Raw genomic sequence first — 115,343 nt, forward strand, 5'->3', positions numbered from 1 at the left:
GCGCACCAGCCTACGCCGGTGGAGATGCCGAGGACCTCCTCGTCGCGACCGTGGTGCTCGACGTGGATCGGGGCCGCGGGGATCGACAGCACCTCGCAGAGCGCGCGGCCGAGCGACGCGAGGACGACATCCTGGGGCTTGGTCCGGAGCGCCCGGTTGGCCGTCCCCACCAGCGCGGCGGTCAGCTCTTCCGAGAGCTGCCACGACTTCCGGACGCTCCTGCCCGCTGGAGCCGTCGTCTCCAGGGCCGCGTAGGCAACCGGCGGATCGAAGTCGCGCAGCAGCACGTCCCAGCGCTCGACGGCGCGCGACGCGCGAGCCCTCGTCGCGACGCCGGCGACTGCGGCGACGAAGCGAGAGTAATCGAAGTCGTCGACTCCCGGGTCGTCGCCGCGAAAGAACGCCTCGAGATCCTCTAGCAGGACGTGCCAGGCATAAACATCGACGGCGAAATGGTGAGCCGCGACGACGAGATCTCCACTGGACGTCGAGCCTCGCACGCCGTGCGCCTCCGGCTCGTCCCCCTCGAAGAGGAAACCCGCGAGGAGCGGACCTCGCTCAGGCACAAAAGCCGTGCCCTGCGCGATCTCGGCGTCGATGAGCTCGTCGATCGAGCTCGCTCGCGTGCACCCGGACACGAGGCGCCACCGTCGATCCTCCGGAAGCCCGACTCTCTTGAGAGCGCCGTCCTGGTCGCGGACGAACCCCTGCGCAAAGGCCCCATGCCTCCGCGCGAGCCCTCGCAAGGCGGACTCCGCGAGGGCCACCGGATCCCCGGGCGGCAGCCGGAGCCGCACCCACTGGACGAAGCGACGAAGGGAGGCGGGCGACCTTCGAGCAAACCACTCGTGGATCGGAGCCGGCCGGTGCGCGTGGCGCGCCACCTCCGCGTCCGAAGGCCCGGTGTCACGCTCGAGTCTCGCCTCCCCGATCACGGCGGCGAGCTCGGAGAGCCGAGGGTGCTCGAGGAGCTGGCGGACCTCGATCTGCACGCCCTCGTTCCGCATCCTCGTCACGACCCGGAGCGCCGTAATGGAATCGCCGCCCAGCTCGAAAAAGTGATCGTCCGGCCCCACGCGCGCGCCGAGCACCTCGCCCACGATTGTCACGAGGGCCGCCTCGACCGGCGACTTCGCCTCCCGCGGCGCTGTCCTGTCCACGAACAGCTCCGGCGCCGGGAGCGCGTGCTCGGCGATCTTGCCGGTGGCGCCGAGCGGGAAGGCATCGATCACCGCCACGATCCACGGCACCATGTACGCAGGGAGGTGCGCGAGCAGGCGCTCGCGAAGCTGGCGACCGGAGAGCGACACTCCCGGGCTCGCAACGACGTAGGCCACGAGCGCCGGGCTGCCCGCCACGACGCGGGTGGTGACCAGGGCTTGCGCGACACCTTCCTGCTTCGAGAACGCGAGCTCGACCTCGGCGAGCTCGATCCGGTGCCCGCGCAGCTTCACCTGCCGATCCGCGCGGCCGAGGAAGTCGATGAGACCGTCCGGCCGGACGCGGACGACATCTCCGGTCCGGTACATCCGCGTCGCCGGCGGCGACGAGGCGTCGAGGGTTGGAAAGAACGCTCGGCCGGTCAGCTCGGGCTGGCCCCAGTATCCCCGCGCGACCGCGGGACCGGACACGTACAGATGGCCGCGCGCTCCCCAGGGCACGGGGCGCTTTTGCTCGTCGAGGACGAGCGCCGTCATCCCCGGAAGCGGCACGCCGATCGGAACACGGACCCGTTCCATATCGACGGCGTCACAGGCATGCTCGGTCACGAAGACGGTGGACTCCGTCGGACCGTAGGAGTTGATGAAGGCGGCGGGCTCCTGCCCCGCCGCGGCGTACGCCGCGCGAAGGCGCTCCACGTCCTTCGGCGTCGTGGCTTCGCCGCCCACGACCCACGTCTTCACCGCGGGAAGCGGCTGCCCGAGCCGGGCGCCCTCGCTCATCTCCTGGATGAGTCCACGGAACGCGACGGGTGTGTCGTTGTGCACCGTCGCTCTCTGCTCACGGAGCAGCGCGAGCTTCTGGGCCGGTGCTCGTCGCTCTTCCTCGTCCGCGACGTAAACGCGTCCTCCTAGGATCAGGAAGACGGGGATCTCGAAGATGACCGCATCAAAGCTCCACGGCGCGCCAGAGACCATGCAATCTTCCGGACCGATGCCGTATCGAGCCGAGACGGCATCCGCGAAGTGCAGCACCTGGGCGTGCTCGACGAGCACGGCCTTCGGCGCGCCGGTCGAGCCGCTCGTGTAGATGGCGTACGCGATGGCGTCTCCCCCGGACGCGCGATCGGCCACGGTCGCTCGCCGCGCGTCGTCTCGCTGAGCCGCAGCGTCGATCACCTCGAACCCGGCAGCGACGTAGCGGTCCGCGTGGGGTAGCCCGGCGACGACGAAGCGCGCCCGCAGGTCCTCTCGTACGAACGTCAGCCGCTCGGCAGGGAGATCGCGTGACAGGGGAACGAACCACGCGCCCGCCATCAGGATCCCGATCATCGCGACCACGCCGTCGATGCTGCGCTCTTCGGCGCACAGGCCGACCGGCTCTCCGGGACGCACGCCAGCGGCGCGCAGCGTCTCGGCCAGCTCGCCCGCGCGGAGCAGCAGATCGCCGTAACCGAGGCATCCCCGCCGATCGACGACGGCCACCGCCGCTGGATCGCGCTCGGCCCAGCGCGCGATCCTCTGCGTGATCGTCGGGGCCGCGCCCGCGGGCACCGGCATGTCAGCGCCGTGAACGATGGATGGTACACCGAAGGCGACGCCGTCGACGTCCGCCTCGGGATCTCGAACGAGCTCCGAGAGCAGCTGTGCGCACCCGGACGTCATGGCTCGCGCCGAGGCGGCTTCGAAGAGGTCGACGTCTGCCTGGGACTGGAACACGAGGTCGCCCCCGACGACGCCCGTGAAGAGCATGAAGTCGCTCTGACAGCCGTCATCGTCGATTTCATACGTCTCCATCGTCAGCCCCCCAACCCGGACGGGCACCCGATCGAGGTTGAGCGCGCTGGCGATGACGTCGGGATCGACCCCGGCCGGCGGCTCATGCATCGTGAACGACGCCTGGAAGAGCGGATGAACCCCGGGGTCTCGGACCACGCCGGCGACCTTCACGATCTCGGGGAACGGAACCGCCGCGTTCCGGAGGGCGCTCGTCACGACGGCGCGGACCGACAGGACGAGCTGCCGGAAGGCCGTACCCGCAGGAACGGCGATCCTCAGCGGAATGAAGTTCGGGAAGAAGCCGACGCTGCGCCCTTCGTCAGGCGAGCGCCGCTGCGTGATCGGCGTACCGATGACGAGCTCTTCCTGCCCGGTCCAGCGCCGGAGGAAAGCCGCATAGGCAGCGAGCGCGACGACGAAGCGGGTGGTTCCGCACTGCTTCGCCACGGCGTCGAGCCGTGACAGGACCCCGCTCGCCCGCGCGTGGGAATGAGCTCCTCGCTGCCGGTGCACCCTCGGCCGAGGGTAGTCGTGGGGGAGCGCGAGGACCGGCAGCTCGCCTCCGAGGTTCGCTCGCCAGTACTCCTTCGGTGCCCGCCATGCCTCGGGATCGAGGCGCAGATCAGCGGCGCCGAGCGCTGCCAGGCCGAGGGCGGGTGCTCCAGCGCGCTCCGGAGCCTCGCCGGCCCGAAGCGCGTTATAGGCAGCGCACCACGCCTCCAGCAATCGGATCAGCGACACGAAATCGGAGACGATGTGGTGCACCGTCAGCAGGAGCACGCGATGTCCGGCCTCGGTAGAGACCAGGCTCGCCCGGAGCATCGGTCCCGCCGACAGGTCGAGGGGACGCATGGCGAGCTCGGAGAGATACCGCCGCAGCGCCGCGCCGCCATGTAGGTCGCGGTGATGATGTCGCTCGACACCGAGCGAGAGCGACGGGAGGATCTCGAAGTAACAGGCCCCGTCGTCTTCCACGATCCGCGTGCAGAGGAGCGGATGCCTCCGCGCGACCTCCGCGAGGGCGCGGGTCCATGCGTCCTCGTCGAGATCCGCGGGCATTCGATACGCACGAGCGATGAGGTACCCGTACCGCCCCGGGACGGCCCTCTCGGCAGCCCAGATGGCCAGCTGGCTGCGCGTCAGCATGGCGCGCGAGGAGGAGAGAGCGGCCGGCTCGGGATCCGGCTCCAGCGGGCGACCGGAGGCCGCGACGTCCTCCAGCACGGCATCGAGCGAGCGGTCCTCGAAGAAGCGCTCGATACCAACGGTCCGCCCGAAGATCCGCTCGAGCTCGTAGGCGACCGAGGCTGCCGACAGGGAGCTCCAGCCATAGTCCGCGGCGGTCCGCGACAGATCGATCTGCGCAGGCGGCACACCCGCCATCTGAGCGACCCGCTCGACGAGGAGCGACCTCGCCCTCGCGAGCTCGGCCGTCGCCGGAGCGCTCGGGGGCGAGTCTGCTGCGGGTCGCCCGAGGGCCGGCCCGGCGTGCTGGTCGTCGCCTCCCACCCGCTCGGCGTTCGACGCAGGATCGCTCTCGCGGTAGAGCACGTGCAGCTCCCCGGCCTCGAGCTGCCTTCTGCACAGGCCTCGCTGGGTCTTTCCGCTCGTGGTCCGGGGGATCGTGCCTCGTCGTACGAGGACGACGGTGTGGGGCCGCTGCTGGAACGTCTCCGAGATCGAAGCACGAATGGCGGCGACGATCTCCGGGTACGGCGGAGTCTCTCCCTTCGTCACCTCCATGACGACGGCGATCTCCTCGCCGTCGTCCACCAGGACTCCAAAGGCCGCGCTCCCTCCCGGGATGAGCGCCTTGTGGCTCGCCTCGGCGGCGGACTCCAGATCCTCCGGATACAGGTTTGCTCCGCGGACGATCAGGAGCTCCTTGGACCGACCGGTGACGTAGAGCTCTCTCCCACGGACGAAGCCGAGATCCCCGGATCGGAGGAACCGCCCCTCCGTTCGCATCGCACCTGCCGCACCCGGCTCGATCCGGAAGTAGCCTCTCGCGACGCTCGAGCCAGCGATCCAGATCTCGCCGATGCTCCCCTCCGGGAGCTCGCGGCCCGTCTCCGGCTCCACGATGCGCACCTCGTGCTCGTCCGGGAGGAGCCCGCAGGAGACCAGCCTCGCCGCGTCGGAAGGCGCCCTGGGGGGCCCGGCGCGGCCGGCGGCGAGCGCCGATCTCGAGACGCTGGCGAGGCGCGCTCCGCGCCCCTTCGGACCGCCGCTGACGAAGAGCGTCGACTCGGCGAGGCCATAACACGGGAACAATGCCTCGCGAGCGAACCCCGCCCACGCGAACGTCTCGGCGAAATCCCCCATCACCTTCGCGCTGATCCGCTCGGCCCCGCAGAAGGCGACCTCCCACGCCCCGAGATCGAGGCGCGCGATGTCCTGTTCGGTCGCCCGATCGAGGCACATGCGGTACGCGAAGTTGGGCGCGCCGCTGATGGTCGCGCGGAACCGGCTGATGGTTTCCAGCCAGAGCAACGGCCTCTGAACGAAGGCCGTGGGCGAAAGCAGCGTCCCGGGGATCCCCGCGAACAGCGGCTCGAGCACCCCGCCGATGAGCCCCATGTCATGGTAGAGCGGCAGCCACGACAGGACCGAGCTATCGGACCGGATCTCGAACGCGCGCCATATCGTCCAGAGGTTCGCCAGAAGGTTGTCGTGACCAATCACGACGCCCCGCGGCGACGCCGTGGATCCGGAGGTGTACTGGAGGAACGCGACGGCGTCGGGTGGCCTCGCGGCAGGGAGGAAGTCGTCCCCTTCCCCCAGGTGATCCGTTGCGAAATACCGGAGGTCTGCCTGCGTCGCAGCGCCGCCGAGCGCGTCGCGAACGGAGGCCTCCAGCGCCGCCGTCGTGAGGACGCGGCTGGCGCCGCTGGTCTGCAGGACGGTGCGGATTCTCCCCCACCCCCGCTTCGATCGTGGGGGCAACAGCGGCACCGGGATGGCGCCCACGTACAGCGATCCAAAAAATGCAGCGATGTACTCGAGGCCCTGAGGATAGAGCAAGACGACGGGAGCCCCGGGGAGCACGCCGCCCCGTTCGAGGCTCCGCGCGATGGCGCCTGCGCGCGCGTGGAGCTGCGCGTAGGTCCACTCCACAGGCCTGTCGTCCTCACGCTCGACAAATCGATAGGCGATTGTGTCGGGGGTGTTCTGTGCTCTCTGGACGAGCAGCTGGTCCACCCCGAGGACTTCACGGGGGAGACCGAGCGCCGCCCAGTCGACTGTCGTCGGTGCCAACTGACATTCCCGATCGTTTATGAGGTGAACGCAATCGCTCTCGTGTCACTGAAGCCGACCGAGGCACGCGCAGGCAGACAGCTGTAACAGGCAGAGAGAGGAGCGTCAAGGCACCCACCCCGTCAGACGAAGACGCTTGAACGAGATTTACTTTCTTTAACTTACAAATCAACATCTATGCCATCACGATGCCGTCATCCAGGGGTTCAATCCGCCATGCGCCACGACGTTCACGGCCCAGTTCGCCCGTGATTCCTCAAGTAAAGATAAGTGAAGCACCGCAAAGAAAATGCAAAACGATCCCCGACGAGGAGCTTGCCGATGAACTTGTCGTATGCTCGACTGCGCGAACGAACCCGGAGCTACTCACCTGTGATTCCCTCGTATTCGCTTACACGAAACGAATCCCACACGGCTGCAACCCATCCGGAGTTGACGGCTCGCGTTCGTAGGCTCGGGCGGATCCTCCGTCCCACTCCCCTCGTTCAGATCTGGACCAAGCCTATCTCGCTCTTCGTGAAGCTCGAATATGCGAATCCATTCGGGAGCCTGAAGGACCGAACGGCCTATGGCATATTGCTCGGGGCGGTCGAGAGGGGTGACGTCGGCCCCAGCAGCACGATCGTGGAGTCATCCTCCGGAAACTTCGCGATCGCGATGGCGTCGCTCTGCCGGCTGGTCGGGCTGCGCTTCGTCGCCGTCGTCGACCCCACCATATCGCCGCTCTATCTGGCCCAGCTGAAGCTGCTGTGTCACGACGTCCAGATGGTCACCGAGCGGGATCCCACCGGCGGATTCTTGAAGTCCCGGCTCGCGCGCGTCGAGTCCTTGCGCGCGAGCTTGCCCAACGTCTACTGGCCGAATCAGTACACGAACACGGACGGCGCGGACGTACACTATCGCTACACCGGCGCGGAGATCTGCGACGCGCTCGAGCGGCTCGACTACGTCTTCGTGCCGGTGAGCTCTTCGGGGACCATCGTCGGCGTGTCGCGCAAGGTCAAGGAGCGGTTTCCGCGCGCCAAGATCGTGGCCGTGGACAGCCACGGCTCGGTGATCTTCGGCGGCGAGCCGAAGCCGCGGCACATCCCCGGGATGGGGTCGAGCATCTCACCGAACCTGCTACAGCACGCGCTCATCGACAGGGTGGTGCACGTCGAGGAGGCCGACGTCGCGGCGGCCTGTCACCACCTGCTCGCGGAGCACGGCCTCTTCGTGGGGGGGAGCGCGGGGTCCACGTTCTCGGCCGTCCAGCGCGAAGCTCCGCGGATCGTCAGTGAATCGTCCGATGCGGTCGTGGTCTTCGTCTGTGCGGATCGGGGGGCTCCATACCTCACGACGGTGTACGACCGCGCGTGGAATACGCAGGTATTCGGAGGATCGCCATGAAAACACCGAGCCCCCCCGCGCCCGAGCTCGTCATCGTCAAGGGCAAGAGCTGTCACGACGTCGTCCACGGGGATATCGCGGGCTGCGTCGACGTCGTGCGCGAGGCGTACCTCGCGCACGGCGCGGGCAACACCGTGAACCCCCCGAGCTACTTCCTTCGCTTCCCGGAGCGACCGACCGCGCGGATCATCGCGTTGCCGGCATTCCTCGGTGAACGGTTCCGCGTCTCCGGGATCAAGTGGATCGCGAGCTACCCCGAGAACATCCGGCGGGGCATCCCGCGCGCCAGCGCCGTCCTGGTCCTCAACGACTACGACACCGGCTACCCGATCGCGGTCCTCGAGAGCTCGATCATCTCTGCGGCGCGCACGGCGGCGTCCGCCGTCCTTGCGGCAGAGGCGCTCCGTGACGGCAAGAGGGTCCGCCGCTTCGGCATGGTGGGTAACGGGCTCATCGCCCGGTACATTCACCGCTTCTTTCGGGGGACGGGGTGGGAGCTCGACGAGACCGTCCTGTTCGACACGAACCCGGCGGAGTCGGCCAAATTCGAGTCTGCGCTTCGCGACCAGGGAGAGCGCGACGTCCGCCGCGCCGCGACCTTCGAGGAGGTCGTGAGCTCGTGCGAGGTCGTCACCTTCGCCACCGTCGCGCCGGCGCCTTACGCCAGCGACGTGGCGATGCTCGCCCACAACCCGCTGCTGCTCAACATCTCGCTGCGGGATCTCGATCCGGAGCTGCTCATCGCTTCGGAGAACGTGGTCGACGACGTCGAGCACGTCCTCAAGGCAAACACGTCACCCCACCTGACGGAGATGAAGCTTGGGCACCGGGAGTTCATCCGGGGAACGATCGCCGACGTGCTGCGGAAGAAGGTGGCCGTGATCCCGGGCAGGCCGATCATCTTCTCGCCGTTCGGCCTCGGAGTGCTCGACCTCGCGGTGGGGAAGTGGATCCTCGACGCCTCGGTGGCGAACGGGAGCGCGTCCCCCATGAGCGACTTCTTCTTCGAGGTCACGCGCTAGTCGCCCGCTCCTCCGCGTCCTCGAAAGGGAAATCGCTTGCTGACCCTCTTTCGGCTCGCCTTCCGGATCGCCCCGCGTGACGTGGTTGGCACGTGTGTCCTCAGCCTCGTCGCCGGCGGCTCGTTCGCGAGCTTCATCCCGCTCCTCAACGCGGCGCTCCAGAGCCCGGATGGCCGCCTCGCCGCCCTGTTCGTGGCGGCCTGCGCGGTCGCCGTCGTGACGCGCACCGCGTCGCAGCTGCTGCTCAGCCGGCTCGGCCTGCGCGCGATGAACAAGCTCCGCGCGGACATCGTGGAGCGGGCGCTGCGCGCCTCGCTCCACGATGTGGAGCGCGTGAGCGCTGCGCGCATCGACGCCGCGCTCAACGAGGACGGCCCCGCGATCGCCCACGGCCTCAACTCGCTGCCCATCGCGCTCGTGGGTGTCGTCACGGTCGTCGGCTTGCTCGTCTACGTGGCGCTCCTCGACTGGCGCATCTTCGCGCTGGCGGCGGCGGTCATGCTCGTCGGCATCCCGACCTTCAAGCTCCAGATCCGGAAGTCCGAGAAATGGCACGGCCTCGCCAGGACGAAGCTGGGCGACGTCTACTGCGCCATGCGGCAGCTCACGCTCGGGTTCAAGGAGCTCAAGCTCTCGAGCGCCGTTCGCGAGGAGTTCTCCAAGGTGCGCCTCGAGCCCGCGGCGCGCGACCACTACCGGTTCATGGCGCGGGCAAACCTGTACTTCCACTCCGCTGACAGCTGGGGCTATGTCCTCGCCTTCCTCGTCATCGGCAGCATCCCCTTCGGGCTCGCGAGGTACGTGGCGCTCCCGCCGAGCGTCCTCTCGGGCGCCACGCTCGCCGTCCTCGGCCTGCTCGGTCCGCTGGACAGCATGCTCACGCACATCGGCCCATCCCTCCGGGCGGCCGTCGCGCTCGGTCGCATCAACGAGCTTTCGCACGAGCTGAGAGCGGAGGCCACGATCAGCTCCGACGCCCGCGCCGCGATCCGCCGCGAGCCGATCCGCTCGATGCGCCTCGAGGAGGTCCGCTTCCGCTACGAGTCCGTCGACGGCAGCTTCGCCCTCGGCCCGATCACGCGCGAGTTCAAGGCTGGCACCATCACCTTCGTCGTCGGCGGGAATGGAAGCGGCAAGACCACGCTCTGCAAGGTGCTCTGCCTCCTCTATCCGCCGACGGCGGGCACGATCCTCGTCGACGGCGAGGCCATAGGCCCCGATCGCGCAGCGGCCATGCGCGATTCGTTCGGCGTCCTGTTCGCGGACTACCACCTTCCGGCCTGGGCTCGGGCTTACACCGACGAGGAGGGCCGGGAGCGCTTCGACGCCCTGGTGCGGCGCTTCGAGCTCGACCGCGTCCTCCGGGTTCACGACGGGGACGTCTCCTCGGAGGGCCTGTCCAGCGGACAGCGCAGGCGGCTCGCGCTCATTCTCCTCCTCCTGCGGGATCACCCCATCTACCTGTTCGATGAATGGACGGCCGATCAGGACCCCAGATACCGGCACATCTTCTACAAGGAGCTCCTGCCGGAGCTGCGCGCGGCCGGGAAGATCGTCATCGTGATCACCCACGACGAGAGGTACTTCGACCTCGCCGACAGGGTCCTTCGCCTCGACATGGGGCAGGTGCTCCCGGCGGTCGCCGCCAGGCCTGATCCCACCGGGCTCGAGGCTACCGCCGCGACATGAAGCTCGACTCGCCCTGGTGCGACCCGCGACCCAACCCGAGAGAGATCATCACGTGAAGCAAAACGAGTTCCTGAACCAGCTCATCGAGGCCGGTCTCCTGCTGCCTTCAGGCGTCCGCGGGGTGTACGGTCGAAACGCGACCTTCGAGCGCATCGTTCGGGGCTTCGGCTCGATCATCACGAAGATCGCGAAGGACGACGGCGCGGAGTTCGTCGATTTCCCGCCGCTCGTGACGCGCAGCAATTTCGAGAAGACCGATTATGCAAGATCGTTCCCTCACCTGATGGGTTCGATCCACAGCTTCTTCGGAGACGACGCGCGCCACGAGGCGATGCTGGAGACGCTCGCTGCTGGCGGAGACTGGAGCACGCATCTCGGGAAGTCGGATCTGATGCTCTGCCCTGCGGCCTGCTACCCTCTCTACCCGACGCTCCGCGGCACCCTGCCGGAGGACGGGAGGCTCGTCGACCTCATGGGGTTCGTGTTTCGACACGAGCCGTCCGACGATCCGGCGAGGATGCAGATGTTCCGGCAGCGTGAGAACATCCGCATCGGGAGCGAGGACGACGTGCGTGAGTTTCGCGATCGGTGGCTCGAGCGCGGCCAGGCCGTCCTGGCGTCCATCGGGCTCGACGCGCAAGCCGAGGTGGCGAACGATCCATTCTTCGGTCAGAGCGGGCGGCTGCTTTCGGTGAGCCAGCGCGCGCAGGCCCTGAAGTTCGAGCTCCTCTACCCGATACACTCCGCGGACGCGCCGACGGCCCTCTCGTCGTGCAATTACCACCAGGACCATTTCGGCCGCGCCTATGACATTCGCTTGCCCGACGGTTCGTTCGCGCACACGGCGTGCGTGGGCTTCGGCGTCGAGCGCGTCGCCCTCGCGCTGCTCAAGACACACGGCCTGTCGCCGCCCCGGTGGCCGGTCTCCGTCCGGACCGCGCTCGATCTGGATTAGATGACGTCTAGATCCGCCCGGGCGTTCGATACCTGGTGTTCGTGAAGGCACACCAGGTGTATTCGTTCACCAGGAGCTCATAACGCTCGATGGGCTCGAGGAAGTGACACTCCTCGAACGCCCTCACATGCTCCGGGCACGTGTAGACGAGCACCACCTTACGAGGGTGCGCTTTCAGCGACGCCTCGAGGTTGTCCAGGAACTCGACGTACACGTCGAGCTTCGAGAACGGGTTGTAGAGATAAATCAACAGATCGCCCGGCGGAAAGTCGAACGAGAGGGCGTTGCAGGTCAGCACGTCGACCGGCGCGCGCAGGGACGACCGGCCGGCAACGACGCCGACGTTCGTGCGCGCGATGCTCGCGGTGGCCGTCGAGCTCTCGACGCCGACCACACGACGAAACGGCAGCTGCGCGGCCATGATCAACACACGACCTTTGCCACATCCCACGTCGACGAAGGTGTACTCCTCCGCGCGGATCTTCAACGTCCGCATGACCGAGTCGAACACCTCCGGGATGCTCGGGAAGTACCAGATGGCGGATCTGTGCGACTCGTCGATGAAGTCCCGCGGATCCACCACGACCGGCTCGGTGGTCTCGATGCCGAAGCGCTTGTCGAAGGCCTTGCCTCGCTTCGCCGGGAGCTGGAGCGCGTACGCCGCTATGGCTGCGAGCACCGTATCGATCCCGCCGAGGACGCGGACGGTGCGAAGGAGCCTGGCCGCGCCTCGATGGGCACGATGGAATGACGTGGCGACTGCGTGGACCATCGGAGCTCCGTTCTAGGTGCAGGGTCAGCGACCGACCTCGCGTAGTCAAGAGGCCTCGCTCTCGAGGACGTGCTTTGGTTGTGACGTGGCCGATGCCGGCCCGGGGTGGGCCTCGGAGGACGCGCCGGCTACGGCGCCGCAGCGACCGTGCGCGACGCCTTGGCCTGGATCACGTCGGGGAGCAGGAACGGCACGAGGTGCGTCTGGTTCTTTCGCCAGAGCTCAGCCTGATCGCGGAAGTGTGGGCTCTCGGCGTCCCAGACATTGCCTCCGGGGATGGCGTTCCACGCCTTCGGCCCGGCCGGGTCGAGCTCCACGACGAGACGTTGCGACGGGCCGTGGACGTACCGGAAATCCGGAGACTCGTCGAGCGCCCACGAGAGGCGGTAATCCGAGGAGTCCACCGCGAACTGGTCGCCGCCCCGCGGGAAGCCGCCGCTCCAGAGGGGGTCCGTCGGCGGTGGGATGCTGAGGCTGCTGAAGAGCGGGACGAGCGCGTCGAAGGTGACCCTGTGAAAGGCGCCCCAGCGGGGATCCGCAGCCCCGGAGCCGCCCTGTTGATCCAGCCAGGCGAGGGCGTCGAGCAGGGCGCGCAGCACGCGCTCGTCCCTGGACTCGACCGCTGGCGTGCTCATGTCGTCCCACAGCGTGCTGTCCTGGATGGCCGGATCGAAGGTGGCGAGCTGCTCCCGATCGGCGGAGAAGAGGTGAAGGAGCGCCTTCGCCGACAGCTCCCGGGAGAACGTCGAGAACCCCATCTGGCCGAGCTCGTCGCCCACCACCCGGCGCACCACACGGACGAGCCAGATGTTGAAGACCAGCGTCGCCTCCGAGGCGCGGGCGTCGATGGCGCCGGGGCCGTCGCCCTCGTCCGGGAGCGGCATGCCGGTATCGAGATCGATGCCGGCGGCCGCCTTGTAGTCCGCCTCCTTGCCCCAGCCGTCGAGGAGCACCCGCAGGGCGGCGAGGCGCTGAGGGTCATATGCGGCATCCGTGACGATCGCGCTCAGGTCGGGGTGAGTGCCGGGCGTCGCGCGCTCCTCGGCGGCGCGGTCCATTGCGCGGAGGAGGCTAGGCACGAGCCTCTCGCCGAGCGCCGACTTGATGTCGCCCTGGATCGCCGCACAATCCTCCGGCGACAGAGGTCCCTCGTAGGCGTCGATCCGCTCCTGGATGCGGCCCTCTCGGAACCCGATATCGAAGCTGCAACTCAGGTACATGGGGGTGCCGTCCGGGAGCTCGCCGTTCGACGGATCGTTGTCCAGCGAATCCCCGATGGGGTCGTTGTTCGCCGTGGCGATGTATCCCGCCGAAGGGTTCTTCGCCCAGGGGATGAGGTGCTCGGGGAGCGTCCCGGTCCATTCCGCGGTCCCGTCGCCGGGGAGCACCATGCAGGGGAGGGTGCCCGTATAGGTGGCCGCGTCCCAGGCGAACGCCTCACGAGCCCGCGTCGGGATCGCCGCGTGCGTCGTCCAGAGGATGTCGCCCGCGGTGTCGCCCATCACCCAGTTCTGCGAGCCGACGCTGAATTTCTTGAGCGACGCCTGCGCCTCATCGACCGAGCGAGCGCGCAGCAGGCCGAAGATGGCCTCCAGCTCCTTCGTCGGCTCCAGCCCTGTCCAGCGGACGCTGAGGGCCCCCAGGGCCGGGTCCGGGTCCACCACCGCGTGGTCGACGATGGTCGGCAGAAGCGGGCCGTGATGAGGCACGATCGGGACACGGTAGGTATAGGGCTCCCTGCCAGCGATCGCGATGACCTCCTCGACCGTCTCGAGGGGCACTGGATTTCCCTTGAAGAGCACGGCCTTGCCGTCTGGCGTGAGCTGCTCGGCGTAGACGTCGGTGACGTCGTACATCGCGACCGTCGCCCCCCACCCGACGTGCTCGTTGTGGCCCAGAATGATCCCCGGAATCCCGGGGAAGGTGACACCCCCGACGTGTAGATCGCGGCTCGCGTCCTTGCCCTCGGGCGCGGTGACATGGATCGAGACGGCATACCAGACGGCCGGTGCGCTCAGCGACAGGTGGGGATCGTTGGCCACGAGCGCGTGCCCCGTCGCGCTCCGGCTCCCGTGAATGGCCCAGTTGTTCGAGCCGAAGCCCTCCGGGGCGATCTTGTCCTTGGCGTGCTGGACCGCGCTCAGGTAGCCGTTCAGCGAGGAGATGAGCTTCGCGCGGCCCGTCGAGGCGCGGCCCGGTCGTTGCGCGGGCGACGCCCTCTTCGCCGTCTTTTCCTCCGCCTTCTTCCGCTCCGTGGAGGCGGGGTAGCCGCTGCTGGTCACCGCGGGCTCCGAGGGGGCGAACCGCAGGAAGTCCCGCTCGAAGCCGGCGCGCTTCTGCGCGAGCGGATCGGCGCTGCTCGACGCGAACGTCGTCCGGGCGGCGTCGAAGAACTGCTGCATGGTGAGATCCAGCTCGGCGTCGTACGACAGGAGGTAGCTCTGGAACCGGCTGATCACGAGCGAGTCGACGCTGCTCCAGTCGGTGAACGCCTCGGTGGGTATCGCCCTCGCCCCTTGGGGCAGGAGGATTTCCCCGGAGCGGATCTTCCTGAAAAGCTGGGTCACCCCGTCCGCGTACGCGTCGAGCATCTGGCGGAACTCCCCCTCGGGGAGCGCGTCGTACTGGGCCCTGGCGATCCGCCCGAGCCCGATATGGCGGAGAGCGATGTCCTGATCGATGGTGCTGGGATCGAGGTCGCCGAAGAGCTCTGCGATCCTCCCCTCGGCGGTGCGCCGCAAGATCTCGAGCTGAAGCGCGCGGTCGCGCGCCGTCAGATAACCTTCGACGCGCATGGCGTCCACGAGGTTTTCGGCATAAATATGGGGCCTACCGTCCTTGTCCTGGACGACATCGACGGCAGAGAGGAGGCCGTCGATGGCGAGCCGCGCATCGACGGGCAGATCCGGCCGATCGCCAAGCGGACCGAGCGTCGCGGACGAGGGCGGGCTGCCGTCGGGCGCGCCCGCGTCAGGCGGGCTGCTGCCCGCGTCAGGCAGGTTGCTGCCGGGACGAGGGTCATCCGAGCACCCGAGCATGCCCGTGATCCCGGTGAGCAGGGCGAGGACGCGAGGTGCCGAAGATAATGACAGTCGCATGAAAGCTCCTTGGTAGGAGGCCGCGAGCGTGGCGCCCCCACGCTCAGCCTCGTCGACGAGCTTGAAGGCGTGTTCGGCTGCGGTCAAGGAGCGTGATGGCCATCCCTCGGGTGTGCGCCGCAGCCCGCCTCGCGATGACCATCATTGCACTTGACCGTTGACGCCGGCGCCGGCGAGGTGCTCATCGCCGGCGCCGAGGGCGCACCGTCTCGCGCTGCGCTGCTCGCCCTCAGTCTTTTTCCTTTGAGAGGGCAAGCTACGTACGCTGGTAGTCCAGCGCCATGCGGTACGGCTCCAGCACGTGAGGCGCCGCCTCGTCCTCGTCCAGCTGGCTGCCATCCGCGAGGATCAATCGGAACCGGCCGCCCTCATGGTGGACGTGGTAACCCGGACGGCAGCGGGCGATTTGCACCAACAAAGCGCGGAGCCCAGCCACCAGCCCTCACCCCCTCGCAACTTCTTCCACATAGCGAGAACACGATTGACGAAAGAGGCACCTGCGTCGAAGGCTCGGCGGGATGAGCGCCCGATAGATTCGAACGACCAGGACAAGCAGAATGGACATATACCATTTTTCAAAAACAGCCATATCGAACCGGATCAACCGGCTCGGCGTGGCGCCTATCCCGAAACAGCCAGCCGTTCCATCCTGGTGAATCTCGACGGATTCGAGCCGGACATACCGCCAGCCCTCCGCCGCCTTCGCGTTGATCAGCACTCTGAGCTGCTCGGCGGCCACGCCGACGCCCCCTTGTTGCCGATTTTCGCCACAAATGGAACTACATCATACTGGGCCATTTTTCCTCAGAGGTCCAATCTGAGCTTACAGAACGGATGCCATCGTGTTCCTCTCCTGGGGCGCGTCTGTTCATCCCGTCATCGAATGGCACGTTCATGGAGGACGAGCACCGCAGCGGCCGGCCCGCGCGCATCTCCCTCGAGGCGCATCACGAGCTCATCAAGCTCGCCTGCCTGCGGCCGCCCGACGACAAGTCGCCGTTCGAGCAGGTCTGGACCCTCAACCGAGAGAGCTGCCGACGTCCTCGACACGCGCGCCGAGCAGCGCTGCGACCGCCGTGATCCGGAACTCTAGGCCGAAGACGCTCGCGGCGCGCAGGACGCGGCGGGCCTCGTCGCCGAAGGCCGACAGCCGAGCTTGCACCATGGCGAGCACCGTCTCCGGCAAGGCGTCGCCCCGGCCGCTCACCTCGGCCCGGACGAGTTCCTCCAGGTAGAGCACGTTGCCCGCCGCCCGCGCCACGATGCGCGCCACGGCGTCGTCCGCGATCCCGCCGCCGGCCACCGCGCGCACCAGCCGCTCGCCGGCCCGCCGCGAGAGCTCCCCGAGGCGCACTTCGACGAGGGCCCGCTCGGACCACAGGCGCGGGAACCGCTCGGCGATCTCGGGCCGGGCGAGCGCGAGGACCACGAGAGGGCGATCGGAGAGGCTGCGGAGCACGGCCCGGCGGGGCTTTCGGCGCAGGACGGCGCTGCCCCCCGAGCCGAGGCCGCTGATGCGCCTGAATCCGTGGCCGCCGGGCCAACCTCAATCGTGGCAGCGCGTCAGCGCGTCGCACCACGACGGTTTGGGGTTGCCGGATCGAGCTGGCCGCGGCTCTTTTCCGACCGAAAACGGCACCGACGAGATGAGCACGCCCGCGGCGTTCTGGGGTATAGTCACCGTGCGCTCGCGCAGGGTGGAGGATCGGTGGACAGACGACAAGGACGCCAGGAGGGCTGCTCCGCACCTTTTACCTGGCCATGGATGAGCCGAATCCGGCGCGGTGAGGAGCGGGGTGTGACCATCATCCAGAAGAAGAGGGCCGGCGTCGGCCCTCGCCGAACAACCATGAGGCGAGCTCGTGTCAACAGCCGTTGAGGACAGCAAGGACGCGTCGTACATCGATCCACGCCCGCTGCTCGAAGCCCTGGACGCCCCCGCGCTCGTCATCGACGCGCGCGGCGCCATCCGGTGCAGGAACGAGCCGCTCGAGCGGCTGCTCGAGGAGCGCGGGGCGCCGCTCCTGCCCCTGTCGCCGGGGGGCGCTCATCTCCTGTTGCCGCCGGCGCCCGAGGCGTCCGGCCTCGCCAGGCTAACAGCGCTCCTCTCGGGCGAGATCGATCGGGCCGAGCTCGATCTCCCGGGCGACGGCTCCGGCGCGCCGCGCTGGTCGCTCGTCGCGGTCCCCTGCGCGGTCGGCGCGGGCCGCGGCGCGCTGATCCGCCTCATCGATCTCGCCGAGCGCCGCGCCCGCGAGCACCAGCGCCGCTGCGCGCAGATCATCGCGTCGCTGCCGGTCGGCTGCGCCATCCACTCCCTCGACGACCCGGCGGACGACCGGTCGCTCCGGTGCCTTTACGTGAACGCCGCCGCCGAGCAGATCTCCAGGAAACCCGCCGGCGAGGTCGTCGGCAGGACCATGGACGAGAACTTCCCCAGGCTGCGGGACATCGGCGTCCCCCAGCGCTTCGCGGAGCTGATCCGCAGCGGCCGCACCGTCGAGGACGAGGAGCTCCTCCCTCCGGACGGGAGCGCGCGCATCCTCACGGCAACGGCGTTCCCCCTGGGCGAGCGGTGCCTGGCGGTGCTCTACGACGACATCACCCAGCGCAGGGCGACGGAGGCGTCGCTCGCGGGCACGCGCGCCCTGCTCGACGCCATCATCGACAACCTCCCGCTCATGCTCTTCGTCAAGGACGCGAAGGAGCTCCGCTACGTGCGGGTGAACAGGAAGTTCGAGGAGTTCTTTGGCTACGCGCCAGGAGAGCTGGTCGGCAAGTGCGCCTCGGACTCCGTCCCGCAGCACGTGGCCGAGAGGCTCGACGCCGAGAGCCGCCTCGTCCTCGCGGCGGGCGTGCCCGTCGAGAAGCCCGAGCTGCCGCTTCCCACGAGGCCCCGGGGGACCCGCATCATCCATGCCCGGTGGATCCCCATGAAGGACTCAGCCGGCGTGAGCCGTTATCTCCTCGGGATCTCCGAGGACATCACCGAGCGCAAGAAGATCGAGGACGCCAAGCGCCACGAGGAGATCCTGCTCGCGACGCAGCGGCGGCTCCTCGAGCTCATCCGGGAGCTCTCGATGCCGAGCATCCCCATCCACCCAGGGATCCTCGTCGTTCCGCTCATCGGCCAGATGGATAACTCCCGCGGCGCTCAGCTCACCGAGTCGCTGGTCGGCGCGATCGAGCGCCACCAGGCCGAGTTCGTCCTCATCGACATCACAGGCGTCACCGCCGTCGACAGCGCGGTGGCCGGCCACCTGCTCCAGGCCACACGCGCCGCGGGGCTGCTCGGGGCCGAGTGCAGCGTCGTCGGCGCGTCGCCCCAGACCGCGCGCACCGTGGTCGAGCTCGGCCTCGAGCTCGGGAAGCTCACGACACACCGGGACCTGGGGGCCGGGTTCCGGTATGCGCTGGCGCGGAAGGGGTATGTGATCGCGCCGCGCGCCGCGCGAACGGCGTGATCACCGGACATCGCCCCCCTGTCTCGAGCCTCTTCAGTTGAGCCTTACGCCATCGTAGTGCATCAGGAGGAGCTTCGCGTGAGCAGGGTCGTCGCTGAACTCCACGTACGGCCAGCTCGCCGCGCCGTTCGGCAGGACGAGACGACTCGACGCCTCCAGCACGCCCACGTGAATGCGCCGCTGTCTGTTCGCCCCCGGGTCGTTCACGAGGACAGGATGCGAGGTGGTCGCGCGCCGAAAGCCGGAGACCGCGACCTTGTGCCCGGCGTTTGCGAGCTCCAGGACCAAACGACCATCGACGGTGGTGTTCCTCGTCCAGTCGAAGGCGATGATCTGCATCACCTTCTGCCGTACCCCACGGACGAAGAGGTCGTCGCTCACGAAGTCTCCCGGCCCGACGAATATCCGATAGGCATCGCCGTAGCGGCTGTCCGCCGACTTGCAGCTGCCGTAAGCTCGCGGGTCGCACGCGGCGGGCACGCGGCGCTCGATCGGGCTGAAGTCCTGGAGCAGCTCGTGGAAGTAGTACGGATCCCGAGCCTTCGCGGTCCGATACTGGAACGCCAGCAGATCCGCGTTCGACGAGGTCGCGGGCCAGGAGCTCACAAGAGCGTCGAAATCGCGCGTCCTCGTCGCCGTGAGCGGGGACGCCGACGGCGAGCGGTTGGCCAAGGCGCCCGCAGCTGCCATGGCGATGCTCGCGTCGTAGCAGCCCAGGGGACCTTGGGCGGCGACGTCGGCCGGCAATGCTGGATCCGTCTGATGCAAGAGCGGCAGGTCACGGATGCGGCAATCCGTCGCGTCGCAGGCGAGGTGCTCTGTGTCGTCGTCCAGCATCGTGATGGTCGCGCCGCCGGCCGTGGTCGAATACCCGAGGACGAAGCCTCGCGGCGCGCCCGACGCCCGCCGCACGTTCAGCCCGACGACGTGCGACTGGCCCGTCTTCCAGTATCCGACTTGCAGGATCTGCATGCCGCTGTGCCCGAGGCGGTCCTGGTGCACGAGGCCCGTGCCGGCGTTGTAGGCGATGAGGTGGGGCTCGCCGTTCACGTCGTCGTACCCCGTCAACCGCCAGCCGCGCGCCCAGGTGCCGGAGCCGAGCACATCCACGCCGTTGAGCGCGGGGAGGATGCGGTCGAAATGCACGAGCCCCGTGGCGGAGTTGTAGGCTACCAGCCTGTTCTCGCCGTTGAACACGTACGGCACGAACTGGTCGAACCCGCTGGCCCAGGTGAGGCTCGACGCGACATCGACCCCGTTCAGCCGGTCGGTGATGCGATCGAAGTGCACGAGCCCCGTATCCGAGTTGTATGCGATGAGGTGGGGGTGATCGCCGACGTAGAATGGAACGAAGTGCGTGAACCCTGTGCCCCACCTGCCCATCCAGAGGATATCGACGCCCTGCGCGTTCGGCCGCACGCGATCGAAGTGCACCTCGCCGCTGCTGGAATTGTAAGCGATGATGTACTGCTGGCCGCTCATCGTGAACGGCACGAAGTGCGTCCAGCCAGCCGACCAGGTCCAGCTCCAGACCGTGCTGGTGGCTCGGCCGTCCTCGGACACCCTGTCCATGTGCACGGTCCCGTTCGTCTTGTTGTAGATGAGGTAATACGACTGGCTCCCCAGGTGAAAAGGGGTGATCGATGTCCACCCCGACGCCCACCAGTCGGCGGTGTACGTCCGTCGCCCGACCGGCAGTTGATTGGAATCTTGCACCAGAGCCTCACCCGCTTCGGCGACCTCCTCGAGATCCCCCGGGTCGTCCGCCGATCCCATGCAACCCGACGCAGCCGCGAGGATCAGCGCGAGCGAAGTCGCGGCGAGGCCGCACGTGAGAGCACGTGTAGATGTTGATACGAAGCTCCGCATGATAATGACTCCTTGGCAAAATCCGGCCTCTGGAGGTGGCCGTGTCCCCTCGCATCGCTGCCGTGGGCGCTGTCCGTTGTTCGGCTCTGCTCGTCTATGGCGTCTCGCGCGACATCCATCGGGACGCGGCGACCGCAGCATGCGCCCCGCAGCATCAGCGGTTCATGAGCAGGTCATAGAGCAATCCTCGGGCCACTCGTGTTGTGGCCGATTGCGCGCTCCGCGCGTGATTCGGCGACGCAACACGGCGTACCAGCGGCGCAACACGGCGTACCAGCGGCGCAACACGGCGTACCAGCGGCGCAACACCTGCGGCTTGCGTGGGCCGGGCGGCGAAGAGCCGCGCCCTGCGCTCCTCGGCGCCCTCGGGCCGCGAGACGTTGCCGCCGTGGCCGCGGAGCTTGGTCGCAGTGCTAGAGTAAACGAGGAGCCAACGCGCATCGCTTCTTCTGTTCGGAGGTCCACTTGGAGCTGCTCGAGAATTTGCTGTGGCTGTGCAAGATCCCCTCGCCGCCGGGCGAGGAACGCTCGCTCGCCGACGCGCTGGATCAACGTCTCGCAGCGCTGCCCTTGGCCTCGCCGCTGCGCCGCTACGGAAACTCTCTGGTAGCACCGCTCACGCGCGGGTCGGGAGGCCCCAAGATTCTGCTCGTCGGGCAGCTCGACGTGGCGAACGCGGGGCAGCGACGCGAGGCGCGGACGGAGAACAACCGCGTGCTGGGCGCTGGAGCCGCCGAGAAGAGCGGCCTCTGCCTGATGCTCGATCTGGCCGAGCGCCGGCCGCAGGTACACGCCGACATCACCCTCGTTTTCCACGCTCGCGGCGAGTGCGGCTTCAACGCGAGCGAGCTCGGGGTGGTCCTGGAGAAGGACGCCGAGCTCCGGGGCGCCGACTTCGCCCTGGTGCTCAAACCCACGGACAACAAGCTCCAGCTCGGCTCGGGCGGCTCCACGTACGCGACGCTGGCATTCACAGGCCGCACGGCGCACAGCGGGCTGCCCGGGGCCGGCGTGAACGCGATTCACAAGTTCGCGCGTGTGCTCTCTCGCCTGGCCGCGTTCGAGCCCGTACCCGACGTCGTGGACGGCCTCACCTGGTACGAAACGATGAGCGCCACCTCGGCGCACGGGGGCCGCCCCGGCAGCGTCGTGCCGGACCATCTGGAGGTGAATGTGCATCACACCTACGGTCCGAGCACGGACGCCCACACCTCGCAAGATCGGCTGATCGCGCTCGTGGACCGCGTGGGGGCCGTCCGGTTCGAGGAGCTCTCCGATCCGGCGCCGCCGAACCGGAGCCACGCGCTCATCGCCGCCCTCGAGCAGAGCGGCGTTCAAGGCGTCGAGGCCCGGCAAACCTGGACGGAAGTGGCACGTTTCACGGCGCTCCAGATCCCGGCGGCGAATTTCGGACCGGGCGCGGAGCGGACGATGCACGCGCGGGACGAGGCGACCGAGCTCTCGGAGCTCGGGCGTGCGCAAACCATCCTCGACCGCTGGTTCGCCAACATGACGTGACGTGGTCCTCGCGCCGGCTCACACGTGCGCGAGGGCTCGGCCGCTGACGCGCGTCAGGTCCCGGTGCGCCCGCAGCACGGCGCGCCGACGCTCTTCTCCGGCTTGTCGTACTCGTCGTGGCGACGCCACCAGACGCCCGTCTCGTTGCGCCCCCTGGGGGCGCGATCGAGCCATTGGTACGCGCCCCAGAGGCCGTCCAGGCCGCGCGCATAGGTGGAATACGTGTGGTAGACGGCGCCGTCCTCGAGCACGAACGCGCTCATGCCTGGCCTGTCGCGGTGGAACGTGGCCGTGTCGGTTCCGCACATGGCGGCGATCTTGGCCTCCGCCCCTTCGCCGCCGCCCTCCTGGCCCGGGCGCCACACGAACGCGGCCTCGCGCCGGTAGTTGTAGTCGACGTCCCCCTCGCGCTGCTGCTCTTCGGTGAACCAGACGTTGAAGTCGGCGTTGAAGTCGCCGGCGAACGAGGACGCCCAGGGAAAGGTCCAGCCCATTCGCCGCTTGTACGCCTGCAGCTTCGCGAGCGGCGCCCGCGAGACCGCCCAGAGCATCACATCGTGGTTGGCCAGGTGAACCGCGAACCCGTTGAAGCCGTCCGCGATCATCGAGCAGGAGGGGCAGCCCGCCGCGAAGTCGGGCCCGAACATGAAGTGGTAGACGAGGAGCTGCGAACGCCCTCGAAAGAGGTCCACCAGCGAGGCGGTCCCTTCGTCGGTCTCGAGGCGGTAGTCCTTGTCGACCCGGACCCATGGCAGGGCCTGGCGTCGCTGCGCCAGCGCGTCGCTGCGCCGCGTCAGCTCCTTCTCCGCCTCCAGCAGCTCAAGCCGCGCTGCCAGCCAGTCTTCGCGTGTCCCGGTGATGTGTGCCGTCATGGTCTTCGCTCCTTTGAATCGGTCGCGAGACAGATTAGGATCGGGCACCGAGGGGGCGGGAGTAACAAGTGTGGCGGGATTCGAGGCGAGCCGCGTCGCGGGCGGCGCGGCCCGCCGGGCACGGCGGGTGCGCCCCGCGAGCGCGCGGTCCCGCGTGACGTCTTGTCGGCCCACCCCCGGCGGATGCATCCTGCACCGATGAGGCGCCCCCACCTCCTCGATGTGCTCGCCGCCGCGGCCCTCCTCGTCGCGTCGGCGTCCTGCAGGAGCCGTGAGAGGGCGTGTGTTCCTGGCGCCACGCAGACATGCGTTTGCCCTGACACGAACCAAGGCGCGCAGTCCTGCGCTGCCGACGGCGCGCGCTGGGAGCCATGTGTGTGTCTACCGCCCGCGAACGTCGCGCCGCCGCGCGACCCGGACGAGGAGGCCGCCGCCCTCCCTCCGAGCAAGATCGCGGAGTGCAACGCGCTGATCCAGGTCATCAACCACGGCGTGCGCGACCTCGACAAGGGCCGGGCTCCCGGCGAGCACGAGGGCGGGCCCAGCGAGCTGAGGAGGATGGCCGAATCGCTCGACGAAGCGGCAGCCCACGCGGCGCAGCTCAATCTGACGCGGCCGGAGCTTCAGAGGTTCGCGGGGGAGTATCATGCCCTGGCGAAGGAGATCGCCAGCGCGACGCGCGCTCTCGCGACGGCGGCGGACACGAACGACACGGAGAGGCTCAGCGCCGGCCAGATCGCGATCGAGAGGGCGATGAAGCGCGAGCCCGCCCTCGTGGGCAGGATCAAGAGGTTCTGCCGGGCGCCCTGAAGCGCGGCGGCCATCGCCGCCCCCCGGAGCACGACCACACATCGAGCCGCTCGACGCCGCCGGGCTCGCTCCCTCTGCGCGCCGCGTCAGTCCCCCCCGCCCCCCACCTCGCGCCAGCGGATCTCCACCCGCTTCGCGCCGAGCTGCGTCGCGAGCGCCGTGATCTGCCGCTCGGCCTGCGCCCTCGCGCGCGCCATCACGTTCCCCTCCAGCGCCGCCTTCTCGATCGCGGCGGTCGCCTCCTTCCGGGCCCGCGCCTCGAGCTGCTCGTTGCGCCGCGCGAGCAGGCTCGTCGTTCGCGTGTAGACGTACGTCTCGTCCTCGTCGAGCCGGGTCGAGAAGACCTCCGGCGCCGGCAGCGTCAGCCGCGCGACGCCGGTCTCCGGGTCCATCTCGATGTCGTCCTCGGCGAGCCGCGAGAGATCGACGCCGATGGTGACGTGGCCGACCGCGACGAGCAGCATGGCGTCGGTGGCCTGCACCAGGCCGAACAGGCGGCTCTGCCGGTCGGCCAGATCCACCACCTTCTCGACGTGCACCTCCGTGGTCTCGAGCCGCGCGAGATCCCGGATCCCGATCAGGACCGCCGGCGACGGCCGCACCACCACGGCGCTCGCCGGCGCCGGACCGCGGAGGCGCGGCGCCACCACGACCGCGCCGACGCCCACCGCCGCGAGCAGCGCCAGCAGGAAGAGCACGATCCGCAAGGCGCGGCCGGCCTGCGCGCGGGGGCGCGGCGCGTGAACAGCCACCGAAGCGTAGGGGTCCTGGAGCGGGCCTTCCATCAGGGGGCTACCTCGGAGGACCTCCGGCGCACAGGCGCCCGCGGCAGCTCAGCCCAGGGAGAGACCAGCCCGAGCCGCACGTCCTCGCGAGAGAGTTCTGAGAACACGAAGGCCGGAAGGCGAGAAGAATCGAACCTGCCCGCGCATCCCCGCGCAAACGCCCGGGAAATGACGCCAGTCCGCGGCGGCCTCAGCGCGTCGGCGCCCTCGACCGCATCACGAGCGCGGGCTCGCCCGCATCCTGGGACGAGAGCGCCTGCTCGAGCGTCCACTCGGCGACCTCGCCCTCGGCCGCCTGCTCCAGCGCCAGCCGGACGTCGCGGTTCACGCAGCTCTCGGCCGCGATCCGCACGCGCGCCGCCGTCTCGCCGTCGCTCGCGGACGAGAGCGCGAGCGCGGCGCCGATGCGGTGCTCGGCCGGCGCGGCCCCGTCCTCGAGCACCGCGAAGGCCTGCTCCCGCGTGAGCCTCGCCGTGCGGTAGTCGACCCCGGCCTCGCTCACGAGGCGGCGCAGCGCCGCCCGCCACGCCCGCGCAGGGCGGCCGCGGCGCTCGAGCAGCGCGCCGGCCCCGCCCGCCTCGGGGGCGCCGCGGCCGATCCGCTCGCGGAGCAGCGCGAGCAGGTGCTCGCGGCGCCGCTCGGCGAGCGCCATGCTCAGCCCCGTCTCCTGCGGGTCGCGCAGGATCTGCGGCGGCACGATGAGGAGCGCGACCTCCTCGCCGCCCGTCAGCGCGAGCTGCACGCCGAGGCCCGTGTCGTCGACCCGCTCGATGCCGTGGAACGGGATGAAATGCTCGCCTGCGTCAGCCTGGATCGAGAGCCCGTCGCTGCCGACCACCAGCACGCGCGGGCCGGCGCAGCCCTTCCGGCGCACCGACGCGACCGCCCACGCCGCCGCCCCCGCCATGACGCCGATCGCGAGCGCCAGGGCGGCGCCGACGACCACCGAGCAGACCAGGGCCACCACCGCCGCGATCGCGAGCAGCCAGCGGCTCGGGAGCGGCGGGGGCACGTCCTCGTAGAGCCGGGCGCTCCAGGTGCCGCCCGCGCGCGACGAGGCGATGTCCGCGAGCAGCCGCTCCGCGTCGCCGGGGTCCTCGAGGCGCACGAAGATCACGTCGCCGCCGTGTGTCTTCAGCGCGACCTCGCCGCCGGAGCTCGACAGCCGGGCGCTCGTGAGCGACGCGAGCGGGAACGCGGTCCGGCCGTGCGGGTACTGGATCCACAGCGCGCCGCCGATACGCACGACCGCGGACCGGGAAAAGCTCACGGCCGCCCAGAGCCACGCGAGCGGCGCGTACAGCGCGCCGACCGTGCAGACCGGCAGGAGCACGGACCCGACCATCACGAACGGCAGCATCATGACGACGCCGAACGGGCCGAGGAGCGTCGCGAAGAGCAGGGTCGCCGCGGTCAGGATGCACATCCAGGCGAACGACGACGCCAGGACCCAGCTGGCGGTGCGGGCGTGCGCGTAGCGGTGGATCCGGACCACGCAGCGATCGAACACGCCGTTGCTCCCAGCGGTTCCTGCCACCCGTTTACGTTGAAAGCGCCGGCCTCGAGTTTCAAGCGCGCGGCGGCGGCCCGGCGCGGACGCCGGCGGACGTCCTCACGCCTCGCGCGGCGCCGGCGGCCGTCCTCGCACCCGGCGCGGACGCCGGCGGCCGTCCTCAGTAGGCGTCCGCCGGGGCGCGCGCGTCCGCCGGGAGCACGAGCGGGACCAGCTCCACCGCCCCGTCCCCGCCGTCGAGCCACTGGTACCGCGCCAGGTTCGCGAGGACCCGGCCCACATAGGTGCGCGTCTCCTCATACGGGATCCGCGCCACCCACACGTCGGTGTCCCTGTCGATGCCGCCCTCGAGCCAGTGCGACACGGCCTTCGGGCCCGCGTTGTACGCCGCCGTCGCGAGCGGCAGGCTGCCCTCGAACGTGCGGAGCAGCTTGCCGATGTAGTAGCCGCCGAGGCGCAGGTTCACCGGGGCGCTCTTGAGCTGCCCGAGATCGAGGCCGAGCGACAGCTCGCTCGCCGCCTTCATGGCCGTCGCCGGCATGAGCTGCATCAGCCCGACCGCGCTCGCCGGGCTCACCACGACCGGATCGAACGCGCTCTCCTGGCGCATCAGCGCGTGGACGAGGCCCTTCGGCAGGCCGTGCTGCGCCTCGAGCGCGCGCACCTCGCCGAGGTACGGCGCCGGATAGACGCACTCCCACGCCCAGCGGTCCGCCTGCGAGGGCGCGCGCTCCAGCGCCGCCGCGCTGATCGCCTGCGTGCCCACCCGGTAGCGGCGCTTCGCGGGCGAGAGCATGCCGTACATCCGGCAGAGCGCCTCGCTCTCCTGGCCCGCGTAGGCCGCCGTCGCGTCCCGCTCGTTCTCGGCGAGGTAGCTCTCCGCGTCGCCGTCGAGCCCCATCGAGGCGAGCAGCGCCGCCGCCGGCGGCAGCTTCACGTCGAGGGGCGGGGCGTCCCGGAGCGACGCCGGCACGAGCAGCGGCGGCGCCGGCGCGCCGATCGCGGCGAGGCGCGACCGCGCGAGCAGCGCGCCCCAGGAGAGCGGCTGATCCCGCATCACCTGCGTCCAGATCCGCGCCGCGCCCTCCCGGTCGCCCCCGCGCAGCGCCGCGAGCCCCGCGAGCTCGCGCAGCCGCGCCGCCTCGGGCGCCCGCTCGCCGCGCGCGCGCAGCTCCAGCGCCTGCCGCGCCCCGGCGGCGCCGCCCGTCGACAGCATCGCGAGCGCCCGCTCGTAGACCGCGTCGTCGCGCTCCTCGCTCCGCGGGTAGGCGGCGAGGAACCGGCCGTACTGCGCGACGGCCTCCGGGTAACGCCCGACCTGCATGAGCAGCCGCGCCGCGAGCAGGCTCGAGAGCTCGCCCCAGCGCGTCTTCCGGAACCTGCGCGCGACCGAGAGGTGCCGCTCGATCGCCTCGCCCTCGCGCCGGAGCCGCGAGAGGGCGCGCGCCGCGAGGTGCAGCTGCTCCGCCTGGCGCGCCGAGGGCGTCGCCGCCCCCTTGAGGAACGCCTGCACCGCGCCCTCGTAGTCGCGCGCCCGGTAGAGCGCCGTGGCCCGGCGGTGGTGGAGCTCCGACGCGGACACGCCGGGCGCGCGCTTCGCGGTCGGCGCGCTCGGCGCGCTCGAGCTCGACGACAGCTGGTCGAGCTCGGCGATCGCCTCGGCCGCGCTGCCCGCGGCGACCATGGCGTCGACGTTCTGGAGCCGCTCCTCGTGCGAGAGCTGCCCCGGCATCGCGGCGAGCAGCGCCGCGGCCTCGCGCCCCTCGGGCGCCGACGGCGCGTTCTTGACGATCCACCGGAGGTCCGGGAGCGCGAGCGCCGCGGCCGCCGCGGCCTTCTCCGCCGGCTGCCCGGCCGCGCCCGCCCCGGCCTTCTCCGCCGGCTGCCCGGCCCCGGCCGCCCCGCCCTTCTCCGCCGGCTGCCCGGCCGCGCCGAGGTGGACGCGCGCCCGCGCCATCCGCGCCGCCGCCTCGTCGCGCGACCGCTTCGCGCGCTGCGCCGCGGCCACGGCCCGATCCGCGAGCGCGCGGGCCTGCTTCGGATCGCCGCCCTTCAGGTACGCGGTCGCCGCGCGCGCGAGGTCGCGGGCGCTGCTCGAGGCCTCGAAGTAGGCCGCCGCGGCGAGGAACGGCCCCGCCTCGAGCGCCGCCTCCGCGCGGTGGCGCGCCACCTCGCGGGCGAGCAGCGGCAGCGCCTGCTCCAGGCCGTGGAGCAGCTCCACCGCCTTCGCGTGATCCCCGAGCTCGAGCGCGACCCGCGCCCGCGCGTACTTCATCGACGGCAGCGCCCGCTGATCCAGCGGCAGAGCGTCGATCCGCTCCGCGGCCTCGGCCCATCGCTCGAGCCGCACCGCCTCGACCCACGCGCCGTCCACCACGGGCGCCGGTTCGCCCGGCGCGGCCGCGGCCGGAAGCGCGGGCGCCCCGGCCGAAGCCGCGGGGCGCGCGGTGCTCTGCGACGGCGGCGGGCCCGCGGCGCGGTGCTCGGCGCACGCGGCGAGCACAAGGCCGAGCAGGCACCCGGCGGCCAGCCGGCGGCGCGCTTCCCGTGAACACGGCTTCGGTGGCGACGGAGCCCGTACCATTGCTGACCCGGCGCGGTGGACGACCCGAAGAAGCAGCGCGCCCCTAGGATCGCGCCCCGCGGCGCGACGGCCCCCGCGCGCAGGCCCCTCGCGCCGCAGCGCTCGCGCTGCCGACCCTTCTAGCTAGCAAGCTTCGGCGCCCGGTCGCAAGGAAAGTGCGGGGGAAGACGCGATCCACTGCTTGCCGATCTCGACGTCCTCCTCGAACAGGAAGGCCGCGACCTCGTCGAGCGAGCCGGCGCGGTTCGGCGGCGCGCCCAGCCGGAGCGCCGCGGCCTTGCCGAACGCCGCCGCCACCGGGTGCGGCGAGCTCGCGAGCCGCAGGAGCTCGGGCACGAGCTCGGCCGCGCCGAGCTCCCCCGCGAGGATCGCCGCGAGCGGCCGCGGATCCGCGGGGCAGTCGTGGCTCCACGCGAGCGCGGAGCGCAGCACGGAGACCGTCTCGGGCGCCGCCGCGCGCGTCGCCGCCGTGCGGTAGCCGCCCCCCGGCAGCGCGAGCTGCGCGGAGCCGCGGCTCGTCGCGCAGACGGCGTCCGCCGCCTGGAGCAGCTCCGCGGCGATCGGCTCGGTCACGCCGTCGCCGAGCGCCGTCTGCCCCTCGATGTCGCCCGCGACGGGCCGCGCCGCCTCCTGCGCGTAGCCCTCGAGGTTGGCGAGCAGCCGCTCCAGATCCACCGCGCCCGCGGCGCGGCCGGCCAGCACGTCGCGCTCGGTGTGCACCGTCACGAGGCTCGACACGACGGCCGGCGTCCCCCCGCGCATCGTGTGCGACACGTCCACGCGCACCCGCCGCACGGCGGGCCACCGCAGCACCCGCAGGTCGGTGTCCGGGTTGACGAGGATCCCCCAGGGCACGACCGCCATCGTCACCTCGCGCGCGCCGCGCTGGACCGGGAGGCGCTGCTCGGCGCGCGCCAGGGCGAGCACGCCGAGCGCGCTGCCCATCGCCATGAGCCCGAGCGAGAGCGCCTGGCTCCCGGCGCTCCAGCACGCGGCGGAGATGCCCGCGAGCCCCGCGGTCCCCGCCGCGGCGAACGCGCCGGTGGAGCCGCGCTCCGGGTGGAGCCAGACGTAACGGAAATCCGGCGGAGGCAGCCTGCGCAGCACCGTGAACACCCCGGAGCACGAATCTAGGCTGCCGCGCCCCCGGGCGCTACCGGATGCGGCGTCGACGCGGAGGCGGGGCGCGCTGAACGCGGAGCGTCAACGCCGGCGCGCGGCGCTCCGCGCGCGCGCCTCGGGGTGATACCTTCGCGGGCGGTGCTGCTCTCCCACGTCCGCCTCGTCCATGTCGGCCCGTTCGACGATCTCTCGCTCTCCTTCGAAGGCGAAGGCGGCGCGCCGCGCCGGCTCGTGGTCCTCTTCGGCGGCGACGGCGTGGGCAAGACCTCGCTCCTCTCGGCCATCGCGTCGACGCGGCCCGGCTACGCCGTCGCCCAGCCGAGGCCGCGGGGCGAGGACGGCCCGCCCGCGCTCGTGGTCGCCGACTGGATGCTCGGGACCGACGACCCGGCGCGCGCGCACCCGCTGCGCGTCGCGAGCCCGAACGCCCGCCTCGACGAGCCCGAGGAGGCGGCGATCCTCCGGCGCCGGGAGCAGTCGTTCTTCGAGCGGCGCGCGGCGGAGGGGGGCTTCGTGCTCGTCGCGCTGTCGGGCGCGCGGTGGTTCTCTCGCACCTCGATCGTGCTGACCACGCCCGAGCGCAGCCTCCTCCGCTACGACGTCCGGGCGGCCGCGAGCTTCGACGACGCGACGCGCACCGACCTCGCCCGCGAGACGAAGCAGGTGCTCGCGTTCGCCCCGCTCGCCGCCGCCGTCGCGCGCGAGGAGCGCGACGAGCCGACGAGGAGGCGCCTCGAGGCGCTCGATCGCGCGCTCAGGGAGGTGCTCGCGGCGCTGCTCGAGGGCTCCGGCGCGACGTACCTGGGCGTCGACCCGCTCCGGCTCGAGCCGATCTTCGAGCGCGAGGACGGCCGGCGCGTGGACTTCGACGACCTCGGGCGGAGCGCGCGGCACGCCGTCGCGTTCGGCGCGCTGTCGCTCCGCGCGCTCGCGGCCGCGCACCCGAGCGGCGATCCGCGCCTCGCCGAGGGCGTGGTCCTGATCGACGACGTCGAGGCGCAGCAGCCGCTGCACCGCCAGCGCTCGCTCGCCTCGCGCCTGCGCGCGGCGCTGCCCAACGTGCAGTGGATCGTCACCACCTCGTCGCCGGCGGTCGCGCTCGGCTGCGATCTCTCCGACGTGATCGCGCTCCGCCGCGAGCCCTCGTCCGGGCGCGTCGAGCTCCACGAGGGTCCGGACGCCGTGCTGCACTGAGGCGCGCCGCCACGCTGCGGGCAGCGCCCCGCGCGTCGGGCGAGCGGGGCGGGCCTCAGGCGAGCGGCACCGCGAGGAGCACGACCTCCTTGCCGCGCACCTCGATCTTGTACCGCATCGGCTTGCCGTGCTTCTGCCCGAGGTCCTGCTCGCTCGCCTTGAGGCGGGCGACGAACGCGTCGCGGGTGATGTGGTCGACCGGGTCGCCGAGCGACCTCTTCGCGGCGACGTACTCGGCGAAGATGCGCGCGTAGTAGACGTCCTCGGGCTCCTCGAGCAGCGCCTTCGCGTCGGCGGGGATCTCGCTCGCCGACAGCGCGGCCATGCGCTCGTCGACCTCGAGCGCGTCCCGGAACGACGCCGACGTGGGCGCGCGTGACGGGCGCCCTTCGGCGTCGGTCTCGTCCTCCTGCACGCCGAGCAGCTGGTTGAGGAGCGAGTTCAGACGGAACACGAGCCCGCCGAGCTCGGCGTGCTCGATCTGGAACCGGAGATCGGTCCGGCCGTTCATGATCGCGAGCAGGCCGTCCTCGATCTCGGAGACCGGCTGCGAGACGTACGCGTCCAGGAAGTAGGCCGCGATCACGACGAGCACGAGCCCGAGCGCCGTGACGCCGAGCAGCGGCCAGAAGAGCGCGGCCACGGCCCCCAGCGTCCTCGGCTGCGCGATGCTGACGAGCACCGCGCGCCGCCCGTCGCCGTAGCCCTCGAGCGCGTTCGCCACCGCGCCGTAGCCGGCGGGCAGCCCGCCGATGTCGACCATGCGCCCGGAGCCCAGCGCGTGCAGCGCGCCGTCCTTCGCGGGCGACGCCGCGAGCGCCGCGCCGAGCTCGGGCGAGGCGCCGCGCGACTTGGCCACGACGTCGAGCCCGTCGCCCGACTGCACCGCGACGACGAGGATGCGCCCGCTCGTACGCTCGCTCGCGTTGGTCAGCCGCTCGTCGTTCAGCGCGGTGCCCACCGCCACGGCGCCGACGATCTGCCCGTCTTCGCTGCGGATGGGCGCGTACGACGCGAGCAGCTGCTCGTTGCGCGCGCGGCTCACCCACGCGTCCGAGCCGGTCACGCCCCGCTCGATGGCCAGCTTCAGCGACGGGTAGACGGCGCCGAGGTCGTCCCCCCGCATCAGCGCGGACCCGTTCCGTCCGAGCACCACGCCCTTCGTGTCCACGAGGACGACGAGGGACGGCGGGGTCTTGGCCAGCTCGGGCGCGGCGGCGACCGCCTCGCGGATCGCGTTGGCCGCGCTCGTGGCGGCCTCGGCGCGCGCCGGGGGCGTGCCCGCGTTGAACGGCTCGCGCAGCTTCGGACCGCTCGCATGGGACGCGAGCCACCGCTCGAGCACGAGGCCGTCGACCTGGAGCTGCGCCATGGCGGCCGCGAGCGCGCGCGGGGCTTCACCCTGGCTCGAGATTTCCCCGAGGGAGGCGCGCGCGAGGGCGTACGAGAGCCCCCCGACCAGGAGGACAATCACGGCGAAGACTGCGATGATCTTTCCGCGCATCCTGCGCCTCCACTCCTTCTTGCCGAAGCTCTCGGCAAGCTACCATCCGGTGCGGCGCTGCTACAACTCTCCCACCCAGGTCATGGTGCACTTGAATCCGCCGCACACCGAAGGCCCGCGCCTCTACGTCGTCGACGATGCGCTGTTCGAACAACACCGCGCGCGGGGCGCGCACCCCGAGCGTCCGGAGCGCCTCGACGCCGCGCGCCGCGCGATCGAGCGCTGCGCCGCGTCCGGCGTCGCGGTGGAGCGCGTCGCGTCGCGCGACGCCACGCAGGAGGAGATGGCGCGCGCCCACGCCCCGCGATACCTGGAGACGCTGGACCGTATCAGCGGCCATTACGCGGCGCTCGACCCCGACACCTACGTCGTGCCGCGCTCGGTGGACGCGGCGAAGCGGGGCGCCGGCTCGGCGGTCGCGCTGGTCGACGCGGTGCTCGCGGGCCCCGGTCGGCTGGGGGTCGCGCTGCTGCGCCCGCCCGGCCACCACGCGACGCGCGAGACCGGCATGGGCTTCTGCCTGCTGAACAACGCCGCCGTGGCCGTGCAGGCCGCGCTGAGCCGCGGGCTCTCGCGGGTGGCGGTGGTCGACTTCGACGTGCACCACGGCAACGGCACGCAGGACATCTTCTGGGACGACCCGCGGGTCCTGTTCTGCTCGCTGCACCAGTGGCCGTTCTACCCGGGCACCGGCAGCGCGGACGAGATCGGCGGGGGTGAGGGCAAGGGTTACACGGTGAACGTGCCGCTGTCGGACGGGGCGACGGACGTGGTCTACGAGGCGGCGTTCGACGAGATCGTCCTCCCGATCCTGGACGAGTATGCGCCCGAGCTCATCGTGGTCTCGGCGGGGTTCGACGCGCACGAGCGCGACCCGCTGGCGGGGATGAAGCTGTCGCGCGCGGCCTACGCGGCGATGGGCCGGCGGCTCGCGGCGATGGCGGCCGCGAAGTCGGGCGGGCGGCTCGCCATGTTCATGGAGGGCGGCTACGAGCTGTCCGCGCTCGAGGCGTCGCTCGCGGCGGCGCTGCTCGGCGCGAGCGGCCGCGAGCTGCCGGACGAGCCCGCCGGGGCCGCCGGGCCGCCGGCGCAGCGCGCGCCGCTCTCGGCGCGCCACCGCGCCGACCTGGACCGGGCCCGCGGCGTGGCGCTGCGCCGGTGGACGACGCTCTGAGCCGGGCGGCGGGCGAAGGCGAGGGCTTCGTTCCCTGAGCTCGCCCCGGGCTAGGCGACGGCGTATCTATTCAGAATCACAGCATTTTCCGGCACATGAGCCCGGAAAGGACGCAGGGAACAGCGCGCTGGCGGCCGGGGGCGAGCGGCGCCGGATGGGACGAGCGGGCGCCGGGTGGGACGAGCGGACGCCGGCGCACGACCCCCGGGGACGGGGTGGGGCCATGGGGGCGGCGCGGAGCAGATTGCGAACGCGGCCGTGCGTTTACCCGATTGCACTCCGCGCGAAGCTGAGTATTCTCCGAGCCCTTCGCAGCCCACGGGCCGCGAAGAACGGTGGGTATAGCTCAGTTGGTAGAGCACTGGATTGTGGCTCCAGGTGTCGCGGGTTCAAATCCCGTTACTCACCCCAGGTAAAACAGCCCGAAGCCGTCGGTGAGCCTCGCTCGAAGCCGCGCGGCTCGCGGCCTGCTACTTCGCCCACAGCACCGACAGGTCGAGCTCGATGGCGTCGAACGGCGCCACGCGGACCCGAGCGGCATCGCGGTAGAGCGCGGCCGGACCCCAGCCTTCACCGGGCACGAGCGAGAAGACCTCGAGCGTCCGCTGGATCGGGTCGACGAGCCACGCGTGCCGCACGCCCTCGCGCGCGTAGACCGGCATCTTCTCCTCGCGATCGACGTCCTCGGTCGACGGGCTCAGCACCTCGCAGATCCAGTCCGGGGCGAGCGCGAAGTAGGCCGTCTCGGGCAGCTCGGGCAAACGCTCGCGGCGCCAGCCGGCGATGTCGGGCACGACGGCGTCGATCTCGCCCGCCGCCGCCGGATCCGGGAAGTGGATCTCGGGCTCGTCCAGGATCCACCAGCCGCCGGGGCCATTCTTGCCGTGGTCAAAGGGACCGCCGAGCTCGATCCCCAAGCTCGATGCGGCGCGCGCATGGCGCGGGGCCGGGCGGGGCAGCACGTGGAGCACGCCCCCGATGAGCTCCGCCACCTTGTTCGGCGGGACGGCCTCGAGATCGGCATACGTCGCGCGGCGGGGCTTCTCGGCAGGCTGGCCCATGGCCGAAGCCTGCCCGGGGGCGCGCCGCGAGGCAAGGCGGCGAGCGGGTGTCCGCTCGGCCGCCGCGCGCCGTACACGCTCGCCGTTCTGCACCTTCCTACGGGAGGATGACCCACAGGGGAGGCAGCGGATCGAGCGGTCGACCGGGGCGCTCCTCTCGTGACGGGGCGCTCCTCTCGTGAGCGCGCGCCGGACTTCGCGGGGCCATCACACGCGGACGCGAAGCGCGCCCGGCCGGCACATCACCCCTCGCCCGGTTCAATAAGCGCTCTCCGCTCCGCCTCGCTCGCTCCCTGAACGATCTCGATCCCTGGATATCCAGCCGTCGCGGTGAGCCCTTATCCCGTCCACCGGAGACAGCAAGTCTTTTTATCGTAACGATTTTGCCACACGGCCCGCGTAGCGTCCGCGCGCATGAAAACCACCCTGTCCTGGAGCCGCGCGCGGGCCGCGCGCCTCCTGTCCGCCGTGTTCCTTGCCGTCAGCGCGCCGCAGCTCGGGGCGTGTGTCGTCGCGCCGGGCGGCGCCCCGGAAGATGCCGAGTTGCCGGCCCCCGGGACCGTCGATGTCGTCCGTCCGCTCACGCTCTCCGATCGCGCCCGCGTGCCCGAGAAGGAGCCGGGGTTCGTCGCCGCGGAGCTCGGGGCCCACGACCTCGTCATCACGCATGACGGCAGCCTGCCGCCGTTCGCCGCGGGCGACGTGCTCGCCGGCACGCAGGGCGGCGGGTACCTCGTCCGCGTGGTGAACGTCCGCGCGCTCGACGCGCTGCGGTTCGCGCTCGAGACGACGCCCGCCTACCTCACGGAGTTCATCACCGAGGGGCACTTCCGCGTCCGCTACGACGCGCACGCCTACGCGCGCGCCCTCGACGAGCACGCCGCGCGCCTCCGCGCGCTCGGCGAGGAGGACGGCGAGGCGATCGCGAGCCAGGCCGAGGCCCTCAAGGTCGCGTCCGGCGCCTCGATCAAGCTCTTCGATCTCTCCTCGGCCAAGCTCCCCGCGTCGTGCGGCGTCACCGCGCACGGGACGGCCGCGCTCGACGTCGAGGCCGAGCTCTCCCCGGAGATCGACCTCGAGGTCGAGGTCGGCCCGCGGGGCAAGCTCAACCCGGTGCCGGAGCTGAAGCGGCTCCGCTTCGTCGCGTCCGGGAGGCTCGACGTGAACGCCGAGCTCCACGGCGCCGGCACGGTCACCGGGAGCTGCACGGTCGATCTGCTCGAGCTCGCCGGGGGCGTCCCGAGCGTGCCGCTCCCGACGTTGACGTTCTGGGTGGGGCCCGCGCCGGTGGTCGTCACGACGCAGGTCGTGCCGAGGGCCAAGGCCGATCTCAGCCTGTCGTTCACGGCCGCCGAGGTGGCCGCCGAGGCGCGGACCACGGCCGAGATCGAGGCCGGGGTCGACTACGAGGACGAGGAGTGGAGCACGATCTGGGAGCCGTCCTGCTCGGCGTCGGGCACGGCCTCGATCGGGGCGCCCGGCGCGATCACGGCGTCCGGCAAGGTGAGCGCCGGCGCGGAGCTCCGGGCGCGCCTCTACGGGATCCTCGGCCCGAACGTCGGCGTCCTGGCGTACGCGCGCGTCTCGGCGGAGACCGCGCCGCCCTACTGCTCGTACGACGCGCGGATCGACGGCGGCGTGCGCGCCTACGCCCAGGCGGAGGCCGGCGTGTCGGTCGGCCCGCTCGACCTGACGTTCAAGAGCCTCGATCTCGTCGATCTCGAGCTCGTGCGCTTCGAGGGGCCGCGCACGTCGGGCGCGCTCCGCGACGCCCCCGAGTGCGACGCGGCGCCCTGAGCCAGGCCCCCGCCCGCGCGCACGCCCGCACGGGCGCCGCGCGCGTTCACGGCGCCGCCCCGCCTCCCCCGCCCCCTCCCTCGCCGCTGCTCGCGCACGCCACGTAATCGCAGGACGTCTCGTCCGCGCACGCCTCGGCGCGCGCCTCGCCGTCGCTCCCCTGGGACTCCAGGCACTCGGTCTCGCAGCTCGCCTTGCTGGGCGGCGAATTCCCGCGCTCCTCCTCGCAGAGGATCCGGTTCTCGCAAAGCGCGCTGCACGAGGCCGGGATGTCCGAATCCACGCAGGCCACGTAATCGCAGGACGCCTTGCTCACGCACACCTCGGTCCGCGCGACGAGCTCTTCCCCCTTGAGGCCGAGGCAAGCGGTCTCGCAGCCCGTCTGGCTCGGCGGCGAATTCCCGCGCTCCTCCTCGCAGAGGATCCGGTTCTTACAGAGCTCGTGGCACGCGTGCAAATTCTCCTCGTCCTTGCATCCTGCGGCGATCAGGAGAAGAGCGGCGGCGGTGACGAGGGGGATCGTTCGGAGTTCTGCGTTCTTCATGTGCAGCTCATCTCGGTTGTGAAACGGCGTTTCTCCTCGGGGGATCCCGCCGCCGGCTGGGCGGCCTCGGACGTCCTGCGAGGAGCTGAGCGCGGGGCCATGCAAGGATACCGGCGCTTCGACAGCGGGCCCACGAGCCTCACCATGAGGCCACGCCTCGCCGAGCATAGACGAAATCCGCGCCGCCGCCCACGGCCCGGCGGCGCGGCCTCGCGGCTGCCGGCGCAGCGATCGACCGCGGCGCGTCGGTCCAGCGCCCCGCGGGGGCGCGCTGGCCCGACGCGTCGCGTGTGGTACATTGCGTCATGGGCGCTCCGACGCGCCCACCGACGCCGAGGACGAATGCCATCCAAGGAATCCGACACCCTGCTCGAGGCCGATCCAGGCCGGCGGCCGGATCACGAGACGCCCGAGTCCACGCGGATTCCGCTGGTGCTCGTGGTCGACGAGGACAAGCAGATCTGGCAGTCGCTCGGCGAGCTCCTCTCGGACAGGTACCGCCTGGTGGTCTGCGCCTCGGCCCTGGACGGGGTCGCGGCGTTCACCGAGGACACATGCGCCGTGATCATCGACGTGCGGATGTCGGGGCAGGACGGCTTCTGGGTCTGTGATCAGATCCGCAAGGCGCAGCCGGAAGTCCCGGTGATCTTCTATTCGGCTTACCAGGACGAGAAGGACTCGTTCGAGGTCATCAACGCCCACCGGCCGTTCGCCTACGTCGACAAACACGGCCCCGCGCAGAAGCTCCTCGACGCCCTCGAGAAGGCGACGCGGATCTTCCAGAGCACGCTCCGCAGCAGGCGGATCATCGAGCGGCTGCAGCGCCGCCGGCAGGAGGCGGTCTGACGTCGCAAGGCAACGAGGCGCGCGAGGGCGAAGCGCGAGGCAACGAGGCGCAAGGCGACGAGGCGCAAGGCAACGAGGCGCACGACGGCGAAGCGCGAGGCAGCAAGGCGCGCTCCGGCGAAGGGCGGCGCGACCTGTGGCGCACGCTGGCCCAGCTGGTGCTCAGCCTGGGCGCCCTCTTCGGCGCGATCGCGCTCGCGGCCCACCTCGTGCGCGACCAGCTCGAGGCGCTCGGCCGCGGGTTCGTGGAGCGCTTCGGCATCGCGGGCATGTTCGTCGGCACCTACCTCGCCGACGCGTTCTCGTTCCCGATCCCGCCGCAGTTCTACATGCTGACGGCGATCTCCGCCGGCGGCTCGCAGATCCCGCCGATGATCGCCATCTCCGTGGCCTCGCTGCTCGCCGGCTGCACGGGTTACCGCCTCGCCGGGCGCCTCGCGCGTTTCCGCATCTTCGCGGCGCGCCTGGAGCGGACTCGACCCAAGATAGACCGGCTGTTCGACCGTTACGGGTACTGGGCGATCGCGATCGGGAGCATCTCGCCGGTCCCTTTCTCGATGCTCTGTTACCTGTCGGGGCTCTACCAGGTCCCGTGGCGCTACTTCGTCACCCTGGTGCTGTTCCGGGTGCCCCGACTCTTCCTCTTTTACGCGCTCATCCGGCTCGGATGGAGCCAGTGACGCCGCGGCCGGAGGTGAGCCCTACCGGGAGCTCTCGGTCTCCTCGGGCTGGTTGACCCTGACGCGCTCCAGCATCTGGTCGACCATGCCGAGATCGATCCCGGAGCGCTCCACCACGTTCCTGGAGAACAGCCGAGTCGCCTCCTTCGCGAGCTCCTCGTCGGGGAGGAACGGGCGCGCGGGCGAGCGCGGCGCCGGCAGGCCGATCTCCTTCTCCAGCTCGGACATGGCCCGGATCATCTCCTGGTAGCAGGCGGAGGCGATCTGCACCGAGAACGGGAACACCTGGGCGTTGCCCCGGCCGGCGCGCACGGCGTGCAGCGTCGCGGCGGCCTGCTCGGCGAACTGGCGGCTGCCGAACGCGCTGGTCATCTGCGCGTACATCGCGATCGACTCCTGGTCCGCCGCGAGGTCGTCCTCCTTCGAGCGCGGCGCTCCGGCCGCCGGCGACGACCATCGGACGATCGTGCGGGCGTACTCGTCGAGCGCGCGGCGCTGGAGGGCCAGCCGCTCCAAGAGCGCCTCTCGGCGCTGCCTCTGGAGCTCCATCTTCTCCTCCTGCTCCGCCCGGCGATCCCCGCTGATCTCTGCCGATCGGCGCGCCACGTACGCGCCGATGAAGAGGGCGACGCCGTTGCTGACCGCGACGAAGAGCGTCTCCAGGATGTTGGGGTCCATGCGGGTTCTCGAGACTTCTATCACGTTCGCGCGGGGCGCAGTCATATGCTGTACAAGCCGCAGAAAAGTTGGCCGCCGCCCTCCGCCCGCGCAGAGGTGCGCCCCCCTCCCACAGGCGGCCGCCGCGGCGGCGCCGGCCTGAGCCGCGTTGCACCGCGCGCCACCGCGCGACACGGCGCGACACCGCCAGAATCGCGCGGGCCGTCGTGATACGGTATTGCCATGACCGGTCCACTCGACGCCGGGGCGGGTCCGCACGTGGCCGGGCTCGAAGCGCCGCTGCGCGAGGCGCTGGAGAGGAGCCTCGCCGACAGGCTCGCGGGGCGGCCCGGGGCGGAGCTGAACCTGGACAACGCGTTCTGGGGCGCCCCCCCGCCGCGCGACCTCGGCGAGGCGCTCACCCGCCTCGGGCCGACCGGCGTCAACGTGGTCGTGCGCGTCTTCGAGCATATCCGCGACATCGACCCTGCGCTCGGGCTGTGGGCGCAGATCAGGTATCTGCGCAACGTGTGGCACGGTGGGAGCGCGGGATTCAAGGTGGTCTACGCCGAGCCGGCCGCGCTGCGCGAGCGCCTCGACGGCCACGTCGCGGGGCCGGGCGGCCGCCGCCTCGCGCGCGACACGGTCCTCGGCGCGATCGAGCACCAGCGCGGCACGCTGCTCCGCTCGCTCGCCTCGCACCTGGCCGCGATGCTCCGAGGCGGCGAGCCGCGCGACGCGGACACCTGGCGCGAGGTGCACCGGACCGATGAGGAGGCGTTGCACCTCTGCGTGGGCAAACACGAGCCGCGGCCGCCGGAGCTCGACGACATCCACCTCGACTGGCGGTCCCCGGTGGTGGGCGTGGACGAGGCGACGCGCCGCTGCCGGTATGGTTTCGTGATCAGCCTGGTCCACTGGTCGCAGGCGCGGTTCGGCCTCGGCGCTCCGGTGTTCCCGTTCCAGGACATCGACGACAGGATCGCCGCGCGCTCGGCGCGCTCGTCGTCGGGCCGCGCCCCGGCCGAGTGGGAGGTGTTCGTGGCGCGCTGGCGCGACGCGCGGTGGCGGCTGGCGACGAGGGGCGGCGAGGGGGCGGCGGAGGCGCTCCGGTGGCGGCGCGAGTGCGAGGCGCTGGAAGCCGCGCTGGGGGCGGGCTGACGCGCTTTCACCGCAGGCGTACGCAGGGGGGCGTCGGCGCCGCTCGCCGGCGACGGACGTCGGCGCCGCTCGCCGGCGGCGGACGTGCAGGCCAGTCGGCGCCCGGCCGATCGAGGGGCGCTGTCGACGCTCGCCGCCTCGCCTCGTCTCCGCCTTTCCTTGGCGGCTCCCCGGCCCACGGTATAGGGAGGCCGCCGCATGCCCTACCCCGCCCCCGACGGCACCGAGCTGATCGAGCACCTCGGCGCGGGCGCCACCTTCGACGTGGCGCTGGTCCGGCCCGCCAACCGCCCGCCCGGGGAGCGGGCCGCCGCGCTCGGCTCGCCCCTCGGTTCAACGCTCGGTCCGACGTGGGTGTGCAAGCGCCTCTCCCCGGGCGCCCTCCACACCCACGCCGGCAGGGCGGCCATGATCCGCGAGGCGAAGGCGCTCGCCCTCGCCCGCCACCCCGCCCTGCCCGCCCTCGCGCGCGTCGGCGCCGACCGCCACGGCCCCTTCCTCCTCGAGAGCCGGCGCGAGGGCGCCTCGCTCCGCGACGTGCTCGAGGGGTGGCGCGGCCGCGGCCGGCGCCCGCCCGCCTCGCTCCTCGTCCACGTCGTCAGGACCGCGATCGAGACCCTCGCCGAGCTCCAGGAGCTCGCGGACGACGGCGGCCCGATCCGCTTCGTCCACGGCGACCTCGGCCCCGACCACGTCCTGCTCGGGCCGCTCGGCGACGTCGGCCTCGTCGACCTGGGCGCCGCGCGCTTCCGGGGCATGGAGCCGGAGCTCGAGACGGCCGACCGCGGCACCCTCCCGTTCGTCGCCCCCGAGATCGCCCGCGGCGAATCGCCGCCGACGCCGTGCGGCGACGTCTACGCCATGGCGGCGACCCTCGCCGCCTTCGTCACCGGCGCGCCCCTCACGCGCGCGCGCGAGCAGGCCGCGGTGCTCGTCGAGATCAGCGACGCGGGCCTCTGCCTCGACGCGCTCGCCGCCGCGGACGCGCTCGCGCCGGGGCAGCGCCGCGCGCTCGCCCGGGCGCTCGACCGCGATCCGGAGCGCCGCGTCGGCAGCGCGCGGGCGCTGCTCGACGCGTTCGACGCGGCCGCGCCCGTCGCGGGCGTCGACGTCTTCGACACGGCGCACGCGTTCGACGCGGCCGCGCCCGTCCCCGCCGACCGTCAAAGCCGTGGACACCCGCGGCACGAAGGATAAGTCTCGAGCCCATGAAGCCTCACCTCGGCCACGACAAGCTCGCCCTCGACACGCTCGCGATCCACGCCGGGCAGCCGCCGGATCCGACGAGCGGCGCGGTCATGACCCCGATCGTCCTCGCGAGCACCTTCGCCCAGGAGCGGCCCGGCGACCACAAAGGGTTCGAGTACTCGCGCAGCGGCAACCCCACCCGCAAGGCGCTCGAGCAGTGCCTCGCCGCGCTCGAGGGGGGGCGCCACGGCTTCGCCTTCGGCAGCGGCTCCGGCGCGACCGCCACCCTGCTCCACACGCTCCGGCCCGGGGACCACGTGCTCGCGGGCGACGACGTCTACGGCGGCACGTTCCGGCTCTTCGACAAGGTCATGCGGCCGATGGGCGTCGCCTCGACCCAGGTCGACATGCGCGACCTCGACGTCGTCCGCAAGGCCCTGACCCCGGCCACGCGGATGATCTGGATCGAGACGCCGACGAACCCCATGCTCAAGATCTTCGACATCGCCGCGCTCGCCGAGATCGCGCGCGCGCACGGGGCGCTGCTCGTCGTCGACAACACCTTCGCCACGCCGGTGCTCCAGCGGCCGCTCGCCCTCGGCGCCCACGTGGTGGCGCACTCGACCACCAAGTACCTGAACGGCCACTCGGACGTGATCGGCGGGGCGCTCGTCACGTCGGAGGACGCGCTGGCCGAGCGGATCGGCTTCCTGCAGAACGCGATCGGCGCCGTCCCGAGCCCGTTCGACTGCTACCTCGTGCTCCGCGGGCTCAAGACGCTCGGGGTGCGCGTCCGCCAGCAGTCCGTGTCGGCGGCGGTCATCGCCGGGAGGCTCGCCGAGCACCCGGCCGTGCGCTCCGTCAACTACCCCGGCCTCCCCACGCACCCCGGCCACGAGCTCGCCGCGCGGCAGATGCTCGCCCCCGGGGCGATGATCTCCTTCGTGGTGCGCGGCGGCCTCCCCGTCGCCTCGCGGTTCCTCGAGCGCCTCGCGATCTTCTCCTGCGCCGAGAGCCTCGGCGGCGTCGAGTCGCTCGCCGAGCACCCCGCCCTCATGACACACGCCTCCGTGCCCGCGGCCGCGCGCGAGGCGCTCGGCATCGCGGACGGCCTCCTCCGGCTCTCGGTCGGCCTCGAGGCGAGCGAGGACCTCTGGCAGGACATCGCGCAGGCGCTCGACGGCGCCGGCGCGTGAGGGCGCGTGAGGTCGGCCTGAGGGCGCGCGCGCGGCCGCGGCCGGGCGTGCCCGGCGCGGCCGCCGTTTGATCGCGGGCACCCGAGTACGATAGAAGCGAGGTGCGGCCTCGGGGCCGCCAACTACCCCGGAGCGTTCCATGAGTCTCGCCCGCCTTGGCTTCGTGCCCGTGCTCGGCCTCCTCTCCCTGCTCAGCGTCGGCTGCGGCGACGATCCGCCGCCCCCCCCGCGCGGCGCGTTCCGCATGAACTTCGCCGACCCGGGCGCCGCCTGCAGCACCGCGGGGCACCTCGCGCAGCTCGGCAGCGTGGACGGGAGCCACAAGGACCGGGTGCTCGCCGACGGCGAGGAGGACGCCACGGTCTCCTGCACCGTGTCCGGCTCGGGCAGCTTCTCCGTCAGCGCGCGCGCCACCAACACGGCGACCGCCCAGTCGATCACCGTCAACATCTCCAGCATCAGCCCCGACGCGACCGAGGACGCGCCTGCCACGGGCAGCGTCAGCTTCTCCTCGGTGGCCACGGCCGGCGACACCTTCGTGTCCAGCCCCGACCCGTGCAACTTCTGGTTCATCCCCGAGAGCGGCCAGGGCGTCGACGCGGGCAAGATCTGGGTCGCCTTCGAGTGCCCGGCGGTGACGAACGAGGGCCAGACCTGCCAGATCAGGAACGGCTTCCTGGCCTTCGACAGCTGCGACACCTGAGCGCGGGCAGCGCGCGGCGTGCCCCCCGCGCCCCGCGCGTCAGCTCTTCTCGGAGCCGGAGGCCGACGCCGCGGGGACGGTCGAGCGCTCGCCCGAGTTCACCTGCTGCGAGTCGGCGGGCGGGCCGAGCGTCGCGCTGTTCGGCAGCTCGGCCTCGTCCTGCTCGTCGATCCGGATCACGAGCGCCGTGATGTTGTCCTCGCCGCCGTTCTCGTTGGCCTTCGCGATGAGGCGGCGGCACATCTCCGGCACCTCGCTGATCGAGCTCACGATCGCGAGGATCTGATCGTCCGAGAGCATCCCGCTCAGGCCGTCCGAGCAGAGCAGGTAGACGTCCCCGGGCTGGGGCTCGTCGCTGATCAGGTCGACCACCACGCTGTCCTGCATCCCGAGCGCGCGCGTGATCACGTTGCGCGGCAGCTCGGCCCGCTGCTCCTCGGTGAGCTCGGGCATGGCCATGATGTAGTCGTTGAAGAGCGAGTGATCGCGGGTCAGCTGGCTGATCGAGCCCTTGCGGACGCGGTAGGCGCGGCTGTCGCCGACGTGGCCGACGTAGATGCGGTTCTTCTTCTTCGAGAAGAGCGCCCCCACGACCGTCGTGCCCATCCCGGCGCAGTCGCGAGACCGGATGCTGCGCTCGAAGATCTGCCGGTTGGCGACGCGGATGCCCGCGACGAGGCGGTTCTCCTCCTCCGACAGGCTGGTGTCGAAGTGGAATGGCCAGGTGGCGTCCTCCCGCGACGTGGACCGGAAGAAGTCCGCGATCGAGTCGGTCGCCAGCTTGCTCGCTACGTCCCCCGCGCGGTGGCCCCCCATGCCGTCCGCGACGATGAACAGGTCGTACTCCGACAGGACGGCGTAGCTGTCCTCGTTGTGGTCGCGTTGGAGACCAACGTCCGTCATTCCTGAAGCGATCGCTCGCATAACCTCGGGAATCCTTGAGACGGCTCCGGGTCGGAGGCTTCGAACACGAAACGTTTCATGCTACCGAAAACCTGTCAAGCTGGGCCTCTCGCGCCGTTATGGGCGTCTTTGACGCCCACTCGCCGACCTTCCTGATCCTACCGACTTTGCCCGGGGGGACCGCAAGCCCCTTTTTCAATTCGTCGCGACGAGCGCGCCCCCGGGTCGCTCGCAGGCAGGACCTCGGTCGCCCTCGCCGCCTCGGTCGCCTCGTCCGTACCTCTCGCAGCCACGCGGCTCGCCGAGCGCGGCCCGGCCCGCGAGCGCCTCCGGCACGGGGCCCTGCCTCCCGGCGCGCTCCACGGGCCTCCCCGGCGTCGTCTCCGGCGCTCCGGCACATCCCGGCTCCGGCAGCCCGGCGCCGCTCACACGTCCAGGATGTCCTTTTCCTTGGCCGCGATCACCGCGTCGACCTGCCTCGTTCCCTCGGCCACGACGTCCTCGACCTTCTTCTTGGCCCGATCGGCCTCGTCGCCGCTGACCTCCCCGTCCTTGTCGAGCGTGTCGAGCAGCTCGTTGGCGTCGCGGCGGTGCTTCCGTATCGCAACTTTACAGTCCTCACCGTTCTTCTTCGTCAGCTTCACCATCTCCTTGCGCCGCTCCTCCGTCAGCGGCGGGATCGGCAGCCGGATGAGGTCTGCGTCGACCTGGGGGTTCAGGCCGAGATCGCTCTCGCGGATCGCCTTCTCGATCGCCTTCACCTGGTTCTTCTCCCAGGGCTTGATCGTGATGAGCCGCGGCTCCGGCACTGACACCGTGGCCATCTGCACGATCGGCGTCGGGACGCCGTAATAGTCGACGCGGATGCCGTCGAGCATGGCGGCGTTCGCGCGCCCGGTGCGCACCTTCGCCAGGTCTCGCCGGAGCGCTTCGATGGCCTTCTCGATCCCTTCGCGCAGCTCCTTGATGACGTCCTCGAGCATGATCCGGCTTCCTCCGTGTGGGGCTCGCCCAGCGCCCGCTTCGCAGGCGGGCGCGGAGCTTACCGCGGATCGCTGGGCAGGCGGAGAAATCGATCCGGCCAGGTGATGCGACGGCGTCGCGGTCGGAAGGCGCTCGCCCCCGCCCGGGCGCCGCGGCGCAGATCCCGGGGCGCCGCGCCGGCCGGTCCCACGCGCGGCGGGGCGCGGCCTGAGGCCCGCCGCGCGTGGGACCGGCCGGCGGCCCGCGCCGCGGCGCGCGTGACACCGGCCGGCGGCGCGCCCCGGGATCTGCGCCGCGGCGCGCCACCTCCGCTGTCACGATCGTGCCGAGCTGTAGTACCTCTAGAGGCGGGGCAACCTATGCGCGATCTGGACTGGAACAGCTTCGACGTGCTCGTCGTCGACGACGAGCAGGACAACCTCGATGCCTTCCGGTTCGCGTTCAGGAAGTCGTTCAAGCTCCATTACGCGCTGGGCGGCGCCGAGGCCCTCGGGCTGCTCGACCGGCTCGACCCGGCGGTGATCGTGGCCGACCAGCGGATGCCGGGGATGAGCGGGATCGAGTTCCTCAAGCAGGCGAAGGAGCGGCGGCCGGACACGGCGGGCGTGCTCCTCACCGCCTACGCGGACGTGACGGTGCTCATCGACGCGGTGAACTCGGGCGCGGTCGATCGTTACGTCCAGAAGCCCTGGAACTCCAAGGAGCTCGCGGTCGTCCTGCGGCAGGTGATCTCGGGGTTCGCGACCCTCCGGGAGAACCGGCGGCTGCGCGAGCAGCTCGCGCTCTACGCGGGCTACCTCGAGCGCGAGCAGCGGGACCCGATCGATTTCGGGGAGATCGCCGGCGAGAGCGCGGCCATGCGCGAGGTCACCGCCCGGATCGGCGAGGTGGCGAAGGCGTCGACGCACGTGCTGATCGAGGGCGAGGAGGGGGCGGAGAAGGAGGTCGTCGCCCGCGCGATCCACGTGGGCTCCCCGCGGGAGGAGCAGCCGTTCGTCAAGGTGACGTGCGCCGCGTTCCGGGGCGACGCGCTCGAGCGCGAGCTGTTCGGCTGGCGGCGCGGCGCCTTCGACGGCGCGTTCAGCGAGCGCGCCGGCCGCCTCGAGCTCGCCCACCGGGGGACGATCTACCTCGACGAGCCGGCGCCGCTCACGCCGTCGCTGCAGGCGCGGCTGCTCCGCGCGCTCGCCGACGGCGAGGTCGAGCGGCTCGGGTCGACCGAGACCACCCGCGTCGACGTGCGCGTCGTCCTGTCGCTCACGCCCGGCATCGAGGAGGCCTGGGCGCGCCTCGGCGTGCTGCCGGAGCTCGTCTCCCGGCTCTCGGTCTTCCCGATCAGGCTGCCCCCGCTCCGGGAGCGGCGCGAGGACATCCGCGCGCTCGCCGAGCACTTCCTGCGCAAGTACACGCGCCGCAACGCGCGCGCGGCCACGTCGCTCTCGGAGGAGGCGATCGCGAAGCTCGCGGCATACACGTGGCCCGGCAACACCCGCGAGCTGGAGAACGTGGTCGAGCGCGCGGCGATCCTCTCGCGCGGCGACGTGATCCTGCCCGAGCACCTCGCGTTCACCGCGCGCACGCAGCCCGCCGACCCGCCCGCCCGCGCGCCGCGGGCCGCGCCGGCGCCCGAAGCGGACGCGGCCGGGGCCAGGGCGCCCGCCGCGCCCGCCGCGCCTGCCGCGCCCGCCGCCGCGCGCCCGAAGCTCGACCTGAGCTCCCAGCTCGACGACATCGAGCGCCGGGAGCTCCTCGCCGCGCTCGAGCGCTGCGGAGGGAACAAGGCCGAGGTCGCGCGGCAGTTCGGCATGCAGCGCACGACGCTGTATTACCGGCTGAAGCGGCTCGGCATCGACACGTGACGCGGGGGGCGCCCCGCCGCCGCGCCGCCTCGCCTGTCGACGCGGGCGGCGACTTGCGGCAGATTGCGGCGGCATGCTGAAGGTCGGGGAGCGCGCGCCGGAGATCGACAAGCTGAGCACCGACGGCCAGCGCTTCGTGCTGTCCCAGCAGCGCGGGCTCTGCACGGTCGTGTTCTTCTTCCCGAAGGCCTTCACGCCCGGCTGCACCGTCGAGACCAAGAACTTCCGCGACAACTACGCCGAGATCGCGCTCTCCGGGGCGAGCATCGTCGGCGTCAGCGCCGACGACCACCGGACGCAGTGCCGGTTCGCCGCGTCGCACAAGGTCCCTTTCCCGATGATCGCCGACGACGACCGCAGCGTGTGCCGCGCCTACGGGGTCCTCTGGCCGCTCGTCGCTCTCCCCCGGCGGATCACGTACGTGATCGATCCCGACATGCACGTCGCGGCGGTGTTCCGCCACGAGATCCAGGTGAAGCGGCACCGCGACGACGTGCTCTCGTTCCTCAACGAGCGCTTCCTGGCGGCGCGCCCGCCCGGCCAGGGCTCCTGAGCAGGGCGACTCCCCGGCCCGCCATGCGCCGCACGCCCGCCCTCCGCGCGCCGATCGACGAAGCCGCGCTCCTCGAAGGAGCGGCGCCGCTCGCGCGCGACTTTTACGCCCGGCCCGCGCTCGTCGTCGCGCGGGACTGCATCGGCAAGGTGCTCGTCCACAGGACGCCCGAGGGCGTCGTCGGCGGGCGCATCGTGGAGACCGAGGCCTACCGCGGCCCGGAGGATCTCGCCGCCCACAGCGCCGGAGGCCGGAGGACCGTACGGACGGAGGTCATGTTCGGCCCTGCTGGATTTGCCTACGTGTTCGCGCTCTATGGTATGCACTGGGCGTTCAACGTCGTCGTGGCGTCCGAGGGGGAGCCGCACGCGGTGCTCATTCGCGCCATCGAGCCCTTGCTCGGCCTCTCGATCATGAGCCGCCGGCGCGGCGTGGCGCCCGAGCGGGTCGAGCTGACCAACGGTCCAGGGAAGTTGTGCCGGGCGCTCGGGATCGACCGCGCCGTGTACGGCATGGATCTCTGCGGGACTCGGCTGGTCCTGCTCCCCGGCGCGGCCGGGCCCATCGCGCGATCGCCTCGTATCAACGTGGACTACGCAGGTGCGTGGGCGAAGAGGCCGTGGCGCTTCTACGAGCGCGGCAATCGCTATGTGTCCGTTCCCCCTCGCGATTAGCCGGCTGTGAGGGCCAGGACACTCGAAGCGCTCGCGCCCGGGCCCGGGATCGCGCGACAATGGGGGTATGGGATTCTGGCCTTTCGGGGGGCGCGAGCCTGCGAACGTCGAGAGCGCGTCGCAGGTCGTGTCGGCGGCCGCGCGCGGCGAGACCGTCAGGGGAAAGTTAACGCTCTATTTCAAGGAGCCGCAGACGCAGAGCACGGCGGACAGGGCGGCGGAGCGTTGCGCGCAGGTCGCCGAGGCGCTGTTCCGCGAGCTCGGAGAGCCCGAGCAGCTCCTCGGCAAGGAGGCGGAGCTCGCCTCGGCGATCGCGGCCCGCGCGCCGCGGAACGTCCCGGCGCTGCGCGCGATCGAGCTCGCCGCGCTCCACGTGGTCGGCGAGCGCGGCACCGCGGCGCGCCGCCGGCTGGCCTCGGCGCCGTCGCTCGCGCCGGAGTCGCCGCGGAGCGCCGGCGCGCGCCAGCCGACGAGCGACCCGCCGCAGGCCGGCGGCGTGGGCCGGCTCACCGGCGCTCCGCCGCCGAGCAGCCGCATGGTCGCGCAGGCGCCGGGCGTCGGCCGCAACTCGCCGTCGAGCGTGCCCCCTCCGAACAGCGTGCGCTCGCCGCCGAGCACCCGCCTTCGCGCCGCCGGGGTGAACAGCGCGCGGGCGTCGAGCCCTGGGTTCCCGAGCCTGATCGGCGCGCCGCCCGCCGTGATCGCGACGTCGCTCGCGCCGCTCCTGCGCGACGCCTCGGCGCGGCTGCTCATCGGGTGCCTGCGGGCGCACGATCTGATCATCGTGCGCCGCGTGCCGCTCGACCCCGGCGCGACCGAGCAGCTCGCGGCGCTCCTGCCGGTGTCCGAGGCGCCGCCGGGCGAGTTCGAGGCGAGCCGGGCGGGCGAGATCTCCCGGTGGCACACGACCCTCGGCTCGCCCGTGCTCAGCCAGCTGCGCACCGAGTCGTGCGCGATCACCGCGCAGAAGGCCCGGACCGCGCTGGGCGCCGCGCACGTCGCGCCGGGCGTCGCCGCGGAGATGGTCGACGCGCTCTGCCGCACGGCGTTCCCGGGCTTCGCGCTCTCGAGCGCTCAGATCGACCGCTACGCCGAGCACGACCTGAACGAACAGGCCGCCGAGAGCGTGGCGCGCATCCTGCGCCACCCGAACTCGAAGCAGCTCCGGATCGCGCTCGGCCCGCTGCTCGACGCGGTGCAGGGCGACGTGGAGTCGATCTCCCGCCTGGCCAAGGCGTCGCTCGGCGGCGCGCCGTGACGCCGCGCGGTACGTTCCCTTCACCACGCGCTGGCGGTAGAAGGCGAAGGTGCGACGCCATGATCCCTCCCCCGAGCTCTCTCGTGCTCGCAGCGCCCGCGAGCGCTCTCGTGCTCGCAGGCCGCCGCGCGGCGCTGTCCCCTTGCTCGCCGCGCTGCTCTGCGCGTGTGGATCGACCGAGCCCGCCGCCCCGCCGCCCGCGACGCCGGAGGGCGTCATGACCCGCGCGGGCGACGCGGCCGCCGCCGAGCAGGCGCTCGCGGCGCTGTCGGCGCGCGTGCTCGAGGACTACCTGCGCGACGAGCCGGTCCGGGCCACCGAGGCGGGCGACCATCGCTACGACGCGGCGTGGCCGGACGTCACCGAGGAGGGCGAGGCCGCGCGCCGGCGCGCGATCGAGGGCGCGCTGACCGAGCTCCAGGCGGTGCCGCGGGACCGGCTCGGCGTCCAGGGCCGCGTCGACGCGGCGATGATCGAGAACCAGCTGCGCTCGTGGCGCTTCGCGATCGACGAGCTCCGCGAGGCCGCGTGGAATCCGATGGTCTACACCGGCCTCATCGGCGACGGGCTCGATCCGCTGATCACGCGGAGCTTCGCGCCGCTGGAGGAGCGCCTGCGGAGCCTCGGGGGCCGCCTCTCGGGCGTCCCCGCGATCGTGGCGACGGCCAAGAAGCGCCTCAAGTCGCCGCCGCGCATCCACACCGAGACGGCGATCGCGCAGAACCAGGGCCTCATCGCGCTCTGCAAGGCCGACCTCCCGGCGCTGTTCGCCTCGGCGCCGGCGCAGAAGCCCGAGCTCGACGCGGCCGCGCGCGCCGCGGCGGCGGCGCTCGAGGACTTCCAGGCGTTCCTCGAGAAGGACCTGCTCCCGAGGAGCGACGGCGACTTCCGGCTCGGCCGCGCGCGGTTCGAGCAGAAGCTGCGGTTCACGCTGGACGACGCGGACATCGACGCGGACGGCGTGGTCCGGAGCGCCCGCGAGCTGCTCGCGCGCACCCACGCGGAGATGCTCGAGACGTCGAGGGAGCTCTGGCCGGCGCTCTTCGCCGGGCAGCCGTTCCCGAGGGCCGAGGCGCAGGACGAGAAGATGGCCGCCATCCGGAAGGTCCTCGACGCGCTCGCGGCCGATCACCCGACGAACGCCACCATCGTGAAGGAGTCGGAGCGGCTGCTCGCCGAGGCGACCGAGTTCGTGCGGAAGCACGATCTCGTGCGCCTCCCCGAGGAGCCGTGCCGGGTGATCGAGATGCCGGAGTACCGCCGCGGCGTCGCGGTCGCGTACTGCGACGCCTCGGGCCCGCTCGAGGCGAAGCAGGAGACGTTCTTCGCGATCGCGCCGACGCCGAAGGACTGGCCCGAGGCGCGCGTCGCCTCGTTCTACCGCGAGTACAACCGGAGCATGCTCGCCGACCTCACCGTCCACGAGGCGATGCCGGGCCATTTCCTGCAGCTCATGCACAACAACAGGTTCCCCTCGAAGATCCGCGCGGTCTTCTCGAGCGGCCCGTTCGTCGAGGGGTGGGCGGTCTACACCGAGTGGCTGATGGCCCGCCACGGCTTCGGCGGCGCGAAGGTGCGGATGCAGCGCCAGAAGATGGTGCTGCGCCTGTCGGCGAACGCGATCCTCGACCACGGGGTGCACGCGGGCGCGATGGACGAGAAGGAGGCGCTCGCGCTGATGACGAAGGAGGCGTTCCAGGAGGAGGGCGAGGCCGTCGGCAAGTGGCGGCGCGCCCGGCTCACGAGCGCGCAGCTCACCACGTACTTCTACGGCTTCACCGAGATGATGCGCCTCCGCGCCGAGCACGAGGCGAGGCCCGGCTTCTCGGAGCGCGCCTACCACGACCGCCTGCTCAGCCACGGCTCCCCGTCGGTGCGCCACCTCAAGGCGCTGCTCTCGGAGTAGCAGCGGGCCGCGTCCCGTTACACGCCGACCAGAGCGGCGTGCACCCGCACAGGAGACGGGCCCAGATCGGCGTTTTCGGCGCGCAGGCGCACTCCTGTGCGCTGAGCACCGAAAACGTCGAGGTGGGCCCGGATCCGAAGCGGGTGCGCGTCGCTCTAGACCGGGTTGATCGAGCCGCCGAGCTCCACGAAGCGCGTCTTGGGGAACGCCTTCGCGCAGGACTCGAGCTGCCAGTCGCCCTTGAACAACACGACCGCGTTGCCGTGCACGTCGAGGGCGCCGTAGCCGTACAGGTTCGACTCGAGCTCGGCGAGGGGCACCGGCTCGCCCTCGACCCAGCGGGCCAGGCTGAACGAGAGCCGCTCGATCCGCGCCTCGACGCCGTACTCGGCCGCGAGCCGGTGCTTCACGACGTCGAACTGGAGCTCGCCCACGACGCCGAGGATCGCCTCGCCCTCGCGCCCCTCGGGCGGCCGGAAGAGCTGGACCGAGCCCTCCTGCGCGAGCTGCTCGAGCCCCTTCTTGAGCTGCTTGCGCTTCATGGGGTCGACCATGACGACGCGGGCGAACTGCTCGGGCGGGAACTGCGGCAGCGCCGCGTACTTCACGGGCGAGCCGCTGCAGAGGGTGTCGCCGATGAGGAACAGCCCCGGGTCGAAGACGCCGATGATGTCGCCCGCGAAGCCGTCCTCCACGAGCGTGCGCTCCTGGGCCATGAACTGCACCGGGTTGGTGAGCCGGATGTCGCGGTCGAGGCGCACGTGGTGCACCTTCATCCCGCGCTCGTACTTGCCGGAGCAGACGCGGAGGAACGCGATCCGGTCGCGGTGGGCGCGGTCCATGTTCGCCTGGATCTTGAAGACGAACGCGGTGAAGCGGTCGTCGTCCGGGGCGATGGGGCCCTTGTCGCTGCCGCGCGGCGCGGGCGGGGGCATGAGCTCGATGAAGGCGTCGAGGAACTGCGGCAGGCCGAAGTTGGTGATGGCGCTGCCGAAGAACATCGGCGTGACCTCGCCGCGGGCGAGCTTGTCGCGGTCGAGCGCGTCGCCGGCGGCGTCGATGAGCTCGATGTCCTCGCGCAGCTGGCGCGCCCCCTCCTCGTCGAGCGCCTCGACGAGCTCGGGCGCGTCGAGCGAGACGACCTCCATGGGGGCGATCTCGGCGCCGTGCGCGACGAGCTCGAAGAGGAACACCTGCTTGCGCTCGCGGTGGTACACGCCGCGGAATTTGCCGCCCGCCGAGATCGGCCAGGTGACGGGGTAGACGCCGATGCCGAGGACCTCCTCGACCTCGCCGATCAGCTCGAACGGGTCGCGGCCGGGGCGGTCCATCTTGTTCACGAACGTGAAGATCGGCATCTGCCGGAGCTTGCAGACGCGGAAGAGCTTCTTCGTCTGCGCCTCGACGCCCTTGGCGCTGTCGAGGATCATGATGGCCGCGTCGGTCGCCATGAGCGCGCGGTAGGTGTCCTCGCTGAAGTCGGCGTGGCCTGGGGTGTCGACCAGGCTGAGCAGGCGGCCCTTGTACGGGAACTGGAGGACGCTCGTGGAGATCGAGATGCCGCGCTCGCGCTCCATCTCCATCCAGTCGCTGACCGCGTGGGCGCGCGCCTTCTTCGCCTTCACGGCGCCGGCGAGCTGGATCGCGCCTCCGTAGAGCAGGAGCTTCTCGGTGAGCGTGGTTTTGCCAGCGTCGGGGTGGGAGATGATCGCGAACGTCTTTCGGCGGGCGATCTCGCGGGTGAGTATCGGGTCGGGCACGGCGGCGCGCAGGATAGAAGCGGCGGGGGCAGCGTCAACCCAACCCGAGAGGCACGGAGCCGGTGGCGGAGGGGGGTGGTGCGCGGGCGGGCGGCGGGGGTCCCCCCACGAACTCGGGCCTTTTGGGGGGCTATGGCCGGATGAACGGGGGGACTCGGGCCGAGCGGGATCGCTGCGGGGCGGGCCGGCCCTCGGGTTCGTGGGGCCCACCCCCGCCGCCCGCCCGCGCACCACCCCCCTCCGCCACCGGCTCTTTCCGGGAAGGGGGGTGGATCTGGGGGCAGCGGCCGTTTCTTGGGGGAGGAAAGGGGGGTGGATCTGGGGGCAGCGGCCGTTTCTTGGGGGAGGAAAGGGGGGTGGATCTGGCAGCGACGGTTTTTATTTTTTGAGGGAGAGGGTGACGGTGACGCCTACGGGGTCGGCGCTGGGGGTGCCGATGGGCTTGTTCTTCAGGAGCTGACGGATGCAGCGCTCGGCCTCGGGGGTCACGCCGCGGGAGCTCAGGACCTCGACGCCCTCGGCACGGCCGCGAACACGGACCAGGAACTGGAGCTTGATGTTGCCCGCGGCACCCGTCAGACCGCCGTTGTCGGCGACACACTTGGCGATGTCGGCGGACGATTTTTCCAGGCGCTTGGCCACGTTCGGGACGTCGCCGTTCATGAACTCGGGCTCCTTGATCTCCACCGTGGGGGGCGGAGAAGAAGCGACCGAGGCGTCGGGAGGGGCGGCGTCGGGGGGGCCGCCGTCGGACGGAGGGGGGCCGGCGTCGTCAGGGGGCGGCTCGGGCTGAGGGGACGGGGGGAGCCAGCCGGCGTCGGCCTCGCCGGGCTCGAGGCAACGGACGAAACCACGGTGCGGATCCTCGAGCGAGCCGTGCGGACACCGCACGCCGCCCGCGTCGGGGGTCGCGGCGGTGATCCAACCCTGGGACGGGGGCTCCTGGCCCGACGACGGCGGCGCGCTGCCCTCGGCGACCGCACCCGCACACGCGCCGGCTGCGCTCAGCGACATCGCCAGGGTGATCACCCACTTGCCGAAAGATCCTCCTGATCCAGAACGCATGGGCGGGTGTGATACTGCGGAACGGCCTCGAGTGCAGAACAAACGGCGAACGCCGCGGCGGGACGGCCGAGGCGCCGGCCGAGGGCTGGGGCAGAGCGGCGGTCACCCGCACAGGAGACGGGTCCAGATCGGCGTTTTCGGCGCGGAAGCGCACTCCTGTGCGCTGAGCACCGAAAACGCCGAGATGGGCCCGTATCCGAAGCGGGTGACCGCCGCTCTAGAGCGCGACGTGCGCGAGGGAGCCGGCGGAGGCGTCCCAGAGCGCCCGAGCGCGGGACAGGACCTCGGCGTGCACCTTCGTCCCCTCGGCAGGGCCCACCACCGCGACCTCGCCGGCTGCCCCGAGGTTGATCCGCTCGACCCCGGCGTCCGGGAACTCGTCGCGGAGCTCCCGCGTCATCCGCTCGCCGAGGCGCTCCAGGAGGCGCGAGAGCCGCTCGGGCGTGATGTCCCGGAACACGAGCACCTGCGGGAGCTTGAGCTCCGCCACGAGGCGCGCCCGGTCCGAGAGCGACCGCTCGCCGAGCCGCCGCTCCACGAGCGCAGCGAACACGCTGCCGTACGCACGGTCCACCTGCTCCCGCCGGAACCCCTCGTCGATCGACGGGCCGAGCCGCGTCTGCAGCTGCGCGACGCCGTTCAGGCCGTTCGCGAAGCGGCCCTCGTTCTGCGCGTGATACTCGCCGCGCGCGCGCAGATCGCTCGCCAGCGCCGAGAAGTGCTCGCCCATCGTCGACAGGGCGCGCAGCACCAGATCGGTGAACCGGAGCTCCTCCCGGATCCAGCCGACGTCCGTCACACGGTCGGCCATGAACGGCCAGACGACGAGGTTGTAGTAGTTGTTGAAATCGAGCAGGTACTTCAGCCGGTAAAGCTCGAAGCTGCCGAACACCGGGTACATCCGCTCGTAGAGCCGGAGCGTGCTGTCGTACTTGAACCGGTAGTACGCCTCGTAGGCCGCGACCCTCTCCTCGAAGCCGGACCGGTCGCCGCGCACGTCGGCGAGGATCATCTGCGTGATGAACTCGTTCGCGGTCGCGATGAAGTCCGAGCCGGGGCTGTAGAACGGATCGGTGAACGCGCCCGCCTCGCCCGTGACGGCGTAACGGTCCGTCGAGAAGTACCGGTCGGCGTGGTACGGCAGGTGGGCATAGGCCTGGAAGTCCTCGAGCTCCGCCCCCTCGAGCAGGTCGCGCGCGGCGCGGTGGGCGCCGAGGAACCGCTCGAACTCCGCGCGCGTGCGCGGGCCCGGGAGCGCGGCGCCCGAGCCCTCGCCGATCCGGTCCTTGTCGAACACGACGCCCACGCTCATCAACGCGGGTCGGGGATCCGCGTTCGCGGTCCCCTCCAAGTCTCCGGCGAGCGGGATGAACCAGATCCAGTAGCCGTCGTACATGAAGTGGTTCGTCGACAGGTGGCGCGACGTGTGGCGCACCCGCGACCGCCACGCCGGGTCCGTCACCCCGTCGAGCCCCGCGACGCCGCGATAACGCGCCCACGCGGCGGCCGTGTTGAGGCGCGTCTCCTTGTGCACCTTCACGCCGAGCTTGCGCCAGAGCACGTGCCGCCGGCCGGACGCGTCGCACACCCAGCGGCAGGCGACCTCGCGCCGCTCGCCGCCCTGCTCGTACACCACCCGGTGCCGCCCGCCCGCGTCGATCGCGACGTCGACCACCTTCGCGCCGAGCTCGACCTCGGCGCCCGACGCGCGGTTCATCGCGACCAGATCGCGCTCCAGCCGCGCACGCTCGAGCTGGAAGCTCGGGTGGAACGGCATGTGGTCGGAGCCGATCTCGCTCATCCGAGGCAGCGGGAGATCCCTGCCCGGCGAGTCGAAGAAGAAACGAAGCCCGTTCTTCGGCAACTGGTGCTGGTAGAGGTACGTGCCGAGGTTCAGCTTGCGGACCATGTAGTTCGCCGCGACCTCGACCGTGCTCTCCCCGACCTTGTAGTCGTCGATCGCCGCGGCCGCCTCGAGCACGAGGACCCCGAGATCGGGGCACGTCAGCCGGAGCTGGCGCGCGAGCAGGCCGCCGGCGATGCCGCTGCCGATGATGACGACGTCGAAGGTGCGCATGCGCCGCCTTATACCCCGCCGCCGGCCGGCGGCGCGGGCTCGCCGAGCAGCTCGGCGCGGAGCGCGCCGGGCATCGCCGCGGCCTCGTCCGGGCGGAGCAGGCCGTCGCCGTAGACGATCGACGCGGAGAGGCGCCCGCCGGAGCGGCTGTAGATGACCTGGAAGCCGGGCGGCGCGACCACCGCGGGCAGCGGGTACGCCGAGCGCACCGGCACGCCCGCGAACCGGTCCGCCGTGACCGCGCCGGGGTTCGAGACGATCAGCGAGGCGAGCTCGCCCGCGAACGGCTGCTCGCCGAGCCAGCGGACCACCGGCCCGGGGAGCCAGCGGGCGAGGTCGAGCGCGGCGATCATCGCGAGATCGAGCCGCTCGCGCACCGCGGCGCGCTGCTGCTCGGCCAGGCGGGCCACCGCGCGGGCGTCGTCGTAGAGCTCGTCGCGGCGCAGCGAGAGCAGGACCATCGTGAGGTGGTTGCCGAACAGCCGCCGCGCGCCCGCCTTCGGGTCCAGCGAGAGCGGGAGCGGGATCACGTGGTGCGGCGGGGCGAAGCCGCGCGCGACGAGCGCCCGGTCGGCGAGCCGGGTCGCGGCGATCACCATGAGGCTCGACTCGGAGAGCCGCGCCAGCCGCCGCACCCGGAGGTCGAAGGCGCGGGTCTCCTCCGCCGAGAGCACGAGCCGGACGACGCGGGACACCGCGGGCCGCACCCCGGGGCACGCGCGCGCGAGCGAGAGGATCGGCGCGCCGCCGAGCGCGAGCGCGTGGGCCTTGTAAGTGCGCGCCAGGGCGAGCCGGGCGTCGCGGTCGTGGGCGGCGAGGAGGCGCTCGGGGGCGCCGTACCGCTCCTCGCCGCGCGGCGGGTCCTCCGGCGCGTCGTCGCCGCCCGAACCGAGCCACGCGACCAGCCGATCGGCGCCCCTGGCGTCCGTCAGCGCGTGGAAGTGGCGGAACACGAGCACGTCCCCGCCCCCTGCCCCGCGGACGACGTCGATCGCCCACGGCCGCTCCCCGCCGACCCGCTCCGCCAGCAGCGCCTCCACGCGCGCCGCGCCCTCGCGCTCGCCGCTGACCTCGTGCAGCCGCGGCACGGGCGCGCGCCGGTGGTGATCGACGACCCAGCGGGGCCGCCCCGCCCGGCCGAGCAGGCTGTCGTCGAGCCGGAAGCGGAGCTCGGGCAACGCCCGGGTCGCGCGCTCGAGCCGCGCCGCGAGCCGCGCCATGTCGAGGCGGCCGTCGAGCTCGAGCACGTGCAAGCAGTGGTTGCCGGCCTGGCCGCGCGACCGCATCGCGCGATCGTTCATGAGGTGGAAGAAGTCGATCCCCCCGAGCAGCACCGGCGATGTCATGATCTCCGCAGGGCGCCGCCGCTCCGGCGGCGCCGCGGGCGACCCTAGCAGCCAGACCACGCGCATGCCGGTCCGGCGGCGCCGCGGGCGACCCCGGAGGTGAGGCCGCTCGCACACGCCGGCGCCTCATGCTCGCGCGCGCCCGCGCGGCGCGCAGGGATGAACGAATCCACGCTGTGGATTCCACGCTCGCTCTAAATTGCCGCCGTGAATCTCTCTGCGATCGACGTCAACCTCATCGTCGCGCTCGACGCGCTGCTCCGCGAGCGCAGCGTGACGCGCGCGGCCCGCAGCGTGGGGCTCAGCCAGCCCGCGATGAGCCACGCGCTGATGCGGCTGCGCGAGATCTTCTCCGACCCGCTGCTCCTCCGGATCGGCCGGCAGATGGCGCTCACCACCCGCGCCGAGGCGCTGATCCCCCAGGTCGCGACGGTCATGCAGGAGCTCTCGGTCCTCTTCTTCGGCGCGCCGCCGCCGCCGTTCGACCCCGCGACGAGCGCGCGCACGTTCCGGATCGCCACGACCGAGTACGTGGACCTGCTCCTCGCGCCGAAGCTCACCGCGACCCTCTCGGAGAGCTCCCCGAAGATCGCGCTCCACCTGCTCCCCCTCGACGACCGCTCGGTCGACGCGGTCCGCAGCGGCGACGTCGACCTCGCGATCGGCGTCTTCCCGGACGACGACTTCCCCGCCGACGTCCGGCGCGTGGACCTCGTCCAGGATCGCTTCGTCGGGCTCGCGCGCGCCAGCCACCCGAAGGCGCGCGGGCGCGTCGACCTGGAGACCTACCTGTCGTTCGGGCACGTGCTCGTCCCCGGGCGCGGCGCGCAGGACGGGATCGGCGACGCGCTCGTGGCGAAGCGCGACATCCCGCGCCGCGTGGCCATGACGGCGCCGCACGTGTTCCTCCTGCCCCACCTCGTCGTCGGCTCGGACCTCGTGGCGACGGTGGGCGCGCGCATCGGCAGGGCGTTCTCGAGCCTGCTGCCGATCCGCGAGTTCGAGCTTCCGTTCGAGCTGCCGCCCATCGAGATCTCGATGTTGTGGAGCAACCGGACCCACGACGAGCCCGCCCGGGCGTGGCTGCGCGGCGTCGTGGTCGACGCCGTGTCGCACATGCAGGACGTGGGGCGGCGGCGGCGCGCCTGACCGCCGCGGCGCGCGCCCGACCGCCGCGGCGCGCGCCTGACCGCCGCGGCGGCGCGCCGCCGTCAGCCGCCGCCGAGCGTCACCGGCCGAGCGCCTCGGCGCGGTTCACGATCCGGGGCGTCAGGAAGATGACGAGCTCGCTCCGGGTGTCGCTCGCGCGGCGCCGCTGGAAGAGCAGGCCGAGGACGGGGATGTCCCCGAAGAACGGCACCTGATCGAGGTTCCGGCCGGTGTTGCGGGTGAAGATCCCGCCGATCACCGCCGTGTGCCCGTCCATGATCAGGAGGTCGGTCTCGGCCTCGCGCTTCAGGATCGTGGGCTCGCCGCGGGCCGACGTCTGGTTGAAGTCCGGCTCGTCGCGGTTGATCTTCACGTGCATCGCGACGCTGCCGTCCGACGTGACGTGCGGCTTCACGAGCAGCTGGAGCTTGGCCTCCTGGAACGTCGTCTGCACGCCCTGGGCCGTGATCTGCGAGAACGGGATCAGCGTGCCCTGGCTGATGCGCGCCTCGCGGTTGTCGAGCGTGAGGATGCGCGGGCTCGAGATGATCCGCAGCATGCCGGTCGACTCGGCCGCGGAGAGGCGGACCCCGAGGTTCACGGCGTTGTTGATCGAGCCGAGCGTGAAGCCGATCGCGCCGCCCGTCCCCTGGCCGACGATGGCCGGCAGGTTGACCGCGAAGTTCGGGTTCGCGACCTGGTTCGAGAACGGCGAGAGGCCGCCGGTCGGGGTGTTCGCGTCGGTCGCGCCGCCGGCGACGCCGATCGCCGACGGGAAGATGAGCCCCGTCGGGTTGCCGGTCGCCGCGCTGAACGTCCCGTCGCCGCCCCACTGGATGCCGATGTCGCGCACGTAGCGGCTCGTCGCCTCCACGACGCGCGCCTCGATGAGGACCTGCGGCGTCTGCGTGTCGAGGGAGCGGACGAGCTCCTCGATCTGGTTCAGGTTGCCCGCGACGTCGCGCGCGATGAGCACGTTGGTCCGCTCGTCCACCGCGAGCGAGCCGCGCGGCGAGAGCATGTCCTTCGCGCGGTCCTGGAGGTCCGCCGCGTTCGCGTAGTTGATCGGGATGAGCCGCGTCTCCACGGGCGCGAGCTGGAGCTCGCTCTTGCGCCGCGCGATCGCGAGCTCCCGCTCCTTGTTGAGATCGGCGATCGGCGCGACCCGGATCATGTTGCCCTGCCGGACCACGCCGAGGCCCTTCGCCTGGAGCACCGTCTCGAGCGCCTGGTCCCACGGGACGTTGCGCATCCGGATGGTGACCGTCCCGCTCACGTTGTCGGCGGTCACGATGTTGACCCGCCCCACGTCGGAGATGAGCCGGAGGACGTTGTGGATGTCCGCGTCCTTCAGATCGAGGTCGATGCGCCGCCCCGTGAAGCGCCGCTGCTGCCCCGCGAGCGCGGGCGTGAAGGCGCCGGCCTCGTCGGGCTCGGCGAGCGACTCCTCTGCTACCTGGCTGCTCGCCGCCCCCTCGAACGACGTCTCGACCCGCGGCGCCTCCGCGTCGAGGCGCGCCTCGCGCGCGACCGTGCGGGTCCGCCGCGCCGCGCCGCCGTCGGCGCCGAGGCCCGAGAGCGCCGGGGGCAGCGCCCCCCGCGCCACGTTGAGCACGAGCGTGTTGCCCTCGCGCGCGATCGCGCCCGAGGCGCCCGCCGCGTGCTCGACCTCGACCACGACCTTCGAGCCGTCGCTGTTGCGCCGGTACGTCGAGATCGCCCGCACCGGGCCGCCGAAGGCGCCCACGTCGAGCGTGCGCTGGAGCGCGTCGGGGAGCCGCACGCCGCTGAGCTCGACGACGCGGCTGCCCCGCTTGCCCGCCGACTCGCGGTACTCCGCGGCGGCCGAGAGCTCGATGATCACCCGGTCGAGCGTCGCCTGGTGCTCGAAGCGCACGTCGGTGATCGCCGCCGGCTCGCGAGCCGCCGCCGCCGTCGCCGCGCCGGGGGCCGCGCTCGCCGCCCGCGCCGCCATGGGCGCGGTCGCGCTGGCGGCGGCGAGCTCGACCACGAGCGCGCCCTGCTCGGCGCGGACCCGGTAGGCCGCCGGGCGCGCGAGCTGCACGAGCACCCGCGTCGTGCGCTGCCCCGCCCCGCCGAACGCCTGCGTCATCACCCCGGCCACGATCGCGTTTCCGCGCGTGATCGCGCCGGGCGCGCCGCCCATCTCGGCGTCCGCGAGGTCGATGAGGAGCCGCTTGCCGCCGTCCGTGACCCGCGCCGAGAAGCGGGGGGCCCCGCTCGTCGCGACCACGACCTCGGCCCTGTCCTCCGACGGCGCCGTGAGCCTCACGTCGCTCACCTTCATCGACGCGGCGTCCGCGTCCCCCGCCGGAGCGCCGAGGATCAGCATCATCCCGAGTGCCGCAGCACGGCGAAGCGCGCCCCGCTTCGGGCGATAGTCTCGATTGCTCTTCATTGCACTCCCGCTTCGCAGTGACGCGAGATCTGCGTCACGCTGCGGAGAGGCTACTTCGGGTCCCCGGGGCGGGCCCAATTCGTGGCGGTCAGGGTTCGTTGCTGAGGCGCGGCTCGTTCAGCTCGCCCAGCGGCCGCAGCGCCATCACCCGCGTGGTCGGCGGGATCTCGGGGTGCGACGGGTCCTCGCGGATGAAGACGACGTCGGCGTCGCGGATCCGGTCGACGCGCCAGTTCACGGCGACGTCGACGCCGGTCGGCCCGCCCGAGTGCACGATCTCGGCCTTGCCGACGAAGTCGCCCACCTTCACCACCCACCCGAGCCCGGTCGGATCGGTGAGCAGCGCCCGCGCCGGGGCGCGCGAGACCACGCCGACCAGCTTGAGCTCGTCGAGCGCGTACCGGTCGACGAGGACCTGCCGCTGGATCGTGACGCGCCCCCGCGCCTGGGTCGCGAAGAGCGACTCGAAGCTCCGGAACGGGTCGCGGCTCCGGTCGCTCTCGGAGAAGTCGGCCTCCTGGAACTCCCGGAGCGGCAGCGGCGGCAGCTCGGGCGCGCTGGCGCTCGCGGACGCGCTGGCCGTCGCCTTGGCGGCGGGCGCGCGGCGCTGCGAGGCGGTGACCGCCCCCCCGGCCGCGGCCGGCGGCTTGTTCGGGGCGATCGGCTCCTCGTCCTCGCCGCACCCGGCGAGCGAGACGGCCGAGGCCCAGGTCGCCGCGAGCGCGAGGAGCAGCGTCCTTCCGGCGCTCACCGGACACCCCCGCCGCTGCGCCGCTTCACCCCGGCCGACGCCGTCTCCCCCTCGCGCACGGCGCGGAAGGCGGTCGCGAGGCACTCCACCTCGACCTCCACGTCGGTCCCCTGGACCTTCGGCTTCTTGATCTGGACCTCCTCGAGGTTGATGATCCGGTCGAGCTGGCCCACGCCGTGGAAGAACTTCGCCACCTGGTGGAACTTCCCGGTGAGCGTCAGCTTCATCGGCACCTTGGAGAAGAACTCCTGCGGGATCTCCTCGGTCGGGCTCCACGACGTCAGGTTGACGCCGGAGACGGTCGCGACGCCCTGGATGGCGGAGAGGAAGGCCGGCGTCTCGGACTCGTCCGGGAGGATCTTCTTCTGCTCGCGGCTCAGCTGCTCGCGCCGGGTCTTCTCGTCGAGGTCCTTCTGGTAGGCGGCCTTCGACGCCTGCGCCTTGGTCAGCTCCGCCTGGAGCGTCTGCTGCCGCTGCATGGCGGCCTCGATCTGCGAGTCCACCTCGGCGTAGAAGCCGACGAAGTAGAGGATGCCGACGAGCGCCGCGAAGAGCGCGCCGACCCCGAACTTCGCGAGCGGCGGCAGCCGGTCGAGCGCCGAGCCGGCCTGCGCGGGATTGGGCTTCGTGGCCATCAGTACCTCACCTTCAGCTGCAGCGCGAACGAGACGAGCTCGAGGCGCGACTCCTTCTCGTTCTCCTTCTTCCCCGAGAGCAGCTGCACGTCGTAGAAGTACGAGGACAGCTTGAGCCGCTGCGCGAGCTCGTAGACGTCGGTGCCGTCGCGCGCGAGCCCCTCGACGCGCACGGTCCGCTCGGACTCGACGTAGCTCGTGAGCCACAGCCGCCGGCTGTCCCAGGAGGGGTTGTAGACGGCGAGCGGGTTCTCCTTGCGGAGCTGCGCGAGCTTGTCCGGGTCGGCGGTCGGCCCCTTGCCGTTCGTGAGCAGCTGCGCGAGCTCGAGCAGCACCGCCGTCGGCCCGCTGCGCGCCGCCTGGAGCTTCGCGATCGCGTCCTCGCGCGCGCGGAGGACCTCGAGCGACTTCTTGATGTCCTCGTGGTTCGACACGAGCTTGCGGATGTCCTCGATCTGGCTCTGGAGCAGCGAGTTCTTGCGCGTCTGCTCGCCGAGCTCCTCGACCTTGGTCTGGTGGAAGAGGAAGAGCGCGACGATCTCGAGGATCACGACGCCGAGCGTGACGAGCAGCCACCGCTGGCTCGCCTGGGGCGCGCGCGGCGCGCCGCGCCGCTGCGGCAGCAGGTTGACACGGATCACGAGCGCTTCTCCCGGTCCTTGCGCATCGCGAGCCCGAGCGAGACGCAGAACTGCGCGGCCCGCAGCCGGAGCAGCTCCTGGTTGACTTCCTTCGCTTCCACGGTGATGCGCTCCATCGGCTGGATCGGCTCGACGGCCACCCGGGCGCGCCGCCCGATGGCCGCGGGCAGCGCCGGCAGGTTGGACGAGCCGCCGGTCAGGTAGATGCGGTGCATGTCGCCCTCACCGCTCGTGGCGAGGAAGAAGTCGAGCGAGCGCTGGATCTCGCCGGCGATCGAGTCGCACACCTGCTCGATGGTCTCGATGACCTGCGCGGGCACGCCGCCCGGGCCCGAGGTGACGCTCGCGCACTTGAACTCCTCGGCCTGCTCGAAGCTGATGCCGAGCTTCCGCTGGATCTGCTCGGTGATGTAGTTGCCGCCGTTGCCGATGTCGCGGGTGAACGCGCTGGCGCCGCGCGACACGATGTTGATCGAGGCGAGGCTCGCGCCGACGTTGATGATCGCGAACGTCTGGTCCGGCGGGATGCCGCGGTTCACCTCGAACAGGTTCTGCACGGTGAACGCGTCGATGTCGACCACCATGGGCTTGAGCTTCGCGGTCCTGGCGATCTGGGTGTAGTCGTTGATCTCGTCGCGCTTCGCGGCGACGAGCAGGAGGTCCATCTGCCCGGCCTCGGGGCGGCGGCGCAGCACCTCGTAGTCGACGTGCACGTCCTTGATGTCGAACGGGATGTGCTGCTCGGCCTCCCACTGGATCTGCTCGTCGAGCTCGGCGGCCGTCATGAGCGGCACCGTGATCTTGCGGATGATGACGGCCTGCCCGCTGATGCTGAGCGCGATCTCGCGCTGGCGGATCTTGGCCTCGGAGAAGGCGCGGCCGAGCGCCTCGACGATGGCCTGCGCGTTCATGACGTGGCCGTCGACGATGGCCTGAGGCGCGAGCGGCGCGTAGCCGAGCCGCACGAGGCCGTAGCCTTTGCGGCTCTCCTTGATCTGCGCGATCTTGATCGCGCTCGATCCGATGTCGACCCCGACCAAGTTCCTGCCTTCCGACATCCCGTCCGTCCTGGTCCGCGCCCGCGCTGGTGGCTCTGGAGACGGGAGCGCCTCCGGGCCGCGTTGCCCGGCGCGCGCTCCCTCGTGCTTGATTCCTCGCGCGAGATGACCCGCGCTCGATTCTCCTCGCGCGAGGTTCCCCGCGCGCGATCTCCTGTGTCCGATCCCTTGCGACCGCCTCCGGCGAAGCTTCGCACCACCGCCGATCGCGGGGCAAAAAACCGCTTTACGCTCGCCTCTCGCCCGCCTATCGAAGCCCGATACACGGCGCGGCGCCCCCGGTAACGCCGGCCGGCGCGCGCCAGCCCAGGGTAGCACCGTCCGGGGCTCGGTCGTCGGGCACGGATGACGTCAGGTCAGAGTCCCCTCATGCATCCGGACTTCTTCCGATTCTTCGGCGGCGGCGGTCCCGCCGCCGGCGCCGTGATGGCCCCCCGCCCGCAGATGGCCCCGCAGATGGCCCCCCGCCCGCAGCCAACCGCGCCACGGTCCGTGGCGCCGACCGCTCCTCGGTCCGCGGCGCGCCGCGCGCTCGCCGCCCTCGCGGCCGCGGTACTCCTGGTCGCCGCGTCGGGGACGGCGCTGGCCGAGGAGGGCCAGCACACCGTCTACGCGGGTCAGACGCTCGGCAAGATCGCGAAGCGGTACCGGATCACGGTCGACGAGCTCCGCGAGGCGAACGGGCTCAAGCCTGGCCAGCGGATCCACCCCGGCCTGGTCCTCGTCATCCCCGAGCGAGGCAAGCCCGGCGCGCGCGCGACCGCCGGGCCGAACCGGCCGGCCGCGCTGCGCCGCGAGCCGGAGCGGAGCCGCGGCGCCAGCAAGGAGGCGAAGGAGGCGAAGGAGCGGGCCGACCGGCCCGTCCCGCTCGGCAAAGGCGCGATGAAGCGGGACGCCAAGGCCACGCCGCCGAACAAGCGGTACACGCAGCGGCCCAAGCGCCCCGGGTGGGTGCGCCTCGTGCGCGGCGCCGAGCGGCTCGAGCTCCAGCTGCTCACGCCGAAGGGCCGCCTCGTCCCCAAGGCCCTCCCCAAGCTCAGCCGGCTGATGCGCGCGTCGCCCACCGCCTCCATCCCCATCGATCCGCGGCTCGCCACGCTGATCGGCATGGTGAGCGACCACTTCGGCGGCCGGCCCATCCGCGTCGTGAGCGGTTATCGCCCCTACTCTCCCACCCAGTACACCCCCCACTCGAACCACAACTTCGGGCGCGCGGTCGATTTCATGGTGGAAGGTGTGCCCAACACGGTGGTCCGCGATTTCTGCAGAGGGTTCAGGAACGCTGGTGTGGGGTACTATCCCAACTCGACCTTTGTTCACCTGGACGTTCGCTCAGATAAGGTCTACTGGGTGGATTACTCCGGTCCTGGAGAGCCCCCGCGGTACGAGGGAGCGAGGGGCTCTGTCGCCGCGGACGAGGCGGCCCGCGACGTTCCCGTCTCGGCCGAGGAAGAGGTGTACGGGTCGGGCGGCGCCCGCGCCCCCGAGCCGCAACCTGGCGATACTTCAGGAACAAATCAGGGTGCGGGGCGCGGCGGCGACGGCGCGCAGAAGGCGCCGACTCCGGGTTCACCTGCCCCTGCGTCTGGGGCCTCCCCGACCGGAAGGTGAGCTGCCCCGCGTACTGGAAATAATCCACACACTGAACATCCGCACCAGACACAATTGCGTGGCTCTCCCTTGCACGCTGCGAGAGTTGTGGCACCAATCCACCTCACGTGCAGCAATCGACCCGACTGCAGCAGGGGGGGCTCCCTCCCTCCAGGTCACTCCTTCCGTGTTGTGACGGGGAGGAGTTTGCTCAGCCGGTCGTCGTAGGCACCACGTGCCCGGTCGTCGCGTGCGACGGCGCTCCGATCGATGTGCCGGCCGCGGTGCATGCAGCCCTCGGGAGCGCGGCGCCGGTGTCCGACGCGAGCGACGCGCTGGATCTCTGGGAGTCCGCGGAAACGACGTCAAGCTGTGCGCGCGCTCCCTGGGAGCTCGTGGAGGCGGCGTCCCCCTGCGCGTACGACGACTGCTGGGAGCCCGCGGCGCCGGACGAGGACGCAGACGAGCCGCCATGCTGTACCGGCGCGGTCGGCGCAAGCCGGCCGCGTGACCACGAAGCGCCGTGCGCGCCGCTCCGTCCCGAGGTGCTGAAGGGGTACCTCCCGCTCGTCCGCAAGCTGGTGCGCCAGGTGGCGCGGCACCTGCCGCCCAACGTCCAGCGGGACGATCTGCTCGGCGCCGGGCTGCTCGGGCTGGTCGACTCGATCCGCAAGAACGGCGGCAGCGACGGCGAGACGTTCGCCGGCTACGCGAAGCTCCGCATCCGCGGCGCGATCGTCGACGAGCTCCGCGCGCAGGACTGGCTCTCCCGGCGGGCGCGCGAGGCGGTCGAGGCCGGGGCCGCCGGCAAGGTGGGCGCGGGGACCGTCTTCGTGAGCCTGAGCGAGGTGACCCCGACCGAGGAGTCGGTGCACATGTCGGGCGAGGACGACCCGATCGAGGCGATGGCGGCGCGCGCCACCCAGCGAGCCCTGGCCGGCGCGATCGCGCAGCTGCCGGAGCGGGAGCGGCGCGTGATCGGCATGTACTACTTCGAGGGGGCGAAGCTGAAGGACATCGGCGCGGAGCTCGGGGTCGGCGAGCCGCGCGTATCGCAGCTGCACACGCGCGCGCTCGGCATGCTGCGCGGCCTCTTGTCGCAGGCCTGAGCGCGCTCAGGGGGCGCTGTCGCAGGCCTGAGCGCGCTCAGGGGGGCGCTGCTGTCGCAGGCCTGAGCGCGCTCAGGGGGCGAGCCGGCGCGCCCGGCCGGGCATCGCGACGCCGACGGCGTAGAGCGACGTCTCCTCGTACGCCGGCTGCAGGCCAGGGTCGCCGGAGGCGCGGTGCACGAACGCGTTGCGGTGCGCGCCGCGGTCGAGCGCGACCACGCGCGCGCAGCCGAGGTCGAGCAGCGCCTCGGTCGTCGCCTCGTCGCTGTCGAACGTCGTCGTCGACGCGACGACCGTGCCGTCGTCGAGCACGCAGGCGGCGCCGCGCCGGCGCATCGTGCCGATCTCGCGCGCCTCGGGCCGGAGCCTGCCGTCGTCGGCGGTGAGCGGCAGCTCGGTGGCGTCCGCGTCCGGCGCGAGATCGAGGCGGCCGGCGGCGCGGATCTCCACGCGGCCGTCGCGCACGAGCAGCAGGCCGCCCTCGCCCCGGAAGCGGAGCCCGATCGTGCCGGCCACGGCGAGCCCGCGCGGGCCGCGCCTGCGCCCGACGCCGACGCCGATCGCCGCGAGCACCCGCTCCGCCTCGCCGTCCGGCAGCGCGGTCGCGAGCACCGGGGCGTTCCGCGGCGAGATCTCCTTGGAGCCGGCGCGGAGGTGGAAGAGGAAGCGATCCGGTGCGAAGGTGAAGACGCGGACCTGGGCGCCGAGGTGCACGGCGTCGATCGAATGCACGGCCGGGAGCCAGGCGGGGTACGGCTGCGCCGCGCGGTCCACGGACCAGGACAGGCCGCTCGGCAGCGGCGGCGTCGGGTCTGACCCGCGCGCCACGAGGTAGAGGAAGGCGTCGGGCGATGCGGAGAGGAGGCGCTCCGGCTCGAGCGACATCGCGGGCAGGAGGCGCTCGGCGGCCAGGCCGCCGCCCTCGCGCGGGCTGACGAAGGCGAAGCCGAGCGGGGACGGCGCCCTGCCCAGCGACAGGCCCGCCGCGCACCCGGCGCGGCGGAGCGCGGCGGCCAGGGTGGCGGCGTCGAGGGCCTTGCCCCAGGCGTGGATCACGAAGCCGCGCTCGGTCATGCACAGCGCGGCGCGCTCGACGAGGAGGTCGTCGTCGCCGGCCGGCGACGGCGACGGCGAGGCGCTCTCCCCGGGCGACGGCGCGCCGCCCGGGGAGAGCGCCTCGCCTCCCGCCGCCGCGGAGGCGACCGCCGGCGCGGCGAGCGCCGCCCCCGCGCCCGCGTCGTCGAGGAGCGCCGGGCCCTGCCAGAGCGCCCAGACCGGGCGCTGCGCCTCGCCGCCGGACGGCCACGCACCGAAGAGGGGCCGGCCGTTGCGGTCGACGGCGAACGTGGCGGCCCCGTCGACGGGCGGCACGAGCGCGCGGCCCTCGACGATCACGCCGAGCGCGCCCGCGGCGCCGCCCGACGGATCGAGCCCGCGGGCGCGGGCCCCGAGGCCGATCGCGCCCACGATGACGGGCAACGCCCGCTCGGGGATCCGGCCGGTGCCGCGCGGGCCGATCGCCGGCCTGGGCGCGTCGAAGCCCGCCTGCAGATCGAACGCGACGCGCCGCGTGTCGATGGCGAGCAGGTGGACGCGCCGGCGCGGGTGCTCCGGATCGGGACGGACGAACGTCGCCGCGAACGCGCCCGCCGGCGGCTGCGGCGTGTCACCGCCGGCGCCCGGCAGCGGGCGCGCGGCCGGCGAGGACACGAGGGACCAGACGCCCTCGCCGGGCAACGCGGGGTCGACCGCGGGGGCGACGGGCGGCGGCGGCCAGAGCGAAGGCAGCCCCGGAGGCACGGGCTCCGCGGGGACCGGGACGCCCGGCCCCGCGGGCACGCCGTCGGGCGCGGCGCGAAACGTCGCGGCCGCGCGGCCCGCGGCGAGCGCGATCCGCTCCACCGCGGCGGCCGCCTCGGGGCCGAGCAGGCGCCCGGCGGACCGCTCCGCGAGCTCCAGGAACGAGGGCATGCGGCGCGGGACGCGGTGCGCGCGGGCGCCGAACGGATCGCTACCGCCCGTGTCGAGCTCGCCCGTGCTCGCGTTGAGCGCCGCCGGCAGCGCCTCCGGGCCGAGCGCCATCACGAGCGCCTCGTCGGCGAGGTCGAGCCGCGCCGACGAGGGGGGCCTCTCGAACGAGATCTCGGTGCGCGACACGCCGCCTGGATCGCCCGCCTCGAGCCAGCCGGCGATCGCCGCGCGGAGCCGCTCGCCGACGGGCCGCGCCTGCCGGTCCGCGTCGCCGCCGAGGTCGAGCAGCGCGATGCCTTGCACGGCGCCCGAGGCGGAGGTGGTCACCGCGACGCGGCGGCCGCGCGCCACGAGGTGGCGGTCGTCGCCGAGCGGCGTCTCGGTCAGGTTGCGCACGCCGCTCAGGCTCACCGGCCGGCCGGAGCGGGTGAGCCGCACGCGCGCGCGGTACAGATCGGCGGCGCCGCGGCCGCCCGCCGCGCCCTCGGCCTGCGGCGCGTCCGGCCCGCCCGGCGCGCCCTCGGCGCCCGGCGCGCCCTCGGCACCCCGTGCGCCCTCCGCCTGCGGCCCGCCCGGCGCGCCCGGCACGCCGACGAACAGCACCCGCCGGCCGATCAGCGCGTCGTGCAGGAACCCGCCGCGCTCCTCCCAGACGAAATCGTCAGGGCTGACGGCGCCGCCGATGGCCTGCCCGAGCATCCCGGCGATCGCGTCCGCGGTCCGCGCCGGCGGGGCCGGCGTCGCGAGCCGCGCGGCGAGCCCGAGCGCGGCCACGCCGAGCGCCAGAGGGAGCCGGCCGCGGAGGTGATCGACCCGTGAGGAGAGCGGTCTCTCGGTCATCCCTGCGCGCGCGCGCTCCCCCCGTCGGCCGCGCCGTCGTGGCCCGCGGCGGCGCGCGAGCGGATCCCGAGCAGTGCGCGGGCGCGGTCGGGATCGACCACCTCGCGGCCGATGCTGCGCGCGTAGGCGGCGGCGCGCGCCACGAGCGGCGCGCTCCCCTCGGCCAGCACGCCCTTCTCCAGGTAGATGTTGTCCTCGAGCCCGACCCGGGCGTGCCCGCCGAGCCGCATCGCGAGCTCGGTCATCGGGCGCTGGTGGCGGCCGACCGCCGCCACGCCCCAGGTCGCGCCGGGCGGGATCTGGCTGATCATGAACCGGAGCACGTCCTCGCGCGCGGCGATGCCGCCGGGCACCCCGAGCACGAACTGGAAGTGGAGCGGCTCGGCGAGGTGCCCCTCGGCGAGCAGGCTGAGCGCCTCATGGATATGGCCCACCTCATAGCACTCGAGCTCGGGGACGCTCCCCGCCGCGCGGATGCGGGCCGCCATGTCCCGGATGAGCGGCCGGGTGTTGTCGAAGATCCCCTCGCCGAAGTTGAGCGTACCGCAGTTCAAGGTCGCCATCTCGGGCTTGCAGAGCAGCGGCTCCGCGCGCTCGTCGACCCCCATCCCGACCGCGCCGCCGGTCGACGTCTGGACGATGACGTCGGTCTTCTCGGCGATCGCGGCGATCGCCTCGGCGAACAGCGCGCGCGACTGGCTCGGCGACCCGTCCGGGTTCCGGACGTGCAGGTGGACCACCGCGGCGCCCGCGTCGCGGCAGCGCGCCGCCTCGTCGGCGAGCTCGCGCGCGGTGACGGGCAGGTGCGGCGTCTGCGCCCGGGTCGTCTCGGCGCCGACGATCGCCGCCGTCAGGACGAGCGCGCTGTGCGGCGGCGTGACGATGATCCGGGGCGGCGGCGTGATGATCGGCCGCGGCTCTGGGAGCTGCGCGTGCTCCGGCGGCGGCGCCGACAGGGCCGGCAGGACGAGGCGCGGCCGCCGCTGGAGCGCCTTCGGGACGACGCAGGTGCCGAGCGCCCGGCAGACGATGACCGGCTCGGGCAGCGCGTCCGCCGCCGAGGGCGCGCCCCCGTCCTCGCGGACGTTGGCGATGACCTTGCGGGCCTCGAAGGCCATGGTGCGCGACGTGGCGCCGACCTTCGTGACCACCCCGGTCGCCTCGATGAAGTCGCCCGCCCGGACCGGGGCGAGGAACTCGACCGCCTCGTACGCGCGGAAGAGCCCCTCGTCGCCGTCAAGCCGGATGAGGAGCTCGGTCGCGACATCCCCGAAGAGCCCGAGGATACGCGCGCCGTCACACAGCTCCCCCGCGTAATGTGCGTCGTGCGCGCCCATCCTGACGCGCAGCGTGACCGTGAGACCAACCCCTGTGCTCATGCCGGTGGAGACTCAACAGTCGACAGTCGGTAGTCAACAAGGGAAACTCCCCCCCGCCGATGAACCTCGTAGAAGCCAGAAATCTCCCGCGCCACGTCGGAATCATCATGGATGGCAACGGCCGCTGGGCGGAGCTGCGCGGCGAGCCGCGCGAGGCCGGCCACAAGGCCGGCAGCGCCGCCGTGCGGCGGATCGTGCGCGCCTGCCGCCGGCTCGGCGTCGACGCGCTGACCCTGTACGCCTTCAGCGAGCAGAACTGGGCGCGCCCGCCGAGCGAGGTGGACGCGCTGATGGGGCTCCTGCGCGAGTTCTTGATGAGCGAGCGCGGCGAGATCCTCAACAACGACATCCGCCTCGTGGCCATCGGCGACATCAGCCGGCTGCCCGAGGGCGTGCGCGAGGTGCTCGACCCGCTCCGGAAGGCGTCCTCCTCGAACGCGAAGATGACGCTGGCGCTGGCGCTCTCCTACGGCGCGCGCGAGGAGATCGCCGCCGCGGCGCGCGAGCTCGCGAAGGAGGCGGTCGCCGGGCGGCTCGACCCGGAGTCGATCGACGGCGCGCTGCTCGCCGCGCGGCTGCCGAGCCTGAGCGTGGGCGAGCCGGACCTCATCATCCGCACCGGCGGCGAGCAGCGGCTCTCGAACTTCCTCCTCTACGGGGCCGCGTACGCGGAGCTCTCGTTCACCGAGCGGCTGTGGCCTGACTTCACCGAGGACGACTTCTTCGCGGCGATCGCGGCGTACCAGCAGCGCGATCGCGGCGTCGAGCCCGCGCTCCGCGCCGAGGGCGGCGGCCGCGAGCCCGCCCGCGCGGACGGCGCGCTCCCGGCGGATCGGCTGAGGCGCGCCCGCGAGCTCTCCGCTCACGGCTCGAGGACGGGGGTCTGACGCTTGGCCGCCTCCAACCTGACGATGCGGGTGCTCTCCGCGCTCGTGGCCGGTCCCCTCATCCTCGCGCTCCTCTACCTCGGCCCGAGCTGGGGCTGGGCGTTGCTCGTCGCGGCCGCCGCCTCGATCGGCGCGCTCGAGTTCTTCGCGATGACCCACGCGGACGACCGCGCCGGCAGGCTCGCCGGCGTCGCGCTCACGCTCGTGGTCATCGGCGTGCTCTGGTGGTTCGGGCGCTCGCCGAGCGCGCTGCTCGCGCTGCTCTTCCTGCTGCCGCTCGCCGCGATGCTGGTCACGCTGGCGCGCCTCGGGGAGATGCGCACGGCGGCGCTGCGCGTGCTCGCGGTCAGCTTCGGCCCGCTCTACGTGGGCGGCGGGCTCGGCGCGCTGGCGCTGCTCCGGCGCGACGCGGGCGCCGACGGCCCCTCGTTCGTGGTGCTCGCGCTGCTGCTCTCGTGGTTCTCCGACACGGGCGCCTACTTCGCCGGCCGCTTCCTCGGAAAGCGCAAGCTCTACGAGGCCGTGAGCCCGAAGAAGACCGTCGCGGGCGCGCTCGGCGGCCTGCTGTTCGCGGTGCTCGGCGCCCTGCTCGCCCACGCCTGGTTCCTCCGCTCGCTGCCGCTCGTCGACGGGCTCGCCCTCGCGATCGTCGCGGGCGGACTCGGTCAGGCCGGAGACCTCGGCGAGTCGCTGTTCAAGCGCTCCTTCGGGATCAAGGACTCGGGCGGGATCGTGCCCGGCCACGGCGGCATCCTCGACCGGGTCGATGCCCTGATCGTCACCGGCACGATCACGTATCTGTACGTCCTCTGGGCGAGGTCCTGAGCGGCGCCGGGCGCCGCGCTGCCCGGCGCGATACCGGCGTTCGTCCACGTGCGCCGCGCGCCGCGCGCCGCGCGCCGTGCGCCGTGATCGATGTCCCACCCCACATGACGTCGCCGCATCGCCGCAATTAACGCGACGCCGCACCGTTTCCAGTCAACCTAACGCAACGCCCCGATTCTCCGGAATTGCGGCGACGCAGCGCGCAATCGCACGACAACCGAACCGACATTGAACCGGTGCGATTCGCGCACTAAAAAAGTACAGAGCCATGGAAGATCACCTCAGCAATAAGGGTGCGACGCCGGTGAGCGTTCCGCCCGCCGCCAGCCAGAAGCACAAATACGAGTTCTTCAAAGTCGTCCAGGGTTATCTCGACGAGGCTGCCCGCCTGATCGAGCTGCCGGGATACATCACCACGATCCTGAGCCAGCCCAAGAACGAGATCATCGTCAATTTCCCGGTGCGGATGGATGACGGCACGATCCGGCTCTTCAAGGGGTACCGGATCCAGCACAACAACCTCCTCGGGCCGTTCAAGGGGGGCATTCGCTACCACGAGACCGTGTCGCTCGACGACCTCAAGGCGCTCGCCGCCATGATGACGTGGAAATGCGCGCTCATGAACCTGCCGCTCGGCGGCGGCAAGGGAGGCATCAAGTTCAACCCGAACGAGGTGTCCCGCGCCGAGCTCCAGCGGATCACGCGGCGGTTCTTCCATGCGCTCGGCTCCAACATCGGCCCCGAGACGGACATCCCCGCTCCCGACGTCGGCACCGACGCGAAGACCATGGCCTGGGCCATGGACACGTACATGAACACCGTGGGCCAGCTCTTCAAACAGGCGGTGAAGGGCGTCGTCACCGGCAAGCCGGTGGCGTCCGGCGGGACGTACGGGCGCGAGAAGGCCACGGGGCAAGGGGTCGTCCACTGCATCACCGAGTGGGCCGAGGACAACGACGTGAACCTCGGCGGCTCGACGCTGCTCGTGCAGGGGTTCGGCAACGTGGGATCTCACACCGCCGTGCTCCTGTCGAAGCTAGGCGCCTCGACGATCGCGGTCGGCGACCACACGGGGTATCTGTACAACCCCGAGGGGTTCAATCCGCACAAGCTGCAGGATTACGTGAAGAAGAACCGCTCGATCTCGGGTTATCCGGCCGGCAAGCCGATCAGCCGCGAGGAGTTCTTCCGGCTCAAGGCCGACATCTTCATCCCGGCGGCGCTGGAGAACCAGGTCGGCGTGGAGGAGGCGAGCTCGCTCCAGGTCCGGCTCGTGGCCGAGGGCGCGAACGGTCCCTGCTCGCCGGAGGGCGAGAAGATCCTGCTGGAGCGCGGCATCGACATCCTGCCCGACGTGCTCGCCAACTCGGGCGGCGTCACGGTGAGCTACTACGAGTGGGTGCAGAACAAGCGCTCCGAGACGTGGACGCTCGAGGAGGTCGACGCCCGGCTCGAGAAGGCGATGAAGCGCGCCTACCGCGAGGTCGCCGAGATGGCGCGGCAGAAGAAGTGCACGCTGCGCCTCGCCGCCTACGCCGTGGCCCTGCAGCGGCTCGCCGCCGTCTACGGGGAGCGCGAGATCTTCCCCTGAGCCGGCGCGCCGCCCGGGCCCGCGCCGGGCGCGCGCACGATCGCGGCCGGCCGTCCGGCGACCCGGAGCTCCGCGCCGGTCGCGGCGTGTTTGTACTTCACGTAGCCGAGCGCGATCACCCGCTGTCCGGCCGGGTCCTTGACCCGGCTCGTGACCTCGCCGACGGCCGCGCCGTCGGGCAGCGCGATCTCCGCGCCCGCGGGCACGTCGTCCTCGCCCTCGACGGCGAGCTGCACCAGCCGCTTCTTCGCGTGGCCGCGCATCTGGAGCATGAACACCGTCTCCTGCCCCAGGTAGCAGCCCTTGTTGAACGAGACGGCGCGCTCCTCGAGCGAGGCCTCCTGCGGGAAGTTCTGGTCGTCGAAGTCGACGCCGAACCGCGGGACGTTGCTCTCGACGCGGAGCACCTCCCACGCCGCCTCGGTCGCGGGCAGGACGGGGCCGGCCTCGCCCGCAGCGCCGAGCAGGGCCGCGACCACGGCGCCCTCGGCCTGCCGGGGCGCGACGAACAGCGCGCCCCCGAGGCCGGTCCAGTCGACGATCGCCGCCTCCGCGCCGGCCGCGCGCCCCGCGGGCGCGAGGTCGGCCGCGCGCGGGCCGTGCGCGAGGATCCAGGCGTGCTCGTCGGACACGTCGCGGAGCTCGGCGTCCTCCATGATGAGGTACCGCTCGAACGTCTCCGCGAGCTGCGCGAGGCGGTCCCGCCGCGCGCCCACGTAGATGCGGTCGTCCGCGAGCACGATCCACACCTCGGCGAAGATCTTCCCCGTCTTCACCACGTTGAGCCCGTACGCCCCGCCGGCGGGCGGCGCGGCCTTCCCCGACGCGGGCAGCGGCTTCTGCGGCGCGAGGTCGCACGTGACCAGGCCGTTCAGCCAGGTCTGCCGATCCGAGCCGGTGACCACCAGCGTCCCGAGCTCGTTCACCACCTGCACGAGCGCCCCCTCGCGGAGCGCCCGCCGCTGCTCGTCCAGTTCGTCGGTCGGGTTCATCGGGGTGGGATCGTGGAGAAGAACGCGCGGGCCGTCGAGGGGCGGCGCGACGTTTCGGCGGCCGCCGCGCCCGCGCGGCGGCCGCTCAGGGGTCGACCTCGGCGACGAGCGCCGGGAAATCCTTCGCCTTATGGACGGCCGGCGGGACGATCGCCGCGTCGACGTGGCCCGCGAGGCGGCGGAGCGCGTCGGCGTCGGCCGAGAGCACCTCGGCGACGACCGTGAGCGTCCGCGGGAGCGCCGCGACCGTCTCGATCACCACCTCCGCGGAGGCGCCCCGCACGAGCACCGCGCGCGCGCCCGCCTTCACGGCGGCCTCGGCCCCCTCCTTCCCCTCGGCCAGCGCGAGGGGCAGCATGCGCATCGTGCGCGCGCCCTTCGCGAGGCGGTCCCAGTCGTCGAGCGGCAGCGTCGCGTCGATGCAGACCCCGTCCGCCCCGTAGTAGCGGGCCGCCAGCGCGCCGTCGCGATCGCCGACCCGCGCCAGGCAGAGCGACGGCACCGTCTTCGTCGCCCGCGCCGCGACCTGCATGGCGACCCCCGCGTCGGCGAAGGCCAGCGCAGAGATGTTGAGCTCGTTGAGCCGCGCCGCGTCCTCCTCGGGAGTCTCCGAGCCAACGAGCCCGACCAGAGCCATGTTCTTCCGGCGGGTCGAGAGCACCTGGAGAAGATCGCGTGTGGACGGGACGATCGATCCCGCGTTGAAATCCGGCATGGAAGGGCGGGTAGACGAGCCGAACGCGCGGGTCAAGCGAGGGATCGCGCGATCGTTTCGGCCTCGGGTCGAGAATCTGCGGGTGTAACGTCCTGCACACGAATCCACACAGCGGTCTGATCGCCCTCGTAGCAGACGCTGCCCTCGTGACGGAACTCGAACTCATAGCGGATCATGTGCCGCTTGATGCCGAGCCGGGAGCGCGTCGCCACACACGTCGCCTCGATGGGCGAGCCCGGCTGCACGAGCTTGCGAAAGACCACCCGATGGATGTTCGTGCCGTAGCCGATCCAGCCGTCGCGGTGCCGCAGGCCGAGCAGGTGGTAGGCGTGCACGAAGCCGAGCATCCCCGTCGCGTGGACGAAGATCCCGCCGGCCACGTGGCGCGGGTGCAGCACCGGGTGCGCCCGCTGCGCGTCGACGAGCGGCATCGGCCTGTCGGTCGGCATGCGGCAGCGCACGAGGCTCCTCTCGACGTCCACCTCCAGGAGCTCGTCGAAGAAGAGGACCGAAGGGTCGTAAGGCAGGTCGGCGAGGAACTCGGCATCGAACGGACCGAGCTTCACGGGGTGGGTCGCGCGGCTCTCCGCGCCGGGTGCGCTGGACGTCATCGGTGTGGCTCAGGGACCCCGAGTCTCCCCGGGGGGGAGGCTCCTAGCAGCGGGGTATCGCGCGGGCAACGTTCGTCGTCGCCGTGAGAAAATACATTGCTTCACCGGAATGAAACAAACCTGGGACAGGCGCGGCGCCGCCGGAAATCGTTGGAGCTCCACGCGTTTCAAGGCGCTCTCCTCGCGATCTCCGGGTAAGGTCCTGTGATGCACAGGACAGACTCCCTCGATCGCTTCATGGCCGATGTGCGCGCGGGCCTCAGGGCGTCCCCGAAGCGCCTATCGCCCGAATATTTTTACGATGCGCTCGGATCGCGCCTGTTCGAGGCGATCTGCCAGCTCCCCTGGTATCCGCTGACGCGGGCGGAGCGGGCGCTGCTCGAGCGGCACGCCGAGGAGATGGTCGCGCCGTTCGGGGAGGGGGCCTCGATCGTCGAGCTCGGCTGTGGCAGCGGGGAGAAGCTCGCCGTGCTGGCGGCGCCGCTCTGCAAGCGCCTGCCGCGCCTCGACGTGCACCTCGTCGACGTCTCGGAGACGGCGCTCGATCTGTCGCGCCGGACGCTGAGCCGCCTGCCGCGCGTCGAGGTGTCGGCGCACCGGGCGAGGTACGAGGAGGGCCTCGGCGCCGCGACGGCGCGGCGGCCGCCTGGCGCGGGCGGCGCTCGCGGCGGCGGCGCGGCGCTCGTGCTGTTCCTCGGCTCGAACATCGGCAACCTCGACCCGGACGCAGCGGCGGCGTTCCTCGCGGCCGTCCGCGCCTCGCTCCGGGCCGGGGACGCGCTCCTGCTCGGCGCCGACCTCGTGAAGCCCGCGGCCGAGCTCCTGCTCGCCTACGACGATCCGCTCGGCGTCACCGCCGCCTTCAACAAGAACCTGCTCGCGCGGATCAACCGGGAGCTCGGCGCGGCGATCGACCTGCGCTCGTTCGATCACCGCGCCGTCTGGAACGCCGAGCGCGCGCGGGTCGAGATGCACCTCGTCAGCCGCAGGCGGCAGGTGATCCGCGTGAGCGCGATCGACCTCGAGGTCGCCTTCGAGGAGGGCGAGTCGATCTGGACGGAGAGCTCGCACAAGTACGAGCCGGACGAGGTGGTCCGCATGGGCGAGCGCGCCGGCTTCCGCTGCGCTCGGCAATGGATCGAGGAGGCCGGGCGCTTCTCGACGACGCTGCTGGTCGCCGAGGAGCGCGCCGCGGGCCGCTGATGGCCGAGGTGCGCGCGCCGCTGAGCCGGCAGGCCCGGCGCGGCGCGCCTCCCGGCCGGCGCGCGGCGAGGTGGGCTCGAGGTGCCCGCGCCGACTGACGGCGACGCCCCCCTCAGGGATGACCGTACGCACAGGCGTCCTAATTTGACGCGTTGCCCGCGGTCGCGTAATCCACTCGTCATGTCACGCGGTCGTGGTCCTCGCTGGCCTGCGGCGCTCGCTCTCGGCGGGTCGCTCCTGGGACTCTCGTTCAGCGCTTCGTCGACCTTCGATTACATCCGGCACCTGGACCGGCAGGTCCACGATCTGCACTGCAGCTTCATTCCGGGCCTCAGCGCGCAGGCGGGCGCCGACAGCGCCTGCCGCGTGGCCATGTACAGCCCGTACTCCGCCCTGTTCCGCGAGAGCTTCTGGGGCGGACTCCCGATCTCGCTGTTCGCCCTGGGGGCGTTCGCGTTCTTCGCGGCGTTCGCGCTCTACGTGCTGCTCTCGGCGCAGCACGCGCCGCGCCGCGCCGCGCACTTCCTCTTCCTCGCCGGCCTGACGCCGCTCGCCGTGTCGATCCTGATGGCGGTCATCTCGGCGGTGCGCCTCGGGGTGTTCTGCAAGACGTGCGTCGGCATGTACATCTCGTCGGCGCTCCTGGCCGCCGGTGGCGTCTGGGCGTTCCTCGAGGACCGCAGGGAGGCGCGCGCGGCCGCCTGGTCCGGCGCGCCGGCGCGGGCGGCGAGCGCCGCGGGGGCGGGCGCGGTGGGGCCGACGGTGCCGATGGCGCCCCTCGGCGTCGAGGGGCCCGCGGGCGCGGCCGCCGCGACGCCCGCGCCGGCGCGGCGCATGGGCTCGTGGATCCTCCTGCCGTGCTGGCTGGTCGCGCTCGGCGTGTCCACCGCGACCCCGGCGCTGCTCTACGCGAGCGCGCTGCCGAGCTACGCGAGCTACATGACGGGCTGCGGCAAGCTGGAGAAGCCGACCGAGCCGAACGGCGCGCTGCTCCACGTGAAGCCGCCGGGCGCGGTGCAGCCGGCGACGATCCTGGTCGACCCGCTCTGCCCGACGTGCAAGGCGTTCCACCAGCGGCTCGTGGCCGAGGGGGTGTTCGAGAAGCTGGACACGACGCTCGTGCTCTTCCCGCTCGACAGCGACTGCAACTGGATGCTCAGCCAGGCGGTGCACCCGGGCGCGTGCCTGATCTCGAAGGCCATCCTCTGCAGCGATCACCGGGCGCTGGATGTGCTCGAGTGGGCTTACGACAACCAGGAGGAGCTGCTCGCGGGCGCGAAGTCGGGCGCGGGCGTCGCCAACGTGCAGGCGGCGATCCGGCAGCGCTGGCCGGGGCTCGACGTCTGCATGGACTCGAAGGAGACGGCGCTGCGGATGAACCGGATGCTCCGCTACATCGTGGACAACAAGCTCCCGGTCTCGACGCCGCAGATGTTCCTGGGCGACACGCGGCTCTGCGACGAGGACACGGACATCGGGCTGTCGTACGCGATACGGCAGCTCGCGCCGGCCCTCAGGAGGTGAGGTGGTCATGAGGGGCGCAGGGATCATCGGGATCGTGGCCGGGTGCGCGCTCTTGGTCGCGTCCGGCGTGACGGTGCACGGGCAGGTGCAGGCCGCGTCGCAGCGCCTGAAGACCGGCGTCGCCGCGGCGGTGAGGCCGGCGGTGGCGATCGCGAACGACGCCGAGGCGCCGTACTGCACGCCGGCGTTCAAGACGGTGCTCCAGCGCGTGCTCAACGCGTGCGGCCTCGTCGGGGCCGAGGCGCGGCGCGGGTGCCAGCCGGCCGACGTGAAGACGCTCGCGTCGATCAGCGACGAGGACTTCAACGCGCTCTTCACGCCGCTGAAGCAGCGCGGCGGCGTGGTGATGTTCGACGACGGCTCGGAGAAGCTCGACGACGAGGGGAAGAAGATGGTCGAGGAGATGTGGCTCGACCGGCGCGGCGCGCGGTACTTCTTCATCGTCGCCCGGGCGTCGAAGACGGGGACGCCGGAGTTCAACCGGACGCTCTCGCACAAGCGCGCGAACAGCGTGCTCTTCGACATCTCCGACCGGACGAAGGAGCAGGATCTCGAGAAGAAGGTCGGGATGTTGTGGCTCGGCAACGAGTTCGCGCAGCTCGGCACGGAATACTGTCAATGGAACGTGTCGCGCAAGGACAAGGCATGTACGGCGGAGGCCATCAACCGGAGCGCGTTCGTCTCCTGGGTGGACTGTCAGCTGTGAACAGGCAAAACGTCCTCGCCGGCGCCCTGGCCGTGGCCGTCGGGCTCGCGTGCGGATGCGAGCCGGAGAAGAAGGCGGATCTGCCGCCGCCGCCGACGCCCGGCCAGGGGCGGAGCAACGCGGTGACGGCGCCGAACCAGGCCGGGGGCGCGGCGGGCGCCACGTCGACGGACGCGAGGGCGCCCGCGAGCGCGGCGGCCCCGGCGGCGCCGCGGCAGCTGTGCGCGGGGCAGTCGCCGCGGCCCGCGCCCTCGTCGGGCGGGCTCTCGACCGCCGCCGCGAAGGGCGCGGATCCGCTGCCCGCGAACATCGGGTTCGGCGTCGGGAAGTGGGTCTGGGTGAACTTCTGGGCGGCGTGGTGCAAGCCGTGCCTGGAAGAGATGCCGCGGCTGCTCGGCTGGCAACAGAAGCTCAGGGCGGCGGGGGTGCTCATCGACCTCGCGTTCATCTCGATCGACGACGACGAGCGGCAGCTCTCGCGGTTCCTGGAGGCGCAGCCGGGCACCGGCGTGCGCGCGTCGTACTGGCTGCCCGAGGGGCCGCAGCGGACGGGGTGGCTGCGGGCGCTCGGCGTGAAGGAGGCGACGGAGCTCCCGGTCCACGCGATCGCGGCGCCGAGCGGGCAGGTGACGTGCGTGATCCAGGGGGCCGTGGAGGACAGCGACTATCCGACGATCGCCGCGCTCGTCGGGGCGAAGAGGTAGCGGGGGCGGGGCCTCGCCCCGCGACGTGGCTGCGCTCGGGCAGCGCAGTCCACGGCTTCTCCGGCGGTTTCTCCGGCGGTTATGCGGTGAGGCTCGGCCTCGTGGGCTCGAGTCCGCCGGCGCGCCCCGATTCGCCGCGCGGCGCGGGGAGGGCCCCCTCGTGCGCGAGCAGCCATCGCTTCCTCTCGATGCCGCCGGCGTAGCCGGTGAGCCCTCCGCCGGCGCCGATGACCCGATGGCATGGGATGACCAGCGAGATCGGGTTGCGGCCGTTCGCGAGGCCCACCGCGCGGGACGCCGACGGCCGCCCGAGCGACGCCGCGATCTCGCCGTACGTGCGCGTCGCGGAGGCGGGGATGCGCTGGAGCTCCGCCCAGACGCGGCGCTGGAACGCAGTGCCGCCGGGCTCGACGGGGATGCCCGAGAGCGCCCCGAGGTCGCCGCCCACGTAGGCCCTCACCCGGCTGGAGAACCCGTGAGGGTCCGCGGCGCTGCGGAGCGCGACGGCGCCATACCGCGCCTCCAGCGATCCGCGGAGGCGAGCGGCGCAGTCCGCGAAGTCGAGCGCGTGGATCGCGCCCCCTCCGGCGACCAGCAAGATCACGCCGATCGGCGACTCGATCTCATCCAGGGAGAGCTCCACGCGATTCCTCTCTTTCTGCGGGCTCCGGCGCCCGCGCGTCCACCGTCCACAGGAGCAGCGCCGCGTAGGCGCGCCACGGGCGCCACGCCTCCGCCATGGCCAGGAGATCCGCGCCGGAGACGCCGCCGAGGGCGCGCCGGAGGCCGAGATCCGTGGCCGGGAACGCGTCGGGCTCGCCGAGCGCGCGCATCGCGATGTACTGCGCCGTCCACTCGCCGACGCCGGGCAGGCGGGAGAGCGCGCGCACGGTCTCGTCCAGGCCGCGCGAGGCGTCGAGCGCCACCTCCGCGCGCGCGACCGCGGACGCGAGGGCCGAGATCGCCGCCGCGCGCGCCCGCGGCACGCCGAGGCCGGTCAGGTCGGCCGCGGCGAGCGCCTCGGGCGTCGGGAAGACGCGGCGGAGGCCCCCGGCCCCGCCGGTCAGATCGGCGCGCAGCGCGAGCGGCTCGCCGTGCCGCTCGACCAGGCGGCCCGCGAGCTGCGTCGCGGCGCGCACGCTCACCTGCTGGCCCAGGATCGCCCGCACCGCGAGCTCGAAGCCGTCCCACGCGCCCGGGACACGCACGCCCGGCCTGGCCGCGACCCAGGGCGCGAGCCGAGGGTCGGCCCCGAGCTGCGCCGCGATCGCGTCCGGGTCGGCGCCGAGATCGAAGACCCGCCGCAGGCGCTCCACGGTGTGGATCAGCCCCTCCGTGCCGGGCAGCCACAGCCGGGCGAGCAGGCACGCCTCGCCCGGCCGCGGGCGCACCTCGACGACCCCGTGGCCGCCGGCCGTGCGCACGGTGCGGCGGTACACGCCCCCCTCGGCCGCCTCCACGCCGGGGATCGCCCGCGCGCCGAGGAAGCCCGCGAGCGCGTCCCAGTCGAGCGGCGGGCGGAACGGGAGGCGCAGCGCGATCTCCGGTGCGCAATCCGACGTTGGCGACGTTGGCGACGTTGGCGACGCTGGCGACGTCGGCGATGCCAGCGACGCCGGCGACGATCGCGGCGCCTGCGCCGCACGCGCCGCGCGCTCGCCCCGCCGCGCCGCCGTCCCGCGCAGCTCGCGCGGCGTCCGCGCGTACGTGGCGCGGATCGCGTCGTTGAAGCGGCGGACGCTCGCGAACCCCGCCGAGAGCGCCACCTCGGTCATCGAGAGCGCGGTCTCGTCGAGGAGCTTCTTCGCGAAGAGCAGCCGGCGCGTCTGCGCGACCGCGAGCGGCGAGGCGCCCACGTGCTGCAGGAAGAGCCGCCGGAGGTGGCGCTCGCCCACGCCGAGCCGCGCCGCGAGGGCCGGGGCGTCCGCCTCGTCGAGCGCGCCCTCCGCGATCAGCCGGAGCGCGCGGGAGACGGTCGCGGAGGTGCCCAGCCAGGCCGGGGTCCCGGGCGACGCCTCCGGGCGACAGCGCAGGCACGGGCGGAACCCGGCCTCCTGCGCCGCGGCCGCCGTGACGAAGAACCGGCAGCTCGCCCGGTTCGGCGTGCGCGCCGGGCACACGGGGCGGCAGTAGATGCCCGTCGACCGCACCCCCGTGAAGAAGCGGCCGTCGAAGCGCGCGTCCCGGGTGCGGAGCGCGCGGTAGCAGGCGTCGTCGTCGAGCTCCATGCCCCCCGGAAGTAGCCCGGCGGCGGGCGGGCGGCTGGCCATTTTCGGACGTGGTCCGGCGCGCGCCGCCCGGGGCCTCGCGGCGCTTGCCGCCCGGCGCCTCGCGGCGCGCCGCTCAGCGCGCGGGCCCGGTGAAGGGCGCGCCGGACGCCGCCGGCCCGTCCTTCGCCGCGTTCGCGGCCTTCATCGCCTTCACCGCCTCGACCATCAGCGACACCGCGAGCCCGATCAGCGCGAGCCCCACGAGGCCGTTCATCGTCGTCGCGTTGAGCGAGAACCCCTCGGTCCGCACGGCGGCGAGCGCGTTGCCCACCTGGAGGACGAGGGCCCACACGGTGATCGCCATGACGAACACCATCGGGATCGCCGTGTACCAGATGCGCCGCTTCTCGCGGTGCAGCCAGACCGTGACGGCGAGCAGGGTCAGCGCCGCGAGGAGCTGGTTGCTCGTGCCGAACAGCGTCCAGAAATCGAGGTACGCGGGCCGCACGCCGGGCGCGGGCGGGCGCGCGGTGACGATGAACAGCGCCGGCGGGGCGAGCGAGAGCGCCGTCGCCGCCGCGGACGCCACCCTGCCCTTCCAGTTGAACAGCTCCTCGAGGATGTAGCGGCTGAGGCGCGTCGAGACGTCGAGCGTGTCGAACACGAACGTCGAGAACGCCATCGCGCCGAACGTGGCGGCGAAGAGGAAGTGCTCCTTGCCGATGATCACGGTGAGGAACCTGCCGATCCCGTCGCCGTAGATCTTGCCCGGCCCGGGCAGCTTCGTCCCCTGCGCCACGATGACGAGGGTCGCGAGCGCGATGAGCGCGACGAACGCCTCGGCCAGCATCGCGCCGTAGCCCACCGGGTGCGTGTGCGTCTCCTTCGAGATCTGCTTGGACGTCGTCCCCGAGCAGACGAGCCCGTGGAAGCCGGAGCAGGCGCCGCAGGCGATGGTGACGAACAGGAACGGGAAGAGCATGCCGGTCGCGCCGCCGGCGTTCCACGAGGTGAACGCGGGCTGCCGCAGCTCGAACTCCCCCGGGTACCGGAGGCCCCCGAAGAAGATCCCGATCACGCCGACCGCGAGCGCGATGTAGAGCACGAAGCCGCCGAGATAGCCGCGGGGCTGGAGGAGCAGCCAGACCGGCAGGAGCGAGGCCACGAAGCAGTAGCCGAGGATGATGAGGCCGAACGCGCGCTGCGGGTTGTCGATCGGCAACACGAACGCGGTCGAGATCTTCGTGCCGAGCCAGACGGCGCCGAGCGTCGCGGGCACGAAGATCAGGGTGGTGAGCCAGAGCGGCGGCTTGAGGTACCGCTCGACCACGCCCATGACCACGGAGAGGCCGAGGTAGGTGACGCTCGCCGCCGCGACGGCGCCGCCGGGGTTGAACTGGAACGCGCCGCCCTCGAGCTCCTCGGTCTTGCCGACGAAGGTGCTCGCCGTGATGTCCGTGAACGCGACGATCACGTACGCGAGCGCGAGCCAGATGAAGACCATCATCGACAGCCAGGCGCGCCGGCCGATGTACCGCTTCGCGATCTCGGCGACGCTCTCGGCCTCGTGGCGGACGCTCGCGATCAGCGCGGAGAAGTCGTGGACCGCGCCGATGAACACGACGCCGAGCGCGATCCAGAGGATGCACGGGAGCCACCCGAACGCCTGGCCGGCGAGGATGGGGCCCGCGATCGGGCCGGCCGCGGCGATGGCGCTGAAGTGCTGTCCGAACAGGTAGAACGGCTTCGTGGGCACGTAGTCCTCGCCGTCGTTCACCTTGACCGCAGGCGTCACCACCCCGTCGTCGAGCGCGTAATTGCGCGCGACGAGCCTCCCGTAGAAGCGGTAGCCAAGGCACAACACGACGACGACGGTTAGAGCGAGCAGCGGCAGCACGCGGCGGAGTATAAGGCCATCTGCCCGCGTTCGTGATCCCGCAAACGAGGGGCCGCGCGGGACGGACTCCCTCGCGGCAGGAGACCTCCGCTCACGGAGCGCGACGGCGGCCTGCGCGCGTCGCCCCGCGCCGCGCGCGCCGCCATGAAGAGCGCGCCGACAGGTCCCATTGACGCTCGACAGCGGTTTGCCACGCTCGCTCTTCCGGCCCCTCCCCGCGCTGGCCCGCCCCCGCGGTCGGCCGAGCGCCGGCCAGCTCAGGACGGCAGCATCATCGGCGCGCGCACCTTCGCGACGACCTCCTCGCCGCGGAGGCGCGCCACCAGCGCCAGCGCGAACGCCATCGCGGTGCCGGGCCCCTGGCTCGTCACGAGCTGCCCGTCCTCCACGACCGGGCGCGCGACGAGCTCGCCGTGCGCCGACACCACGTCGTTCACCGACGGGTGACACGCCATCTTCCTGCCCTGGAAGAGCCCATGCGCCGCGAGCGCGATCGGCGCCGCGCAGATCGCCGCGACGGCGCGGCCCGCCTGCGCCTGCGCGCGCAGGCGCTCCCCGACGGCCGGCGCGGCCGCCAGCCGATCGGCGCCGCCCTTGCCGCCCGGCAGGACGACGACGTCGAAGTCGCCCGTCGCCGCCGCGAGCGCCACGTCCGGCACGAGGCGCACGCCGCGGCTGCAGCGCACCGGCCCGGGACCGTCGAGCCCGGCGAGGACGACCTCGACCTCCGCGCGCCGGAGGACATCGACGACGATCGTCGTTTCCATCTCCTCAGCTCCCTCGGCCAGGATCACGAGCGCTCGCGGTGCCTTCATGCTCGCCGGCATGGCGCTGCGGGCTGTCGGATGCAAGCCGAGGCAAGCCGGGAGCCGAGCCCGGCGCCGACCCCCTTTGCCTGGGGACAGCTCCGCGCTAGGGAGCGGGGCATGACGGAGCCCTCCGACGACCCGTTCGGCCTCTCGGGGCAGACCATCGAAGGGAAGTACCGCGTCGACGCCGTGGTCGGCGACGGCGGCTTCGGCGTCGTGTACCGCGGGACCCACGCGGGCTTCGGCGAGCTCATCGCGGTCAAGTGCCTGAAGCTGCCCGACGCGCTCGACGCCGCGCAGCGCGACGCCCTGCTCGACACGCTGCGCGAGGAGGGGCGGATCCTGCACCGGCTGTCGCGGGCCACCTCGGGCATCGTGCAGGCGCTCGACGTCGGCGCGTTCACCACCCAGGCCGGCGTGTGGGTGCCTTACCTCGTGCTGGAGTGGCTGGAGGGCCAGACGCTCGGGCAGCACCTGCGCGATCGGCGCGAGCGCGGCGAGGTGGGCATGTCGATCGCCGAGGCCATCCGGCTGCTCGAGCCGGCCGCGCGCGCGCTCGCCGTCGCGCACGCGCACAAGGTGGCGCACCGGGACGTGAAGCCGGCCAACCTGTTCCTCACCGAGGTGGGCGGGGTGAGGACGATGAAGGTGCTCGATTTCGGCATCGCGAAGGTGCTGGCGAACCACCCCACGTTCACGGAGGCGCTCGCGGCGACCCGGATGGGGCCGAGCGCGTTCACGCCGCGTTACGGCGCCCCCGAGCAGTTCAACAAGGCCCGCGGGGCGACCGGCCCCTGGACCGACGTGTTCGCGCTCGCCCTCATCTTCGTCGAGCTCGTGAGCGGCCGGCGCGCGCTCGAGGGCGACGATCCCACGCAGCTCTACATCGCCTCGGCCGATCCTGCGCTGCGCCCCACGCTGCGCGCGCGCGGGCTCCCGGACGCGCCCGAGGCGATCGAGCGCGTGCTCGACCGGGCGCTCGCGATCGAGCCCAAGCACCGCTTCACGAGCGCCGGCGAGTTCTGGGACGCGCTCTCGGCCGCCGCGCGCGGCGAGCTCGCGGCGCCGCCCGCGGGGCTCGGCGCCGGCGGCGTGGACCGCGCGGGGATGCTGTCGACCGCGGAGTACGCGGCAGCGCGGGGGCTCGGCGCGGCCGCCGGGGACAGCGGCTCTCCGGTCGGGCCGACGATGCTGGCCGACTCGCGCGGGCCGGCGCCGGCCAGGCCGGCGGTGGTCAACGTGAGCCAGGGCGGCGCGGGCGCGCGGCCGGCGGCCGGCGCGACCGGCGCGGCGGGGGTGCTGGCGACCGGGGGGAACCGGACCGCGCAGGTCGACGACTCCATGATCGAGACCTACGCGCCGGTCCGCCCTGCCGCGCCGCATGCTCCTGCGGGGCCGCTGCCCGGCGCCGGCGCGTATTCCGCTCCCTCAGGCGCCTACCCCTCACCGCCCGGCGCCGGCGGCTACCCCGCGCCGCCCGGCGCCGGCGGCTACCCCTCACCGCCCGGCGCCGGTGGCTACCCCTCACCGCCCGGCGCCGGTGGCTACCCCCCACCGCCCGGCGCCGCCCCCTACCCCGCCCCGCCCGGCGCCGCCCCCTACCCCCCGCCAGGCGCCCCGCCGGCCGGACAGCCGGCCCCGCAGCGCAGCGCAGCGCGCGCCGCATTGCCCTGGTTCCTCGCGGCGCTCCTGCTCGGCGGCGGCGGCGCGACGGCATACCTGCTGACGCGGGCCCCCGACAAGAAGCCGACCCGGGCGCCGTCCCCGCGCGCCTCGGCCGCGGCGCTCCCCACCGGGCGCGCCGCCCCGCCCGCGCCGGAGGCGAGCGCGAGCGCCGCGCCGCTCGCGAGCGCCTCGGCCTCGACGTCGGCCGCGGCGCCCGCCGAGCCCCCGGCGCCGCCGCCGGACATGGTCTTCATCCCGCCGCTCACGGCCACGATCGGCGCCGGGCTCGAGGCGCGCGAGGTGACGCTCACCCGCGGCTTCTACATCGATCGCAACGAGGTCACCGTCCGCGCCTACCGCGCCTGCATGCAGCAGCGGCAGTGCTCGACGGCGGCGCACGTCTCGCTGACGCCGGAGCTCCCGCTGGGCGTGCCGGTGCCGGCGCCGCCCTCGGACGAGGGCGAGGCCGCGTTGTGGTCGCGGCGCTGCAACGAGCCCCGCGGCGCGACCGGGCACCCGATCAACTGCGTCGACTACTCCCAGGCCGAGAGCTACTGCCGCTTCCGGGGCCGGCGCTTGCCGACCGAGGCCGAGTGGGAGATCGCGGCGCGCGGCGCGGAGGGCCGGGCGTTCGTCTGGGGCGCCGACGAGCCGACCTGCGATCTCGCCTGCTACGACCGCAACGAGGGCTGCCTCCAGCGCGGCGCCGAGGTCGCGACCTGCGCGTCCGGCGCGCACCCGAAGGACCGCACGCCGGAGGGCGTCTACGATCTCGCCGGCAACGTCGCGGAGTGGGTCTCGGACGGCTACGTCTTCCCGCCGCCCGGGGGCGAGAACCCGCAGGGCGACCCGGCCGCCCCGCTCAAGGTCGTGCGCGGCGCGAGCTTCCGCGACGGCCCCGACAAGCTCTCCGCCACGTACCGCATCGCCGCGGCGCCCGTGACGGCGCACGCCTGGATCGGCTTCCGCTGCGCCATGGATCCCCCGGCTCCGGCCGCCGCGCCGCCCCCGGAGGGCGCGCCGCCCCCGGAGGCCGCGCCGGCGCCCTGAGCCGCTGTTCCCCGCCGCCCTCGCGCCTACCCCTCCACCGGCGCCCCGTCGCGGATCCCGAGCGTCTCCTCGCGCGCCGACAGGCACGCTTCGCTCCCCACGACGAACGCGCGGCAGTTGTCCGGCCGGAGCTCGTAGATCGCGCACCGCAGGTCGTCGCCGAGGTGCTGGCAGCGCCCGCTCGCGGCGAAGCGCAGCGTGATCTTCCCGTCCCGCGCCCGCCGCACGTAGGCGCGCCCCGAGAGATCGCCCCGCCCGGCCGCCCGCCAGCGCGACAGGTCGTCGTCGTCGAGCACCACGTTGGCGTCGTGGCAGCACGCCCCGCACAAGAGGCAGTCGAGCGCGATCTCCCGGATCGACCCCGCGTGCACGCTGTCGCGCTCGCACCAGTCGAGCACCGAGCCCTCGTACTGCCGCTTCACCCGCGCGGTCGCGAGCCCCCGGGCCGGCCCCTCGCCCACGCGGCGGAAGCGCTGCTGCTCGATCGACAAGAGCGACCAGAGCCCGAGCTCCGTCAGCTTGCCCTGCTCGTCCACCGACAGCAGGAGGTCGACCCGCTCGTCCGGAAGCACGATCGCTGCGTGCCCGCCCGCCCTCACGTGCGCCGCGGCGCGGGCCAGGAAACGCGGGCGAAACCTGCGCCAGATCGGGCGCGCGATGACATAGGCGGACATCGCGGGCATCTTCGCGCCCCCGCCCCGCCCTGCCAAGCCCCAGCCCTCGCGCGCGCGGCGGCTCTGCTATCCTGAACAACATGGGACAGCCCAGGACGATCGTCATCGTGAAGACCGGCGAGCCCGTGCCCACGGTGCTCGAGCGGCGCGGCCATTTCGCGACCCTGATCGAGCAGACGATCGGCCCCGCCTGGAGCGGCGGGTACACCACCGTCGACGCCCGCACCGAGGACCTCCCCGCGCCGGGCGCCCCCGGCGCCGCCGACATCGCCGCGTTCGTGATCACCGGCTCCTCGGCCAACGTCCCCCACCGCGAGCCCTGGATGCTCCGCACCGAGGCCTGGCTGCGCGACGTCGTGCGCGCCGGCACCCCGACGTTCGGCATCTGCTTCGGCCACCAGATCCTCGCCCAGGCCCTCGGCGGCGAGGTCATCCGCAACCCTCGCGGCCGCGAGATCGGCCGCATCCGCGTCGAGCGCCGCGCCGACGACCCGATCTTCGACGGGCTGCCGTCGAGCTTCGAGACCCACGCCACCCACGTCGACACGGTCGGCACCCTGCCCGGAGGGGCTCGGAGCCTCGGGTTCACCGAGCTCGACGACCACCAGGTGATCCGCTTCTCGAAGGCCTGCTACGGCGTGCAGTTCCACCCCGAGATGGACCACGACGTCATCGCCGGCTACATCGCGTGGCGCCGCGAGGTGCTCCAGGCCGAGGGCTTCGACGTCGACGCGCTGCTCGCCCGCGTCTCCCCGGGGCAGCTCGGCAGCCGGACCCTGCTCAACTTCATCGATCACATCGTCCCGCGCCGCGCCTGAGCGCTACGCCGGGCGCCGTATCCACGTACGTCAGCCGCCTGACTGACGCGCCGGTCAGTCGCCCTTCACCCTCGCGCGACGGCCGCGCCCGGCGCCCGCCCGCCCCCGCTCGCCGGACGCGGGCGCGGCAAGCGCCGCCGCGGCAGCCTCCCCGGCCGCGCTCGCCCCCCGCTCGCCGTCCTCTGGCGGCGCCGCCGTCCGGGGGGCGGGGTCCATCCGGAGGACCCCGCGGCGCAGCAGATCGTAGAGCGCCGTGACGATCCGCTCGCGCGGGTGGGCGTGCTCCTCCAGGGCGTTCTCGAACAGCACCTCCTTCAGCGCGCCGATCGTGAACGTCGCGTAGAGCTCGGTGTCCCCCGGCTCGATGATCCCGAGGCGCTGGCCCTCCGAGAGGCTCTGCACGAGGAGCAACTTCACCTCCTGGCGGAACGCGCGCAGCTCCTTCACGAACGCCGGATCGAGCCCCGCCGCGTGCGACAGGAGGATGCTCGTCAGCGCCGGATCGTCGAGCAGGACCGCCACGATCGCCCGGATGTTGTGCTTGACCTGCGACTCCACGTCCGCCGACGGATCCACCCGCAGGATCGCGCCCCCGAGCCGCGTGAAGAGCCCGCGCACGAGCTCGGCGAACACCGAGCGCTTGTCGGGGAAGTACAGGTAGAACGTCCCCTTCGCGACCTTGGCGAGCGCGACGATGTCGTCGACCTTGGCCTCGTGATACCCCTTCTCCGAGAAGACGGTGCGCGCCGCGCGGAGGAGGGCTTGGCGGCGCTCGGACTTGTCCATGGCCCGGTCGCTTTACCATCACCGGCCCGCCATCTGGGAGCGATGTCCTCACCCGGGCGTCGCACGGAGACGCGACCGCCCTGACACACGGGAGAAACAGGTCGTGGGCCATCCTACCCTCCGCCCGTGACGACCGCGCCCACCGCGACCGCGAGGGCGGAATATGCGCCCTGGACGCAGAATCGTCCGGGAACGGCACGCCCACGACATCCCTAAGCATTTGATTTTCGGGGCCTCCCGTTGTAGCCATCACGACTGACCGGCCAGTCAGCCGGACCGCTGGTGGGTCGGCTGTGGCTGGGGAAGGAGCCCGCATGGGAAGGCAGATCCAGGATCCGGTCGTGGTCGGCATCGACGTCGGCTCGACGACCGTCAAGGCGGTCGTGCTCGATCCGCAGACGCTCGAGATTCTCTGGAGCGACTACCAGCGGCACCAGACGAAGCAGCCCGAGAAGGTGCTCGAGCTCCTCGAGGCCATCGAAGCGGCGTTCCCGGCGTCCCCCCGCGACAGCTGGCGGGTGTTCATGACGGGCTCCGGCGCGGCGCCCCTCTGCCCCGGCCTCGGCGCCAAGTTCGTCCAGGAGGTCAACGCGGTCACGCTCGCGGTCGAGAACCTGCACCCGGACGTCGGCAGCGTCATCGAGCTCGGCGGGCAGGACGCCAAGATCATCATCTTCCAGAAGGACGAGAAGACGGGCGACAAGACGGCCGCCCCGTCGATGAACGACAAGTGCGCCTCCGGGACGGGCGCCACCATCGACAAGTGCATGATCAAGGTGGGTCTCCCCTCGTCCGAGGTGGTGAAGATCCATTTCGACGACTCGAAGCTCCACCACGTCGCCGCGAAGTGTGGAGTCTTCGCCGAGACGGACATCGTGAACCTCGTGAAGAGCGGTATCCCCTCGACGGAGATCCTCTGCTCGCTCGCCGACGCGATCGTCCTCCAGAACCTGTCGGTGCTGACGCGCGGCTCGACGCTGAAGCACAAGGTCCTCCTGCTCGGCGGGCCCAACACCTACCTCCCCTTCCTCCAGGAGTGCTGGCGCAAGCGGATCCCCGAGACGTGGGACGAGCGCGGCTACGCCTGGCCGAAGGACCGCCCGGTCGAGGAGACGATCTTCGTCCCCGAGAACTCGCAGTACTACGCGGCGTTCGGCGCCTGCGTCTACGGCCTCAAGGAGCCCGCGGAGGTCGGCCTTTACGCCGGCAAGGCGGGGCTCGTCGAGTACATGACGAACGGCCGGAAGGCGCGGCTCGGCGAGAGCGCGGGCCCGCCGCTCGTGAAGACCCGGGACGAGGTCGAGGACTTCCGCAAGCTCTACAGCATCCCGAGGTTCACGCCGATGAAGCTCGAGCCCGGCCAGGTGGTGCGCGGCGTCATCGGCCTCGACGGCGGCTCCACCTCGTCGAAGGCGGTGCTGATCGACGAGGACGGGGGCATCGTCTGCAAGGCGTACCAGCTCTCGAAGGGCAACCCGATCCAGGACGCGAAGGAGCTGCTCGCCCAGCTCCGGCAGTACGTGATCGACCAGGGCGCGACGCTCGAGGTGCTCGGGTTCGGCGGCACCGGCTACGCGGCCGACGTGCTCCAGGAGTGCATGCGGGCCGACGTCAACATCGTCGAGACCGTCGCCCACATGATGAGCGCGGTGAAGTTCTTCGGCGACGTCGACGTCATCTGCGACATCGGCGGGCAGGACATCAAGGTCCTGTTCATGAAGAACGGCGACATCGCGAACTTCCGCCTCTCCAACTCGTGCTCTGCCGGCAACGGCATGTTGCTCCAGGCGATGGCCGACCAGTTCGGCCTGAAGGTGACCGAGTACGCCGACACGGCGTTCGGCGCCGAGCTCGCGCCGAAGTTCAGCTACGGCTGCGCCGTCTTCCTCGACACCGACCGGGTGAACTTCCAGAAGGAGGGCTTCTCCAAGGAGGAGCTGCTCGCCGGCCTCGCCCAGGTGCTGCCGAAGAACGTGTGGCAGTACGTCGTGCAGATCCCGCGGCTCGCGGCGCTCGGCACGCGTTATGTGCTCCAGGGCGGCACGCAGTACAACCTCGCGGCCGTCAAGGCGCAGGTCGATTACATCAAGGAGCGCGTGCCCGGCGCCGAGGTGTTCGTGCACCCCCACACGGGCGAGGCCGGCGCGCTCGGCGCCGCGTTCGAGACGCTCCGGGTCGTGAAGCGCAGGGGCAGCTCGACCTTCATCGGCATCGATGCGGCGATCGCCCTCGAGTACACGACGAAGAACGACGAGGAGACCGTCTGCCACTTCTGCCCGAACGAGTGCAAGCGGACGTTCATCGACACGAAGCGCCCGGACGGCACGACGAGCCGCTACATCTCGGGCTTCTCCTGCGAGAAGGGCACGGTCGAGAGCGAGAAGGCGATGCTCGAGCTCGTCGCCGAGCGCAAGAAGATCGCGAAGCAGTTCCCGAACCTCGTCGACTACGAGTCGAAGCTCGCCTTCCGGCACTTCTACGACACCGCGCCGCTGCCGGAGGACGGGTCGCCGGTGAAGGACGTGGTCGTCAAGAAGGGCTTCCTCGGCATCCGCCGGGTGGAGACGACGCGCCCCTTCCGGCGCAGCGGCCCGGCGGTGCGCGAGCGCCTGCGGCGCGTGCGCATCGGCATCCCGCGCGTCCTCAACATCTACTCGACCGGCCCGTACTACCGGGCCTACTTCGAGGCGCTCGGCGTCCCGAAGCAGAACGTCGTCTTCAGCGACGCGACGACCGAGGAGATGTGGGTCGAGGGCGGCAAATACGGATCCATCGATCCGTGCTTCCCCTCCAAGGTGGCGCAGGCGCACATCCACAACCTCCTGTTCCACCACCACTCGGAGGAGAAGAAGCTCAATTACATCTTCTTCCCCATCCTCACGCACGTCCCGAGCTTCGGCGAGGGCGTGATGGACAAGACGAGCTGCCCGATCGTCGCGGGCGTGCCCGACGTGATGAAGGCGGCGTTCACGAAGGAGGTCGACTTCTTCAAGACGCGCGGCATCGAGTACCTCGATCCGGCGCTCACGTTCTCCGAGATGACGCTGACCGCGCGCCGGATGTTCGAGACGTGGGGCCCGCGGCTCGGCATCACCGAGGACGAGAGCGACCACGCGCACCGCGAGGCGATGAAGGCGCTCGCGCTGTTCGACCGCGATCTCCAGGACAAGGGGCGGGCGATCCTCGAGACGGTCGAGGCCGAAAATCGCGTGGCCATCCTGATGATCGGGCGGCCGTACCACTCGGATCCGGGCCTGAACCACGGGATCCCGGAGGAGTTCCAGGTGCTCGGGTACCCGATCCTCTCGGTCCGGTCGATCCCGCGCGACATGGAGTACCTGGCGCGGTTCTTCAAGGAGGAGATCGCGACAGGGCAGCACCCGCTCGACATCAACGACGTCTGGCCGGAGAACTACTCGGCGAACAGCGCGCAGAAGGTGTGGGCCGCCAAGTTCGCCGCCCGCCACCCGAACGTCGTGCTGCTCGACCTCTCGAGCTTCAAGTGCGGCCATGACGCGCCGACGTACGGCATCATCGACAGCATCGTGAGCTCGAGCGCGACGCCGTACGCCGCGCTGCACGACATCGACGCGAACAAGCCGGGCGGCTCGATCAAGATCCGCGTGAAGACGTACGCGCACAGCCTCAAGCTGCACGAGGAGGCGCTCGAGGACGCGGCGAAGAAGAAGGCCGAGCTCGCCCACCGCATCGACGAGAAGCGGCTCGAGCTCTTGGAGCTGAAGCGGGAGCAGCAGGCGGCGCGCAAGATCACCGATCCCGCGCTCGAGCGGGACATCGCGGCGCTCGCGGAGAGGGTGCGGAGCTACGTCGCCCCCAAGGCGCCGCCCGAGGCGCCGAAGACGGGCCTCGTGCAGCTCAAGAAGAAGCAGTCCGACGGGACCGTCGTCCCCTTGGAAGCGTAAACCACGGCCCAGGGTCGAGGGGGGCTGGCCGGGCCGCCCCCTTCCAGCGTCCGAGCGAAGGGAAGCGAAGCCATGGAACAGACGATCACGCAGAAGACGCGCCTTCCTCTGGTGGGCGAGACGAGATCCATCAAGGCGGACATCGACATCGAGGCGGAGCTCAAGGCGTTCGAGGAGGCCGAGCGGGAGCGGCTCGGCCTCAAGTCCGCGCGGCGCCAGTGGGTCGACAACATGCTCAAGCCGCAGATGACGAAGAAGGAGCGCGAGAACGTGACGCTCCTCATCAGCGGCCTGACCGCCGCGCAGGACTTCCTGTGCGAGGGCGCGCTGAAGGGCCTCGGCTACAACGTCCACTACTTCGGCATCAGCGACAACGCGGGGCTCCAGGCGGGCAAGGAGTTCGGCAACCGCGGCCAGTGCAACCCGACGTACTTCACCGTCGGCGGCCTCGTGAAGCACCTCATCGACCTGCGCGACAAGCAGGGGATGAAGACCGAGGACATCATCAAGAACTACGTCTTCCTGACGGCGGGCGCGTGCGGCCCCTGTCGCTTCGGCATGTACGTGACCGAGTACCGGAAGGCGCTCCGCGACGCCGGCTTCGACGGCTTCCGGGTGATGCTCTTCCAGCAGACCGGCGGCCTCTCCCAGGCGACCGGCGACGACGTCGGCCTGGAGATGAACCCCGCCTTCTTCATCGGGATCATCAAGGCGATCGTGTGCGGCGACACGCTGAACGCGCTCGCCTACCGCATCCGCCCGTACGAGGTGGAGCCCGGCGCGACGAACCGCGCGATGGAGAACGCGAAGCGCATCGTCTACAAGGCGCTCTACGAGAAGACGAACGTCTTCAAGGCCCTCTACGAGGCGCGCAAGGAGTTCGAGGGCGTCCGGGTGGACAAGCTCCGGCCGAAGGCGAAGACGTCGATCATCGGCGAGTTCTGGGCGATGACGACGGAGGGCGACGGCAACTACGCCCTCCAGAGGTTCCTGGAGAGCGAGGGCGGCGAGAACGACATCCAGCTCACGACCGCGTGGCTCCTCTACAATATCTGGGAGTGCGCCCGCGACACGCGCGAGCGGCGCGACCTGCGCGGCGCGGACGAAGGCAATTACGGGCTCGCGGGCCTGGACGAGTTCGGCGTGACGAAGCGGCTCGCGACGATGCGCCTCGCCGAGGCGGCGCTGCGGGTCGGCTTCCAGGCGTTCGCGCTGCCGCTCGGCCTGTTCGACTACCACCTTCCGGACATGGATCTCGTCGCGGATGTGGCGAAGGACTACTACTCGAACGACCTCCGCGGCGGCGAGGGCCACATGGAGGTCGGCAAGCTCATCGTGAACGCGGTGAAGTCGAAGGCGCACCTCACGGTGAGCGTGAAGCCGTTCGGATGCATGCCGTCCTCCGGCGTGTCGGACGGCGTCCAGTCGCTGATCACGGCGCGTTACCCCGGCACGATCTTCTGCGCGGTGGAGACGAGCGGCGACGGGGCGACGAACTTCTACTCGCGCATCCAGATGTACATGTTCAAGGCGCGCATCCTGGCCGAGGAGGAGCTCGCCCGCGCGTACCAGGAGGCGGGCGTCACGGAGGCCGAGGTGCGGGCGTTCCTCGAGAAGAACCCGAAGTACGCGAGCCCGCTGCACCACGCGCCGCACCGCGTGGCCGGCTCGGCCGCCAACCTGGTCTACGAGGTGGCGCCGCTCATCAAGCAATCGGCCGCCGAGCGGGCCGCGGCGAAGGCGAAGGCGGCGGCCGGCGCGCTCCGCGACGCGGTGAAGGCCGCGCCGGCCAAGGCGAAGGCGGCGAAGGAGTTCCTCTCGAACCCGGAGACGATCGCCCGCGCGCGCGAGGACGTCGCGCTGATCCGCGACATCGTCCGAGGCAAGGCCGCGGAGCGGTTCAGCCCGCTCGTGAAGCGCCTCGCCGGCAAGGCGTACTTCGAGAACAACCCCGAGGCGCCGAGCGTGGCCTACCACGGGGAGCCCATCGCGGCGGAGTGACCGGAGGCGCCGGGGACATCGCCCCGGCGTCGCATCTCGGCAGGAGGCGCCCAGAACGCCTCCTGCACGACGCGCCGAGAGCCTCTCTCAGGACATCAGGTCGCCCGCGGCAGGAACCAGTCGAGGGCGTCGCGCGCGATCTCCGGGGGGACCACGTGAGGGCCCTCGAACTCCTGGTAACGAAGGTCGTAACCCGCGCGCCGGAGCAGCGGCGTCAGCCGGCGGCTGCATGGGTCGATCCGCAGCACCTGGTCCTGCGTGCCGTGCGACACGAAGACGCGCGGGCGGCCGCGCTGCGCCGCCGGGGCCATGAAGCCCGGCGAAAACGCGATGACGTGCGTGAAGAGGTCGCCGTTGGTGAGCCCGAGCGACAGCGCGTAGGACGCGCCGTCGGAGAAGCCGCCGATCGCGAGCCGCGCGGGATCGACGGCCCCGGCGCGGAACAGCTGGCGGAGCGCGCGGTCCAGGAAGGTGACGTCGGGGCCGTACGTGTCGTCGGCGATGATGTCCCAGGTCGCGTGGCGAGAGTCCGGCGCGAGCAGCAGGAGCCCCGCCTCGTCCGCCAGGTCCTTGAGCAGCGCGATGCCGTGGTGCGCGTTGCCCCCGGCCCCGTGCAGCAGGACCGCGAGCGGCGCGGGCCGGTCCTTGCGGTAGCTCGCCGGAACGTAGAGCAGCCCGTCGCGCCTCGGGGACAGCCCGAGCGGCTGCAGCCCGGCCGAGAGCTCCCCCGTCTGCCCCGGCTCGGGCCGCGCGCCGAGCCGCGACGGGTCCTTCGGGTCACCGCTGCTTTCCATTCCCTGCTCCTTCCCCGCAGCTCCCGGCGCGCCACCCGCCGCCTGACCTCGCCCGCAACCCAGGAGCCCAGAGAGGGCCCCAGCCCCGCCCAGCCCGAGCAGCCGCCGTCGCGCCAGGCGCGGTTTCAGCCTCGAGCGTCCGCTGCCGCCATCCGCTCGCCTGCCGTTCATCATGATCGTTGGAGTGCCAGCTCGGCTGGGCACGATCGAGCGCCCCCAGCAGGTGAACCACCTTGGGATCCTCGCACAGCTCGACAGTCATGAACCCCTAACTGACTGTGAGATCACCCCTTCACCCTGTGCCATGCACAATGCACCTCTCGTACCAGAGCCCGCCGGCGCGATGGGCAGGTGAACGTTCGATCGAGGCGGAGGTGGGGCTCGTGGCAAAATGCGTCATGGCGGAGAGTGCCTGTCACAGCGGGCCCAGGCGGAGGTTTTCGCCGTGAAGGCCGCTGAGGCCGCGCGGGCGCCGACGGACGGCCGCTGAGGCGGCGCGGGCGCCGGGGACGGCGCTGACACGGCGCGGCGCCGGAGGTGGCCGCCGAGGTGGCGCGGGCGCCGGGGCGCCCGGGGCGGCGCGGCGCCCCCGGTGCGGGCCCGCCGCGGCGGCGCAGCGCCGATCCGCGGGGTTTCCTGGGTGCGGAGCCCGGGTCCACGCGGGTCGCGACGCGCGCGCGAAGTTCTGCTAGACAACGCGCGCCATGACCGAACTTCGCTCGTTGTCCCCCGACGCTCTCGCCTCGCTCCGCCGGGAGCTCGAGGCGCGTTATGACGCCTTCGAAGCCCGCGGGCTCAAGCTCGACATGACGCGCGGCAAGCCGTCCTCGGAGCAGCTCGACCTCGCCAACGGCATGCTCCCCCTCCCCGGAGCGGACGATCTCATCGCCTCGGACGGCTCGGATACGCGCAACTACGGCGGCCTCGACGGGATCCCCGAGATGAAGGCGATCTTCGCCGAGATGCTCGAGGTCCCCGCGGCGCAGGTCATCATCGGCGGCAACAGCAGCCTGACCATGATGCACGACGCGGTCGTCCGCGCGCTGCTCCACGGCGTGCCCGACGGGAACGGCCCCTGGGCGAAGCAGCCGAAGGTCAAGTTCCTGTGCCCGAGCCCCGGCTACGATCGTCACTTTGCGATCTGCGAGCACCACGGCATCGAGATGGTCACCGTCGACCTGAACGACGACGGCCCCGACCTGGCCCAGGTCGAGCGGCTCGTCGCCGAGGACGCGTCGATCAAGGGCATGTGGTGCGTCCCCAAGTACTCGAACCCCACCGGCACCACCTACAGCGCCGAGGTCGTGCGCCGGCTCGCCGGCATGAAGGCCGCGGCCGCGGACTTCCGGCTGTTCTGGGACAACGCCTACGCGGTGCACGACCTCCACGCCGAGGGCGATCGGCTCGCAGACATCGTGTCTGCCTGCCAGGCCGCGGGCCACGCGAACCGACCCATCGTGTTCGCGTCGACATCGAAGATCTCGTTCGCCGGCAGCGGCGTCGCGGCGATGGCGTCGAGCCCCGCGAACATCGCGGACGCCAAGAAGCACCTCACCATCCAGACCATCGGCCCGGACAAGGTGAACCAGCTGCGGCACGTGCGATTCTTCAAGGATTACGCGGGGTTGCTGAGCCACATGCAGCGCCACGCCGAGCTCCTGCGGCCGAAGTTCGAGGCGGTGACGAGCGCGTTCGAGCGCGAGCTCGGCGGCAAGGGTATTGCCACCTGGACCACGCCGCGCGGCGGCTACTTCGTCAGCCTCGACACCCTGGACGGCTGTGCGAAGGAGGTCGTGCGCCTCGCCAACAAGGCGGGCGTGAAGCTCACCGGCGCGGGGGCGACGTACCCCTACGGCCGCGATCCGCGCGACCGCAACATCCGGATCGCGCCCTCGATGCCGCCGCTGGATCAGATCCACGTCGCCATGGAGGTCGTCGCGGTCTGCGTGCAGCTGGCGAGCGTCCGCAAGCTCGCGGGCTGAGCGCCCCGGCGCTGGTTTCTTACCCTTCCGAAACGCTCTCGATCCCCGGCACGCAGCACCCTGTGTGCCGGCCTCAGGCCAGCCCGGCTCCCCCGCCCGAGCGTCCGTTGCGAGCTGCCTGACGTCGTGCCACGCTCGTTTCCCCCCCTGGAGCGCTCATCATGCAGCAACTCACCCCCGAAGGTCAGCAGAGGATTTCCGATCTCGCGCAGCGTTATTACGTCAGCAGCGATGCGGTGATGACGTTGCTGCAAGCGCTGGTGAACGGCCACGGCACCATGGCGCAGTTCTACCATCCCGAGCTCGGCGGCAACGGGCAGTGGATGCAGGGCGGCATGACGATGATCGGCGACATGTTCAATAACGGACTCAAGGCCAAGGTGGATGGCCTGTGCGCCGAGCTCTCGAGCCTCCTCTCCACCCAGCCTTTCGTCCCGGCGCCTGCGTTTACTTCGTCCCAGATGCAGCAGCAGGGCGGCGGTGGCAGCCCGGGAGGCACGGCGGTCAGCCTGTTCGTCCCGTCGGCGGGGGGCGGCTCGGGCAGCTGGTGGCCCGGTGAGCTCGGGGTGCCGGGCTCCAGCGGATCGCAAAACAACATCCGTTACGCCTACTTCCCCGGCGCGCGCCGCCTGGCCGTCGACGTCAACGGCCGAGTCAGCGTCTACGACACGCTCGATCACCAGATCAGCGGCATATCCCAGCAGCAAGGCGGGGGGTCATCGGTCACGTTCAGCAGCCAGTACGGCGTGGTGAGCGTGCTGAGCTTGCCGATCATCTCCGGGGATCTCGCGCAGCAGCAACCTGCGAACCCCGCTCCAGCCCCCTCCGCCCCCGCGCCCGCGGAAGCCCCGGCTCCCCGCCCTGCGGCCTCTCAGGAGGGAGATATCTTCGCTGCCATCGAGCGGCTCGCCGATCTGCGGCAGCGAGGGATCCTCTCCGAGCAGGAGTTCACGGCGAAGAAGACCGATCTCCTGAGCAGGCTCTGATCACGGCGCAGCGTCGGCCGGAAAGACCTCCCGCAGAACCACCGACGACCCGGCGCGACGCGCGGTATCTCCTACCTCGCCGGCGCCGCCCGCTTCGCGCCCTCGATCCCCCGGAGCGTCTCCTCCAGCGCCTCCTGGGTGATGAGCCCGACGTGCCGGAACACCTCCCTGCCCTCGGCGTCGAGGACGACGACGCTCGGCACGTGGTGCAGCCCGGCGAACGGCCCCTCCCCCGCGATCGTCGGCGCGTCGGCGATCGCCACCGGGTACGGGAGCTTGAGCGCGGCGACGAAGGCCTCGATGAGCGGCCGGTTCTCGCTCGCCTCGAGGACGAGGAGCGCCACGTTGATGCGGGGCGTGTGATCGCGGAGCAACCCCGCGAGGAAACGCGCCTCCGCCTGAGAGGCCACGTCGTACGTCGCGACGAAGCCGATCACGCTGAGCCGACCCGCCAGCGAGGCGGTGGAGAGCTCGCGCCCGTCGAGGGTCTCGTACGAGAACGTCAACACCGGCCCGGTCGCTACCGCCGCCGCCGGCGGATCCGCGACCGGCGCAGGAGCGCGGGCCTCGCCGCCGCTCCCGGCGCCCGAGCAGCCGATCGCCAGCAGGGCGCAGCCGACCGCGAGCGCCCTCATGGCAAGGGATCGCCCTCCAGGTGCGCGTCGAAGAGGTCCGCGCAGAGCTGCAGCGACGGCGGGAGCTCCGCGCCCTTGCGACGCTGCGCCAGGATCGCGTGGCACAGCTCCTCGATGACCAGCTTCATCGGCGTGGCCTCGAGGTGCGCCCCGTCGACCAGCAGCCCTGGACCGGGCGCCTCCTCCGCGCGGACGATCGGATCGTGCCGCGCCCAGGCGATGCCGTCCTCGGGGAGGTAACGGCACCAGAGCACGCGCACGAACCGCAGGTAGAGCGGCGTCACCAGCGCCACCACCCGATCGCCCCCCGGCGCGATCCCGCGCAGCGCGAAGCCGCCCGGCGGCCGCGACGGACGCTCGCCCTCCTCGCCCTCCCCGATCGCCCCCTCGATGCGCGCGCGGCGGGCCGCGTCGCCCTCGACCGACAGGAGCGGCGCGTAGATCGCGACCGCGGGGACCTGCAGCTTGGGCGCGTCCTCCGCGAGCACGTCGAGCCACGCCTCGCGCGCCTCGGGGCCGAGCTCGCCGTAGACGTGGGCCGCGGCGATCGCGGCCTCGGCGTCCGTCGCGAGCGCGGCGAGCCACTCCCGCCACGCGGCGAGGATGCGCGGGTCGAGCAGCGCGCCCGAGGCGCCGGGCCGGCCCGGCGCCGCGCCCTCGTGGGCGACGGCGTCAGGCGCGGGTTCCTGGGCGAGATCGATCGAGCTCGGTTCGCGGCGCTCCGTCATGCCTCCCTCAGCGGGGCGCCCCGCGGCGCCGCGCCCCGACGTCCTGCTCCAGATCGAGCAGGAGCTCGGCGAACTCGTCGCCCCGACCGAGCGGCGCCGCGAGCGTGAGCTCGCCGCCGCGCTCCGCGAACAGGAGCGCGACGCCGTCGCTCGCCTCGACGATCCCCTTCACGAACACGACATCGGACGGATGAACCACGACGTGCTGCACGAGCATCCCGGCGCTCGCCTCGGCGATCGAAAGGGGCCCGCGCTCGGCCTCGAGGGGCTCATCGAGCCCCGCCGAGGACACCTCGCCGGCCGGAGACCCGGAGGCGACTCGCCTGGAAATGCCGCCTCGCCGGCCCATCGACGCGCAGCTAAGCACCGCTCGCCGGAGGGATCCAGCAGGCACGCCGGGCGGGGATGCCCGGGTCCCGCGGCGCGTCAAGAGTCCGTGTTGGTTCCCCGGAACGAGGCTCCCCCGACCCGCGAGGAGCTCTCCAGCAGGCCGAAACGTTTCGCGAGATCGTCGGGCCGCTCACCGCCGAGCGCGCGGAGCTCGCCGGCGCGCTCGATGGGCACGACCACGAAGCGCCACGGGAGCGCGGCGAGCTCCGTTCCCTCGATGCACCGGGCGACGTGCGCCGCGTTGAGCGCCGCGCTGATGGTCGTCTCCAGCAGGCCCTCGTAGAAGGACGACAGCTCGACCGAGCCCGACTCGACCGGCGGCCGGACGAAACACGCGACGCGCGGGGGGTTCGCGCAGAAGTCGGCGGCGAGCCGCCCCATGCCGAGCTCGGCGAGCGCCTGATCGAGCGCGCCCACGGCGAGCAGCACCGGCGCCTTGTCGAGCGCGGCCGCGCCCGCCTCGACCACCGTGTGCTCCGCGACGCCCGCGATCTTGCGGCCGACGCTCCGGCCGAGCTCGCGCGCGGCGCTCTGGCCGACCCGCGCGAGCAGCGCGGCGACCTGGTCCCACGCGAGCGGGAACATGGCGCCGAGCGGGCCGTTGAGCCGGCCGCGCTCGCGCTCGTGGCGGATCGTCGGCGGGCGCTCGTGCGCGTCGTCCTCGATCGGCATGCGGTGCACGGTCATGAAGACCCGGTTGACCGGCGCGCGCGCGAACTGGACGAAGACGTCCTGCGCCCCGTGCAGGAAGTGGAAGCGGAAGGAGAACTGGTCCGTCGCGCCCGGCGGCTGCTGCGCGAGCGCGCGGAACCGCCCGAGGAACGCCTCGACGCGCGTGCAGGGGGCGATCTCCTGGAAGAAGTTCCTGCCGACGACGCGCTCCGAAGGGAGGCGGCTCATGCGCTGCTCGTAGCGGTTGTAGAGCAGCACGACGCCCTCCTCGTCGAGCATGACGAAGCCGTACGGGAGGTCGTCGACCTCCTGCGAGGTCATCTCGGCCAGGCGCTCCACGCTCAGGGGGAGAGACTCCCTGAGGCTCTCCGGTACCTCGTTCACGGTCGGCATCTCGCTCATCGATCGACTCCTTCAAACAGGACGCTCGCCCAGCCGACCTGCTCGACGAGCCGGGTCAGCCCCCCAAGAACCTCCCGGATGCGCCGGCGCTGGAAGCGCTCCGGGACCTGCTCCGCCGCCGCGTCGAAGAACGTGATGATCCACGCGGCGACCGCCTGCGGGATCGCGCTGCGGGCGCGGTGGATCTGCGCGACCGAGACGAGCCCGTCGCCGCTGAGCGCGAACGCGTCGAGCGCGCTGTGGTGCTCGCGCGTGGTCGTCCAGGACGACGCGAGCAGGCGCGACGTCGCCCGGGGCCCGAGCCAGGCGCGGGCGTAGGCGGTGCAGGCGTTCACCACCGCGGCGGCGAGGGCCACGTCGGTCGCGTCGTCGGCGGGGAAGGCCGGCGGGCTCTGGCTCTCGCGCTCGCTCCGCGCCGGGGCGGTCGGCTCGCTCGCGACGACCTCGAAGGTGGCGTGGTGCCACCCGGCGAGCGCGGCGAGCGCGTCGGTCCAGTGCTCCGAGGACCGCACGCCGTCGGCGCGGGCGTGGATGGGCCGCCCGGCGTCGACCGTCACCTCGGCGCGGAGCGCGCCGGAGCGCACGCGGATGAAGCAGCTGCGGCTGCGCGAGGCGAGCGAGGCGATGAGCCCGTCGAGCCCCACGTCGTCGAGCTCGCCCCGGAGGATGACGCGGCTCCGCTGCCGCTCGGCCTGCGCCGCGATCCGCTGGACGTGCGCCGCGAGCACCGAGCCCGGCACGTCGTCCGCGAGCGCGCTCGAGAGCTCCGGCATCGTGAAGATCGCGCGCGAGGAGCTGACGCCGATCACGGGCGGCGGTCCGTCGAGCACCGCGCGGAGGGACCGGGCGAGGTCGAGGACCGCCGCGGGGCTCTGCGCGCACGCCACGGCGGCGTCCACCCGCAACGCGTCGGGCGGCGGTCGGTTCGGCAAGACCTCGCAGGTGACTACCCGCATGCGGGCCTCGCGAAGCGCGGAAGCGACTCGATGGGCGAAAGGCGTTGCCGGCGCGGCGGTGACGACGATGTCGAACATTGCGAGGCTGACTCTATGGTCATGCACACCCTCCGTCAAAACCTATCTACAAAGATTGTATCAAGACTGCATCCGGGTTTGCCATGAAATCGTCCGGAAACCGCTGTACGAACCTACATTTTTTTGTATATTTTATTACGCTGTAGGACGTGAACCCCTGAATGGGACAAACATTGAACAAACCATCCAGCGCCGCGAAGGCCTGCCGGCGGGTCGCCGCAGCGCGCGCGCGGCTCGGTCGAGGCCGGGAGCAGGGGCCGCTGCGCGCCGCGCCGGACGGGCTCTGGGAGGCGCCCGCGCGCGGCCGCGCGGCACCGCGCTGGGCGCCGGCGCCGCGATGGGCGCTACACTCCCGCCGATGTCAGCCTCACGAGCCAGCAGCGAGCGAACGGCGGAGCGCCGAGAGACGTGCCCGGCGCCGCAGCCCAAGACCGCCGTCGACGATGACGAGATCGAGCGCGAGGAGCACGACGAGCACGACGACAAGCTGCTCGATCTGCCGCCGCTCGCGCACCAGGAAGACGAAGAGGACGAGGAGGGCTTCGAGGACCTCCTCCAGACGCTCGACGACGCGGAGGACGGGCTCGACGACGTGACCGCGAACGATCTCGAGACGGGCATCGAGCTCGTCGCCGACGAGCGCGAGGACGGAGGGGACGATCCCGCGGAGGAGGGCGTCGACGTCGGGGCGCTCCACGAGGGGATCGAGGACGCCGAGACGGGGTCGTGGCTGAGCGAGGAGGCGAACGACGACGGCGCCGATCACGACGACCTCGACGACGGCGGCGGGGCGCACGGCGACGACGGCGGCGCGGAAGGGACCGGGGAGGATCCGTCGGACGACGTGGACGAGCGCGCGCTGCCCGCGCTCGACGCCGACCAGGAGGGGACCTACGAGGGCGAAGATCTGCTCGCGGAGCTGCCGGACGTCGCGGACGATCAGCCCCCGGTCTGGGACGCGCTGCCGTGGATCGTCGTCGAGGGGGCGGGGGCCGCGGTGCCGTGCAGCGCGCTCGCGGTGGCCGGCGGCCACGTGGTCGCCGGAGGCGCCGGCGCCGAGGTCGGGCTGGCGAGCGAGGCGGCGCCGCGCGCCGGCGGGCGCGCGCGGCGCGCGGACCGGACGGGCGGCGAGCGCGGGACCGTGCTCGTCATCGATCCGGGCGCGCTGACGGCGCGCCGCGCCGGCGTGGACACGTCGGCGTCGTCGATCGCGCTGTCCGACGGCGCGCTCCTCATCGCCACGCGCCGGGGCAACCTCCTCTTGAGCGACGACAAGGGCAAGACGGCGAGCCCGCTGGGCGCGTGGGGCTCGGCCGGCGCGCCGGTGACGCTGGCGGCGACGCCGGGGCGGCTCTGGGTGCTGTCCGGCAAGACGTTGTGGTCGCCCGCGACCGGCGCGGTCGCCGTGCCGCCGGCCGCCGGCACGGGGGCGAAGGCCGGAGCGCCGCGCCGCGACGCCGCCGCGGCGGGCGCGCTGTCGCTGTCGCCCGGGCCCGCGCTGCGCGACGGCGTCCTCCGGATGAGCGCGAGCGACGGCGTCATCGTGGCGCTCTCGAGCGCGCCGGCGGGCCCGCAGCTCGAGCGGCTGCGCGGCGACGACGAAGGGTCGCCGGCGATCGCGCTGTCGGGCGCGGCGCGCCGCGCCGCCGAGGCCGAGGACGGGCGGCTCGCGGCGACCGCCGGCGGGCGCTCGGTCGCGCTGTCCGGCGCCGGGCTGCTGTGCGTGTCGCGCGACGGGGGCGAGACGTTCCGCGTGATCGAGGGGCTGCCCGCGATCGTCGCGCTCACGTTCGCGGGGGACCACAAGGGCGCGCCGCTGCTCGCGCTCGTCGCCCGCGACGGCGAGCGCCGGGCGCAGCTGGTCCACGTGCCGGCGAACGCCGCGCCCACGCTGGTCGCCGAGATCGGAACGACCGCCCTCGGCGCGGAGGACGCGGCGCCCATCGGCGCGGCGGCGATCGCCTGGGACCCGTCGCGCGAGGTCGTGTGGGTCGCGTGCTGGGCAGGGCTCATCGCCCTGACCCGGCAGCGCAAGCACTAGAGCGGCGGTCACCTGCTTCGGATACGGGCCCATCTCGACGTTTTCGGTGCTCAGCGCACTGGAGTGCGCTTCCGCGCCGAAAACGCCGATCTGGGCCCGTCTCCTGTGCAGGTGACCGCCGCTCTGTGATCCGGGGGTAGAGGTGTTGCGGCGAGATGGGTGGGGGCTGAGGCGGGGGGCAGCGGGGCGGATCAGGGATCGACGAAGGACGCGTGGAGCAGGCGCTGCGCCGGCTCGGCCTCGGGGGCGGCGACGAGCGCGCCGAGGCGCAGCGGACCGGCGACCGTGAGCCGAGGGGTGATCCCGGCGCGGGCGAGGACGTCCGAGAAGCGGGCGAGCGGCTCGGCGGTGGCGGTGAGGCCGTCGCCGACGACGCTGACCGAGGCGAGGCCCTCGGCGAGCTCCACGGACGGCAGCAGCGCGGCGAGGCGGCGACGAGCGCCCTGCCAGTCGGGGACGTTGAGCAGCGGGATCACGAACGCGCCGCCGCCGCCGGCGAACGAGAGATCCCGGACGCCGATCCCGAGCTCGCCCGCGGCGCGGAGGAGCTCGTCGAGCTTGAGGCCGCCGTGCGCGCGCGCGAGCACGACGTTCGCCTCGGCGACGATCGCGCGCGCGCGCGGCGCCGAGCCCGGGGCGAACCTGCGGACCACGGTCTGCTTCGCGCCCGCGCCGGCGCGCGGCGCGTCGGCGCCGTCGAGCGCGTCGCCCACGTCGACCGCGTCGAAGGTCGAGCGCGCGTAGAGGGCGACGCCGGAGCGCCGCGCCCACTCGACCGCCTGCGCGCAGACGACCTTGGCGCCACACTCGGCCATCTCCTGGAGGACCGCGCAGTCGAGCTCGGGCAGGTGGCGCGCGTCCGGGACGACCCGGGGATCGGCCGAGTACACGCCGTCGACGTCGCTGTAGATCTCGCAGCGCTCCGCCCCGAGCGCGGCCGCGAGCGCGACCGCCGTGGTGTCGGAGCCGCCGCGGCCGAGCGTCGTGATCTCGCGGCGGTAGCTCATGCCCTGGTAGCCGGCGACGATCACGATGCGGCCGCGGGCGAGCTCGTCCTCGATGCGGAAGGGGCGGACCTCGATGATCCGCGCGTCGAAGTGGCGATCGTTCGTGAGGATGCCGGACTGGGAGCCCGTGAACGAGATCGCCTCGAAGCCGCGGGCCTGGATCGCGATCGAGAGGAGCGCCATCGAGACGCGCTCGCCCGTGGAGAGCAGCATGTCGAGCTCGCGCCGGGGAGGATCGGCCGCCGCGCCGGCGCCGAGGCCCGCGTTCGCCGCCTGCCGCGCGAGGGCGAGCAGGCCGTCGGTGGTCTTGCCCATCGCGCTGACCACGACCACGACGTCGTTGCCGGCGCGCCGGGCGGCGACCACGCGGTCGGCCACCTTGCCGATCCTGTCGACGTCGGCGACGGACGATCCGCCGTACTTCTGTACGAGGATCGGCCGGCCCGCCCTCGCGGGCGAGGCGACCGGCTCGCTCGGCGAGCCCTCATGCTGGACGCGGTTCGGCGGCTGCTCGGCCATGCTGCACCTCCAGGCGCTGCGCGCGCAGCGCAAGGGCTCCGGCTATCACGGGCGCGAGGAACGGGCCAAGATCGCGGCCGCGCGGCCGAAGGCCGGCAGACGTCGCCGCACGCCGGCGGCCGTCCGCCGGTCGCTCAGGGCAGCTCGGAGTGAAGCAGCATCTCGTAGAGCTCCGCCTCGGAGTCGCGCCCCTCGCGCCGCGCCCTCGCGGCGAGCCGCGCGAGCACGTCGCGGCGCCGCGGCGCGACCTCCTGCCGGGCGGCCTCGTCCCCCTCGTCCATGCGCGCCGACAGGAGGGCGAGGAGGTCGAGATCGCGGCCGAGCCGCGCGAGCACGTCGGCCAGCGCCATCGCCACGGCGTGATCGGTGGGGTCGGCGCGGAGCCGATCCGCGAGCCGGTCGGCGAGGAGCTCGTCGTCCACGCCGAACGCGCGCGGGAGAGGCACCTGCCCCTCCGCCAGCGTGACGCTGTTCGGCACGGGTGAGCCCAGATCCGTGGACGTGTCCGAGCTGGCCACCGTGTTCATGTCCTCGATCGACACCCGGCCCGGCGACGTGGGCGCCGCCGACACCGGGGTCGCGGGCGCGGCGATCGCCGACGCGGGTGTCGCCGACGCGGGCGTCGCCGACGTGGGGGTCGCGGGCGCGGGAGGAGCAGGCGCGGGCCGCGCCGACGCGACCTCCACCGACCCGGGCGGGATCGAGCGGCGGCGCGGCGCGGCGACGTGCACCTCGATCCGCTGCTCGGTCGCGTGAGGCCTCGGGGCAGGGCGCGGCGCCGCGGCGGGCGGGGGCGCGAGCTCGCTCGAGATGCGGCGGAACGCGGCGAGGAGGTGAGGATCCCGCGGCCGGAGGCGCAGCGCCAGGCCGAGGTGGCGCTGCGCCGCGAGGAGATCGCCCCGGATCCGCTCCTCGATCTCGGCGGCCTCGGCGAGCATCGCCGCGACCGCGGCAGGGCCGTCGCGCAGCGGCGCCCCCGGCGCGCGAGCAGAGCCCGCCTCCTCGGGGGCGCGCCCCTGGAGCGCGAGCTCCACCGCGTCGCGCAGCCGCCCGAGCGCGACCGAGGCGCCGCCGAGATCGCCGAGCTCAGCGCACCAGCGGCCCTCGAGCAGGCGCGCCTCCAGCGCCTCCGGGGCGCCGGGCGGGATCGCCCGCACGCGCGCGACCGCCGCCGGACGGTCGTCGACGAGCTCCGCGAGGCCGCGGCCGAGCTCCAGGTCGAGCGCGGCCGTGGGCGCCGCGCCGCGCGCGGCGAGCGCGCGCGCCCGGGCGAGGAGGTCGAGCGCGCGCCTCCCCTCCCCGGCCGCCCGCAGCGAGCGCGCGAGGCCCGCGACCACCTCCGGGCTCTCCGGGGCGTAACGGAGCGCCCGCTCGAAGAGCGCGCGCGCGTCGGCCACGTAGCCCCGCGCGAGGTACGCCTCCGCGGCCCGGCGCCAGACGGCGTGGCGCGCGTCGGCGCCGCGCGCCGCGGCCTCGAGGTGCTCGGCGTCGGCGAGCGCGCCGCGGACGTCGGCGACGTCGAGCCGCGCCTCGAGCCGCGCCCAGCGCAGCGACTCCAGCCCGGGCGCGCGCGCGACGCCGAGGTTGAGCGCGTCGAGGCGCACGTCGTGCGCGTCCGTGAGCTCCGCGGCGCGCAGCCACGCGAGCGCGGCGAGCGGGCCGAAGGGCTCCGCGTTCGCGGCGCGGGCGAACGCCGAGAAGGCGCCGTCGCGATCGCCGACCGCCGCGAGCAGCGCGCCGCCGAGGAGGCCGGCGTCGACGGCGGGCATCGCCTCGACGACCGTCGAGAGGGCGCCCTCGGCGCGATCGCCGATCACGAAGTCGATCCAGGCGAGGCGCGAGGAGATCTCGGGGTGCCGCGGGGCGCGCTCGAGCGCGGCGAGGTAGAGGCGGCGCGCGTCGTCGAGCTCGCCCGCGAGCGCGGCGCGATCCGCGTCGCCCGCGAGCTCGGCCGTCTCGAGCGCCCGCAGCGCGGCGTCGCCGAGCGCGGGGGGCGCCGCGCCCTGCGCGCCCTCGACGCGGAGGCGGCCCGCCTCGGCGACGACCGCCGACCACCCCACGCCCGCCACCGCGGGCGCCCTCGCGCCCGCCGCCGGGAGCAGCTGGCGGACGAGCCGCGCCACCGGGTCGTCCAGCACGACCGCGCCCTCCACGAGGCGCCCGTGCGCGCCCGCCATCGCCGCGAGCGCCCGGAGCGCGAGCGCGTGCGGGGGGGCGCCGAGGCCGACGCCGCGGGCGCGCTCCGGCATGAGCCTGAGCGCGCGCTCCGAGGGCGCGATCGCGACGTCGAACGCGAGCGCCGCCTCGCCGTCGCGCAGGGCGACCAGCGCGCCGGCCTCGATCGGCGCGATGAGGAGCTGCGGCGCGCCGTCGCCGAGGAAGCCGCGGAGCCGCGGCGCAGCCCAGGCGGCGAGGTCGGCCGCCTGCGCCTCGACGGCGATCCGGGCGAGCTCCCCGCGCCGGTGCCGGAACCGCGCGACGCCGCCGGAGAGATCGACCGGGAAGCGGATCCCGGCGAGCCGCACCACGAGCTCGGTCACGCGGACCGGGCCGATCGCGAACGGCTCGCCGAGCTCGATCGCCAGGGCCCCCTTGCTGACGGCCAGCCGGAGGACGGGGCGGTCGTCGGGCGGGCGCGGGGCCGCACCGCCGCCGGGCGCGAGCGCGCGCAGCGACGGCGCGAGGCCCAGCGCGCGCGCCGCGCGGCCGCGCTTCGGTCCAGCAGCCATACCGGACAAGGCTACCAACGCTGCGGCAATTCAGGCGAGTTCGCGGCAGGGAGGAGGGAGAGGCGCGGGAGCGAGCGCCGGGCGGCGCCACCCCTGCAGGCGGGCGCCGGGAGCGGCCGCGCTGCGCGGGCGCGTGATCCTGTGCGGGAAGGGCCGGTGCGGGACGGGGGATACGGAGGGGGGTCCCGGCGGTGGGCCGGTCAGACGTCGCCCTTGGCGAGCTTGTCCTTCATCTTCTGGAGGAGCGCCGGGAACCCGTCCTTCTTGATGATCTTCGTGAACTGGGCGCGGTAGCTCCCCACCAGGCTGACGCCCTCGGTCACGATGTCCCGCACGAGCCAGGTGCCCCCCTTCTGGGCGAGCTTGAAGGTGATCTCGACCGGCTCCTCGCGCGCGTTCGTCTTGGAGACCGCCTTGGTCTTGACCGTCTGGACGCCGCCGCTCTCGGTCTCGCCGAGGTACTCGATGTTGAAGTTGAGCGTCTTCTTCAGGTTGCGCTCGTACGCCTTGCGCACGAGCTGCTTGAGGAGGTCGCTGAACTGGGCCTTCTCGGCCTCGCTCCGGGCGGCCCACTCGCTGCCGAGCGAGCTCTCCGCCAGCGCCGAGTAGTCGAGCATCTCGTCGAAGATCGCGCCGATCTTCTTCTGGTCCTCGCCCCCGCCCTTCTTCAGGAGGTCGAACAGGACCGTCTGCTTGGCCTTGACGACGTCCGTCGCCGGCCCGGCGCTCGCGAGGCCCGCCTGGCCGAGCGTGAGCGCGGCCAGCGTGAACGCCGCCGCGAAGAGGTGGTTCATCCTGCGTGTCACTGTGGTTCTCCTTCTTGTGCCCGCGAGCAGCGCGCGATCCTCAGGTCGCTTTAACGCTCGCCTCATCCCTGCGCAAACGGTCTGCCAGGTCGGACGGGGACGTCCGCGGCGCGCCGCCGTCCGGTCCGTGCTCTCCACCAACGCCGCGAAAAGAGACCGGAATCCGTCAGCGCGGTCCGCCCTCCAGGGGGAGACGAGGGGAGCGGCGGGCTATTCACCGGCGCGCGCGGGATCGGGGCGGTCCGGGATCTTCACGCGGAACGCGGTGCCCTCGCCCTCGCGGCTGTCGACCTCGATCGCAAAGCCGTGGTCGTCGAGGATCCGCTTCACCACCGCGAGGCCGATGCCCATGCCGTGCGTGCGCGTCGTGAAGAACGCGTCGAAGAGGCGGTCGCGCGCGCCCGCCGGGATCCCCTTGCCCTGGTCGCGGATCTCGAGCAGCCAGGCCGCCCCGTCGCGCCAGAGGCGCACCGTCACGACGGCGCCCGCGGAGCTCGCCTGGATCGCGTTGCGCACGAGGTTCCAGACGACCTGACGCATCTGGGCGGCGTCGGCGGCCACGAGCGCGGACGACGGCCCCTCGTAGCGGACCTCGACGTCGCCGCCGCGGCCGGATCGGCCGGCGAGCACGACCACGTCGCGGGCCGTCGTCGAGAGGTCGACCTCCTCGAGCGCGGGCGCCCGCGGGCGGGACAGGTCGAGCATGTCGCCGACGAGGTCGTTCAGGCGCGCCGTCTCGCGCTCGATGATCTCGCAGAGCGCGCGGTCCTCGTCGGAGAGGGTGCCGCCCGTCCGGAGGAGCTCGATCGAGCCGGCGATCGAGCCGAGCGGGTTGCGGATCTCGTGGGCGAGGCCCGCGGCGAGGCGGCCGAGCGCCGCGAGCCGCTCGGCCTGCTCGGCGCGCGCCGTGGCCTGCACGAGCCGGCCGCCGGTCGCGCGCAGCCGCTCGGCGAGGTAACTCGCGAGGCACGTGACCACCACGATCGCCAGCAGGTTGACGAACACGGGGTAACGGAGCTCGCCCCACTGCGTGACGTACGCGCCGGCGGGCTGGTCCGGCGGCACGCCGAGCAGGCGCAGGCCGAGCGCGGCGCAGAGCATCACGTACGCGACCGCGCCCGACACCGCCGCGACGATCGCGCCGGGGAGGCCGAGGAGGATCGCGCCCGTGAGGCAGGTGAGGCCGTAGAGCGACGTCGCGCCGCTCGTGGCCCCGCCCGTGATGTACACGAGCGCGGTCCAGGTGATCTGATCCGTCACGAGCTGCGCCCGGGAGATCGCGCGGAGGGCCCGGTTCATGCGCAGGAACACGGCGTAGATCCCCGCGACGCCGTACGCGGCGGCGACGGTCACGAGCGCGACGATGCTGGAGAAGCCGCCCGGGGTGAAGCCGCCGAGGTAGACCGCGGCGGTCACGATCAGGAAGACCGTGAGCACGACGAGGCGCAGCGCGGTGAGCCAGGTGAGCCGGCTGGCGAGCGGCGCCTCGGCGCTCCCGGGCGCGCTCGCGCGGAGCGGCTCCGCGGCCAGCGCGCCCGGCGGCGAGCCCGCCTCGGCTTGCCCCAGCGCCGCGCCGGCGCCGCCGCCCAGGCCCGCCGGAGCGGCCGAGGGCGGGGTCATTCCGACTTGATCTTGCCGGCGAGGTCGAAGATCGGCAGGTACATCGAGATGAGCACGACGCCGACCATGCCGCCGACGACGACCATGAGCAGCGGCTCGAGCAGCGAGGTGAGCGCGGAGACGGCGACGTCGACCTCCTCCTCGTAGAAGTCGGCGATCTTGTTCAGCATCGTGTCGAGCGCGCCGGTCTGCTCGCCGACGGCGACCATCTGCACGACCATGCCGGGGAAGACGTTCATCTCCCCGAGCGGCTCGGCCATGTTCTTCCCCTCGGAGATCTTCTGGCGCGAGTACATGAGGCCCTCCTCGACGACGACGTTGCCGGCCGTCTTCGCGACGATGTCGAGGGCGTCGAGGATCGGCACGCCGGAGCCGAGCAGCGTGCCGAGCGTGCGCGAGAAGCGCGCGACGGCGATCTTCTGCATCACCGGGCCGAGGATCGGCAGCCTGAGGATGAGGCGGTGCACCATGCGCTTGCCGGCCGGCGAGCGGTAGAAGTACGTCCCGCCGACGACGGCGCCGATCGCGGCCACGATGATGACCGGCAGGTAGGACACGAACGCCTTCGACATCGCGATGACGATCTTCGTGAGCTGCGGGAGCGCGTCCTTGGCGCCGAACTCCGCGAACATCGTCTCGAAGGACGGGATGACGAAGGACATCAGCACGACCATGACGACGATCATGATCACGATGACCGCGATCGGGTACGCGAGCGCGCCGCGCACCTGCCGCGCGAGCTTGACGCGCTTCTCGATGTAGATCGCGAGCCGGTTCAGGATGCTGTCGAGGATGCCGCCCACCTCGCCGGCCTGGACGAGGTTCACGAAGAGGTCGTCGAAGATCTTCGGGTGGCGCCGGAGCGCGTCGCTGAACGTGGCGCCCTGCTCGACGGTGTTCTTGATGTCGCGCAGCGCGGCCTGGAAGATCTTGTTCGGCTCCTGGTTCGAGAGGATCTCGAGGCACTGGACCAGCGGGAGGCCGGCGTCGATCATCGTCGCGAACTGGCGGATGAACTTGACCAGGTCCTTCGCCTCGACGCCGGAGCCGAAACCCAGGCTCAGGCTGAACTGGGCGCCCTTCTTCTTGACCCGGGTGGGGCTGAGCTGCTGAGCGCGGAGGCGGTTCTGCACCGCGGCCTCGCTCTCGGCCTCCATGGTGCCCTTCCGGATCTCCCCGGTGCGGCCGCGCGCCTCCCAAACGAACTCCGCCATAATGCCTTCGGTCTTCTCCCTGGTTCACGGCGGGACGCGCCGACGCGCCGGGGCGGGGGCCTCCGGGAGGCCCAGGATAAAGTTCCGGGAGGGCGACGGTCAAAGAGGTGGCGCGATCGGCTACGGGGCGGAGGGGGGTGCGACGAGGGGGGCGGAAGGCGGATATGCAGAGGGAGGGCCGAGCGGCACGCGCCGGCGGGGGTCTCCGCGCGGCGGGGGCGGGCGGGCGCTGGCCATCCGCCGAGGCTGGGACGTGAGCGCTTGCGGTGAGAACACCGCCCGGCATGTCTCCCTTCGGGCCATGCCAGCTGGGACGTTTCGTCGCGCGCCACACAAGGCGCGCCTGAGACCTCGAGCCTCCTGAAGCCTTATGGCACCTCGGTCGGTGCTCGACGCGCCCGCCCGCCCCCGCCGCGCGGAGACCCCCGCCGGCGCTCACGTCGATCAGGGGGGATGCGGGAGCTTCCTTCCGGCGGGGAGGTGCGGGGGGAGACGCCGACGCGTGGAGCTAGCCGTGGCCGCGCTCCGCGACGTAACGGACCGCGCCGTGCACCTCGCGGACGAGCGCGCCGCTCCGGCACTCCACACGCAGGAGATCCTGGTGGCCCTCCCACGCGCCGACCGGGGCGACCAGCGCGCCACCCTCGGCGAGCTGGGCCTCGAGCGCGCGCGGGGGCTCCGTCAACGCGTACGTGACCGCGACCTTCCAGGGCCTCGACGACGCCTGGGCGGCCGCGAGCACACGCTCGGCGAGCGCTCGGCCGTCGCCGCAGAAGAGCGTGGCGCTCGCGCCCTCCGGGGACGGCGGGGCGACGCTGCACGAGAAGACGTCGCCGTCAGGGCCGCGATCCGGGCGCGCGCCGAGCAGGCGCGCCGAGCGATCGTGCAGGGCGGGGTCGATC

At 72.4% G+C, this 115,343-nt stretch carries 87 protein-coding genes and 1 tRNA gene (2 of these 88 cut by a window edge); 39 read left to right on the forward strand and 49 right to left on the reverse strand.

All coding sequences use genetic code 11. The annotated features are described in order from the left end of the window. A protein-coding gene (locus WMF43_RS34750; protein WP_437671271.1) for an amino acid adenylation domain-containing protein crosses the window boundary here: on the reverse strand, positions 1–6,197 show its beginning. It extends 6,463 nt beyond the left edge of the window; the window shows 6,197 of its 12,660 coding nt (coding positions 1–6,197); the start codon lies at positions 6,195–6,197; its stop codon lies off the left edge, out of view. A gap of 372 nt (positions 6,198–6,569) precedes the next feature. On the opposite strand from WMF43_RS34750, the gene sbnA reads away from it, so the two are divergent. From sbnA to WMF43_RS34770, 4 genes are read left to right on the forward strand one after another with little or no spacing between them, the layout of a single operon-like run. Next, positions 6,570–7,586, forward strand: a complete 1,017-nt coding sequence (sbnA, locus tag WMF43_RS34755) for a 2,3-diaminopropionate biosynthesis protein SbnA (RefSeq protein ID WP_437684147.1) — start codon at positions 6,570–6,572, stop codon at positions 7,584–7,586. Next, positions 7,583–8,608, forward strand: a complete 1,026-nt coding sequence (gene sbnB / locus WMF43_RS34760) for a 2,3-diaminopropionate biosynthesis protein SbnB (RefSeq protein WP_437671273.1) — start codon at positions 7,583–7,585, stop codon at positions 8,606–8,608. Before sbnA ends, sbnB begins: the two co-directional genes overlap by 4 nt. A gap of 36 nt (positions 8,609–8,644) precedes the next feature. Beyond that, complete coding sequence (locus WMF43_RS34765; RefSeq protein ID WP_437671275.1) at positions 8,645–10,297, forward strand: cyclic peptide export ABC transporter; 1,653 nt, start codon at positions 8,645–8,647, stop codon at positions 10,295–10,297. 16 nt (positions 10,298–10,313) lie between these two features. After that, positions 10,314–11,252 (forward strand): amino acid--[acyl-carrier-protein] ligase, encoded by a 939-nt coding sequence (locus WMF43_RS34770; RefSeq protein WP_437671277.1) that lies wholly within the window; start codon positions 10,314–10,316, stop codon positions 11,250–11,252. A gap of 7 nt (positions 11,253–11,259) precedes the next feature. Here the strand turns inward: WMF43_RS34770 and WMF43_RS34775 are convergent, their stop codons facing one another. From WMF43_RS34775 to WMF43_RS34790, 4 genes are all read right to left on the reverse strand, one after another. Next, positions 11,260–11,931, reverse strand: coding sequence for a class I SAM-dependent methyltransferase (locus WMF43_RS34775; protein ID WP_437671279.1), 672 nt, complete (start codon positions 11,929–11,931; stop codon positions 11,260–11,262). Between the two features lie 221 nt (positions 11,932–12,152). Continuing rightward, positions 12,153–15,122: a penicillin acylase family protein gene (locus WMF43_RS34780; protein ID WP_437671281.1), complete on the reverse strand. Its 2,970-nt coding sequence runs from the start codon at positions 15,120–15,122 to the stop codon at positions 12,153–12,155. Between the two features lie 442 nt (positions 15,123–15,564). Continuing rightward, the gene (locus WMF43_RS34785; protein WP_437671283.1) at positions 15,565–15,861 is read right to left on the reverse strand and encodes a hypothetical protein; all 297 of its coding nucleotides are present in this window, start codon (positions 15,859–15,861) and stop codon (positions 15,565–15,567) included. Between the two features lie 279 nt (positions 15,862–16,140). After that, a complete protein-coding gene (locus WMF43_RS34790; RefSeq protein WP_437671285.1) occupies positions 16,141–16,581 on the reverse strand; it encodes a hypothetical protein in 441 nt (146 codons plus the stop codon). Between the two features lie 403 nt (positions 16,582–16,984). Here WMF43_RS34790 and WMF43_RS34795 point away from each other — a divergent pair, with 403 nt between their 5' ends. Then, positions 16,985–18,586, forward strand: a complete 1,602-nt coding sequence (locus WMF43_RS34795; protein ID WP_437671287.1) for a PAS domain-containing protein — start codon at positions 16,985–16,987, stop codon at positions 18,584–18,586. 33 nt (positions 18,587–18,619) lie between these two features. Here the strand turns inward: WMF43_RS34795 and WMF43_RS34800 are convergent, their stop codons facing one another. Further along, on the reverse strand, positions 18,620–20,302 hold the full coding sequence (locus tag WMF43_RS34800; RefSeq protein WP_437671289.1) for a hypothetical protein: 1,683 nt from the start codon (positions 20,300–20,302) through the stop codon (positions 18,620–18,622). Positions 20,303–20,920: 618 nt separating this feature from the next. Here WMF43_RS34800 and WMF43_RS34805 point away from each other — a divergent pair. After that, positions 20,921–21,973, forward strand: coding sequence for a M20/M25/M40 family metallo-hydrolase (locus tag WMF43_RS34805; RefSeq protein ID WP_437671291.1), 1,053 nt, complete (start codon positions 20,921–20,923; stop codon positions 21,971–21,973). 53 nt (positions 21,974–22,026) lie between these two features. Here the strand turns inward: WMF43_RS34805 and WMF43_RS34810 are convergent, their stop codons facing one another. Continuing rightward, positions 22,027–22,845 (reverse strand): DUF899 domain-containing protein, encoded by an 819-nt coding sequence (locus WMF43_RS34810; protein ID WP_437671293.1) that lies wholly within the window; start codon positions 22,843–22,845, stop codon positions 22,027–22,029. 375 nt (positions 22,846–23,220) lie between these two features. On the opposite strand from WMF43_RS34810, the gene WMF43_RS34815 reads away from it, so the two are divergent. Then, the gene (locus tag WMF43_RS34815) at positions 23,221–23,655 is read left to right on the forward strand and encodes a hypothetical protein (protein WP_437671295.1); all 435 of its coding nucleotides are present in this window, start codon (positions 23,221–23,223) and stop codon (positions 23,653–23,655) included. A gap of 86 nt (positions 23,656–23,741) precedes the next feature. On the opposite strand, the gene WMF43_RS34820 is transcribed toward WMF43_RS34815, so the two are convergent. The 4 genes from WMF43_RS34820 to WMF43_RS34835 all read right to left on the reverse strand — a co-directional run bounded on the left by WMF43_RS34820 (position 23,742) and on the right by WMF43_RS34835 (position 29,653). Further along, on the reverse strand, positions 23,742–24,440 hold the full coding sequence (locus WMF43_RS34820; protein ID WP_437671297.1) for a DUF4230 domain-containing protein: 699 nt from the start codon (positions 24,438–24,440) through the stop codon (positions 23,742–23,744). A gap of 190 nt (positions 24,441–24,630) precedes the next feature. Continuing rightward, a complete protein-coding gene (locus WMF43_RS34825) occupies positions 24,631–25,977 on the reverse strand; it encodes a hypothetical protein (RefSeq protein ID WP_437671299.1) in 1,347 nt (448 codons plus the stop codon). 136 nt (positions 25,978–26,113) lie between these two features. After that, positions 26,114–28,456 carry a transglycosylase SLT domain-containing protein gene (locus tag WMF43_RS34830; protein WP_437671300.1) on the reverse strand — a complete coding sequence of 781 codons (2,343 nt, stop codon included), beginning with the start codon at positions 28,454–28,456 and terminating at the stop codon, positions 26,114–26,116. A 204-nt stretch (positions 28,457–28,660) separates the two neighbouring features. Further along, positions 28,661–29,653 (reverse strand): hypothetical protein, encoded by a 993-nt coding sequence (locus tag WMF43_RS34835; protein ID WP_437671301.1) that lies wholly within the window; start codon positions 29,651–29,653, stop codon positions 28,661–28,663. A 144-nt stretch (positions 29,654–29,797) separates the two neighbouring features. Between WMF43_RS34835 and WMF43_RS34840 the strand changes: the two genes are divergently transcribed. Further along, complete coding sequence (locus WMF43_RS34840) at positions 29,798–30,853, forward strand: AAA family ATPase (protein WP_437671303.1); 1,056 nt, start codon at positions 29,798–29,800, stop codon at positions 30,851–30,853. 55 nt (positions 30,854–30,908) lie between these two features. On the opposite strand, the gene WMF43_RS34845 is transcribed toward WMF43_RS34840, so the two are convergent. Next, complete coding sequence (locus tag WMF43_RS34845) at positions 30,909–32,357, reverse strand: MXAN_5187 C-terminal domain-containing protein (protein ID WP_437671305.1); 1,449 nt, start codon at positions 32,355–32,357, stop codon at positions 30,909–30,911. On the opposite strand from WMF43_RS34845, the gene WMF43_RS34850 reads away from it, so the two are divergent. Both WMF43_RS34850 and WMF43_RS34855 read left to right on the forward strand, forming a co-directional pair. After that, entirely contained in the window at positions 32,341–33,531 is a 1,191-nt protein-coding gene (locus tag WMF43_RS34850) for a histone deacetylase family protein (protein ID WP_437671308.1), read from the forward strand. The two genes, WMF43_RS34845 and WMF43_RS34850, sit on opposite strands and share 17 nt — an antisense overlap. Positions 33,532–33,866: 335 nt before the next feature. Then, positions 33,867–33,942 (forward strand) — tRNA-His (locus WMF43_RS34855). Positions 33,943–34,001: 59 nt separating this feature from the next. Here WMF43_RS34855 and WMF43_RS34860 read toward each other — a convergent pair. After that, on the reverse strand, positions 34,002–34,592 hold the full coding sequence (locus WMF43_RS34860; RefSeq protein ID WP_437671310.1) for a Uma2 family endonuclease: 591 nt from the start codon (positions 34,590–34,592) through the stop codon (positions 34,002–34,004). A 414-nt stretch (positions 34,593–35,006) separates the two neighbouring features. On the opposite strand from WMF43_RS34860, the gene WMF43_RS34865 reads away from it, so the two are divergent. Then, positions 35,007–36,389: a hypothetical protein gene (locus WMF43_RS34865; RefSeq protein WP_437671312.1), complete on the forward strand. Its 1,383-nt coding sequence runs from the start codon at positions 35,007–35,009 to the stop codon at positions 36,387–36,389. 46 nt (positions 36,390–36,435) lie between these two features. Here the strand turns inward: WMF43_RS34865 and WMF43_RS34870 are convergent, their stop codons facing one another. Then, on the reverse strand, positions 36,436–36,933 hold the full coding sequence (locus WMF43_RS34870) for a hypothetical protein (protein WP_437671314.1): 498 nt from the start codon (positions 36,931–36,933) through the stop codon (positions 36,436–36,438). Between the two features lie 342 nt (positions 36,934–37,275). On the opposite strand from WMF43_RS34870, the gene WMF43_RS34875 reads away from it, so the two are divergent. Together WMF43_RS34875 and WMF43_RS34880 are read left to right on the forward strand one after the other, a co-directional pair. Beyond that, complete coding sequence (locus WMF43_RS34875; RefSeq protein ID WP_437671316.1) at positions 37,276–37,779, forward strand: response regulator; 504 nt, start codon at positions 37,276–37,278, stop codon at positions 37,777–37,779. Positions 37,780–37,937: 158 nt separating this feature from the next. Continuing rightward, entirely contained in the window at positions 37,938–38,459 is a 522-nt protein-coding gene (locus WMF43_RS34880) for a YqaA family protein (protein WP_437671318.1), read from the forward strand. A gap of 21 nt (positions 38,460–38,480) precedes the next feature. Here the strand turns inward: WMF43_RS34880 and WMF43_RS34885 are convergent, their stop codons facing one another. After that, complete coding sequence (locus WMF43_RS34885) at positions 38,481–39,137, reverse strand: hypothetical protein (RefSeq protein ID WP_437671320.1); 657 nt, start codon at positions 39,135–39,137, stop codon at positions 38,481–38,483. Between the two features lie 222 nt (positions 39,138–39,359). On the opposite strand from WMF43_RS34885, the gene WMF43_RS34890 reads away from it, so the two are divergent. The 4 genes from WMF43_RS34890 (at position 39,360) to WMF43_RS34905 (ending at position 43,364) form a co-directional block, all read left to right on the forward strand. Further along, complete coding sequence (locus tag WMF43_RS34890) at positions 39,360–40,277, forward strand: hypothetical protein (RefSeq protein ID WP_437671322.1); 918 nt, start codon at positions 39,360–39,362, stop codon at positions 40,275–40,277. Positions 40,278–40,475: 198 nt separating this feature from the next. Next, positions 40,476–41,474, forward strand: coding sequence for a protein kinase domain-containing protein (locus WMF43_RS34895; RefSeq protein WP_437671324.1), 999 nt, complete (start codon positions 40,476–40,478; stop codon positions 41,472–41,474). Between the two features lie 11 nt (positions 41,475–41,485). Continuing rightward, on the forward strand, positions 41,486–42,661 hold the full coding sequence (locus WMF43_RS34900) for a cystathionine gamma-synthase (RefSeq protein WP_437671326.1): 1,176 nt from the start codon (positions 41,486–41,488) through the stop codon (positions 42,659–42,661). Positions 42,662–42,800: 139 nt separating this feature from the next. Further along, positions 42,801–43,364, forward strand: coding sequence for a hypothetical protein (locus WMF43_RS34905; protein WP_437671327.1), 564 nt, complete (start codon positions 42,801–42,803; stop codon positions 43,362–43,364). A 39-nt stretch (positions 43,365–43,403) separates the two neighbouring features. Here WMF43_RS34905 and WMF43_RS34910 read toward each other — a convergent pair whose 3' ends face one another. Together WMF43_RS34910 and frr are read right to left on the reverse strand one after the other, a co-directional pair. Continuing rightward, the gene (locus WMF43_RS34910) at positions 43,404–44,267 is read right to left on the reverse strand and encodes a Stp1/IreP family PP2C-type Ser/Thr phosphatase (RefSeq protein WP_437671328.1); all 864 of its coding nucleotides are present in this window, start codon (positions 44,265–44,267) and stop codon (positions 43,404–43,406) included. A gap of 425 nt (positions 44,268–44,692) precedes the next feature. Beyond that, the gene (gene frr / locus WMF43_RS34915) at positions 44,693–45,250 is read right to left on the reverse strand and encodes a ribosome recycling factor (RefSeq protein WP_437671330.1); all 558 of its coding nucleotides are present in this window, start codon (positions 45,248–45,250) and stop codon (positions 44,693–44,695) included. 360 nt (positions 45,251–45,610) lie between these two features. Here frr and WMF43_RS34920 point away from each other — a divergent pair, with 360 nt between their 5' ends. The 5 genes from WMF43_RS34920 (at position 45,611) to WMF43_RS34940 (ending at position 51,501) form a co-directional block, all read left to right on the forward strand. After that, complete coding sequence (locus WMF43_RS34920) at positions 45,611–47,110, forward strand: sigma-54-dependent transcriptional regulator (protein ID WP_437671332.1); 1,500 nt, start codon at positions 45,611–45,613, stop codon at positions 47,108–47,110. 73 nt (positions 47,111–47,183) lie between these two features. Continuing rightward, on the forward strand, positions 47,184–47,663 hold the full coding sequence (locus WMF43_RS34925; protein WP_437671335.1) for a peroxiredoxin: 480 nt from the start codon (positions 47,184–47,186) through the stop codon (positions 47,661–47,663). A 23-nt stretch (positions 47,664–47,686) separates the two neighbouring features. Continuing rightward, a complete protein-coding gene (locus WMF43_RS34930; protein WP_437671337.1) occupies positions 47,687–48,337 on the forward strand; it encodes a DNA-3-methyladenine glycosylase in 651 nt (216 codons plus the stop codon). A gap of 67 nt (positions 48,338–48,404) precedes the next feature. Continuing rightward, positions 48,405–49,595: a hypothetical protein gene (locus WMF43_RS34935; protein ID WP_437671339.1), complete on the forward strand. Its 1,191-nt coding sequence runs from the start codon at positions 48,405–48,407 to the stop codon at positions 49,593–49,595. 142 nt (positions 49,596–49,737) lie between these two features. Then, entirely contained in the window at positions 49,738–51,501 is a 1,764-nt protein-coding gene (locus WMF43_RS34940) for a DUF885 domain-containing protein (RefSeq protein ID WP_437671341.1), read from the forward strand. A gap of 155 nt (positions 51,502–51,656) precedes the next feature. Here the strand turns inward: WMF43_RS34940 and WMF43_RS34945 are convergent, their stop codons facing one another. The 4 genes from WMF43_RS34945 to WMF43_RS34960 all read right to left on the reverse strand — a co-directional run bounded on the left by WMF43_RS34945 (position 51,657) and on the right by WMF43_RS34960 (position 57,749). Then, a complete protein-coding gene (locus WMF43_RS34945; RefSeq protein ID WP_437684149.1) occupies positions 51,657–53,249 on the reverse strand; it encodes a peptide chain release factor 3 in 1,593 nt (530 codons plus the stop codon). A gap of 390 nt (positions 53,250–53,639) precedes the next feature. Beyond that, entirely contained in the window at positions 53,640–54,290 is a 651-nt protein-coding gene (locus WMF43_RS34950; protein WP_437671343.1) for a hypothetical protein, read from the reverse strand. 253 nt (positions 54,291–54,543) lie between these two features. Then, positions 54,544–56,403: an NAD(P)/FAD-dependent oxidoreductase gene (locus WMF43_RS34955; protein WP_437671345.1), complete on the reverse strand. Its 1,860-nt coding sequence runs from the start codon at positions 56,401–56,403 to the stop codon at positions 54,544–54,546. Positions 56,404–56,411: 8 nt separating this feature from the next. Then, positions 56,412–57,749: a hypothetical protein gene (locus WMF43_RS34960; RefSeq protein ID WP_437671346.1), complete on the reverse strand. Its 1,338-nt coding sequence runs from the start codon at positions 57,747–57,749 to the stop codon at positions 56,412–56,414. 207 nt (positions 57,750–57,956) lie between these two features. Between WMF43_RS34960 and WMF43_RS34965 the strand changes: the two genes are divergently transcribed. Then, positions 57,957–58,898: a LysR family transcriptional regulator gene (locus WMF43_RS34965; RefSeq protein WP_437671348.1), complete on the forward strand. Its 942-nt coding sequence runs from the start codon at positions 57,957–57,959 to the stop codon at positions 58,896–58,898. Between the two features lie 79 nt (positions 58,899–58,977). Here WMF43_RS34965 and pilQ read toward each other — a convergent pair whose 3' ends face one another. The 5 genes from pilQ to pilM form a co-directional block, all read right to left on the reverse strand. Beyond that, entirely contained in the window at positions 58,978–61,317 is a 2,340-nt protein-coding gene (gene pilQ / locus WMF43_RS34970; RefSeq protein WP_437671350.1) for a type IV pilus secretin PilQ, read from the reverse strand. A gap of 88 nt (positions 61,318–61,405) precedes the next feature. Beyond that, positions 61,406–62,068 carry a pilus assembly protein PilP gene (locus tag WMF43_RS34975; protein WP_437671352.1) on the reverse strand — a complete coding sequence of 221 codons (663 nt, stop codon included), beginning with the start codon at positions 62,066–62,068 and terminating at the stop codon, positions 61,406–61,408. Further along, a complete protein-coding gene (locus WMF43_RS34980) occupies positions 62,065–62,703 on the reverse strand; it encodes a type 4a pilus biogenesis protein PilO (RefSeq protein ID WP_437671354.1) in 639 nt (212 codons plus the stop codon). The genes WMF43_RS34975 and WMF43_RS34980 overlap by 4 nt, the downstream gene beginning before the upstream one ends. Continuing rightward, positions 62,703–63,344, reverse strand: coding sequence for a PilN domain-containing protein (locus WMF43_RS34985; RefSeq protein ID WP_437671356.1), 642 nt, complete (start codon positions 63,342–63,344; stop codon positions 62,703–62,705). The genes WMF43_RS34980 and WMF43_RS34985 overlap by 1 nt, the downstream gene beginning before the upstream one ends. Then, on the reverse strand, positions 63,341–64,402 hold the full coding sequence (gene pilM / locus WMF43_RS34990; RefSeq protein ID WP_437671358.1) for a type IV pilus assembly protein PilM: 1,062 nt from the start codon (positions 64,400–64,402) through the stop codon (positions 63,341–63,343). Before pilM ends, WMF43_RS34985 begins: the two co-directional genes overlap by 4 nt. A gap of 369 nt (positions 64,403–64,771) precedes the next feature. On the opposite strand from pilM, the gene WMF43_RS34995 reads away from it, so the two are divergent. Together WMF43_RS34995 and WMF43_RS35000 are read left to right on the forward strand one after the other, a co-directional pair. Further along, positions 64,772–66,013 carry a DUF882 domain-containing protein gene (locus tag WMF43_RS34995; protein ID WP_437671360.1) on the forward strand — a complete coding sequence of 414 codons (1,242 nt, stop codon included), beginning with the start codon at positions 64,772–64,774 and terminating at the stop codon, positions 66,011–66,013. A 263-nt stretch (positions 66,014–66,276) separates the two neighbouring features. Continuing rightward, on the forward strand, positions 66,277–67,101 hold the full coding sequence (locus tag WMF43_RS35000) for a sigma-70 family RNA polymerase sigma factor (RefSeq protein ID WP_437671362.1): 825 nt from the start codon (positions 66,277–66,279) through the stop codon (positions 67,099–67,101). A 72-nt stretch (positions 67,102–67,173) separates the two neighbouring features. Here the strand turns inward: WMF43_RS35000 and WMF43_RS35005 are convergent, their stop codons facing one another. Further along, entirely contained in the window at positions 67,174–69,912 is a 2,739-nt protein-coding gene (locus WMF43_RS35005; RefSeq protein ID WP_437671363.1) for a hypothetical protein, read from the reverse strand. Next, positions 69,909–71,291 (reverse strand): 3-keto-5-aminohexanoate cleavage protein, encoded by a 1,383-nt coding sequence (locus WMF43_RS35010; protein ID WP_437671365.1) that lies wholly within the window; start codon positions 71,289–71,291, stop codon positions 69,909–69,911. The genes WMF43_RS35005 and WMF43_RS35010 overlap by 4 nt, the downstream gene beginning before the upstream one ends. A gap of 59 nt (positions 71,292–71,350) precedes the next feature. Here WMF43_RS35010 and uppS point away from each other — a divergent pair, with 59 nt between their 5' ends. The 3 genes from uppS to WMF43_RS35025 all read left to right on the forward strand — a co-directional run bounded on the left by uppS (position 71,351) and on the right by WMF43_RS35025 (position 74,594). After that, a complete protein-coding gene (uppS, locus tag WMF43_RS35015) occupies positions 71,351–72,178 on the forward strand; it encodes a polyprenyl diphosphate synthase (protein WP_437671367.1) in 828 nt (275 codons plus the stop codon). 3 nt (positions 72,179–72,181) lie between these two features. Then, positions 72,182–73,003, forward strand: a complete 822-nt coding sequence (locus WMF43_RS35020; RefSeq protein WP_437671369.1) for a phosphatidate cytidylyltransferase — start codon at positions 72,182–72,184, stop codon at positions 73,001–73,003. Positions 73,004–73,271: 268 nt separating this feature from the next. Further along, positions 73,272–74,594: a Glu/Leu/Phe/Val family dehydrogenase gene (locus WMF43_RS35025; protein WP_437671371.1), complete on the forward strand. Its 1,323-nt coding sequence runs from the start codon at positions 73,272–73,274 to the stop codon at positions 74,592–74,594. On the opposite strand, the gene ygfZ is transcribed toward WMF43_RS35025, so the two are convergent. From ygfZ to WMF43_RS35040, 3 genes are all read right to left on the reverse strand, one after another. Continuing rightward, the gene (ygfZ, locus tag WMF43_RS35030) at positions 74,567–75,586 is read right to left on the reverse strand and encodes a CAF17-like 4Fe-4S cluster assembly/insertion protein YgfZ (RefSeq protein ID WP_437671373.1); all 1,020 of its coding nucleotides are present in this window, start codon (positions 75,584–75,586) and stop codon (positions 74,567–74,569) included. The genes WMF43_RS35025 and ygfZ overlap by 28 nt on opposite strands. 85 nt (positions 75,587–75,671) lie before the next feature. Further along, complete coding sequence (locus tag WMF43_RS35035; protein ID WP_437671374.1) at positions 75,672–76,301, reverse strand: hypothetical protein; 630 nt, start codon at positions 76,299–76,301, stop codon at positions 75,672–75,674. A 32-nt stretch (positions 76,302–76,333) separates the two neighbouring features. After that, positions 76,334–76,912: a hypothetical protein gene (locus WMF43_RS35040; RefSeq protein WP_437671376.1), complete on the reverse strand. Its 579-nt coding sequence runs from the start codon at positions 76,910–76,912 to the stop codon at positions 76,334–76,336. 207 nt (positions 76,913–77,119) lie between these two features. Between WMF43_RS35040 and egtD the strand changes: the two genes are divergently transcribed. The 4 genes from egtD to WMF43_RS35060 all read left to right on the forward strand — a co-directional run bounded on the left by egtD (position 77,120) and on the right by WMF43_RS35060 (position 81,049). Continuing rightward, on the forward strand, positions 77,120–78,115 hold the full coding sequence (egtD, locus tag WMF43_RS35045) for an L-histidine N(alpha)-methyltransferase (protein WP_437671378.1): 996 nt from the start codon (positions 77,120–77,122) through the stop codon (positions 78,113–78,115). Between the two features lie 180 nt (positions 78,116–78,295). Next, positions 78,296–79,639: a vitamin K epoxide reductase family protein gene (locus WMF43_RS35050; RefSeq protein ID WP_437671380.1), complete on the forward strand. Its 1,344-nt coding sequence runs from the start codon at positions 78,296–78,298 to the stop codon at positions 79,637–79,639. A 7-nt stretch (positions 79,640–79,646) separates the two neighbouring features. Continuing rightward, positions 79,647–80,345 (forward strand): hypothetical protein, encoded by a 699-nt coding sequence (locus WMF43_RS35055; RefSeq protein ID WP_437671381.1) that lies wholly within the window; start codon positions 79,647–79,649, stop codon positions 80,343–80,345. Further along, positions 80,342–81,049, forward strand: coding sequence for a TlpA family protein disulfide reductase (locus WMF43_RS35060; protein WP_437671382.1), 708 nt, complete (start codon positions 80,342–80,344; stop codon positions 81,047–81,049). Before WMF43_RS35055 ends, WMF43_RS35060 begins: the two co-directional genes overlap by 4 nt. A gap of 79 nt (positions 81,050–81,128) precedes the next feature. Here the strand turns inward: WMF43_RS35060 and WMF43_RS35065 are convergent, their stop codons facing one another. The 4 genes from WMF43_RS35065 to WMF43_RS35080 form a co-directional block, all read right to left on the reverse strand. Beyond that, positions 81,129–81,692 carry a methylated-DNA--[protein]-cysteine S-methyltransferase gene (locus tag WMF43_RS35065; protein ID WP_437671384.1) on the reverse strand — a complete coding sequence of 188 codons (564 nt, stop codon included), beginning with the start codon at positions 81,690–81,692 and terminating at the stop codon, positions 81,129–81,131. Beyond that, positions 81,673–83,277 (reverse strand): AlkA N-terminal domain-containing protein, encoded by a 1,605-nt coding sequence (locus WMF43_RS35070; protein WP_437684150.1) that lies wholly within the window; start codon positions 83,275–83,277, stop codon positions 81,673–81,675. Before WMF43_RS35070 ends, WMF43_RS35065 begins: the two co-directional genes overlap by 20 nt. Positions 83,278–83,392: 115 nt before the next feature. Then, complete coding sequence (locus WMF43_RS35075) at positions 83,393–85,156, reverse strand: carbon starvation CstA family protein (protein ID WP_437671385.1); 1,764 nt, start codon at positions 85,154–85,156, stop codon at positions 83,393–83,395. Between the two features lie 257 nt (positions 85,157–85,413). Then, entirely contained in the window at positions 85,414–85,971 is a 558-nt protein-coding gene (locus tag WMF43_RS35080) for a DJ-1 family glyoxalase III (RefSeq protein ID WP_437671387.1), read from the reverse strand. 111 nt (positions 85,972–86,082) lie between these two features. On the opposite strand from WMF43_RS35080, the gene WMF43_RS35085 reads away from it, so the two are divergent. After that, positions 86,083–88,680, forward strand: a complete 2,598-nt coding sequence (locus WMF43_RS35085) for an SUMF1/EgtB/PvdO family nonheme iron enzyme (RefSeq protein WP_437671390.1) — start codon at positions 86,083–86,085, stop codon at positions 88,678–88,680. 26 nt (positions 88,681–88,706) lie between these two features. Here the strand turns inward: WMF43_RS35085 and WMF43_RS35090 are convergent, their stop codons facing one another. Continuing rightward, on the reverse strand, positions 88,707–89,354 hold the full coding sequence (locus WMF43_RS35090) for a YkgJ family cysteine cluster protein (RefSeq protein WP_437671392.1): 648 nt from the start codon (positions 89,352–89,354) through the stop codon (positions 88,707–88,709). A gap of 80 nt (positions 89,355–89,434) precedes the next feature. On the opposite strand from WMF43_RS35090, the gene WMF43_RS35095 reads away from it, so the two are divergent. Beyond that, on the forward strand, positions 89,435–90,172 hold the full coding sequence (locus WMF43_RS35095; protein ID WP_437671393.1) for a glutamine amidotransferase: 738 nt from the start codon (positions 89,435–89,437) through the stop codon (positions 90,170–90,172). A gap of 54 nt (positions 90,173–90,226) precedes the next feature. Here WMF43_RS35095 and WMF43_RS35100 read toward each other — a convergent pair whose 3' ends face one another. Next, on the reverse strand, positions 90,227–90,958 hold the full coding sequence (locus tag WMF43_RS35100) for a TetR/AcrR family transcriptional regulator (protein WP_437671395.1): 732 nt from the start codon (positions 90,956–90,958) through the stop codon (positions 90,227–90,229). 314 nt (positions 90,959–91,272) lie between these two features. Here WMF43_RS35100 and WMF43_RS35105 point away from each other — a divergent pair, with 314 nt between their 5' ends. Together WMF43_RS35105 and WMF43_RS35110 are read left to right on the forward strand one after the other, a co-directional pair. Beyond that, positions 91,273–94,881: a BadF/BadG/BcrA/BcrD ATPase family protein gene (locus tag WMF43_RS35105; RefSeq protein WP_437671397.1), complete on the forward strand. Its 3,609-nt coding sequence runs from the start codon at positions 91,273–91,275 to the stop codon at positions 94,879–94,881. A 72-nt stretch (positions 94,882–94,953) separates the two neighbouring features. Next, positions 94,954–96,882 (forward strand): 2-hydroxyglutaryl-CoA dehydratase, encoded by a 1,929-nt coding sequence (locus tag WMF43_RS35110; protein ID WP_437671399.1) that lies wholly within the window; start codon positions 94,954–94,956, stop codon positions 96,880–96,882. 95 nt (positions 96,883–96,977) lie between these two features. Here WMF43_RS35110 and WMF43_RS35115 read toward each other — a convergent pair whose 3' ends face one another. Next, a complete protein-coding gene (locus WMF43_RS35115; RefSeq protein ID WP_437671401.1) occupies positions 96,978–97,676 on the reverse strand; it encodes an alpha/beta hydrolase in 699 nt (232 codons plus the stop codon). Positions 97,677–98,380: 704 nt separating this feature from the next. On the opposite strand from WMF43_RS35115, the gene WMF43_RS35120 reads away from it, so the two are divergent. Continuing rightward, a complete protein-coding gene (locus WMF43_RS35120; protein ID WP_437671403.1) occupies positions 98,381–99,658 on the forward strand; it encodes an aminotransferase class I/II-fold pyridoxal phosphate-dependent enzyme in 1,278 nt (425 codons plus the stop codon). A 161-nt stretch (positions 99,659–99,819) separates the two neighbouring features. Continuing rightward, a complete protein-coding gene (locus WMF43_RS35125) occupies positions 99,820–100,644 on the forward strand; it encodes an SHOCT domain-containing protein (RefSeq protein ID WP_437671405.1) in 825 nt (274 codons plus the stop codon). A gap of 71 nt (positions 100,645–100,715) precedes the next feature. Here WMF43_RS35125 and WMF43_RS35130 read toward each other — a convergent pair whose 3' ends face one another. The 5 genes from WMF43_RS35130 to WMF43_RS35150 form a co-directional block, all read right to left on the reverse strand. Next, positions 100,716–101,279 (reverse strand): TlpA family protein disulfide reductase, encoded by a 564-nt coding sequence (locus WMF43_RS35130; protein ID WP_437671407.1) that lies wholly within the window; start codon positions 101,277–101,279, stop codon positions 100,716–100,718. Next, a complete protein-coding gene (locus WMF43_RS35135) occupies positions 101,276–102,007 on the reverse strand; it encodes a hypothetical protein (protein ID WP_437671409.1) in 732 nt (243 codons plus the stop codon). Before WMF43_RS35135 ends, WMF43_RS35130 begins: the two co-directional genes overlap by 4 nt. A 7-nt stretch (positions 102,008–102,014) precedes the next feature. Next, positions 102,015–102,356 carry a hypothetical protein gene (locus tag WMF43_RS35140; protein ID WP_437671411.1) on the reverse strand — a complete coding sequence of 114 codons (342 nt, stop codon included), beginning with the start codon at positions 102,354–102,356 and terminating at the stop codon, positions 102,015–102,017. A gap of 77 nt (positions 102,357–102,433) precedes the next feature. Beyond that, positions 102,434–103,471 carry a PAS domain-containing protein gene (locus WMF43_RS35145; RefSeq protein ID WP_437671413.1) on the reverse strand — a complete coding sequence of 346 codons (1,038 nt, stop codon included), beginning with the start codon at positions 103,469–103,471 and terminating at the stop codon, positions 102,434–102,436. Further along, the gene (locus WMF43_RS35150; RefSeq protein WP_437671415.1) at positions 103,468–104,427 is read right to left on the reverse strand and encodes a DUF4388 domain-containing protein; all 960 of its coding nucleotides are present in this window, start codon (positions 104,425–104,427) and stop codon (positions 103,468–103,470) included. Before WMF43_RS35150 ends, WMF43_RS35145 begins: the two co-directional genes overlap by 4 nt. 436 nt (positions 104,428–104,863) lie before the next feature. Here WMF43_RS35150 and WMF43_RS35155 point away from each other — a divergent pair, with 436 nt between their 5' ends. Continuing rightward, complete coding sequence (locus WMF43_RS35155) at positions 104,864–106,546, forward strand: hypothetical protein (RefSeq protein ID WP_437671417.1); 1,683 nt, start codon at positions 104,864–104,866, stop codon at positions 106,544–106,546. A gap of 191 nt (positions 106,547–106,737) precedes the next feature. Here WMF43_RS35155 and WMF43_RS35160 read toward each other — a convergent pair whose 3' ends face one another. The 6 genes from WMF43_RS35160 to WMF43_RS35185 form a co-directional block, all read right to left on the reverse strand. Continuing rightward, entirely contained in the window at positions 106,738–108,072 is a 1,335-nt protein-coding gene (locus WMF43_RS35160) for an aspartate kinase (protein ID WP_437671418.1), read from the reverse strand. 134 nt (positions 108,073–108,206) lie between these two features. Further along, a complete protein-coding gene (locus WMF43_RS35165; RefSeq protein WP_437671420.1) occupies positions 108,207–110,801 on the reverse strand; it encodes a tetratricopeptide repeat protein in 2,595 nt (864 codons plus the stop codon). Between the two features lie 200 nt (positions 110,802–111,001). Then, entirely contained in the window at positions 111,002–111,607 is a 606-nt protein-coding gene (locus WMF43_RS35170; protein WP_437671422.1) for an MlaC/ttg2D family ABC transporter substrate-binding protein, read from the reverse strand. A gap of 210 nt (positions 111,608–111,817) precedes the next feature. Beyond that, positions 111,818–113,227: a sensor histidine kinase gene (locus WMF43_RS35175; RefSeq protein ID WP_437671424.1), complete on the reverse strand. Its 1,410-nt coding sequence runs from the start codon at positions 113,225–113,227 to the stop codon at positions 111,818–111,820. After that, on the reverse strand, positions 113,224–114,441 hold the full coding sequence (locus WMF43_RS35180; protein WP_437671425.1) for a type II secretion system F family protein: 1,218 nt from the start codon (positions 114,439–114,441) through the stop codon (positions 113,224–113,226). The genes WMF43_RS35175 and WMF43_RS35180 overlap by 4 nt, the downstream gene beginning before the upstream one ends. Before the next feature lie 508 nt (positions 114,442–114,949). Then, positions 114,950–115,343, reverse strand: partial view of a protein-L-isoaspartate O-methyltransferase family protein gene (locus tag WMF43_RS35185; RefSeq protein WP_437671427.1) — the 3' end only. The gene runs 476 nt beyond the window's last position; 394 of the gene's 870 nt are visible here — the last part of the coding sequence; its start codon lies beyond the right edge, outside the window — the gene reads right to left on this strand; it ends in the stop codon at positions 114,950–114,952.

Source organism: Sorangium sp. So ce131 (assembly GCF_051519095.1).
GTDB lineage: Bacteria > Myxococcota_A > Polyangia > Polyangiales > Polyangiaceae > Sorangium.

Bases quoted from the DNA above. Each gene is read 5' to 3' on its own strand.
- WMF43_RS34920 (WP_437671332.1), top strand. From the start codon at position 45,611: ATGCGCGATCTGGACTGGAACAGCTTCGACGTGCTCGTCGTCGACGAC.
- pilQ (WP_437671350.1), bottom strand. From the start codon at position 61,317: ATGAAGAGCAATCGAGACTATCGCCCGAAGCGGGGCGCGCTTCGCCGT.
- WMF43_RS35085 (WP_437671390.1), top strand. From the start codon at position 86,083: ATGACGGAGCCCTCCGACGACCCGTTCGGCCTCTCGGGGCAGACCATC.
- WMF43_RS34890 (WP_437671322.1), top strand. From the start codon at position 39,360: ATGACCGGTCCACTCGACGCCGGGGCGGGTCCGCACGTGGCCGGGCTC.
- WMF43_RS35040 (WP_437671376.1), bottom strand. From the start codon at position 76,912: ATGACGTCCAGCGCACCCGGCGCGGAGAGCCGCGCGACCCACCCCGTG.
- WMF43_RS34780 (WP_437671281.1), bottom strand. From the start codon at position 15,122: ATGCGACTGTCATTATCTTCGGCACCTCGCGTCCTCGCCCTGCTCACC.
- WMF43_RS35115 (WP_437671401.1), bottom strand. From the start codon at position 97,676: ATGGAAAGCAGCGGTGACCCGAAGGACCCGTCGCGGCTCGGCGCGCGG.
- pilM (WP_437671358.1), bottom strand. From the start codon at position 64,402: ATGTCGGAAGGCAGGAACTTGGTCGGGGTCGACATCGGATCGAGCGCG.
- frr (WP_437671330.1), bottom strand. From the start codon at position 45,250: ATGCTCGAGGACGTCATCAAGGAGCTGCGCGAAGGGATCGAGAAGGCC.
- WMF43_RS35125 (WP_437671405.1), top strand. From the start codon at position 99,820: ATGCAGCAACTCACCCCCGAAGGTCAGCAGAGGATTTCCGATCTCGCG.
- WMF43_RS34960 (WP_437671346.1), bottom strand. From the start codon at position 57,749: ATGACATCGCCGGTGCTGCTCGGGGGGATCGACTTCTTCCACCTCATG.
- WMF43_RS35135 (WP_437671409.1), bottom strand. From the start codon at position 102,007: ATGACGGAGCGCCGCGAACCGAGCTCGATCGATCTCGCCCAGGAACCC.
- WMF43_RS35055 (WP_437671381.1), top strand. From the start codon at position 79,647: ATGAGGGGCGCAGGGATCATCGGGATCGTGGCCGGGTGCGCGCTCTTG.
- WMF43_RS34845 (WP_437671305.1), bottom strand. From the start codon at position 32,357: ATGCGCGGAAAGATCATCGCAGTCTTCGCCGTGATTGTCCTCCTGGTC.
- WMF43_RS34865 (WP_437671312.1), top strand. From the start codon at position 35,007: ATGAAAACCACCCTGTCCTGGAGCCGCGCGCGGGCCGCGCGCCTCCTG.
- WMF43_RS34870 (WP_437671314.1), bottom strand. From the start codon at position 36,933: ATGAAGAACGCAGAACTCCGAACGATCCCCCTCGTCACCGCCGCCGCT.
- uppS (WP_437671367.1), top strand. From the start codon at position 71,351: ATGAACCTCGTAGAAGCCAGAAATCTCCCGCGCCACGTCGGAATCATC.
- WMF43_RS35160 (WP_437671418.1), bottom strand. From the start codon at position 108,072: ATGGCCGAGCAGCCGCCGAACCGCGTCCAGCATGAGGGCTCGCCGAGC.
- WMF43_RS34820 (WP_437671297.1), bottom strand. From the start codon at position 24,440: ATGGAAGGCCCGCTCCAGGACCCCTACGCTTCGGTGGCTGTTCACGCG.
- WMF43_RS35130 (WP_437671407.1), bottom strand. From the start codon at position 101,279: ATGAGGGCGCTCGCGGTCGGCTGCGCCCTGCTGGCGATCGGCTGCTCG.
- WMF43_RS34860 (WP_437671310.1), bottom strand. From the start codon at position 34,592: ATGGGCCAGCCTGCCGAGAAGCCCCGCCGCGCGACGTATGCCGATCTC.
- WMF43_RS35180 (WP_437671425.1), bottom strand. From the start codon at position 114,441: ATGGCGGAGTTCGTTTGGGAGGCGCGCGGCCGCACCGGGGAGATCCGG.
- WMF43_RS35155 (WP_437671417.1), top strand. From the start codon at position 104,864: ATGTCAGCCTCACGAGCCAGCAGCGAGCGAACGGCGGAGCGCCGAGAG.
- WMF43_RS34885 (WP_437671320.1), bottom strand. From the start codon at position 39,137: ATGGACCCCAACATCCTGGAGACGCTCTTCGTCGCGGTCAGCAACGGC.
- WMF43_RS35095 (WP_437671393.1), top strand. From the start codon at position 89,435: ATGGGACAGCCCAGGACGATCGTCATCGTGAAGACCGGCGAGCCCGTG.
- ygfZ (WP_437671373.1), bottom strand. From the start codon at position 75,586: ATGAACCCGACCGACGAACTGGACGAGCAGCGGCGGGCGCTCCGCGAG.
- WMF43_RS34905 (WP_437671327.1), top strand. From the start codon at position 42,801: ATGAGTCTCGCCCGCCTTGGCTTCGTGCCCGTGCTCGGCCTCCTCTCC.
- WMF43_RS34925 (WP_437671335.1), top strand. From the start codon at position 47,184: ATGCTGAAGGTCGGGGAGCGCGCGCCGGAGATCGACAAGCTGAGCACC.
- WMF43_RS35140 (WP_437671411.1), bottom strand. From the start codon at position 102,356: ATGGGCCGGCGAGGCGGCATTTCCAGGCGAGTCGCCTCCGGGTCTCCG.
- WMF43_RS35150 (WP_437671415.1), bottom strand. From the start codon at position 104,427: ATGCGGGTAGTCACCTGCGAGGTCTTGCCGAACCGACCGCCGCCCGAC.
- WMF43_RS35165 (WP_437671420.1), bottom strand. From the start codon at position 110,801: ATGGCTGCTGGACCGAAGCGCGGCCGCGCGGCGCGCGCGCTGGGCCTC.
- egtD (WP_437671378.1), top strand. From the start codon at position 77,120: ATGCACAGGACAGACTCCCTCGATCGCTTCATGGCCGATGTGCGCGCG.
- WMF43_RS34895 (WP_437671324.1), top strand. From the start codon at position 40,476: ATGCCCTACCCCGCCCCCGACGGCACCGAGCTGATCGAGCACCTCGGC.
- WMF43_RS34995 (WP_437671360.1), top strand. From the start codon at position 64,772: ATGCATCCGGACTTCTTCCGATTCTTCGGCGGCGGCGGTCCCGCCGCC.
- WMF43_RS34935 (WP_437671339.1), top strand. From the start codon at position 48,405: ATGGGATTCTGGCCTTTCGGGGGGCGCGAGCCTGCGAACGTCGAGAGC.
- WMF43_RS35035 (WP_437671374.1), bottom strand. From the start codon at position 76,301: ATGCCGGATTTCAACGCGGGATCGATCGTCCCGTCCACACGCGATCTT.
- WMF43_RS35145 (WP_437671413.1), bottom strand. From the start codon at position 103,471: ATGAGCGAGATGCCGACCGTGAACGAGGTACCGGAGAGCCTCAGGGAG.
- WMF43_RS35090 (WP_437671392.1), bottom strand. From the start codon at position 89,354: ATGTCCGCCTATGTCATCGCGCGCCCGATCTGGCGCAGGTTTCGCCCG.
- WMF43_RS35120 (WP_437671403.1), top strand. From the start codon at position 98,381: ATGACCGAACTTCGCTCGTTGTCCCCCGACGCTCTCGCCTCGCTCCGC.
- WMF43_RS34955 (WP_437671345.1), bottom strand. From the start codon at position 56,403: ATGCGCACCTTCGACGTCGTCATCATCGGCAGCGGCATCGCCGGCGGC.
- sbnB (WP_437671273.1), top strand. From the start codon at position 7,583: ATGAAAACACCGAGCCCCCCCGCGCCCGAGCTCGTCATCGTCAAGGGC.
- WMF43_RS34930 (WP_437671337.1), top strand. From the start codon at position 47,687: ATGCGCCGCACGCCCGCCCTCCGCGCGCCGATCGACGAAGCCGCGCTC.
- WMF43_RS35105 (WP_437671397.1), top strand. From the start codon at position 91,273: ATGGGAAGGCAGATCCAGGATCCGGTCGTGGTCGGCATCGACGTCGGC.
- WMF43_RS35010 (WP_437671365.1), bottom strand. From the start codon at position 71,291: ATGAGCACAGGGGTTGGTCTCACGGTCACGCTGCGCGTCAGGATGGGC.
- WMF43_RS34910 (WP_437671328.1), bottom strand. From the start codon at position 44,267: ATGACGGACGTTGGTCTCCAACGCGACCACAACGAGGACAGCTACGCC.
- WMF43_RS35025 (WP_437671371.1), top strand. From the start codon at position 73,272: ATGGAAGATCACCTCAGCAATAAGGGTGCGACGCCGGTGAGCGTTCCG.
- WMF43_RS35110 (WP_437671399.1), top strand. From the start codon at position 94,954: ATGGAACAGACGATCACGCAGAAGACGCGCCTTCCTCTGGTGGGCGAG.
- WMF43_RS34810 (WP_437671293.1), bottom strand. From the start codon at position 22,845: ATGACGGCACACATCACCGGGACACGCGAAGACTGGCTGGCAGCGCGG.
- WMF43_RS34875 (WP_437671316.1), top strand. From the start codon at position 37,276: ATGCCATCCAAGGAATCCGACACCCTGCTCGAGGCCGATCCAGGCCGG.
- WMF43_RS35080 (WP_437671387.1), bottom strand. From the start codon at position 85,971: ATGAAGGCACCGCGAGCGCTCGTGATCCTGGCCGAGGGAGCTGAGGAG.
- WMF43_RS34850 (WP_437671308.1), top strand. From the start codon at position 32,341: ATGATCTTTCCGCGCATCCTGCGCCTCCACTCCTTCTTGCCGAAGCTC.
- WMF43_RS35070 (WP_437684150.1), bottom strand. From the start codon at position 83,277: ATGGAGCTCGACGACGACGCCTGCTACCGCGCGCTCCGCACCCGGGAC.
- WMF43_RS34980 (WP_437671354.1), bottom strand. From the start codon at position 62,703: ATGGCCACGAAGCCCAATCCCGCGCAGGCCGGCTCGGCGCTCGACCGG.
- WMF43_RS35005 (WP_437671363.1), bottom strand. From the start codon at position 69,912: ATGACCGAGAGACCGCTCTCCTCACGGGTCGATCACCTCCGCGGCCGG.
- WMF43_RS35100 (WP_437671395.1), bottom strand. From the start codon at position 90,958: ATGGACAAGTCCGAGCGCCGCCAAGCCCTCCTCCGCGCGGCGCGCACC.
- WMF43_RS34900 (WP_437671326.1), top strand. From the start codon at position 41,486: ATGAAGCCTCACCTCGGCCACGACAAGCTCGCCCTCGACACGCTCGCG.
- WMF43_RS35050 (WP_437671380.1), top strand. From the start codon at position 78,296: ATGTCACGCGGTCGTGGTCCTCGCTGGCCTGCGGCGCTCGCTCTCGGC.
- WMF43_RS35175 (WP_437671424.1), bottom strand. From the start codon at position 113,227: ATGACCCCGCCCTCGGCCGCTCCGGCGGGCCTGGGCGGCGGCGCCGGC.